The organism is Paenibacillus sp. CMM36, from assembly GCF_053570945.1.
In genome coordinates this window covers 1-103,124 of record NZ_JBSEDY010000016.1, presented here as the reverse complement: position 1 = coordinate 103,124, position 103,124 = coordinate 1, and the positions used below count along the sequence as shown (strand labels likewise).

Annotated in this window: 102 protein-coding genes and 1 pseudogene; 3 read left to right on the top strand and 100 right to left on the bottom strand. The window is 46.4% G+C overall.

Features of this window, described 5'->3' with window-relative positions; genetic code table 11:
- Positions 1 to 231: 231 nt before the first annotated feature.
- The 69 genes and pseudogenes from dut to ACWA2B_RS23480 form a co-directional block, all read right to left on the bottom strand.
- Positions 232 to 678 carry a dUTP diphosphatase gene (gene dut, locus ACWA2B_RS23820; protein ID WP_039274649.1) on the bottom strand — a complete coding sequence of 149 codons (447 nt, stop codon included), beginning with the start codon at positions 676 to 678 and terminating at the stop codon, positions 232 to 234.
- Positions 656 to 1,921, bottom strand: a complete 1,266-nt coding sequence (locus ACWA2B_RS23815; RefSeq protein WP_449292674.1) for a M16 family metallopeptidase — start codon at positions 1,919 to 1,921, stop codon at positions 656 to 658. The genes dut and ACWA2B_RS23815 overlap by 23 nt, the downstream gene beginning before the upstream one ends.
- A gap of 66 nt (positions 1,922 to 1,987) precedes the next feature.
- Entirely contained in the window at positions 1,988 to 2,992 is a 1,005-nt protein-coding gene (locus ACWA2B_RS23810; protein ID WP_449292673.1) for a polysaccharide deacetylase family protein, read from the bottom strand.
- A 229-nt stretch (positions 2,993 to 3,221) separates the two neighbouring features.
- Positions 3,222 to 5,324, bottom strand: a complete 2,103-nt coding sequence (gene pnp, locus ACWA2B_RS23805; RefSeq protein WP_039274655.1) for a polyribonucleotide nucleotidyltransferase — start codon at positions 5,322 to 5,324, stop codon at positions 3,222 to 3,224.
- A gap of 214 nt (positions 5,325 to 5,538) precedes the next feature.
- The gene (gene rpsO / locus ACWA2B_RS23800; protein ID WP_007430074.1) at positions 5,539 to 5,808 is read right to left on the bottom strand and encodes a 30S ribosomal protein S15; all 270 of its coding nucleotides are present in this window, start codon (positions 5,806 to 5,808) and stop codon (positions 5,539 to 5,541) included.
- 132 nt (positions 5,809 to 5,940) lie between these two features.
- Positions 5,941 to 6,879, bottom strand: coding sequence for a bifunctional riboflavin kinase/FAD synthetase (locus ACWA2B_RS23795; protein WP_029517026.1), 939 nt, complete (start codon positions 6,877 to 6,879; stop codon positions 5,941 to 5,943).
- Positions 6,880 to 6,937: 58 nt separating this feature from the next.
- Complete coding sequence (truB, locus tag ACWA2B_RS23790; RefSeq protein ID WP_029517025.1) at positions 6,938 to 7,873, bottom strand: tRNA pseudouridine(55) synthase TruB; 936 nt, start codon at positions 7,871 to 7,873, stop codon at positions 6,938 to 6,940.
- Positions 7,870 to 8,847 (bottom strand): DHH family phosphoesterase, encoded by a 978-nt coding sequence (locus ACWA2B_RS23785; protein WP_449292672.1) that lies wholly within the window; start codon positions 8,845 to 8,847, stop codon positions 7,870 to 7,872. The genes truB and ACWA2B_RS23785 overlap by 4 nt, the downstream gene beginning before the upstream one ends.
- 51 nt (positions 8,848 to 8,898) lie before the next feature.
- The gene (gene rbfA / locus ACWA2B_RS23780; protein WP_029517023.1) at positions 8,899 to 9,249 is read right to left on the bottom strand and encodes a 30S ribosome-binding factor RbfA; all 351 of its coding nucleotides are present in this window, start codon (positions 9,247 to 9,249) and stop codon (positions 8,899 to 8,901) included.
- 20 nt (positions 9,250 to 9,269) lie between these two features.
- Positions 9,270 to 11,825 (bottom strand): translation initiation factor IF-2, encoded by a 2,556-nt coding sequence (gene infB, locus ACWA2B_RS23775; RefSeq protein WP_029517022.1) that lies wholly within the window; start codon positions 11,823 to 11,825, stop codon positions 9,270 to 9,272.
- On the bottom strand, positions 11,818 to 12,141 hold the full coding sequence (locus tag ACWA2B_RS23770) for a L7Ae/L30e/S12e/Gadd45 family ribosomal protein (protein WP_029517021.1): 324 nt from the start codon (positions 12,139 to 12,141) through the stop codon (positions 11,818 to 11,820). The genes infB and ACWA2B_RS23770 overlap by 8 nt, the downstream gene beginning before the upstream one ends.
- Positions 12,134 to 12,442, bottom strand: coding sequence for an RNase P modulator RnpM (gene rnpM, locus ACWA2B_RS23765; protein WP_007430067.1), 309 nt, complete (start codon positions 12,440 to 12,442; stop codon positions 12,134 to 12,136). The genes ACWA2B_RS23770 and rnpM overlap by 8 nt, the downstream gene beginning before the upstream one ends.
- A 23-nt stretch (positions 12,443 to 12,465) precedes the next feature.
- Positions 12,466 to 13,563 (bottom strand): transcription termination factor NusA, encoded by a 1,098-nt coding sequence (gene nusA / locus ACWA2B_RS23760; protein WP_013309927.1) that lies wholly within the window; start codon positions 13,561 to 13,563, stop codon positions 12,466 to 12,468.
- Positions 13,564 to 13,664: 101 nt separating this feature from the next.
- Complete coding sequence (gene rimP, locus ACWA2B_RS23755; protein ID WP_029517020.1) at positions 13,665 to 14,126, bottom strand: ribosome maturation factor RimP; 462 nt, start codon at positions 14,124 to 14,126, stop codon at positions 13,665 to 13,667.
- A gap of 311 nt (positions 14,127 to 14,437) precedes the next feature.
- Positions 14,438 to 18,754 (bottom strand): PolC-type DNA polymerase III, encoded by a 4,317-nt coding sequence (locus ACWA2B_RS23750; protein ID WP_029517019.1) that lies wholly within the window; start codon positions 18,752 to 18,754, stop codon positions 14,438 to 14,440.
- Positions 18,755 to 18,958: 204 nt separating this feature from the next.
- The gene (gene proS, locus ACWA2B_RS23745) at positions 18,959 to 20,407 is read right to left on the bottom strand and encodes a proline--tRNA ligase (protein WP_029517018.1); all 1,449 of its coding nucleotides are present in this window, start codon (positions 20,405 to 20,407) and stop codon (positions 18,959 to 18,961) included.
- A 51-nt stretch (positions 20,408 to 20,458) separates the two neighbouring features.
- A complete protein-coding gene (rseP, locus tag ACWA2B_RS23740; RefSeq protein ID WP_029517017.1) occupies positions 20,459 to 21,730 on the bottom strand; it encodes an RIP metalloprotease RseP in 1,272 nt (423 codons plus the stop codon).
- Between the two features lie 106 nt (positions 21,731 to 21,836).
- A complete protein-coding gene (locus ACWA2B_RS23735) occupies positions 21,837 to 22,976 on the bottom strand; it encodes a 1-deoxy-D-xylulose-5-phosphate reductoisomerase (RefSeq protein ID WP_029517016.1) in 1,140 nt (379 codons plus the stop codon).
- A 145-nt stretch (positions 22,977 to 23,121) separates the two neighbouring features.
- Complete coding sequence (locus tag ACWA2B_RS23730) at positions 23,122 to 23,913, bottom strand: phosphatidate cytidylyltransferase (protein ID WP_029517015.1); 792 nt, start codon at positions 23,911 to 23,913, stop codon at positions 23,122 to 23,124.
- Positions 23,914 to 23,930: 17 nt separating this feature from the next.
- Positions 23,931 to 24,698: an isoprenyl transferase gene (locus tag ACWA2B_RS23725; protein ID WP_029517014.1), complete on the bottom strand. Its 768-nt coding sequence runs from the start codon at positions 24,696 to 24,698 to the stop codon at positions 23,931 to 23,933.
- Positions 24,699 to 24,782: 84 nt separating this feature from the next.
- Positions 24,783 to 25,337, bottom strand: coding sequence for a ribosome recycling factor (gene frr / locus ACWA2B_RS23720; RefSeq protein WP_029517013.1), 555 nt, complete (start codon positions 25,335 to 25,337; stop codon positions 24,783 to 24,785).
- A complete protein-coding gene (pyrH, locus tag ACWA2B_RS23715) occupies positions 25,337 to 26,065 on the bottom strand; it encodes a UMP kinase (protein WP_013309918.1) in 729 nt (242 codons plus the stop codon). Before pyrH ends, frr begins: the two co-directional genes overlap by 1 nt.
- A gap of 120 nt (positions 26,066 to 26,185) precedes the next feature.
- A complete protein-coding gene (gene tsf / locus ACWA2B_RS23710) occupies positions 26,186 to 26,836 on the bottom strand; it encodes a translation elongation factor Ts (RefSeq protein ID WP_013309917.1) in 651 nt (216 codons plus the stop codon).
- A gap of 130 nt (positions 26,837 to 26,966) precedes the next feature.
- Positions 26,967 to 27,665, bottom strand: a complete 699-nt coding sequence (rpsB, locus tag ACWA2B_RS23705; RefSeq protein WP_013309916.1) for a 30S ribosomal protein S2 — start codon at positions 27,663 to 27,665, stop codon at positions 26,967 to 26,969.
- A 254-nt stretch (positions 27,666 to 27,919) separates the two neighbouring features.
- The gene (locus tag ACWA2B_RS23700; protein WP_449292671.1) at positions 27,920 to 28,567 is read right to left on the bottom strand and encodes an endolytic transglycosylase MltG; all 648 of its coding nucleotides are present in this window, start codon (positions 28,565 to 28,567) and stop codon (positions 27,920 to 27,922) included.
- Complete coding sequence (locus tag ACWA2B_RS23695) at positions 28,564 to 29,196, bottom strand: hypothetical protein (protein WP_029517011.1); 633 nt, start codon at positions 29,194 to 29,196, stop codon at positions 28,564 to 28,566. Before ACWA2B_RS23695 ends, ACWA2B_RS23700 begins: the two co-directional genes overlap by 4 nt.
- Before the next feature lie 41 nt (positions 29,197 to 29,237).
- Positions 29,238 to 29,558, bottom strand: coding sequence for a hypothetical protein (locus ACWA2B_RS23690; protein WP_029517010.1), 321 nt, complete (start codon positions 29,556 to 29,558; stop codon positions 29,238 to 29,240).
- An 82-nt stretch (positions 29,559 to 29,640) separates the two neighbouring features.
- Complete coding sequence (locus tag ACWA2B_RS23685) at positions 29,641 to 31,050, bottom strand: DUF342 domain-containing protein (RefSeq protein ID WP_039274680.1); 1,410 nt, start codon at positions 31,048 to 31,050, stop codon at positions 29,641 to 29,643.
- A gap of 44 nt (positions 31,051 to 31,094) precedes the next feature.
- On the bottom strand, positions 31,095 to 31,883 hold the full coding sequence (locus ACWA2B_RS23680; protein ID WP_013309911.1) for a FliA/WhiG family RNA polymerase sigma factor: 789 nt from the start codon (positions 31,881 to 31,883) through the stop codon (positions 31,095 to 31,097).
- A 14-nt stretch (positions 31,884 to 31,897) separates the two neighbouring features.
- A complete protein-coding gene (locus tag ACWA2B_RS23675; protein WP_029517008.1) occupies positions 31,898 to 32,311 on the bottom strand; it encodes a hypothetical protein in 414 nt (137 codons plus the stop codon).
- Positions 32,312 to 32,313: 2 nt separating this feature from the next.
- Positions 32,314 to 32,811 (bottom strand): chemotaxis protein CheD, encoded by a 498-nt coding sequence (locus ACWA2B_RS23670; protein WP_010346358.1) that lies wholly within the window; start codon positions 32,809 to 32,811, stop codon positions 32,314 to 32,316.
- Positions 32,804 to 33,430, bottom strand: coding sequence for a chemotaxis protein CheC (locus tag ACWA2B_RS23665; RefSeq protein ID WP_029517007.1), 627 nt, complete (start codon positions 33,428 to 33,430; stop codon positions 32,804 to 32,806). The genes ACWA2B_RS23670 and ACWA2B_RS23665 overlap by 8 nt, the downstream gene beginning before the upstream one ends.
- Positions 33,431 to 33,433: 3 nt before the next feature.
- Positions 33,434 to 33,895 (bottom strand): chemotaxis protein CheW, encoded by a 462-nt coding sequence (locus ACWA2B_RS23660; protein WP_007430046.1) that lies wholly within the window; start codon positions 33,893 to 33,895, stop codon positions 33,434 to 33,436.
- 62 nt (positions 33,896 to 33,957) lie between these two features.
- Positions 33,958 to 36,054 carry a chemotaxis protein CheA gene (locus ACWA2B_RS23655; protein ID WP_069011401.1) on the bottom strand — a complete coding sequence of 699 codons (2,097 nt, stop codon included), beginning with the start codon at positions 36,052 to 36,054 and terminating at the stop codon, positions 33,958 to 33,960.
- Between the two features lie 33 nt (positions 36,055 to 36,087).
- Positions 36,088 to 37,638, bottom strand: coding sequence for a chemotaxis protein CheB (locus tag ACWA2B_RS23650; RefSeq protein WP_029517004.1), 1,551 nt, complete (start codon positions 37,636 to 37,638; stop codon positions 36,088 to 36,090).
- Between the two features lie 30 nt (positions 37,639 to 37,668).
- Positions 37,669 to 38,556 (bottom strand): MinD/ParA family protein, encoded by an 888-nt coding sequence (locus tag ACWA2B_RS23645; protein ID WP_029517003.1) that lies wholly within the window; start codon positions 38,554 to 38,556, stop codon positions 37,669 to 37,671.
- Positions 38,553 to 39,995 (bottom strand): flagellar biosynthesis protein FlhF, encoded by a 1,443-nt coding sequence (flhF, locus tag ACWA2B_RS23640; protein WP_029517002.1) that lies wholly within the window; start codon positions 39,993 to 39,995, stop codon positions 38,553 to 38,555. Before flhF ends, ACWA2B_RS23645 begins: the two co-directional genes overlap by 4 nt.
- Positions 39,992 to 42,025: a flagellar biosynthesis protein FlhA gene (gene flhA / locus ACWA2B_RS23635; protein WP_016820963.1), complete on the bottom strand. Its 2,034-nt coding sequence runs from the start codon at positions 42,023 to 42,025 to the stop codon at positions 39,992 to 39,994. The genes flhF and flhA overlap by 4 nt, the downstream gene beginning before the upstream one ends.
- Before the next feature lie 23 nt (positions 42,026 to 42,048).
- The gene (gene flhB / locus ACWA2B_RS23630) at positions 42,049 to 43,161 is read right to left on the bottom strand and encodes a flagellar biosynthesis protein FlhB (RefSeq protein WP_049816971.1); all 1,113 of its coding nucleotides are present in this window, start codon (positions 43,159 to 43,161) and stop codon (positions 42,049 to 42,051) included.
- On the bottom strand, positions 43,161 to 43,946 hold the full coding sequence (fliR, locus tag ACWA2B_RS23625; protein WP_023988198.1) for a flagellar biosynthetic protein FliR: 786 nt from the start codon (positions 43,944 to 43,946) through the stop codon (positions 43,161 to 43,163). Before fliR ends, flhB begins: the two co-directional genes overlap by 1 nt.
- Positions 43,947 to 43,956: 10 nt before the next feature.
- Positions 43,957 to 44,226, bottom strand: coding sequence for a flagellar biosynthesis protein FliQ (gene fliQ / locus ACWA2B_RS23620; protein ID WP_007430038.1), 270 nt, complete (start codon positions 44,224 to 44,226; stop codon positions 43,957 to 43,959).
- A 37-nt stretch (positions 44,227 to 44,263) separates the two neighbouring features.
- The gene (gene fliP, locus ACWA2B_RS23615; RefSeq protein ID WP_449292670.1) at positions 44,264 to 45,019 is read right to left on the bottom strand and encodes a flagellar type III secretion system pore protein FliP; all 756 of its coding nucleotides are present in this window, start codon (positions 45,017 to 45,019) and stop codon (positions 44,264 to 44,266) included.
- Positions 45,016 to 45,549, bottom strand: a complete 534-nt coding sequence (locus tag ACWA2B_RS23610) for a flagellar biosynthetic protein FliO (RefSeq protein WP_029517000.1) — start codon at positions 45,547 to 45,549, stop codon at positions 45,016 to 45,018. The genes fliP and ACWA2B_RS23610 overlap by 4 nt, the downstream gene beginning before the upstream one ends.
- A gap of 12 nt (positions 45,550 to 45,561) precedes the next feature.
- Positions 45,562 to 45,927: a response regulator gene (locus ACWA2B_RS23605; RefSeq protein ID WP_010346372.1), complete on the bottom strand. Its 366-nt coding sequence runs from the start codon at positions 45,925 to 45,927 to the stop codon at positions 45,562 to 45,564.
- A gap of 29 nt (positions 45,928 to 45,956) precedes the next feature.
- Entirely contained in the window at positions 45,957 to 47,267 is a 1,311-nt protein-coding gene (gene fliY / locus ACWA2B_RS23600; RefSeq protein ID WP_029516999.1) for a flagellar motor switch phosphatase FliY, read from the bottom strand.
- Entirely contained in the window at positions 47,257 to 48,255 is a 999-nt protein-coding gene (fliM, locus tag ACWA2B_RS23595) for a flagellar motor switch protein FliM (protein WP_029516998.1), read from the bottom strand. Before fliM ends, fliY begins: the two co-directional genes overlap by 11 nt.
- 43 nt (positions 48,256 to 48,298) lie before the next feature.
- Positions 48,299 to 48,772 carry a flagellar basal body-associated FliL family protein gene (locus ACWA2B_RS23590; RefSeq protein WP_023988194.1) on the bottom strand — a complete coding sequence of 158 codons (474 nt, stop codon included), beginning with the start codon at positions 48,770 to 48,772 and terminating at the stop codon, positions 48,299 to 48,301.
- Positions 48,769 to 48,993 carry a flagellar FlbD family protein gene (locus ACWA2B_RS23585; RefSeq protein ID WP_013309896.1) on the bottom strand — a complete coding sequence of 75 codons (225 nt, stop codon included), beginning with the start codon at positions 48,991 to 48,993 and terminating at the stop codon, positions 48,769 to 48,771. Before ACWA2B_RS23585 ends, ACWA2B_RS23590 begins: the two co-directional genes overlap by 4 nt.
- A gap of 60 nt (positions 48,994 to 49,053) precedes the next feature.
- A complete protein-coding gene (gene flgF / locus ACWA2B_RS23580) occupies positions 49,054 to 49,863 on the bottom strand; it encodes a flagellar basal-body rod protein FlgF (protein ID WP_318626666.1) in 810 nt (269 codons plus the stop codon).
- 103 nt (positions 49,864 to 49,966) lie between these two features.
- On the bottom strand, positions 49,967 to 50,347 hold the full coding sequence (locus tag ACWA2B_RS23575) for a TIGR02530 family flagellar biosynthesis protein (protein ID WP_039274704.1): 381 nt from the start codon (positions 50,345 to 50,347) through the stop codon (positions 49,967 to 49,969).
- Positions 50,344 to 50,877: a flagellar hook capping FlgD N-terminal domain-containing protein gene (locus ACWA2B_RS23570; RefSeq protein ID WP_318626667.1), complete on the bottom strand. Its 534-nt coding sequence runs from the start codon at positions 50,875 to 50,877 to the stop codon at positions 50,344 to 50,346. Before ACWA2B_RS23570 ends, ACWA2B_RS23575 begins: the two co-directional genes overlap by 4 nt.
- 19 nt (positions 50,878 to 50,896) lie before the next feature.
- Positions 50,897 to 52,357: a flagellar hook-length control protein FliK gene (locus ACWA2B_RS23565; RefSeq protein WP_449292669.1), complete on the bottom strand. Its 1,461-nt coding sequence runs from the start codon at positions 52,355 to 52,357 to the stop codon at positions 50,897 to 50,899.
- A gap of 26 nt (positions 52,358 to 52,383) precedes the next feature.
- Positions 52,384 to 53,367 carry a magnesium transporter MgtE N-terminal domain-containing protein gene (locus ACWA2B_RS23560; RefSeq protein ID WP_023988189.1) on the bottom strand — a complete coding sequence of 328 codons (984 nt, stop codon included), beginning with the start codon at positions 53,365 to 53,367 and terminating at the stop codon, positions 52,384 to 52,386.
- 47 nt (positions 53,368 to 53,414) lie between these two features.
- Positions 53,415 to 53,858 (bottom strand): flagellar export protein FliJ, encoded by a 444-nt coding sequence (fliJ, locus tag ACWA2B_RS23555; protein WP_029516992.1) that lies wholly within the window; start codon positions 53,856 to 53,858, stop codon positions 53,415 to 53,417.
- 10 nt (positions 53,859 to 53,868) lie between these two features.
- The gene (gene fliI, locus ACWA2B_RS23550; protein WP_029516991.1) at positions 53,869 to 55,188 is read right to left on the bottom strand and encodes a flagellar protein export ATPase FliI; all 1,320 of its coding nucleotides are present in this window, start codon (positions 55,186 to 55,188) and stop codon (positions 53,869 to 53,871) included.
- Positions 55,175 to 56,010, bottom strand: a pseudogene (locus ACWA2B_RS23545) (FliH/SctL family protein). Before ACWA2B_RS23545 ends, fliI begins: the two are co-directional and overlap by 14 nt.
- Entirely contained in the window at positions 56,003 to 57,019 is a 1,017-nt protein-coding gene (gene fliG, locus ACWA2B_RS23540) for a flagellar motor switch protein FliG (protein WP_013309887.1), read from the bottom strand. The pseudogene ACWA2B_RS23545 and the gene fliG overlap by 8 nt, the downstream one beginning before the upstream one ends.
- A gap of 11 nt (positions 57,020 to 57,030) precedes the next feature.
- Complete coding sequence (gene fliF / locus ACWA2B_RS23535; RefSeq protein WP_013309886.1) at positions 57,031 to 58,614, bottom strand: flagellar basal-body MS-ring/collar protein FliF; 1,584 nt, start codon at positions 58,612 to 58,614, stop codon at positions 57,031 to 57,033.
- Between the two features lie 35 nt (positions 58,615 to 58,649).
- Positions 58,650 to 58,964: a flagellar hook-basal body complex protein FliE gene (fliE, locus tag ACWA2B_RS23530; RefSeq protein WP_029516989.1), complete on the bottom strand. Its 315-nt coding sequence runs from the start codon at positions 58,962 to 58,964 to the stop codon at positions 58,650 to 58,652.
- 39 nt (positions 58,965 to 59,003) lie between these two features.
- Positions 59,004 to 59,456, bottom strand: a complete 453-nt coding sequence (flgC, locus tag ACWA2B_RS23525; RefSeq protein ID WP_029516988.1) for a flagellar basal body rod protein FlgC — start codon at positions 59,454 to 59,456, stop codon at positions 59,004 to 59,006.
- Positions 59,457 to 59,462: 6 nt separating this feature from the next.
- Positions 59,463 to 59,870, bottom strand: coding sequence for a flagellar basal body rod protein FlgB (gene flgB / locus ACWA2B_RS23520; protein ID WP_013309883.1), 408 nt, complete (start codon positions 59,868 to 59,870; stop codon positions 59,463 to 59,465).
- Between the two features lie 409 nt (positions 59,871 to 60,279).
- Positions 60,280 to 61,680 carry an ATP-dependent protease ATPase subunit HslU gene (hslU, locus tag ACWA2B_RS23515; RefSeq protein WP_342425956.1) on the bottom strand — a complete coding sequence of 467 codons (1,401 nt, stop codon included), beginning with the start codon at positions 61,678 to 61,680 and terminating at the stop codon, positions 60,280 to 60,282.
- Between the two features lie 36 nt (positions 61,681 to 61,716).
- A complete protein-coding gene (gene hslV, locus ACWA2B_RS23510; protein ID WP_013309881.1) occupies positions 61,717 to 62,259 on the bottom strand; it encodes an ATP-dependent protease subunit HslV in 543 nt (180 codons plus the stop codon).
- A 26-nt stretch (positions 62,260 to 62,285) separates the two neighbouring features.
- A complete protein-coding gene (trmFO, locus tag ACWA2B_RS23505) occupies positions 62,286 to 63,626 on the bottom strand; it encodes an FADH(2)-oxidizing methylenetetrahydrofolate--tRNA-(uracil(54)-C(5))-methyltransferase TrmFO (RefSeq protein ID WP_449292668.1) in 1,341 nt (446 codons plus the stop codon).
- 27 nt (positions 63,627 to 63,653) lie between these two features.
- Positions 63,654 to 65,756, bottom strand: a complete 2,103-nt coding sequence (gene topA / locus ACWA2B_RS23500; protein WP_318626672.1) for a type I DNA topoisomerase — start codon at positions 65,754 to 65,756, stop codon at positions 63,654 to 63,656.
- A 351-nt stretch (positions 65,757 to 66,107) separates the two neighbouring features.
- Positions 66,108 to 67,226 (bottom strand): DNA-processing protein DprA, encoded by a 1,119-nt coding sequence (gene dprA, locus ACWA2B_RS23495; protein WP_029516984.1) that lies wholly within the window; start codon positions 67,224 to 67,226, stop codon positions 66,108 to 66,110.
- A 226-nt stretch (positions 67,227 to 67,452) separates the two neighbouring features.
- Entirely contained in the window at positions 67,453 to 68,382 is a 930-nt protein-coding gene (gene sucD / locus ACWA2B_RS23490) for a succinate--CoA ligase subunit alpha (protein WP_029516983.1), read from the bottom strand.
- A gap of 49 nt (positions 68,383 to 68,431) precedes the next feature.
- Positions 68,432 to 69,592: an ADP-forming succinate--CoA ligase subunit beta gene (sucC, locus tag ACWA2B_RS23485; RefSeq protein ID WP_029516982.1), complete on the bottom strand. Its 1,161-nt coding sequence runs from the start codon at positions 69,590 to 69,592 to the stop codon at positions 68,432 to 68,434.
- A gap of 336 nt (positions 69,593 to 69,928) precedes the next feature.
- Entirely contained in the window at positions 69,929 to 70,399 is a 471-nt protein-coding gene (locus tag ACWA2B_RS23480; RefSeq protein WP_209948035.1) for a MarR family winged helix-turn-helix transcriptional regulator, read from the bottom strand.
- Positions 70,400 to 70,546: 147 nt separating this feature from the next.
- On the opposite strand from ACWA2B_RS23480, the gene ACWA2B_RS23475 reads away from it, so the two are divergent.
- On the top strand, positions 70,547 to 70,975 hold the full coding sequence (locus ACWA2B_RS23475) for an organic hydroperoxide resistance protein (protein WP_209948033.1): 429 nt from the start codon (positions 70,547 to 70,549) through the stop codon (positions 70,973 to 70,975).
- 280 nt (positions 70,976 to 71,255) lie between these two features.
- On the opposite strand, the gene ACWA2B_RS23470 is transcribed toward ACWA2B_RS23475, so the two are convergent.
- The 28 genes from ACWA2B_RS23470 to ACWA2B_RS23335 form a co-directional block, all read right to left on the bottom strand.
- Positions 71,256 to 72,875, bottom strand: coding sequence for a YifB family Mg chelatase-like AAA ATPase (locus ACWA2B_RS23470; protein ID WP_412178732.1), 1,620 nt, complete (start codon positions 72,873 to 72,875; stop codon positions 71,256 to 71,258).
- A gap of 161 nt (positions 72,876 to 73,036) precedes the next feature.
- Positions 73,037 to 73,588, bottom strand: coding sequence for a nitroreductase family protein (locus ACWA2B_RS23465; RefSeq protein ID WP_134904001.1), 552 nt, complete (start codon positions 73,586 to 73,588; stop codon positions 73,037 to 73,039).
- A gap of 155 nt (positions 73,589 to 73,743) precedes the next feature.
- Positions 73,744 to 74,127, bottom strand: coding sequence for a YraN family protein (locus ACWA2B_RS23460; RefSeq protein WP_039274735.1), 384 nt, complete (start codon positions 74,125 to 74,127; stop codon positions 73,744 to 73,746).
- A complete protein-coding gene (locus ACWA2B_RS23455; RefSeq protein WP_023988176.1) occupies positions 74,127 to 74,426 on the bottom strand; it encodes an EscU/YscU/HrcU family type III secretion system export apparatus switch protein in 300 nt (99 codons plus the stop codon). The genes ACWA2B_RS23460 and ACWA2B_RS23455 overlap by 1 nt, the downstream gene beginning before the upstream one ends.
- Positions 74,423 to 76,549, bottom strand: a complete 2,127-nt coding sequence (locus ACWA2B_RS23450) for a DNA ligase (RefSeq protein WP_449292667.1) — start codon at positions 76,547 to 76,549, stop codon at positions 74,423 to 74,425. The genes ACWA2B_RS23455 and ACWA2B_RS23450 overlap by 4 nt, the downstream gene beginning before the upstream one ends.
- A gap of 92 nt (positions 76,550 to 76,641) precedes the next feature.
- The gene (locus tag ACWA2B_RS23445) at positions 76,642 to 77,289 is read right to left on the bottom strand and encodes a ribonuclease HII (protein ID WP_081112524.1); all 648 of its coding nucleotides are present in this window, start codon (positions 77,287 to 77,289) and stop codon (positions 76,642 to 76,644) included.
- A 209-nt stretch (positions 77,290 to 77,498) separates the two neighbouring features.
- Complete coding sequence (gene ylqF, locus ACWA2B_RS23440) at positions 77,499 to 78,359, bottom strand: ribosome biogenesis GTPase YlqF (RefSeq protein WP_029514994.1); 861 nt, start codon at positions 78,357 to 78,359, stop codon at positions 77,499 to 77,501.
- A gap of 86 nt (positions 78,360 to 78,445) precedes the next feature.
- On the bottom strand, positions 78,446 to 79,072 hold the full coding sequence (lepB, locus tag ACWA2B_RS23435; RefSeq protein ID WP_029514995.1) for a signal peptidase I: 627 nt from the start codon (positions 79,070 to 79,072) through the stop codon (positions 78,446 to 78,448).
- Between the two features lie 101 nt (positions 79,073 to 79,173).
- On the bottom strand, positions 79,174 to 79,518 hold the full coding sequence (rplS, locus tag ACWA2B_RS23430) for a 50S ribosomal protein L19 (RefSeq protein WP_010346403.1): 345 nt from the start codon (positions 79,516 to 79,518) through the stop codon (positions 79,174 to 79,176).
- A 224-nt stretch (positions 79,519 to 79,742) separates the two neighbouring features.
- Positions 79,743 to 80,561 carry a tRNA (guanosine(37)-N1)-methyltransferase TrmD gene (gene trmD / locus ACWA2B_RS23425; RefSeq protein ID WP_029514996.1) on the bottom strand — a complete coding sequence of 273 codons (819 nt, stop codon included), beginning with the start codon at positions 80,559 to 80,561 and terminating at the stop codon, positions 79,743 to 79,745.
- Positions 80,561 to 81,076, bottom strand: coding sequence for a ribosome maturation factor RimM (gene rimM, locus ACWA2B_RS23420; protein ID WP_013309864.1), 516 nt, complete (start codon positions 81,074 to 81,076; stop codon positions 80,561 to 80,563). Before rimM ends, trmD begins: the two co-directional genes overlap by 1 nt.
- 98 nt (positions 81,077 to 81,174) lie before the next feature.
- Positions 81,175 to 81,405, bottom strand: coding sequence for a KH domain-containing protein (locus ACWA2B_RS23415; protein WP_013309863.1), 231 nt, complete (start codon positions 81,403 to 81,405; stop codon positions 81,175 to 81,177).
- 23 nt (positions 81,406 to 81,428) lie between these two features.
- The gene (gene rpsP, locus ACWA2B_RS23410; protein WP_013309862.1) at positions 81,429 to 81,701 is read right to left on the bottom strand and encodes a 30S ribosomal protein S16; all 273 of its coding nucleotides are present in this window, start codon (positions 81,699 to 81,701) and stop codon (positions 81,429 to 81,431) included.
- A 66-nt stretch (positions 81,702 to 81,767) separates the two neighbouring features.
- Positions 81,768 to 83,144 carry a signal recognition particle protein gene (gene ffh / locus ACWA2B_RS23405; RefSeq protein WP_029514997.1) on the bottom strand — a complete coding sequence of 459 codons (1,377 nt, stop codon included), beginning with the start codon at positions 83,142 to 83,144 and terminating at the stop codon, positions 81,768 to 81,770.
- Between the two features lie 51 nt (positions 83,145 to 83,195).
- A complete protein-coding gene (locus ACWA2B_RS23400; RefSeq protein ID WP_029514999.1) occupies positions 83,196 to 83,564 on the bottom strand; it encodes a putative DNA-binding protein in 369 nt (122 codons plus the stop codon).
- Positions 83,565 to 83,730: 166 nt separating this feature from the next.
- Positions 83,731 to 84,381: a PAQR family membrane homeostasis protein TrhA gene (gene trhA, locus ACWA2B_RS23395; RefSeq protein ID WP_025721713.1), complete on the bottom strand. Its 651-nt coding sequence runs from the start codon at positions 84,379 to 84,381 to the stop codon at positions 83,731 to 83,733.
- A gap of 165 nt (positions 84,382 to 84,546) precedes the next feature.
- The gene (gene ftsY, locus ACWA2B_RS23390) at positions 84,547 to 85,563 is read right to left on the bottom strand and encodes a signal recognition particle-docking protein FtsY (protein WP_025721714.1); all 1,017 of its coding nucleotides are present in this window, start codon (positions 85,561 to 85,563) and stop codon (positions 84,547 to 84,549) included.
- A gap of 38 nt (positions 85,564 to 85,601) precedes the next feature.
- On the bottom strand, positions 85,602 to 89,171 hold the full coding sequence (gene smc / locus ACWA2B_RS23385; protein ID WP_340885080.1) for a chromosome segregation protein SMC: 3,570 nt from the start codon (positions 89,169 to 89,171) through the stop codon (positions 85,602 to 85,604).
- Positions 89,172 to 89,426: 255 nt separating this feature from the next.
- The gene (gene rnc / locus ACWA2B_RS23380; RefSeq protein ID WP_029515003.1) at positions 89,427 to 90,125 is read right to left on the bottom strand and encodes a ribonuclease III; all 699 of its coding nucleotides are present in this window, start codon (positions 90,123 to 90,125) and stop codon (positions 89,427 to 89,429) included.
- A 12-nt stretch (positions 90,126 to 90,137) separates the two neighbouring features.
- Entirely contained in the window at positions 90,138 to 91,376 is a 1,239-nt protein-coding gene (fabF, locus tag ACWA2B_RS23375; RefSeq protein ID WP_029515005.1) for a beta-ketoacyl-ACP synthase II, read from the bottom strand.
- Between the two features lie 228 nt (positions 91,377 to 91,604).
- Complete coding sequence (locus ACWA2B_RS23370; protein ID WP_007429985.1) at positions 91,605 to 91,838, bottom strand: acyl carrier protein; 234 nt, start codon at positions 91,836 to 91,838, stop codon at positions 91,605 to 91,607.
- 108 nt (positions 91,839 to 91,946) lie between these two features.
- Positions 91,947 to 92,696: a 3-oxoacyl-[acyl-carrier-protein] reductase gene (gene fabG / locus ACWA2B_RS23365; protein ID WP_039274753.1), complete on the bottom strand. Its 750-nt coding sequence runs from the start codon at positions 92,694 to 92,696 to the stop codon at positions 91,947 to 91,949.
- 50 nt (positions 92,697 to 92,746) lie between these two features.
- The gene (gene fabD, locus ACWA2B_RS23360; RefSeq protein WP_165147628.1) at positions 92,747 to 93,691 is read right to left on the bottom strand and encodes an ACP S-malonyltransferase; all 945 of its coding nucleotides are present in this window, start codon (positions 93,689 to 93,691) and stop codon (positions 92,747 to 92,749) included.
- Positions 93,692 to 93,772: 81 nt separating this feature from the next.
- Entirely contained in the window at positions 93,773 to 94,762 is a 990-nt protein-coding gene (locus ACWA2B_RS23355; RefSeq protein WP_029515009.1) for a beta-ketoacyl-ACP synthase III, read from the bottom strand.
- Between the two features lie 8 nt (positions 94,763 to 94,770).
- The gene (gene plsX, locus ACWA2B_RS23350) at positions 94,771 to 95,763 is read right to left on the bottom strand and encodes a phosphate acyltransferase PlsX (RefSeq protein ID WP_029515010.1); all 993 of its coding nucleotides are present in this window, start codon (positions 95,761 to 95,763) and stop codon (positions 94,771 to 94,773) included.
- Positions 95,747 to 96,343: a transcription factor FapR gene (gene fapR / locus ACWA2B_RS23345; protein ID WP_039274761.1), complete on the bottom strand. Its 597-nt coding sequence runs from the start codon at positions 96,341 to 96,343 to the stop codon at positions 95,747 to 95,749. Before fapR ends, plsX begins: the two co-directional genes overlap by 17 nt.
- Positions 96,344 to 96,624: 281 nt before the next feature.
- Positions 96,625 to 96,798 carry a 50S ribosomal protein L32 gene (gene rpmF, locus ACWA2B_RS23340; RefSeq protein WP_007429979.1) on the bottom strand — a complete coding sequence of 58 codons (174 nt, stop codon included), beginning with the start codon at positions 96,796 to 96,798 and terminating at the stop codon, positions 96,625 to 96,627.
- Positions 96,799 to 96,984: 186 nt separating this feature from the next.
- The gene (locus ACWA2B_RS23335) at positions 96,985 to 97,503 is read right to left on the bottom strand and encodes a YceD family protein (protein WP_029515015.1); all 519 of its coding nucleotides are present in this window, start codon (positions 97,501 to 97,503) and stop codon (positions 96,985 to 96,987) included.
- 356 nt (positions 97,504 to 97,859) lie between these two features.
- Between ACWA2B_RS23335 and ACWA2B_RS23330 the strand changes: the two genes are divergently transcribed.
- Complete coding sequence (locus ACWA2B_RS23330; RefSeq protein WP_209948022.1) at positions 97,860 to 99,095, top strand: nucleotidyltransferase; 1,236 nt, start codon at positions 97,860 to 97,862, stop codon at positions 99,093 to 99,095.
- Here ACWA2B_RS23330 and ACWA2B_RS23325 read toward each other — a convergent pair.
- The gene (locus ACWA2B_RS23325) at positions 99,085 to 100,116 is read right to left on the bottom strand and encodes a YlbL family protein (RefSeq protein WP_029514737.1); all 1,032 of its coding nucleotides are present in this window, start codon (positions 100,114 to 100,116) and stop codon (positions 99,085 to 99,087) included. The genes ACWA2B_RS23330 and ACWA2B_RS23325 overlap by 11 nt on opposite strands.
- A gap of 197 nt (positions 100,117 to 100,313) precedes the next feature.
- On the opposite strand from ACWA2B_RS23325, the gene ACWA2B_RS23320 reads away from it, so the two are divergent.
- On the top strand, positions 100,314 to 101,597 hold the full coding sequence (locus ACWA2B_RS23320) for a nucleoside recognition domain-containing protein (RefSeq protein ID WP_069011387.1): 1,284 nt from the start codon (positions 100,314 to 100,316) through the stop codon (positions 101,595 to 101,597).
- Here ACWA2B_RS23320 and coaD read toward each other — a convergent pair.
- Complete coding sequence (gene coaD / locus ACWA2B_RS23315; RefSeq protein ID WP_029514739.1) at positions 101,560 to 102,081, bottom strand: pantetheine-phosphate adenylyltransferase; 522 nt, start codon at positions 102,079 to 102,081, stop codon at positions 101,560 to 101,562. The genes ACWA2B_RS23320 and coaD overlap by 38 nt on opposite strands.
- Positions 102,074 to 102,715, bottom strand: a complete 642-nt coding sequence (gene rsmD / locus ACWA2B_RS23310) for a 16S rRNA (guanine(966)-N(2))-methyltransferase RsmD (RefSeq protein ID WP_029514740.1) — start codon at positions 102,713 to 102,715, stop codon at positions 102,074 to 102,076. The genes coaD and rsmD overlap by 8 nt, the downstream gene beginning before the upstream one ends.
- Positions 102,716 to 103,124 lie beyond the last annotated feature (409 nt).

Sequence of the window (103,124 nt, the reverse complement as noted above, 5' to 3'; positions counted from 1 at the left end):
GGTTGGAGCGTAGCATATCAACACCATCCGTTCTACAATAGTTACCTATATTATACAACATTAACGCGGTGTCGTCTTAAACAAAATTAACATAAAATAGGCTGTCGAGACTTTCTCGACAGCCTGGCCGCCTCTTTATGAGGCGACCTTTATATGCATACATACTCTTAAGCAAGTAAATACGAAGCTTTTACAAAATAGATATTCGTACATTTTAAACCAACCATCGCCTCAGCGTCCTGTATGACCAAAGCCTCCAGCACCACGCACTGTTTCAGATAATTGGTCTACTTGTTTCAGCTCTACCTCAGGTACAGCTTGAAATACCATTTGTGCAATTCGCTCATTGCGCGTAATCGTGAACGATTCCTCGCCCAAATTAATAAGAAGTACCTTAATCTCCCCACGATAATCCGCATCAATTGTTCCCGGTGTATTGAGACAAGTAATACCATGCTTAAGAGCCAGTCCACTTCGCGGACGGATCTGCGCCTCCAATCCCGCCGGCATAGCTATTGCAAATCCGGTTGGAACGAGGCAACGCTTGCCGGGTTCCAGTACCAGATTTTCCTGTACTGCTGCATACAAGTCAAACCCTGATGCAAGCTCTGACATTTTGCGGGGCAGCTCAATATCTTCATTGCCCGCGAGTCTGTTAATTTCCACGTAAGTTAACAAAATAGTCCCTCCTCATATCCTTTACCGCTGAATCACTCGCTCCCACCATCGACAGGGCAAACGGCTCCGAGAACATCCGATCCAGCACTTTGTTCACATCATTCGCCGTCACTTGCTCGATATGTTCGATCATTTGATCCAGCGTATAATGCTGACCAAGCATTAATTCATTTTTTCCAAGCCGATTCATCCGGCTACCTGTACTTTCAAGGCTTAAAATCAAACTTCCTTTTAATTGCTCCTTACCTTTACGAAGCTCATTAGCGTCTAAACCGTTGACAGCCACATCTCGTAAAAGCTCCAGCGTCAAATCCAGCACGTCCTTTGTTTGTTTAGGAGCCGTACCTGCATAGATCGTGAACATGCCACTGTCCGCATGGGAGCTATGATAGGAATAGACCGAATAAGCAAGCCCACGCTTTTCCCGAATTTCTTGAAACAAACGTGAACTCATGCCGCCGCCGATCGCGTTATTCAGCAAAACCATAGCATACTGGAGTTCGTCACCCGTTGCAAATCCAGGTAGGGATAAACAAATATGATTTTGCTCCGTTGCTTTCTCATGATACAACAGTTCACCGTTAAACGCAGGTACTGTCAGCGGCGAAACGGTTCCATGATTGTCAAAATGTCCAAAATGTCGCTCCAACAATTCTACCAAGCGATCGTCAACATTACCAGCCACACTGATAACCGTATTGTCAATTGTATAATGTTCCCTCATATACTGGCTGAGATGTGAGCTATCCATAGCAAGCAGGTGATCTTCGGTTCCGAGAATCGGATAAGCTAGTGGATGTTCACCATAGGCGGCGCGAGATACAAGATCATGCACCATATCATCCGGTGTATCCTCATACATGGAGATTTCCTCCAAAATCACATTCTTCTCTTTTGCCAATTCTTCCTGATCTAGTTTGGAATTAAAAAACATATCAGACAGCACATCAACTGCGATCGGTAGATGCTCATCCAACACTTTGGCATAATAGCATGTATATTCCTTCGAAGTAAAAGCATTAACATTTCCTCCGATGGCATCGAATTGCTCAGCGATTTCCTTAGCGTTAAAACGCTCTGTTCCTTTGAAAAGCATGTGTTCGATAAAATGAGAGATACCGCTATTGTCCGGCGTTTCATTCCGGGAGCCAGTTTTAACCCAGATGCCGAAAGAAACTGAACGCACGGTTGGAATTTTTTCAATGACCACTCTTAGGCCGTTTTTGAGTTGAATTCTTTCCACGATTGGCCCTCCTAAACTGAATTGCATACTTAGCCATAATGTTCAATCCTAACAGAAAAAAGACGTTCACTCAACCGGAACAGGTAGTTGCCGATCAGGGGAAAGCGTCTGACTGACAGTTCCGAGCATAAGTCCCTTACTACGAATGGCATGGATCATGCCTTTGAGAGCAGCCGCTGAGGAATCTGTTGGGTGCATTAATATCAGGGAGCCTGATTCTACCTTACTACTGATTTTGTTAATCACCGATTCTGGTGACGGATGTTTCCAATCTACTGTGTCCAATGTCCACAACACTGTTTTGAGCCCACTTTCTGCTGCTATATCCACCGTTTGCTGATTAAAATCACCCGAAGGAGGGGCAAACCAGTAATTTTTGATACCCAAAGTTTCTTGAAGAAGTACTTGAGTCTTTTCAATTTCTTGTGTGGCTCTGGCCCGACTCAGACGGCTCATATTCGGATGAGAGTAAGCATGATTTGAAAGCTCATGCCCTCTTTTTTGAATCTCCTTGGCGAGATCAGGATTTTTTTTCAACCAACTTCCATCAAGAAAAAATGTAGCCTTGATCTTTTCCTCATCCAACGTGTTCAGTATCGGCAGGATAAATTCATTCCCCCATGCTACATTGATCATGAAGGAGACCATCGGCTTTTCGGGATTTCCCCTGTATATTGGAACATTACCGAGCTGATTTAAATGTATTTTAGGTGCCAATTGCCGATATACATATTGAATAGGTCGATCCGGAGATGCAATCGCTTTGCGATAGGTAGCATCCAAATCCACCTCCAGCCCGTTATAGCCTGGAATAGCCTTCCATACCCTGTCGATCTTGGCATCAACTGGCTCCCGCCGCTGACGGACTGCTTCTGTTCTTAGTCGCTGCATAAGCGCATTATCGGGTAAAGCCGCCATCGCCATCGTTGTTTCAACTTTAGGCTCCCCAACTCCTATAACGTCTCCATTGCGTAATTGATCAGCGAAGTCACGAACCCCGCTAAACTGTCCGATTACCAGTGTGATGGCTAAACTGGCTACCACCCACACTGCTCTTTTTGTCCTACTCATGATTCCTTCAGCCTCCCGCCCGTTTGTCCACATTGTATGCGGAGAGGACAAGAACTATGACGCAGTAGCCTCTAAAAGCCCACTTTGGCGCAGCTTGTGCATATGTATGAAAAAAGAGCCAGAAACGTAGCTCTGCCTCTTTCCAAAAGCTTAAACAATGCTATTCAAATCCCTTGTACTGTTAATACGAAAAGCGACTCCTGTCTTTCTAGTCTGCAACATGCAGGTCCTAGGATTTTGCAGGTGCTTCTGCTGTCAGAACAGCCTTACGGGACAGATTGACACGTCCTTGTTGATCAATTTCGGTTACTTTCACCGTAATTGTATCCCCAATAGCAATTACATCTTCAACTTTGGCTACACGCTCAGTAGACAGTTGAGAAATATGAACCAGACCATCTTTACCTGGTAAAATCTCAACAAATGCACCGAATTTCTCAATCCGTTTTACTGTACCGATGTAAATCTCACCGACCACGACTTCCTTTACGATACCCTCAATAATGGAACGTGCTTTTTCATTCATCTCTTGATTTGTGGAAGCGATGAACACACGACCATCTTGTTCAATATCGATTTTCACGCCGGTTTCTTCGATGATTTTGTTGATGATTTTACCACCAGCACCAATAACGTCACGGATTTTGTCCGGGTTAATGTGCATCGTCATAATTTTTGGAGCATACGGAGACAACTGCTCACGTGGCTTCTGGATCGCTTCCATCATTTTGCTAAGAATGAACAAGCGTCCTTCTTTAGCTTGCTTGAGTGCATCCTGCAAAATCTGGCGGTCAATACCGTTAATTTTAATATCCATTTGAATGGCAGTTACGCCTTCCGCAGTACCAGCAACTTTAAAGTCCATATCGCCCAGGTGATCTTCCATACCTTGGATATCAGTCAATACGGAGACATGATCTCCATCCTTGATCAATCCCATCGCTACACCTGCAACCGGAGCTTTAATTGGTACACCTGCATCCATCATAGCCAGTGTACTTGCACAAATACTAGCTTGTGAAGTCGAACCATTCGATTCCAGTACCTCGGAAACCAGACGGATGGTGTATGGAAATTCAGTTTCGGAAGGAATTACTTTGGAAAGCGCACGTTCACCAAGAGCACCATGTCCGATTTCACGACGACCTGGCGCACGCAAAGGACGAGCCTCCCCTACGCTGAATGGCGGGAAATTGTAATGATGCATAAAGCGTTTTGTTTCTTCCAGATCAATACCGTCCAAAATTTGCACATCACCCAATGCACCGAGTGTACAAATGCTAAGTGCTTGCGTTTGACCGCGTGTAAATAAGCCCGAACCATGAGTACGCGGCAAGATGCTAGTGTCGCTTTCAATCGGACGAATTTCGTCAAGCTTACGACCATCAGGACGCACTTTATCATGCGTGATCAGACGACGTACTTCTTCCTTGACGATATCATAGAGAACTTCGCTCACGTCGCTCAAAAGCTCTGGTGTCTCTATGTATTGTGCTTCAAAATGGGCAACTGTCTCTTCGTTGACTGCATCAATCGCCTCTTGACGGGCATGTTTTTCTGCAATTTTAACAGCTTCCATTAAACGTTCAGCTGCATAAGCACGTACTTCACTGTTCACTTTTTCATCAACAGCATGCAGTTTAACCTGCATTTTCTCTTTACCTGCTACTTGCACCAATTGTTCAATGACTGCCACAATGTTCTTAATCTCATCATGACCGAACATAATGGCTTCCAGCATAACTTCCTCTGGAATCTCATTGCCTTCGGCTTCTACCATCATGATGGCATCTTTCGTTCCGGCTACAACCAGGTACATGTCGCTTGCATTCTGCTGTGCAATATCCGGGTTAATCACAAATTGTCCGTCTACACGTCCTACAGCGACTCCACCGATTGGCCCATTAAAAGGTACATCCGAAATGCTAAGTGCTGCCGAGGTTCCGATCATTGCTGCAATTTCAGGTTCGCAATCCTGATCGACACTCATAACCAGGTTCAACACCTGTACATCATTACGGAAACCTTCCGGGAACAATGGGCGAATTGGACGGTCTGTCAAACGGCTGGACAAAATTGCTTTTTGACTCGGACGTCCTTCACGTTTAATAAATCCGCCAGGAATTTTCCCCACAGCATACAATCTTTCCTCATAGTTTACGGTCAGTGGAAAAAAATCCAAATCTTTCGGCTCACGGGAAGCGGTCACGGTACAAAGCACAACTGTTTCTCCGTAACTCACTTTAACTGCCGCATTGGCTTGTTTCGCAAGACGTCCTGTTTCCAGCACCAGCTTTCTTCCGCCGAGCTGCATTTCTACGCGTTGCTCCATGGTATCCCTCCATTTCATTTCATTGTAAAAGTTCTATACATATTCAGTATTTCCTGCGCAGGTCTTATTCATAAGAAGCTCGCAGGCAAATCAGGATATGTAATTCAAAAAAAGATTCCTCATTTCAAAAAAGAACCCGGCTGCTGTCCGCCGTCGCCTTAGCAGGGACAAGCGGTGAACAACCAGGCTTCTTTTCTCATTACATGTCTGAAAATTAACGACGCAGTCCGAGACGCTCGATCAACGCACTGTAACGTTTAACATCAGTCTTCTTCAGGTAAGCCAAAAGTTTACGACGCTGACCGACCATTTTCAACAACCCGCGGCGGGAGTGATGGTCTTTCTTGTGCGAACGAAAGTGACTTTGCAAGTTGACGATGTTTTCAGTAAGGATAGCGATTTGTACCTCTGGTGATCCTGTATCGGATTCATGAGTTTTGTACTCCTCGATCAATTGCTGTTTACGCTCTTGAGTCAATGCCATCCTGTTCACCTCCTTCATTATAATCGCCATTAGCCTCGTAGCCGCCGGTGAAAGCGGACAACCAAGCTAAGGTTCATCGTTGTTTACACAACATAAGTCAGTATAACACAGCGCCTGTCTTATGTAAATAAATTAGCCTAACAGCTTTTTAGCCGTTTGTGCGTCATTGCCAATTTGGTTGATCAGCTCATCCACCGAAGAGAATTTGCGTTCAGGACGGATGTAGTGGTGAAGCTCCACAAGTACAGACTCTCCATAAATTTGCTGATTAAAATCAAATAGATGTACCTCAAACGACGGATTCAGCACACCTTCATGGAAAGTAGGCTTAACCCCTACATTCATTACACCGTTTATCCAACGATCACCTACTAGTGCTCGTACAGCGTATACACCCTTGATCGGAATCACGTAAGTATCATTCAGTTTGAGATTAGCGGTCGGAAAACCGATCGTACGTCCACGCTTCTCCCCATCCATTACAGTACCCTGGATACGATAAGGACGTCCCAACCAGCGAGAGGCATGCGCTAGATCCCCAGTCTGTAAAGCACGGCGAATTCCAGAGCTGCTCACCTTGTCCCCATCCAGTTCGAACGGTGGTACGGTGTGCACAGACATCAGCTTTCCCCCCAGCGTCCGAAGTGTATTCTCATGCCCTGCTCCCCGGTGGCCAAACCGAAAATCAAAGCCTACTACCGCTGTTCGAATTTGCAATGGAAGCAGCACGTCGCTCATAAACGCCTCAGGGCTGACCTTGGAAAATTCTTCGTTAAAACTCAAAATATAAAGTACATCCACACCCATATCAGCCAGAATAGTCTGCTTGTCCGCAAGCGGTGTTAAATAACCTTCATAATCGCCTTTTTTCATGACTTCCTTCGGATGAGGGTGAAATGTCATGACAGATACCGGCATTTGCTGTTCACGAGCCAGCGCAACGGCCTCGCGTATCACGCTTGCGTGTCCAAGATGAAGACCATCAAACTGACCGATCGCCGTGACCTGTGGACGTCCCCATTGCTGCAAAAGCTCATCACTCAATGGATAAGATAACGATACGGTAATCATTATTAATTCACCTGCATTTCACATCATTTGACTAACTTCGTCAAAATTATAGCACAATTCAAGGTAAAAAAACTTTAATGGGAGCAATCGCGTCTGATTCATCCCGACCAAATATGCCTAAAAACGTTTTATCCTCTTTATACAAACGGAAGGGCTGGTTGTCCGTCACAGGTGGTGAAATCATATTCAGCGACAGGCGTTGGCCTTGCAGAGCCGCAGTTACCTTGGCTTCAGCCACTATATGCTCAGGCATATAGTCAATCGCCTGATCCGTTGTAATAAGCCGCTCTCCAAGACTGCCATCCGCTACGAAACGCTCTATCTCTTCGAAAGTCAGACAACGTTCCGCAGGAATTCCCGCAGACATGGTTCGCTCCAGCTTAACCATCGTTGAAGGATATCCTAATTCACGGCCAATATCAACACACAGTGTACGGATATAAGTACCTTTGGAGCATAAGGCACGAAAAGAAATATCCACATACGCCCCCGTCTCCGCGAATCCCGTCATCTCCAACTCATAAATGCTTACTTCACGGCTTTGGCGCTCAACAGTTTTGCCTTCTCGAGCCAGCTCATATAGACGCTTGCCGTCCACTTTTAGCGCGGAGTACATTGGAGGCACTTGGGAGATCGTACCAACAAAATGCTTCAGAACCGCTTTGACTTCCACTTCCGTCACCTCTACTGGACGTTCACTTTCTTCCGTAATTTCCCCAGTCAGGTCCTCGGTATCCGTGGCAATGCCTAATCGCAGTGTAGCCCGATATTCCTTGGGCCGCTCTTGCATGTATTCCACCACGCGGGTGGCACGTCCCAGACACAAGGGCAAAACACCGGTTACTTGCGGATCAAGCGTTCCAGTGTGTCCGATTCGCTTCATACCTAATAAACGGCGAGCCTTGGCCACCACATCATGAGAGGTAAATCCAGCAGGTTTATAGACTGGTAGGACGCCTTCCCAAGTTGCCTGTTCCTTCTTTATCGGGTTCATAGCTCAGACTTCACCCGCCCTACAACTGTCTTAATGATATCTTCCAGTTTACCCTCTAGCCGACAGCCAGCCGCACGCACATGTCCACCGCCTCCAAATGATTGAGCCAGCGCGGCTACATCTACATTCCCTGCCGATCTCAAGCTGGCCTTGACCGCTTGATCATTAATAACCTTAAAGAAAATGCCTACCTCAACACCACGAATATTTCTTGGGTAATTCACGATGCCTTCCAAGTCCTCATTTACAGCGCCACATTCTGTCATATCGTCAGGTGATACAACGACCCAAGCGACTTTTCCATCCTCCGACATCGTGAGCGTTTGCAATGCTTTTGTCAGCACCTTCATTTGTGGAAAGGTCATCTCTTCGAGCAATTTCTCGGATAAAGAGGGACCATCTACACCGTAAGTAAGTAGCTGTGACACCGTAGACATTACTTTCTGTGAAGTGTTGGAGTAGCGGAAACCTCCTGTATCCGTCAGCAACCCTGTATATACAGCCGTTGCTACTTCGACGTCCCAGGTTACTGCAAACTCTTCCAGTAGATCAAAAAGAATTTCCGCTGTTGCCGCAGCATCCGACTTAATCACATTAACTGTACCATAAGCATCATTTGTTGGATGATGATCAATATTCAGGATAATGGCATCTTCCGTAAAAAACTGCTCTGTCAAACCAACACGACGGTAATCCGCACAATCTACACAAATGATCCGATTGTATTTCCGTTCTGGCGGTTGCTGGCTCATATCCATAATCTCATCGGCATGCCATAAAAAATCCATGCGCTTGGGAATAGGTCCCTCATTCAGCATGGTAAATTTCTTCCCCAGACATGAGAGAAGCCAGCCCACCGTTACGGTGGAGCTGACTGCGTCTCCGTCCGGCTGTACATGCGATACGATCAGGTAATCATCATGCTCCAGAATAAATTCCTTCGCTTGTTGAAGCGCCTGTTCATAGGTATGCATTGCCTTCTCCTTTACATTCAGTTCATGGTTCCTTCAGACAAACTAAAAGTTTTATTTTTCATCCTTGTCGATATCACTCAGCAGTTTTTCAATTCGACTGCCGTAAGCAATAGATTCGTCAATTTTGAAAATCAACTCAGGAATATGGCGCAGCCGTATCCGTTTGCCGAGTTCAGAACGAAGATAACCGTTCGCTTTGTCCAATGCTTTCAGGGAAGAATTTTTTTGTTCTTCATCCCCGAGCACGCTCAAGTATATTTTCGCTTGGGACAAATCATTTGTAAGATCGACACCCGTTACCGTGATAAAACCGATGCGGGGGTCTTTTAATTCAGTTTGGATGAGTCGGCTTAGCTCCTTCTTGATCTGCTCGCCAACCCGACCTGTACGTATTTTAGCCATGGATGCTCACCTCTCTGCCGTTAGCGCTCCACTGTTTCCATGACGAACGCTTCAATAATGTCGAGTTCCTTAACATCATTATAGCCATCAAGGGTAATACCGCATTCGTAACCTTGGGCAACTTCTTTTGCGTCGTCCTTAAAGCGTTTCAGTGAGTCGATTTTACCTTCAAAAATGACGATGCCATCACGAATCAGGCGTGCTTCTGCTGAACGGGTAATTTTACCGGATGTCACCATACAACCAGCGATCGTACCGACTTTGGTAACTTTGAACACGTTACGTACTTCAGCATGCCCAATCACATTTTCTTTATATTCAGGATCCAGCATGCCCTTCATGGCTTGCTCTATTTCTTCAATGACATTGTAAATGACACGGTGTAGACGAATGTCCACTTTTTCAGCTTCCGCTGTAGATTTCGCCTGGTTATCCGGACGAACATTAAAACCAATGACAATAGCATTGGAAGCTGCGGCCAAAATAATATCGGATTCGGTGATTGCTCCTGCACCACTGTGAAGAATTTTAACGCGCACACCTTCGACTTCAATCTTATTCAAGGAACCTTTCAACGCTTCGACAGAACCTTGCACGTCACCTTTAATAATGACGTTCAGATCCTTCATTTCGCCATCCTTGATGTGTTGGAACAGGTCATCCAGTGTTACGCGTGTATTACTGCCCAGATCAGATTGGCGTTGTGTGATCGCACGTCTGTCAGCAATAGCGCGTGCTTTCCGCTCATCCTCAAACACCATGAATGGATCGCCAGCAAGTGGAACTTCTGTCAAACCAGTAATTTCAACTGGAGTGGAAGGACCTGCTTCCTTAAGACGACGACCTTTATCGTTGACCATGGCACGCACACGTCCGAAGCAGTTACCCGCTACGAAAGCATCGCCAACTTTCAGTGTACCATTCTGAACGAGGATACGAGCCACAGAACCGCGGCCTTTATCCAGTTCTGCCTCGATGATGGTACCACGTGCCCGTTTGTTCGGATTCGCTTTGTACTCATTCACTTCAGCTACGAGCAGAATCATTTCGAGCAGGTCTTCCAGACCCATTCTTTGTTTCGCGGAAACGTTGACGAAAATCGTATCGCCGCCCCACTCTTCAGGTACCAATTCATATTCAGTGAGTTCTTGCTTCACTTTATCCGGGTTGGCATCTGGTTTGTCGATTTTGTTTACAGCTACGATAATTGGCAGACCTGCCGCCTTCGCATGGTTAATAGCTTCGACCGTCTGAGGCATAACACCGTCGTCAGCTGCAACCACGATAATCGTCATATCTGTCACTTGAGCACCACGTGCACGCATAGCAGTAAAGGCTTCGTGACCCGGTGTATCCAGGAAAGTGATTTTTTTGCTGTTAATTTCAACTTGGTATGCACCAATATGCTGTGTAATACCGCCAGCTTCGCCACCAGTTACATTAGTCGAGCGAATGGCATCCAGCAAAGTTGTTTTACCATGATCGACGTGACCCATAATCGTTACAACGGGTGGACGTGTTTTCAGATCCGCAGGATCATCATTTTCTTCCACCGTTTCAAAACGATCTTCTTCGACCGGAATTTTCACTTCTACCTCGACACCAAAGTCTCCGGCAAGCAAGAGGATAGTATCCATATCCAGTTCCTGGTTAATGGTCGCCATCGTTCCGAGCATAATCAGCTTTTTGATGACTTCTGACGCATCCTTGTGAAGAAGCTTGGCAGTTTCGCCTACGGTCATCTCACCACGAACAATAATTTTCTTTGGCGTGTTGTCGATTTTCTCGCGACGTTCCTGTTGTTGACCTTTACCACGATTGTTAAATTTCCCGCCACGATTGCTACCACCGCGATTATTGCCTCCACGACCACCGTTACCACCGCGTCCGCCGCCTTGACGGTTATCGTCAAAACGTCCTTGACCGGAACGGTTACCACCGTTGTTGGAGTTACTGCCTGTACGGTTGCCACCACTACGGTTCGCATTGTTGCTACCTGTGGAGGATGATGTTCTTACAGCCGTACCACCCTGACTACTTCCCTGAGGGCGTGAGTTAGTGCTTTGGCTACCTTGAGGACGCGAACCTGTGTTACCGCCGGGACGCTGTTGTCCTCCCTGTTGTTGACCATTACTGCGGTTTTGTGTACTTTGCTGACCAGTGGGTCTGCTAGTACTTTGTTGACTGCGGTTTTGACCGCCCTGCTGACTGCTTTGCGCTTTTGGAGCGCTGCTTCGGTTACTGTTTTGGTTGTTGTTTGTCCTATTCATACTTACCTGCTTTTCCTGTTGATTTTTGGTTTGCTCAGTTGAATGATTACTATTCTGGCTTGAACCGGCCTGATTCGAGCTTACTTGCACCGTACCTGCTTCGCCTTGCTTGGCCGCAGCATTGGATTTAATATTCTTAAAAAAACTTTCCACTTTACCTACGGCATCATGTTCCATGACGCTCATATGGTTGTTCACGGGAATATCCAGCCGTTTAAGAATGGTGATAATTTCTTTGCTGCTCATGTTCAACGATTTGGCGTATTCGTATACCCGCACTTTGTCTTTGTTTTCTTGTTTACTCAATATACTCCACCTCCGACATTATCCCCGTATGTTTCTTGATCAATTTCGCGAATCCTTGATCCGTCACAGCCAGCACAACCCGTTCAGGCTTGCCGATACTGCTTCCCAAGCTTTCCCGGTCAAATCCTATCATTAAGGGGATTTTGTACGTCCCGCATTTGTCGCGGAATTTCTTTTGAGTATTCATTGAAGCATCTTTCGCAAGAATGACCAGCTTGGCTTCTGAAGACCTGATCGCTTTATAAACGATCTCATCACCTGTTAGCAGCTTGCCAGCTCTCATGGCAAGACCCAATCCAGACAGCGCCTTATTCATCCTGCACGCTGCCTTGTGCCGCCAGGAATTCTTCCTCGACGGCAGCAAAATCACGACTTAGCTGCTCATAAATATCAGGATGAACCGAGTGCTTCAATGCTCGATCCAGTGCCTTGCTCTTTTGAGCCAGCTTGAAGCAGGCGGCTTTGCCGCACAAGTAAGCGCCGCGTCCCGACTTTTTGCCAGTCAAGTCAATCAACACTTCGTCTTCAGGGGTTTTGACGACACGGATCAACTGCTTCTTTGGCATCATTTCATGACAGGCCACACATTTGCGCAAAGGTATCTTTCTCTGTTTCATGCATTAACCCCCCTACACTCCGCTTAATCTACAGAAACGGAATCCTGATGCATTTCATCGGTGGATGTTCTCGGTCTGCCGAGTTCTTCCTCCGCCTGTGTTTCACTCTTAATATCAATTTTCCAACCCGTAAGCTTAGCAGCAAGGCGAGCATTTTGTCCTTTGATACCAATAGCAAGAGAAAGCTGATAATCAGGCACAATAACACGCGCCATTTTCTCTTCTTCAAACACCTGCACTTCGAGCACCTTGGATGGACTCAGCGCATTAGCCACGTATTCATCAACATTATCGGAATAACGTACAATGTCGATTTTTTCGCCACGCAGCTCGTTCACAATAGTCTGTACACGTGTTCCTCTAGGACCCACACAAGAGCCGACCGGATCCACCTCGGCGTTACGGGAATGAACCGCGATTTTAGAACGGAAGCCTGCTTCACGCGCTACGGAACGAATCTCTACAACACCATCAAAAATTTCAGGCACTTCGAGTTCGAACAAACGCTTAAGCAGACCCGGATGTGATCGGGACAGCATAATTTGCGGTCCTTTGGTTGTGTTTTCTACTTTGGTAATATAAGCCTTAATTCGATCCAGATGGCTAAATTTCTCATTAGGCATCAATTCGCCTAACGGGAGAACCGCTTCCACCTTACCAAGATCAATATAAATGTTACGTGGGTCTTGGCGCTGTACAGTTCCTGTTACAATATCTTCTTCCTTGTCCACAAACTTGTTGTAGATCAGTCCCCGTTCCGCTTCGCGGATACGCTGGGTCACGACCTGCTTCGCAGTTTGTGCAGCAATCCGTCCAAAATCACGTGGTGTAACTTCAATTTCAGCGATATCTTCCAACTGAAAATGCGGGTTAATCTCACGAGCCGCAGGCAATGAAATCTCGGTGCGAGGATCCAATACCTCCTCAACGATCAGCTTGCGGGCATATACCTTAATGACTCCCGAGTTGCGGTTCATATCAACACGCACGTTTTGTGCGGTGTTGAAATTCCGTTTGTAACTAGAAATCAAGGCTGCTTCAATGGCCTCAAACAGCACATCCTTGCTGATCCCCTTTTCTCTTTCCAACTCGTTCATTGCTTCAATAAAATCCATACTCATGGATTACTGCTCCCCCTTTCAAATGATGCACCTGCGTACTGGTCGGCACACGAGGCAAAAAAACATGTAGTACATGTCAAACAGCAACAGTCAAATCTGAATTAAAATATGATCGCGAGCCTTGCACCAGCTACCTTGTCATAAGGTATAGCATGCTTCTTTTGTCCGCTTTGAACGGTGAGTTCCCCATCTTCAAAAGAAAGCAAACGACCTTCAAATTCCTTCAGGCCGTTGATCGGCTCGTATGTAGTAACGAATACGTTTTTGCCTACCGCTTTAGTAACGTCCTCCGCTTTTTTTAGCGGTCTTTCGGCGCCTGGTGAAGACACTTCCAGAAAATATGCTGTAGAAACAGGGTCATTTTCATCCAACTTTTGACCCAAATATTCACTGATCATACTGCAGTCGTCCAGATCAATTCCTCCGTCTTTGTCTACAAAAACGCGAAGAAACCAATTACTGCCCTCTTTGACATACTCGACATCGACCAGTTCAAAACCATGCTCTTCGAGGTAAGGTTGGGCCATTTCTTCTACTACTGATTTGATCTTTGGTGTGCTCAAAGATTATAACCTCCAAAAGTGAACTTTCCTGTGTTGAAAAAAAGATGCCCTATTGCATGGACAATGCTTCTCCATCACCGGCATTTTCATTTTCATTTGATGTAATGTTCATTTCGGGCTCACTGCAAATAAACCGGCGTACCGGTTTCGTGCCCAAAAACTACCTTTTCACGTTGTAACTGTATATCAAACAGTAAAGAGTGGGTTTCCCCACTCTTTTAGCAACGGTTTTATCTCCATGATTACCAAAAAAATTATAACATAACCGTAGTTATGTGACAAGTGCCAGAGCTTGACTACTGTGGTTCGGATTAAAACAGAGACAACTGATTACTCTCTGGAAGACCTCGAAAGCAACCCATCTGGGACAGCATTTCGACAATGGTTTTACTAGCCTTCGATTTTTGTTGAAAATCCTCGACAGACAAAAATTCACCATGTTCACGGGAGGCTGCGATGTTACGTGCCGCGTTGTCTCCAATTCCCTGAAGAGCTCCGAATGGCGGAATGAGTGAATCTCCATCCACCTTGAAGCGTGTAGCTTCGGAACGGTACAAATCAATGGATTTAAAACTAAACCCGCGAGCCGTCATTTCCAGAGCCATTTCCAGGATCGGAAGCATCCCTTTTTCTTTGGGAGGTGCCTGAAAACCGAGTTGCTCGATTTCGACAATCTTCCGCGCGATTGCATCATATCCCTGACAGCACAGCTCAATATCAAAATCGGCTGCACGTACTGAAAAGTAAGTCGCATAATATTCAATCGGATGATACAGCTTAAAGTACGCTGTGCGCACTGCTGAAATAACATACGCTGCAGCATGCGCCTTCGGAAACATGTACTGGATTTTCAGACAAGAATCAATGTACCACTGTGGCACCTTGCATTTTTTCATTTCTTCAATCCATTCAGCACTAAGCCCCTTACCTTTACGTACGCTCTCCGTAATTTTAAAGGCCAGACCTGCGTCCATGCCTGCCTTGTAAATCAAAAACAGCATGATGTCATCACGGCAACCAATTACAGTCTTGATGTTACAGGTATTATTCTTAATCAGTTCCTGTGCATTCCCCAGCCATACGCCCGTGCCGTGAGACAGTCCGGATATTTGCAGTAAATCGGCAAAAGAACTTGGCTGCGACTCTACTAGCATTTGGCGCACAAACTTCGTCCCCATCTCTGGTACACCATAGGTTGCTACAGGCGTGCGGATTTGCTGGGGTGTAACACCGAGCGCCTCCGTGGAGTTGAACATGCTCATCACCTTAGGATCATTCATTGGAATGGTCGTAGGATCGACACCAGTCAAATCCTGAAGCATCCTCATCATGGTCGGATCATCATGACCCAGAATATCGAGTTTGAGTAAATTCGCATCAAAAGCGTGATAATCAAAATGCGTTGTTTTCCATTCCGAGCTTGTATCATCGGCGGGGTACTGTACCGGCGTAATATCCTCGACCTCAATATAATCGGGAACAACGACAATTCCGCCTGGATGTTGCCCGGTACTGCGTTTGACCCCTGTACAGCCCGAAGCCAGCCTATTCAGCTCAGCCCCACGCCATTTTTTATGATGCGCCTCTTCATATTTCTTGGCAAAGCCAAAGGCTGTCTTCTCAGCAACGGTACCGATGGTTCCAGCACGGAATACACTTTTCTCACCAAACAGTACTTTCGTATAGTTATGTGCGACAGGCTGATATTCGCCAGAGAAGTTCAAGTCAATATCGGGAACTTTATCTCCCTTAAACCCAAGAAACGTTTCAAACGGAATATCCTGTCCCTCACCCTTCAGTTTGCCGCCGCAATTCGGACAATTTTTGTCCGGCAAATCAAATCCACTCGGCACACTACCGTCCAAAATCCATTCGCTATGTCTGCATTCAGGATTACCGCAAATATAATGTGCAGGCAGTGGATTAACCTCGGAAATACCGAGGAAGGTAGCGACCACAGAAGATCCAACAGACCCCCGTGAACCTACCAGATATCCATCCTTATTAGACTTTTTAACCAAGCGCTCGGAAATAAGATAGTTGGCAGAGAAACCGTATTTAATAATCGGCTCCAGTTCTTTTTCAAGGCGAGCTACAACCACCTCGGGCAATTCCTCACCATAGATAGATTTAGCCGTCTCATAGCAAGTGTTACGGATTTCCTCGTCCGCCCCATCCAGCAAAGGTGTAAACAGCTTGTCAGGGAACAACTCCAGCTCCTCAAATCGATCCGCCAACTCACTGGTATTCTTCACAACGACTTCATAGGCTTTCTCCTCGCCCAAAAACTCGAATTCTGCCAGCATTTCGTCTGTGGTGCGTAAATGCGCATCAGGCTTACGAATATCTTTTAGCGGACTAAATCCCGTAATGCCATGTATCGTAATATCACGGTACAACTTATCGCGCGTTTCCAAATAGTGAACATTGCCTGTGGCAATTACGGGCTTATCAAGTCGCCGCCCAATTTCGCATACTTTGCGTATTGCCGTTTTCAGAGCATCAGGCCCGCTTACCAGTTGTTTTTCTACTAAATGCATATACATCGTCAAAGGTTGAATCTCCAACACATCATAAAACTGTGCTATTTCCTCGGCTTCTTCCTCGGACTTGTTCAACACAGCCTCGAAGAACTCTCCTTTTTCGCAGCCAGAAATAATAAGCAGTCCGTCTCTCATTTCTGACAATTTTGATTTAGGAATGCAAGGCACACGCTTGAAATATTCGGTATGAGACATCGAAACCAGCTTGTACAGATTTTTTTTACCAATCGGATTGAGGGCATAAATACAACAGTGAAACGGACGAACGGTCGATAAGTCCTTACCCACATAATCATTCAGACGATCGAGCATTTTTAAACCCTTAATTTGTTCCGCATCATTCAGCAAGCCATTCAGCACTTCAGTCAGTGCGACTGTATCGTCAATGGCTCGGTGATGGCTTTCGAGCGCCACTTTATATTTGGTCGTCAGCGTATTCAGACGATGGTTTTTCATTGTTGGAAACAGTAAACGAGCCAGTTCGAGCGTATCCAGTACCGGATTGGTCATTTCAGGCAAACCCATATTTCGAAGGGTGGCCTGGATAAAACCGACATCAAAACGCGCATTATGGGCAACCAATACAGCATCGCCAGCAAAAGCTACAAACTCCTTCATAACAGGTTCTACATCCGGCGCGTCCTTGACCATTTCATCGTTAATGTTGGTCAGTTGCTGTATATTATATGGAATGCGCTCATGCGGATTGACAAAGGTAGCATAACGATCAATTTCTTTGCCATCATGCATTTTCACAGCTGCAATCTCAATGATTTTATTCTGTGTAACCGATAAACCGGTGGTTTCAATATCAAAAACGACATAAGTCGCTGTTTTCAAATTTAATGGCTGTGCCTGCATTACAACCTCAACGGCATCATTAACCACATTGGCCTCAACACCGTAGATCATTTTAATGCCGTTTTTCTTTGCAGCCTTAGCAGCATCAGGGTAGCACTGCACTCCGCCATGGTCGGTGACTGCAATCGCCTTGTGCCCCCATTTGGCGGCTGTTTTAACGTATTGATCAATCGAGGCAACAGCATCCATTGCGCTCATCTTTGTATGGAGATGGAACTCGACTCGTTTTTCCTCTGCTTTATCCTTACGTGTGGGTGGAGCCTGTACTTCAACTAGATCAGAGGGAATCATAACCAGCTCGGGAATTTGCATAAAACGATCATATTCAACTCGACCCCGTACTTTGACCCATTTCCCGTTAGCCAACAAGCTGAGGATCTTCAGATCTTCTTTAGTTTTAGCAAACATTTTCATTTGCAGGGAATCACTAAAGTCGGTCAAATAATACGTAAACAACGTACTGCCATTGCGCAATTCTTTACTATCCAAACCGAAGATTGTTCCTTGTAAAGTGACTTTCTTCTCTTCGTCCTGAATATCTTGCATCGGAACAGCCGGTTCTTTGATGTCATAACCGAATTGAAGCCGTACGTCTCCTTCTTCTTCATCCAAAGGCGGCATTTCGGATTCCATACTTTCCATCATCTGCTGAATGACTTCGCGTTCTTCCTGCATTTTTTTCTCTTGGAATTGCTGTAACGCCTCCTGGTTACTTTCACCCACCTGGACTTTAATGCGCATAGAAAGCCCGAAATATTTATCGTAAAATTTGATGATAGCTTGATCTATCTGCTTTTTACGCGCCAGTTCCAACGACATACCGTCGCTCATCGTTAGCAATAATAGACCGTCGTCCCACTCATGCACAGCCCGATTCATCCAACCGTTAACCGATGGAATCTCACGATGTACCCACTCTAGAAAAAGTTTCCAGTATTCACTGATGATATCACCAGGCTGAATCTGCTCACTGTACTGAAAACGGAACGTAATTTTTGCGATGTGACTCATTTTTTCCTGTACTTGAATACAGAACGTACGATACACCTGAGCGGGGACCAATGTCTCCTTGGCAATGGTGATGTTCCAATCCTTATTGGTTCGGCTAATCTCCACTTGGTCAATCCAACCGTCCAAAAAATAAGGTTCAACCACTCCCGCCGGCATCCCAACTTGCTTCATTAGCAGTTCCAGCCGCTTTCTCTTTTCTTCAGCTCCGCCCATGGCTCTCCCCCCAATTTCAAATCTACCATTCTGAAAACATGAAAAGCTTCTGCGTCAAAAACATCTCCGACCGCAAAAGCTTTTCGTAGCCCTCTTCAATCCTCTTCACAACGACACATAGATCCTTCGGGACATTGTCCCGTAACAGTTACCATGTCAGCGAAGAGAATGAAGTGAGTATAGTGGTATTGCCCTACTTCTATATTAGTACGCCCGTGCGAACACTACTGTATGCTTGGCAGGTTTGCCACAGCACAAACATGTGGACTTTTGCTCGTTTGTTTTAAACGGTATATTACGACTTGTAGCACCTGTCACTTCTTTAACTTTATCTTCACATTCTTCAGATCCGCACCAGCCTGCCAAAGTAAAGCCGCGTTTTTCTTCCATGAGAGTCTTCATTTCATCCAGCGTATCAACGGAATAGAAGTTTTCTTCCATGAAATTTTTCGCACGATCAAACATCTCCTGCTGTACCTGTGCGAGCATCGCGTGTACTTCCTCAACCAGATTATCCTGCTGCACGATTTTTTTCTCACCGCTGATACGGGATACGAGCACACAGACACCGTTTTCCATATCACGCGGCCCGATTTCCAGACGAACCGGCACACCGCGCATTTCATATTCATTAAATTTCCAACCTGGACTTACATCGCTGCGGTCGTCCATTTTAACACGCACTCCCGCTTGTTTCAACTCAGCAAATAGTTCATCTGCACGAGCGATAACAGCATCACGCTTCTTAGGTGGTCCAATTGGAACCATAATAACCTGCGTAGGCGCAACTTTAGGAGGCAATGCCAGACCACGGTCATCTCCATGGACCATAATCAGGGCACCGATCAAACGTGTACTTGTTCCCCATGAAGTCGTATGCGCGAATTCCAAGTTGTTTTCACGACTCAAATATTTAATGTCAAATGCAACGGCAAAATTAGTTCCCATATAGTGGGAGGTCCCAGCTTGTACCGCCCGTCCATCCTTCATCATCGCTTCCAGTGAAAATGTATCCTTCGCACCTGCAAACTTTTCAGAAGGTGTTTTCTGTCCAGTAATAACCGGAATAGCCAGAACTTCCTCAATAACCTCACGGTATACTTCCAGCATTTTCATCGTTTCTTCACGTGCTTCTTCTTCTGTTTCATGGGCCGTGTGACCTTCTTGCCACAAAAATTCACTTGTGCGCAAGAAAGGCAGCGTGCGTTTTTCCCAACGCACTACATTAGCCCATTGGTTAATAAGCACGGGTAGATCACGATAGGATTGAATCCATTTGGAGTACATATGACCAATCATGGTTTCCGAAGTCGGACGAATTGCAAGACGCTCTTCCAGCTTTTCCCCGCCAGCCTCGGTTACCCAAGGCAGTTCAGGATTAAACCCTTCAACATGCTCTTTTTCCTTTTGAAAAAAGCTTTCTGGAATGAACATTGGAAAATAGGCATTACGGTGACCTGTTTCTCTGAAGCGCACATCCATGGCTTCCTTGATATGCTCCCAAATTTCAAAACCATCGGGGCGGAATACAATACATCCGCGAACAGGGGAATAATCCATCAGTTCTGCTTTTTTAATAACATCAATATACCATCGGGAAAAATCTTCGCTCTGCGGCGTAATTTCCTCGACAAACTGTTTATCGTTCGACATAGAAATGCATGTCCTCCCATACAGACCGTTTTTATATAAGTCCGTCTCTAATTAACCATTAATTAAGCGTAAAATATCGTTATACGTGACCGCAATCATAAGCAGGAATAGCATAGCAAAACCAACGAAATGGACCATTCCTTCCCTGCTCGGATCAACGGGACGCCCTCTTACCGCCTCCACACCAAGGAAAACAAGTCTGCTTCCATCCAGCGCCGGAATAGGCAATAAATTAAATATCCCCAGGTAAAGACTCATTATAGCAGTCCAATACGTCAACTGCTCAATCCCCTGCTTGGCAATTTGCCCCGTCACTTCAAAAGTACGTACCGGGCCTCCCAAGTCATTGATAGAAAAACGTTGAATGAGCTGGCTAAATCCTTGGAAAATAATATCGGTCGTTCTGACCATGGATTGTCCGGCAAATTTGAACGTTTCACCCACACCTGCTTGGCGTTTTGGAAGTTCAGGCACAATGCCCACCTTGCCACCCTTTTGTCCTTCCATTGCACGAGGTGTAATCGTAAGATCAAAGGTCTTATTATCACGGCGAACCGTCCACTTCATCGGCTTGTCTTGAGAATCCGCAATCAGTTTGATCATGTTTTCAACATTCGCACCAATGGCTACTCCATTCACCGATTCGATGATATCTCCCTTATGCAAATCAGCTTCAGCAGCAGGCATACCTGCTGTAATTTCACTAATTTGGACATAAGTCGGGTTGTCCACTTGTATGCCGACCATCTGAATATGCAGACCAAACAAAATAAAGGCAAGAATAAAATTCATCAGTGGTCCAGCAAAAATAGCCAACGCACGCTGTCCTACTGTTTTACTCCCATACTGCCGATCCTTGGGTGCAATCTGTATGGATTGTCCTTTGGTTACCATCATCGCTTGCGGGTGCACAGTGTATTGCTGATCTTCGCCATCCACATCCAATTTTAAAGTTAATGACTGTTCCAGATCAATATCCAACACTTCGCCTCGCACCACATTCTTGCGATTATCCAGTTGATCCAGATAGATGGTTTTAACGACGTCATCCGTTAGGCGTACAGCAATCGTTTGTCCGGTCTCAATTTCATTAACCTCCGGATCCTCTCCCGCCATGCGGGCAAAGCCACCGAACGGCAACAAACGCAACGTAAATCGCGTCTCGTTTCTTTTATAAGAAAACAGTTTCGGACCGAAACCGATCGCAAACTCCCGTACCAGAATCCCGGCGCGCTTGGCAAAATAATAATGCCCCCATTCATGCACCGTCACTATGACGAAAAACATGAGCACCGTCATCAACACTATTTGAATCGTTTCCAATCGTTTCCGTTCCCCTTTCAATGAGATCGAGTTTGTCTTCCTAGATTATCATTATTCTCCGATCCCGCACAAGAGAATCACATTTCGTTTCTAACCCAACATTAGCCTACAACCCCGTGGCTATGCTACGAGTCTCTCCGTCACATGCTTCAATCGCAGACAGATCAGGATTAGCCACATTGACATGCCGCTCCAGCACACGTTCAATAATAGCTTCAATATGCAGAAAAGAAATTTCTCCACGCAGGAAACGGGCAACAGCAATCTCATTAGCTGCATTAAATGCGGTCGGTGCTGTACCACCCATTTTACCACATTCGAAGGCAAGCCTTAAACAAGGAAAACGATTATAGTCCATTTCCTTAAAATGGAGTCTACCCACTTCAGCCAGTGACAACGGCTTCGCCGGGGACTTCATACGCTCAGGATAAGTCAAAGCATATTGAATGGGTACTCTCATGTCCGGATTCCCAAGTTGAGCAACAATGCTTGTATCCTGAAACTCAACATAGGAATGAATAATGCTTTCCGGATGAAGCAACACATGAATCTGCTCATAATCAAGTCCGAATAGCCAATGCGCCTCAATGACTTCCAGCCCCTTGTTTACCATCGTTGCTGAATCAATCGTGATTTTGGCCCCCATTGACCAATTGGGATGCTTGAGTGCATCTTCCACGGTAACTTCACGCAACTGTTCTCTTGTCAAATCTCGAAAAGAACCCCCTGATGCTGTGAGTGTAATATGTGCCACATCTTTCATACGCTCACCATTCAAGCATTGGAAAATAGCTGAATGCTCACTGTCAATCGGCAGCAACGGCACTCCTTTCGCCCGAGCCCGCGCTGTGACCAGATGACCAGCAGTAACCAGTGTTTCCTTATTGGCCAAACCGATCTGTTTTCCAGCCTCAATCGCGGCCAGCGTGGAGTGCAATCCGACACTGCCCATTACAGCCGTCACAACCATATCCGCCTCCGTGTTCGCAGCAAGCTCAATGAGTCCTTCATTTCCCCAATACAGATCCATTCCAGAAGGCAGTAAAGGACGAATTTCATCCGCCAACTGCCGAGTACCCACAGACACTTTTTTGGGTTTATAAAGATGCGCCTGCTCAGCAAGTAACTTTATATTAGAACCACCTGCTAAAGCCTCAACAGTAAACTGATCCGGGTGCATGGACACTACATCCAGCGTTTGAGTTCCAATAGATCCGGTTGAACCAAGTACCGTAATTCTTTTCATGATGCACCTTCCTATCCTGAAAATCACTTTTATCCAGGAGCTCATTGATTATTATTCAGGCAGCTATGCTACTAGTTCCAACCTTCTAGTAGCGCAGAGTGAGCAGCATAGAGATTAGCCTGAGCATAAACTGTAATCAATAGACTCATGGAAGCAGCATCAGCATATGTACAAATGGAAAAACGACAATCCAGCTGTCGCAACGGTCTAGTATACCACCGTGCCCTGGCAGCAGATTACCGGAATCTTTAATGCCGTACACTCGTTTGTATGCAGATTGTACCAAATCGCCCAGTTGTCCCACAACTGCACATGACAAACCGATGCCGATGGCTTTGCCCCATGGCAGCAGTCCACCCGATAATCCAGCGAATACAAGAGCTATAACCAACGCTAAAACGATGCCGCCAATGGATCCTTCGACCGTTTTATTCGGACTGATCGCAGGCCATAATTTCGTCTTTCCTGCCATTTTGCCTACAAAATATGCCCCTGCATCACTTGCCCAAATACAAGCCAATAATAAAAATGTCCATAATAGTCCATGTTCCATATGACGTGATTCCGCAATATACGAAAATCCAAACCCTATATAAACGGTACCAAGAAATAATATAGCTACCGTTTGAATCGGGATTTTATTTTTTGTTCCTACCGTGATGATCATAAAAGCTATCATTACCAGCCAAAGCATACTGGCAAAGGGTAAGGGTGAGTGCAAGCCAAAAGGTTCATACGGGAATACAAAAGCTAATATGCTTACGTATCCAAGTATTGCTGTACCTCCAAAAGGAGATACCTGCGTCATTCGTGCGAACTCATAAAATCCGATTAGGGCCATCGCCAATATAAGCAAATGGTAGGCCAAGCCGCCCCACAGGACCATCGCCAAAAAGAATATGCCTGCCAGAATACCGGTAATTAATCTCTGTCTCAACGGCTTTCATCCTCCATTTACTTCAGTCCGCCATACCGTCGTGTTCTTTGCTGATATTCGATCACTGCTTCGTATAAGTGTTCTTTCTTAAACTCAGGCCAATAAATATCAGTAAACCACAACTCACTGTAGGCAAGCTGCCAGAGCATAAAATTACTAAGTCTAAGCTCACCGCTTGTTCGAATCAGTAAATCAGGGTCTGGCATACCGCTAGAAAGCAACGTACTACCGATCAGCTCAGATGTTATATCTTCCGATTTAAGCTTCCCATCCGCAATTTGACGGCCCAATGTTTGCATGCATTCGGTGATTTCCAACCGACTTCCATAATTTAATGCAAAATTAAGAACAAGTCCGGTATTATTTTCAGTTCGTCGAGTCGCTTCAGTCAGCGCTTCAACGGTATGGGAAGGTAAATGTTCTTTATTGCCCATCATACGTACTTGCACATTTTTTTCAATCAACTCATCTAGCTCAATAGCCAGAAATTCCTGCGGTAAGCGCATTAGAAAATCAACTTCGTCCTTTGGACGCGTCCAATTTTCAGTTGAAAATGCAAACAAAGTCAAATACTTAATACCCAGTTCATCCGCCGCAATTGCTGTGCGTTTCACTGCCTTCATTCCATTTTGGTGCCCTACAATCCGCGGCATTCCAATCCGTTTGGCCCATCTGCCGTTCCCATCCATGATGACAGCAACATGCTGCGGAATATTGTCTTTTGAAATGGCCGGTGTTTGCTGTTTTTGTTCCCCGTTCCACCAAGACCGAACCCGTTTGATCATTCCAGTTCCTCCAGCATTCTCTGAAAATGTGCCTCAGGCTTGAAAAGAGACAAACCCCACCGTAAGGGAGGGGCTGCCAATCTTTTAGACTTCCATAATTTCTTTTTCTTTTGCAGCTAAAACTTTATCCACTTCAGCGATAAACTTATCAGTTGTTTTCTGGATATCTTCCTGATGTTTACGAGATTCGTCCTCGGAAATATCACTTTTCTCCAATTTTTTGATGTCATCATTGGCATCACGACGAATGTTACGAATAGCGATCTTCGCTTCTTCACCGTTCTTCTTTGTCAACTTCACCAAGTCAGTTCTGCGCTCCTCCGTCAAAGCAGGAATGCTAAGACGAATGGTGTTACCGTCATTCGAAGGTGTCAAACCTAAATCGGATTTTTGTATAGCGCGCTCGATATCAGCCAAGGAAGATTTGTCCCAAGGCTGAATCATCAAGGTCCGGCTGTCAGGTGTATTGATATTCGCCAGTTGGTTGACTGGAGTCATTGCACCATAATACTCTACCTGTACACGGTCCAGTAAAGCTGGTGTCGCCCGTCCTGCACGCAAAGATGCAAGATCACGTTGCAATGCCTGGATTGCTTTTTGCATGCGTTCCTCAGCACTCTTTTTCACAGATTGTGGCATTAATTTACACTCCCTTTGACGATCGTACCAATTTTCTCACCCAGCACGACACGTTTAATGTTACCTTGCTCTGTAATAGCAAAGACAATCAACGGAATATTGTTATCCATGCACAACGAGGAAGCAGTAGAATCCATGACACCGAGATTTTTGTTGAGCACATCCAAATACGTAAGCTGCTCATATTTCTCAGCTGTGCTATCTTTAAACGGATCAGCAGAATATACGCCATCCACTTTATTTTTAGCCATCAGAATCACTTCCGCTTCGATCTCAGCGGCACGCAGTGCAGCTGTAGTATCAGTCGAGAAGAACGGATTACCTGTACCTGCTGCAAAAATAACAACCCGACCCTTTTCTAAATGACGGATAGCTCTACGACGAATGTAAGGTTCTGCAATCTGTTGCATCGCAATGGATGTTTGTACACGGGTAGGTACCTCAATCTGTTCCAAAGCATCCTGTAAGGCCAGTGAGTTCATCACCGTTGCCAGCATACCCATGTAATCTGCCGTGGCCCGGTCAATTCCGTTGGCACTTCCAGCAATACCGCGCCAGATGTTACCGCCACCACACACGATAGCAACTTCTACTCCCAGTTCCACTACGTCTTTGACTTGTTCGGCAATGGATGCAATCGTATCCGCGTCAATACCGTAACCGTTAGGACCTGACAGCGATTCACCACTAACTTTCAGGACAACACGCTTAAACACAGGTTTTTCCAAATGATCACCCTCCAATATCATTTATACTTTATGTAACAGGATAGGTGTCCTGTTGCAAGAAATGGAACACTGATGTGTCCCATTTCCATTTTTCCATATGCGATTACCGTTCGTTGGTAATTATTGTTTCACTTGAGACATAACTTCTTCATAGAAGTTGTCTTCTTTTTTCTCCAGACCTTCACCCAGTTCAAAACGAACAAAGCGACGCAGGGAGATGTTCTCGCCAATCGTACTGATTTTTTCGTTGATAAGCGTGGAGATTGTTTTGTCTGGATCTTTGATGAAAGATTGCTCCAACAAACAGAACTCTTCATAGAACTTACCAATACGGCCTTCAACCATTTTTTCAACAATTTTTTCTGGTTTACCTTCGTTCAGCGCTTGTGCTTTCAGGATTTCTTTTTCTTTTTCGATCTCTTCCTGTGGCACTTCTTCACGACGAACATAACGAGGGTTCGATGCAGCGATATGCATTGCAATGTCGCGTACAAAATCTCTGAACTGGTCTGTTTTAGCTACGAAGTCTGTTTCGCAGTTCACTTCTACCAGTACGCCGATACGGCCGCCAGCATGAATGTAGGATTCAACAACACCTTCAGTAGCAATACGACCCGCTTTGTTGGCTGCAGCTGCAAGTCCTTTTTCGCGCAGAACTTCAACCGCTTTTGTCAAATCACCGTTTGCTTCTTCAAGCGCTTTTTTACAATCCAGCATTCCTGCGCCTGTTTTTTCACGAAGCTCTTTTACTGCGCTAGCATTAACTGCCATATTATTTCCCTCCAAATTTGATTTTCAGTGGTATACCGTGCTTATTCCTTAAAAAAAGGGTAGTGAGAGGTTATACACCTGCCAACCACCCTTTTCATTTAATTCATATAGTTATTTCCTAATGGAAATGTTATGCTGTAGTTTCTTCGCCTTGGTTTGCTTCCATAACTGCATCAGCCATTTTACCTGTCAGCAATTTAACAGCGCGGATTGCGTCGTCATTACCTGGGATAACATAGTCGATTTCGTCTGGATCGCAGTTTGTATCAACGATACCTACGATTGGGATACCCAATTTGCGAGCTTCAGCAACCGCGATACGTTCTTTGCGTGGATCAATGATGAACAGAGCACTTGGAAGGCCCTTCATGTTTTTGATACCGCCCAAGAATTTTTCAAGACGATCTTTTTCTTTGCGAAGAATGATAACTTCTTTTTTAGGAAGAACTGCGAATGTACCGTCTTCTTCCCAAGCTTCTAGTTGTTTCAAACGGTCAATACGTTTTTGAATCGTTTGGAAGTTAGTCAGCGTACCACCCAACCAACGTTGGTTAATGTAGAATTGACCAGCGCGTGCTGCTTCTTCTTTAACGGAATCTTGTGCTTGTTTCTTCGTGCCTACGAACAGAATTGTACCATTCTCAGCTGCAATGCTTTTTACAAAGTTGTAAGCTTCCTCAACCTTTTTCACTGTCTTTTGCAAGTCAATGATGTAAATACCGTTTCTTTCAGTGAAGATATAACGATCCATTTTCGGGTTCCAGCGACGTGTTTGGTGACCAAAGTGAACCCCAGCTTCCAAAAGCTGTTTCATGGAGATTACTGCCATCTTCACGCACCTCCTAAGTTTGGTTTTTTGTGTGTCCTCCGCCGACATCATTTTTCATAAAGACTTTCCATTGGAAAGCACCCTTTATAAAATTAACCGACGTGCGTTTTTAACACCGTTAATTAATATACCATAACACTTGCATCGTTGCAACCAACTTTTCGACAATAGATTAGAACAACGCAAGATGTGACGTTTTACGCCTCTCATTGAACTTTTCAGCAAGAATAAAAGCCGGCCACTTCCCAGTCTGGTCAGTTGGACGGCTTTTTCGTAATTTTAGTAATGATAGAACTGAAATCCTCACCTTTAGCAAACTGATAGGTACCGGTACGAATTTTGGTATTGATTTTTTTAGCCTTAGCTGCTGCCTCAAATGCACTAGCATCCGATACGACCCCTGCCCGTTGCAATCCTGATGCCACACTTCTCAAATTGCTTCCGGATGCAATGCTATACTGCACTTGTGGGGTGGCAGGCTGCTTGGGGATATTGGGAGTCGCTGTAGTGCCAGAACTTTGAGTTTGCGGCTTATTCGGACTTTGTGGAACCGATGTGCTGGTCGAAGGTTTAGAACCAGCCGAGGATATGCTGTTTGCAGGTGCCTTTGGTGTTGCTGGCGTTTGAGCTGGTTTAGCTTTTTGGGGTGCAACGGGAGTTTTATTACCTTCCTTGATCACCTTATTACGCCATTCCTCTTCTGTCATTTTCGGGTTAGAGCTGTCACTGACCTGGAGATTTAATCCGGCTGCTGCCTTTTCTAATTGCTCTTGCGTCATGTTTTTCGGGTCTGTGGAAGATTGCTGCGATTGCCCCTGACCGATCAATGCCAGTTGCAATAGCAATGCCCCCGTTATAAGACCAGTACCCATGCCTAGCATAAATGAACGGTTTTTGATCACGTTACATCCTCCCGCTCCGCGAGTTGCAAAATAAGCTGTACTTCACCCCGTTGAATGCCTGATTGCTTAGCTATATAGTCCACTGACTTGCCTTGCTCATGCAGAGCAAACAACTCTTGATAACGATCACGGATGGACTCTGCTTCCTGCTCAGTTTCAGGATCTTGTAATGCCGTCTGTTCCTCCATAGTTATGAGGGGAGCTTCTGAACCAGAGTAGCCTTCCTGCACAGACATTTCAGGTTGCGGACTTTGAAATTGACCGTATGCAACCGCTGCCTGCTGAGAAGCAGTTGTATGTTGTATTTCCTTAGGTACAGGCTCGGTTTGCATAGACACAGTTGCAAACATAGCCTGGCGCTCAAGCTCCACGATACGGCTCCGAAGCTCAGCTACTTGCTCCTGTAATGCCGCCTGTTTCACTGTATGCTCCTGCTTCATACCAGAAACAAGCTCAATCAACTCGTCATTATCGTTTTCAATATCGGCCATATATTGCTCTAATGTGGCCTCGACCTTTTGGACGACGGCCTCTTCTGTTCCCCGGCCTGGCTGACGCTTAGGCTGTAGCCAGGCATAGACAACAGCTGCGGCGCCCAGCAGAACAATATAAATCCATGGTTGATCCACTGCCCATCGTCTCCTTTAATAACGCTTCTCCACCTGTCGGATCAGAGCGAAAAATCAATATGGTGTCCCTTGAACGGATGCTCTGCCGGATGCTCCTTAGGCAGTTCAGCCTCATCTGGCCGGGAGCGGCTCTGCTGGGAAGAATCTCTGCTCTGTCCCCCTGTTTGCCGCTCACCGACAAATGTTTCCGCAGACTGATCTACAGCACTGCTTCGCTGACGCATGTTCTCCGTCTCCAGCGCGGCCTTTTGTCCAAGCAATGCTTGATCATTCATCGGCCGCTGCTGGGACTCACTTTGGTATTTTCCAGCTTCGCTGGTGCGAGGTACGGCAATTTGCAATTCAACAGCCTTCAAGCTCATTGGACCACACCCTTTCCGATTGGGCATCCGTATCTTTCTTCCAAGGAATACAATGTTAAATGTTGTTTATCAGTGTGCCGAATTACACGTAGGAGGACATGCTGATGTCTCCCTCATGATAATAAAACGCCATTCTTTCCACTGAATCTTTAATAAATTTTGTATATCTGCCGATAACTATTTTAGAGCCACCGTAAATCACATTTTTCACTTCTACCCGTGCGCGGCTTGTATCCTCTAATGTTCGTTCAATTTCAAGCATTCTGGACTTGGTTTCCAAAAGCTCCTGTTCATTAGATTTTTTAGTAGATGTCAGCTTGATTCGCATAGCCATTCTTTCAGGTGCAAGCTGTCCGGCGGCGGCAAGCTGATCCAATATGGTAAGAGCCTTATTCGTTTTATCCTGGCTGTCTGTCTGCTGCTTCAAACGTGCGCGGAGTTCTGTCAGTTCATCGCGCAGTTCGGGAAGTACACCCACTTCGATATTGGTAGCTGTGGACATCGTATTACCGACGGTACGAGCCACTACCTTTTTACCAGCTTGTACACTGCCACCTACGATAAGCCCTTTTGTCCCTTCGCAGATTACATTATTACTCGCTTTGATCTGGGAATGCATGATACTCTGGGATACAAGTACATCGCCTCCCGCAATCACGTTACCATCTTGTATAAACGAGCATTTCACATTTTGTGCAGCTTTCACGAACCCCTTATGGTATCCGATAATACCGCCAGTGATTTCCACTGAACCTTCCGCCACAATTTCGGCCCCTTCCACACCACCGATGACACGAATGTCGCCAGCTGCCCGAACCCGGAAACCTGTCAAAACATTCCCACGAATGACGACGGTTCCAACAAAATCAATGTTGCCGACACTATAATCGACGTCCCCGTTCACTTCATATACGGGGAACACATTAAGTTTGCCCTTTTCAGTCGTAGTTACCAGTCCGTCAATAGCCGCATACATCGCAACACCTTCTGGATGAATCACTACATTTTTTCCAACTTTAAAACGCGCCTCTTTACCTGGAAGAAAAGGAATTTCCTCTCCGGTTACAGCAATCCCCGGTACACCTGGCAGAGGATCAACCCGTTCGGCAATCAGTTGACCACGTTTTACATTTCTTAAACGAGTTAGTTCTTTATAATCCACCCGTCCATCCACGGTTTCAAGCGGCTTATGTGCATCTTCGCCAGTCACAATATCAGCCAGATTAATTTTTCCGTCTGTACCATGGATCGGCTGCTTTCCCTGAGCAATCAGTAATTTTCCGAAGAAATGATCTTCCGGACTTGCCGCAAATACGCGAATTGCATCGGTTATTAAACCGTAGGATATTTTTTGGTTGCTTAGAAAACGCTCTAATTCTTCCACAGAACAGGCAAAGCCTTCTTCACGTTTGGCAAACTCCAAGTAGGCGGTTTGTTTGTCAGGTGAGACAACCACTTTTAAAAACTGGTCCAAAGCATATTGCTTCTCCACAAGGGTGCTCCTTCCGTCTAACTGTTACTGTAACCTCCCGTACGTTAATCTTTACGCATTAGCAAATCCCGTTGTTTGTCCAATGTCGCTCTCAGACGTAATATTGCTTTGGAATGCAACTGTGAAATTCGCGATGGAGATAGCGACATGACCTCAGCGATTTCGCTGAGTGACAAATCCTCGTAATACAATAAAGAAACAACGATACGTTCTTTTTCAGTCAATTTATCAATGCCTTGTGCAAGGGCATCACGAAGTGTAAATTCATTGACCTTATGATCCGGATTTTTCGCCTTCTCGTCCACCAAAAGGGAAAGCCGTGTTTCCGATTCCTCTTCGCGGATCGGATCCTCCAGTGAGACAATCGACATAACAGCGACCTCTTGGATCATATTTTGAAACTCTTTCTCAGAAACGTCCAAATAATGACTCATCTCTTCGTCGCTGACCGTGCGTAGATATCTTTGTTCCAAATGCTGGTATGCATCCTCGATTTTTTTCGCTTTTTCCCTAACTGAACGAGGAACCCAATCCCCTTGACGAAGACCATCCAAAATCGCTCCACGAACACGCCAAGAAGCATAAGTCTCAAACTGCAAACCACGCTCATAGTCAAATTTCTCTAAAGCGTCAATCAAACCCATAACGCCGTTACTCGCCAGATCATCCTTGGATACATTTTTAGGCAAGCCTACTGCAAGACGGCCTGACACATACTCTACAATATGGAGATACTTTTCAATTAACTGTTTTTTTGCTTCCTTGTCACCGTGTTCTTTCCATTGTTCCCATAGTTCGGAATGGTTTAAATGAGCGGCTTTTCGCTCGTTCATCGGCTTCACCCTCCTTATTTGTCTGTCAGGTGACGAACGGCCTTGGCCAATTCTTCAGGGTCCTTGTTGGAAACCAGCTTAGGTGGGTTTAAAGGTGCAAAACCATTATCCCCCTCGTCCGTCTGCTCTGGTTTCGGTTTCAGCAATTCATTCAGGTCTTCATTTTCGTCTGGTGTCGTCAGGTCCAGATTCCCCCCTACGCCATCTACCTGAGAGCTTGCCCGGCTTTGGGCATTCCCCAGATCTGGCCGCGCTACAACACCTAGTGTCCAGCGCAGCACAAATGCAAGTAGGAACCAAAAAACGAAGGCGATCAAGCCACGAATTAAGCTCGTGGTCAGCAGATTGCTGCCAACGGACAACACAAAAGTCAGAATAAATCCGACTACTCCAGACCAAAGATTAATGCGTAAGCTGCCAAATAACATGTTTATAATTCCTTTACACCTTTTTGTACGCTTCGAATATTCAAAACGCCAGTTTCAGAGTCCAACTCAATCGTTCGTCCATAATTGCCGCCTGTGTCCTCCGCAATCAAAGGAATGCCGAGATCTACGAGCATTTCCTTGCATGATTCTACATTACGTGGACCAATCCGCATGGTGTCTCCACTACCAGCAAAGGCGAACATCTGCGCTCCCCCTGCCATTTTGGCAATCAGCCTGCGTCGTTCTGCACCCAATTTCAGCATCCTCTCAAATAACTCGGGCAGCGCCGTATCCGCATATTTGGCTATATTCAGCTGCCCTTCACGCGCAATATCTGAGGACGGTAGCATCACATGTGCCATGCCTGCCAGTTTCAAATGAGGATCATAGAGGGTCAATCCGACGCAGGAGCCAAGTCCTGTCGTACGAATCGAGTTCGGATTGCTGGTAACATTTAAATCTGCCATGCCGACTTTAATGATGCTTTTATCCTCAATCATCGTTCATCGGGACTCCTAACGACCTAAAGATTTTCCCGAACGATTCTGGATCAGGAATCAGGAAAAATTGACCCTCTATCTGATTCTGCCCTTCCAGAAACGATGTGTCAATCAATAATGCAGCATCTCCCATCTGCCCAAACTGCAGCAGTCCGTAGCTAAGAATTGCTCCTGCCATGTCCAACGCCAGCGCAGGGACTGTTGGATACATGGATAAACGTGTGAAATCGGCCAGCGAAGACAGGTAAGAGCCCGCTAAAATGTTTCCGATCTCCGACAGGGCTGAGTGCTCCATTTCGTTAAAACTGTCCTCGTCATCTGAAGGAATATTCGCCAAACGGGAAAGTAAGCCTTTTGCCGCCTGAGGCTGCAATATGAAGAATAGATTGCCGGGGGCTTCCCCTTCTACCCTAAAAAATATTGCAACAACAAGTTGCTCATTTCCACCGACTTTATCGGCAATTTCCTCAAAAGGCAGCATTTGTACTTTGGGCACACCCATGTCGACCGGTTTATTGAGAAGCCGGGAGAGCGCTGTAGCAGCGTTCCCCGAGCCAATGTTGCCGACTTCTTTCAACACATCCAACTTGAAGTCTTCGAGATTCCCAAGATTCTCCATATGTTAATCCTCTAAGCCTTCCAGTTGGTTCATTTCGCTACGATTCAGGACTTCGGACAAGTTCAGCATAATCAACAAGCGCTCTTCACCAATTTTAGCAACTCCGCGAAGATATTTAGCCTTAACTCCGCCAATCACTTCCGGTGGTGTCTCGATATTGTCAGTATTCAGGTCAATAACGTCATTCGCTGAATCAACGATAAAGCCGACTTGCATTTCGCCCACTGCAACGATAATGATGCGGGTTTGATCGGTATATTCAGCTTCAGGCAATCCAAATCGGCCACGAAGATCAATAACCGGAATGACTACGCCTCTCATGTTGAATACACCTTTTACAAAATCGTAAGTTCTTGGAACCCGTGTAATCGGCACCATGCGTTCAATAGATTGGACTTTTTCTACTTCAACACCGTATTCCTCTTCACCAAGCTTAAATACGATAACTTTAATTTCTTCTCCCATGTCTAAAAACCCTCCTTATTGATGTCAGCAACTTCACATTTCTTTCATTTCTGATGAAGACATTATTTAATGAAAACATTCGGGTCAATGATCAACGCAACCTGACCGTCACCCAGAATCGTGGCACCTGAAATTCCTTGGATGTTTGGAAGGTATTTGCCCAGATTTTTAAGGACAATTTCACTTTGTCCCAAAAAGTCCTGTACAGAAAGAGCTGCCAAACGGTCTCCCTTGCGGATGACCACGACCTCTGTCTCTTCTTCTTCATCTTCATTGAAGTCCGGTACCTCAAACAGCTGACTCAAGGAGATGAGCGGGATATGAGAATCGCGGAAAGCAATCATTTTATTGCCATGTACAGAACGAATTTGTGTCCGTTTGACAATCGCAGTCTCCACAATGGAGGACAATGGGATCGCATATTTTTCAGAACCGATCTGTATCATCATGGCTGCAATAATGGATAGGGTGAGCGGCAATTGCACAGAGAAATTAGTGCCTTGGCCCAGTGTAGAGTGAACCGTAACATTGCCACCCAAAGCAGTGATTTTGGATTTAACAACGTCCAAACCGACACCGCGTCCTGATACGTCTGAAATGACTGCAGCTGTGCTAAAGCCTGGAGCAAACAATACCTGATAAGCTTCCTCGTCGGTCATGACCGCTGCTTGCTCTGCTGTCAAAATCCCTTTAGAAATAGCACTGTTTAGTACCTTATCGCGATTAATACCATTTCCGTCATCTTCAATCTCGATGAATACGTTATTTCCGCTATGAAAAGCACGCAAGTTAACCGTTCCTGTCTCAGGTTTACCAGCTGCAATCCGATCGGCTACCGACTCAATGCCATGATCCACGGAGTTACGAAGCAAATGCACCAGAGGATCGCCAATTTCGTCGATAACAGTGCGGTCCATTTCAGTCTCTGCTCCAGTAATAACCAAATCAAGTTTTTTATCCAGCGATTTGGCCAGATCGCGCACCATACGCGGAAAACGATTGAAAACAGTGTCTACTGGTACCATCCGCAATTTAAGAACGACGTTTTGTAAATCGCTGCTCACACGACTCATGTGCTCTACCGTTTCTGTCAGTGCTGGATTGGAAGCTTCACTTGCCAACTGCTCTAACCGCACGCGGTCAATGAGCAACTCGCTAAATAAGTTCATAAGTACATCCAGACGTTCAATATCTACACGAATCGTACGGTTATGCGTAGGGGCAGCTGCCTTAGCTGCTGGCGTCTTACCTGCAGCTGCCTTAGCCACAGAGGCCGCAGCTGAAGACTGCGGCTGGGATGGAGCAGGTGATTGCACGGCAACAGGAGCTTCCTGTACCGCAGCAGTCTCAGCCAGTCCAGCAGTAACTTCGCTCATTTGTTTAAGCGATTCCTGATCTAGTTGTACCACTGAGACAGTGTCAATTTCAGAGATGCCCGCGATTTCCTTTTCCAGCTCCCCAACTTCTTTCTGCGTTATGTAATATAACGAGAAGCTTTGCTCGAATTTCTCCTGCTCAATATCCTGTACCGACGGATAGGCCTTGACGATTTCACCAGAGTTTTCCAGTGTATTAAACACCATAAAAGCACGCGCCGCCTTTAACTGGCTCTCTGAGCTGATTGTTACCTGTATATAGTGAACACGATGTCCTTCAGAAATAGATTGCTCCAATACAGAATACTGGAACTGATCCAAAACAAGCCCAGCACTATCGTTTTTGCCCACTTTTTTAGATGGAGACTCCTCAGTCGCAGCATTTGCGCCGGTCTTTTGGAAATCCCCGCTCACGATGGATTGTAGTGAAGATACAATAGAGGAGACATCCGCTTTTCCGTCGCCTCCCTCTGTAATGTGCTGCACCATGGACTCCAGAGCATCCAATCCCTTAAATAAGGTATCGAATATAAATTCATGCATCGCCAGCTTGTTGTTACGTACAAGATCAAGAACGTTTTCCATTTGGTGGGTAAGCGATGCTAGGTCTTCAAACCCCATCGTAGCAGCCATTCCCTTGAGGGTATGGGCAGAACGGAAAATCACCTGAACGATACCTAGATCAGTTGGATTGCTTTCCAGTTGAAGCATTTTTTCGTTAAGAGATTGCAGATGATCATTCGACTCATCAATAAACATGTTTAAATATTGGTTCATGTCCATTGTGAGACACCTCCTCCATGAGTTACACTCCGATTATTTCACAACTTGTACAAGCTTGGGGGCGATCTCCTGCATTGGCAGAAGGTGACGCACACATTTTAACTCTACTGCTGAGCGGGGCATTCCGTACACTACACAAGTTTCCTCATTTTCAGCAAATGTGGATTGTACCCCAGCATCATAAAGCTTCTTCATCATTTTGGCCCCGTCGCTCCCCATTCCAGTGAGCAATACTAGATGCCGCTCCAACGAGGTTAACGAGAGCAACGATTCAAACATCGTATCTACGGAAGGACGGTGACCATTGCGAGCTTCCTCCGTCTTCAGTGACACAGTGTATTTACCACCAGCTCCTGGTACAATTCTTAGTTGATATCCCCCTGGGGCAATGTAGGCCGTTCCAGTCTCCAACGTCATTCCCTGCTCAGCCTCCACAACTCGGAGTGGACTTAACGTGTTTAAGCGTTGTGCCAGCGAACGAGTGAAGTTTGGCGGCATATGCTGAACGATAACGATTGGAGCAGGAAAATCACCAGGAATGCGTTCCAACAGCGTCTTAAGCGCCCGCGGACCGCCCGTAGAACATCCCACCGCCACTAGTTTGCGAAAGTTGGACGTGTGCACACCTTTTTTAAGTGACAATCCCTTAGGTGCGGCAGGAACTGTAGGTGCCGCTACTGGAGGCGTAGCAGCCGCAGGAGTACGAGTAGCTGATGAAATCACCGTCTTATGGGGCTCCGGCTTAACCAAGCCTGCTTTATCCTTACCATGCAGCGATTTGCCAGCGGCCGTAGTAGTACTGTTTAGTTGCCCTGGTGTTCGTCCTATCCCCTTGGACAAATCTTCCTTCTTCTGAACAGTAGGTGCTTGGACTGACTTATTGCTTGGCTGAGCAGCTGGCTGCTGTTCTATGCGCCCCGCTGTAACAGATGTTCCAGACTGTTGTCGTTTAGTTTCCTGCTTGGCTACTGCCGGGGCGGACTTGCCAACATCACGCTTCGGCTGAGCTGATACAGCAGGTGAAGGAGCAAGCGGAACAACAGGAGACTTGTCTGTCGAAGCTTGACTGCCTGATCGCTTCTCAGTCACAGCCTGTCCTGGAGGCTTTTGCTGTGGCGTTTTTTTCGCTTGTTCCAATGCAGCTTTGCGCTCATTAGCTTCCTTGCGCTCCAGACGACTCCGCACTGCTTGCATAGCAGTGTGCATCTGTTCCAGCAGCGCCTTACTCACTTGCTCAATATCTTGCGCATGAGCGATGGAAGGCTTTCTTATAAAATCGAAAGCTCCTGCCTCCAGAGCCATGATGGTCTCCTTCATGCCTTGTTCATTAATGCCTGACAGCATAATTACAGGTAGCGGATGGGCTGCCATAATCAATGGCAATGCTTCAAGACCATTCATTTCAGGCATCTCGACATCCATGGTGACCAAATCGGGCTGCAATTCCTTCACTTTCTCTACAGCCTCTTTGCCATTGGCGGCTGTACCTACGATGTTGAACGACTCATCCCTTACAATTAAATCTGTAATAATTTTGCGCATAAAGGCCGAATCATCTACAACCAGCACCCGGTAAGCACACATGTTAAACACCTCTGTTTCCTCTCATCAAAATCAATGTACAGAACGCCGCAACCATTTTTGCATAAACCCTTTAATTCCACTCAATGCACCTGATTGCGGAATCTGTGGCATTGCTGCAAAACGGTGTGCCAGATTCAATACATCTCTTGAAGCCGCACATCCCGGAAAAGCAACCATAAATGGTACTTGCCTTTTGACTGCTTGCATGACATGAGTATCATCACTGATATGTCCAAGCAACGGGATATCGATCTCCAAAAAGCGTTTCGCAACCAGTGCGATCTTATCGGCAACTTGACGGGCCTCATTATCGTTATCGGCACGATTGACTATAATTTTGAATACCGTATCCTTTTGCAAACCGCTGACGACTTTAATTAGCGCATACGCATCTGTTAAGGACGTAGGTTCCGGTGTAGTTACAACCAGGCATTCGTCAGCTGAAGTGATGAATTTAAGGTTTTCTTTGGATAAACCTGCACCTGTATCAAATAGAATATAATCCATATCTGCCGCCATTTTCTCTACTTCTTCGGCAAAATAATTCAGATCGTCATCCGATAACGTAAACAATTCGCTCAAACCCGATCCTCCAGCAATATAAGGCAAACCACCTACACCCGTTTGAATAATTTCATCAATTGATTTCTCACGTTTTAGCAGATGTAAAAGATTGTATTGTGAATTGGCTCCCATTAATACATCAATATTGGCCATACCTATATCAGCATCAAACACAAGTACCCTTCGACCAAGGGATTGCAGAGCAAGAGCAAAGTTCAGCGTGAAATTGGATTTGCCCACCCCGCCTTTACCACTGGTGATCGTTATAATTTTTGCTTGACGACTACGTGGGGGCAATCGATATTTATCCAAGGAAGAAGCCATTTGTCTAAGTGATTGGGCTTGGTCACTCATATGGAATCTCCGTTAACTCCTGTTGATGTTTTGGGTCCAAGCAGCATGCTTGTGACCATTTCTGTATCGGGATGAAGCAGGTCATCAGGAACATTTTGTCCATTGGTAATATAGGCCAGCTGCATAGGAAATTGATGCAAAAGATTAAACATTCCACCGCAGCTACCTGTCTCGTCCATCTTAGTAAATACAACCTTACCGAGACCAAACTTGCTGAAATGTCCAGTTATATTGAGCATATCTTTACTTTTGGATGTCAGGCTGAGTACCAGATACGTCTCACTTTCATTAATAGGCGAAAGCAGACTTTGCAGTTCCGAAACAAGTAATTCATTACGATAATTTCGTCCTGCGGTATCCATGAGGATCAGGTCACAATGTTCCAGCCGTTGAATGGCTCTGTGGACGTCACCGGGAGATTGCACAACTTCAAGCGGTACATTCAAAATCGTAGCATATGTTCGCAGTTGCTCGACGGCTGAAATCCGGTACGTGTCAGAAGTAATAAATCCAACTTTGCGATGATGCTTAAACAACTGTTCTGCTGCTAACTTGGCAATGGTTGTTGTTTTCCCTACTCCGGTAGGACCTGCCACATACACAATTTTGGTATCTTTGGAGATCCCTTTGTCCAGTCTTGTCTGAATAAAACTGGCCACTTCCTCACGAAAGGCTTGTTCCCAATCGAAAGTTTCAGGCGCAAAAGGGTGCTCGCTCCGACGCACATATACCTGTTCGAGCCAATACTCCAGTAAATCACGTTCCACTTCCTGTTCCAGCACACGCTCACAAATCTCTTGCAGCGGCTCCGGCCAAGTACTTTCCATTGAAGAGTTTCGGGAAAACCGAGTCATCATAGTCTTCATTTCCCGCAATTCATTAAGCAGAGCCTGATTTTCCTCCGCTCCGCTCTTGTCTGGAACGCTTGCTTCAATGGGCTGTTTAAACAGTTCACTGGATGATTTCATGTTCGAAAGTAATGCTTCATGATCAAGTGCTTGAGACGTAGTCTCCAGATTATTAGCAGACCTAGATGACAAATGCTCAGTTGCTGAAGCTGCTTGTTCTGCATCGATCATTAATTCAGCTTGTTCTTCTTTGGAACCACCCGTCATCTGCGTTACCCGCCGATAAGCTTCTGGAGCAGCTTGTCTGGGAACCACAGGCATAAATGATTTTTCTGGCTGTTCAGGAGCATTCATTGAAGATGAAGCCGCCTGGGCAAGCTCTTGTGAAGATAGTCCAAAACGTCGTGGCTTTTGAGGTTGCTTCTCCTCTACCGCAGCTACCACTTCGATTTTCTTTTTACTGAACATTCCCATGAAACCGCCGACCTTCATTTCCTTTGTACTTAAAATGACGGCGTCTGTTCCTAAGTCACCCCTGATTTGCAGCATAGCTTCTGGCATGGTATCCACTACATATCGTTTCACTCTCATAAGTTCACCACCCCGACACTTTGAATTTCAACGTTCGGCTCCAGCTCACTGTACGACAGCACTGGGACATCCTGCATCGTCCGCTCCATCACTTGCCGCAAATACATACGTATTGTCGGTGACGTTAACACAATAGGCTGCTGTCCAGATTGAATGAGACGGTTGATTTGCTCCATCATTCTTTGATACACCGTTTGCGTTGACACCGGGTCTAGAGCTAAATAGCTACCTTGCTCCGACTGTTGCACGCTTTCAGCAATTTTCTTCTCCAATCCTGGTCCCACTGTAATAACGCGTAACGTCTCCCCTTGTTGGGCAAATTGCTGCGTAATCTGACGGGACAACGCCTGACGGACATATTCAGTCAGCACGTCGGGATCTTTTGTATAAGTACCGTAGTCAGCTAGTGTTTCGAAAATAGTCACCATATCGCGAATGGAGATTTTTTCTTTCAATAGCTTGGCCAGCACTTTTTGTACATCCCCAATCGCAAGCACAGAAGGAATAAGGTCGTCCACCAGCACTGGATAATTCTCTTTGAGATTGTCGACCAGCGACCGTGTTTCCTGTCTGCCAAGCAACTCATGAGCATGTTTCTTGATCGTCTCCGTAAGATGAGTAGCTACAACTGAAGGTGGATCAACTACGGTATAACCAGATAATTCCGCAACATCCTTGGTGTTCTCATCAATCCAGAGCGCAGGCAATCCGAAGGCTGGTTCCGTCGTTTCGATTCCTGTAATAGAATCATCGTCGTATCCCGGACTCATAGCCAGGTAATGATTTAACAGAAGCTCTCCGCCGCCCACGGTATTACCTTTAATTTTAATTACATACTCGTTTGGCTTGAGCTGAATGTTGTCCCGAATACGAATGACCGGCACAACCAGACCTAGCTCCAAAGCACATTGACGACGGATCATAATAATCCGATCTAATAAATCCCCGCCCTGCTGTGTATCCGCCAGCGGAATTAACCCGTATCCAAATTCAAATTCAATTGGATCTACCTGAAGCAAATTAATGACACTTTCCGGACTACGGACTTCTTCAATTTGTTGCTCCTCTTCCAGCTGTTCATCGGCTATCTGCTTGCGCTCCATATTGCCCTGCATTCTTCGAGCCGCAAAAAACAGCAGAATCGCCAGTGGAAGAGTTGTAATGATATGAATAGGTGTGAAAAGCCCTAATAATGCAATTGTGGCAGCCACAATGTAGATCAGTTTTGGATAAGAAAAGAGTTGTCCAGTTAAATCCTCTGCCAAGTTGCCATCTGACGTAGCCCGCGTAACAATCAAGCCTGACGCCGTGGATATGAGCAGTGCGGGTATCTGACTGACCAGTCCGTCACCGATGGTGAGGACAGAATAAGTCGACAGCGCCTCTTGAAATCCTTTTCCCTGAACGGCCATACCGATAATAAAGCCACCGACCAAGTTGATGATCAAAATGATAATACTAGCAATGGCATCACCTTTAACGAATTTACTCGCACCATCCATCGCTCCGTAAAAATCTGCTTCCCGTTCGATTTTACTGCGTCGTTCACGGGCTTGCTGCTCATTGATCAAACCTGCATTCAGATCCGCATCAATACTCATTTGTTTACCCGGCATTGCATCCAATGTAAACCGTGCGCCTACCTCAGCAACCCGCTCAGATCCCTTGGTGATAACAATGAACTGTACGACCACGAGAATGAGAAAGACAACAAAACCGACGGCAATTTGCCCTCCTGCAATCCAACTACCAAACGTAGCAACTACTTCCCCTGCATGGCCCTCACCTAAAATAAGTTTGGTTGTAGAGATATTAAGTGCCAAACGAAATAGCGTTGTAATGAGCAGCAATGAAGGGAAAATAGAGAACTGTAAAGCTTCCTTCGTATTCATAGAAACGAGTAGAATCATTAAAGCAATAGAAATATTAATGACGAGTAGGATATCCAGCAGCCATGATGGGATCGGGAGAATCATCATAAGAACGATACCGATGACGCCTGCAAGGACAGTTATTTCTTTTATTTTCACGGGTCTCTAGCCCTCCGATCCCTTTATTTCACTTTACCTTTTAATTTATATACATACGCCAGCACTTCGGCAACGGCCTGGAACAGATCAGCTGGTATCGCATCCCCGATTTCGGCTCTTTGAAACAGCGCCCGCGCCAGCGGCTTGTTTTCCATCGTTATAACGCCGTTTTGCTTGGCAATTTCTTTAATTCGGAGCGCAACGTAATCTTGCCCTTTCGCAATAATCTGCGGCGCTTCCATCTCCGAACCGTCATATTTCAAAGCCACAGCAAAGTGCGTAGGGTTGGTAATGATGACATCTGCATTAGGAACCTCCTGCATCATACGCTGCATAGCCATACGGCGCTGACGCTCGCGAATTTTCCCTTTGATCAGCGGGTCACCCTCCATTTTCTTGTATTCATCCTTGATGTCCTGTTTGGACATTTTCAGGTTTTTCTCATGCTCATAACGTTGATACATATAGTCCAATACCGCTAAAACGAACAGCACCACACCAATTTTGAGCCCCAGTTCCATCGTTAATGAAGCTGTAAAGCTCAACATCTGATCGCCGGACATTTCAGACAGTTTGGGTAGGTCAGCCTTTGTTTTCCAGAGTACGCTGTACACCAGATAACCAATTACGGTCATCTTTAAAACAGATTTCAGGAATTCAACCAATGACCTCATGGAAAAAATATTTTTGAATCCTTTAATCGGATCAATCTTGCTAAACTTGGGCGTAATGCCCTCTCCGGTTAATAAAAAACCGATCTGCATGTAATTCGCTGCTATCCCAATGACAATGGCCCCAATAAAAATAGGTGCCAACATAATCAAAATTTGCACACCATATTCGCCCATCATCAGCAGCGTTGTGTTCGGCGTTACCTCCATAGAAAGCCGATTCACAAAAATATCTCGAAATAGTCGAACCGCATGGTCCTTAAAATACCCGCCGAAAATCATGAGGCAAAAAAACGTAACCAGCAGGACACCAGCGGCGGGCAACTCCATGCTTTTTGCAACCTGCCCTTTTTGTCTTGCATCCTGTTTCTTTTTGGGTGTAGCTTTTTCCGTTTTTTCCCCTGAGAACAACTGCAGGTTCATAGCATATTTAAATGACAAACTACGTTCCTCCAGACCAGATATTAAGGACGATTACCCATAATATCCAACAAGTTGCGCATGGATTCGAACATCACAGAAAACAATCTTTCGAATATAAAAGCAAAACTTGGCATGAGAAGCAGTAACATGAACAGTCCCACAATAATTTTAAGAGGTACACCAATGACAAAAATGTTGAATTGTGGCGCTGTTTTAGCTAAAAAACCGAGTCCCACATCCGTTAAAAAGGTAGCTACTACAATGGGGGCAGCAATTTGAAAGGCCAGCATAAATGATTCCGCAAAAGAACGTACCAGGAATTCAGTTACACTGCCACCATACAGCTTTACAAAAAAATCATTTGTCAACGGTACCCAATCATAGCTGTATAAGATAGCATTTAGCAGATGATGGTGCCCATTTATACTTAAAAAGAACAATACAGCTATGGCAAACTTAAAATTCCCTGTTAAAGGCGTTGAAGCCCCTGTCATGGGATCAAACACACTCGCCATTCCGAACCCCACCTGTAAATCTATAAATGAACCTGCGGTTTGGATCGCTGTCATGAACAGATATGCAGTAAATCCCAATAACAACCCAATCAGCACTTCACGGCCCACTAACAGCACATACGCTACATCGGTCGGTACCTGTTGATGCGTACCATATGTAAGATACACGACCAAAGCAAGAAATCCTGAAATTCCGACCTTAAAGATATTAGGTACACCTCGGGTCGAAAAAATAGGCGCTACTACAAAAAATGAGGTAATCCGACAAAAAATCAGCAAAAAAACAGGAAAACTTTGTAACAATATGTTCATAACATTCAGCCTAACCTATATATTTGTACAAATTGTCCAGAATGTTATACGTAAAGTCCACTAATGTGGTCAATATCCAAGGCCCGAACAAAAGCAATGCCAGCAATACGGCGACAATCTTCGGAACAAAGGCCAGTGTCTGCTCCTGAATTTGGGTTGTCGCCTGAAAAATGCTGATAATCAAACCCACGACTAGCCCCAAAATCAGCATCGGAGCGCTCACCTTGAGTACAATGTACACCGCTTGCCCAGCCAGGGAAATAATAAACTCCGAAGTCATTGCCGTCCTCCTTGATTGCTGTCCTTGCATGAAGTACTCATGTGTTAAAACTTAGAAGCAACGATTTGACTACCAAATACCAACCATCTACAAGTACAAAGAGCAGTATTTTAAAAGGAAGTGAAATCATTACCGGTGGTAGCATCATCATCCCCATAGCCATGAGTGTACTCGACACTACAATGTCTATAACTAAAAATGGTATGAAAATCATAAAGCCCATCTGAAAGGCCGTTTTCAACTCACTGATTGCATAAGCCGGAACCATCACCGTTAGTGGAATATCCTTATAATTCTTTGGTTTTTCCATCTTGGTGTATTTCATAAAGAGCAGTAGATCCTTCTCACGTGTATGAGAGAACATAAAGGTCTTGATCGGTACCGATGCCTTGTCCAGCGCCTGAGACTGTGTTATATCCCCCTTGAGATACGGCTGAAGCGCAGTTTCATTCATAGCTGAGAACGTCGGTGCCATAATGAATAAAGTGAGAAACAAAGCCAGTCCAACAAGCACCTGATTAGGCGGCATCTGCTGGGTTCCCAGCGAAGTTCGCACAAAGCCAAGCACAATCACAATTCGCGTAAAACTTGTCATAAGTACAAGCAACGCGGGCGCTACACTAATGACAGTAATAAGTAAAATAATAGACAGCGAGGTGGCACCGGGCTGTCCTTTGTCCGAATTGCCGACTTGAATATCAATGTTCGGAATCGGTTCCGCAGAGGCCGCCGTCACCGAAATGAAGCTGAATAAGACAAGCAGCAAACATGCAAGTATAATCTTTTTTCTCATGAATCTCCCGACCGATCTGTAGTATTCTCCTCATTGCGCAGCTTTTCAAGTTTATCCTTGCGATTCGGCATTTGCCGAAGCTTGGATTCAAACATCTCGTGAAAAGATGTCTCCTCTTCAGGCTGCTGCTGTGCCGCGTTGTTCCGGCGAAGCTTATCCGCAATTTTAGCGAATAGCGGGGCAATCGGGCCGCGCTGCAGAGAAGCTTCCTGCTCCAGTGCGGCCAAAATTTGCTCCACTTCTTCAGGATCGGATACTTTGTCAACAAGCTGGATATCTTCTCCCACACCAATGAGGTACACACTGCTACCTACTTCAACAAGCTGAAGGGATTTATTGGGACCCAGTCCCACGCCTCCCAGTATGCGAACGGAGCGGTTGCTGAACCAGCTCTGATTTCTTTTACTCAAAAACCGTATCAAGTACACGATCAGTACGATGATAAAGATTAGCACGAAAAGGACCCAGGCAATGTTGCCTATATTGCTGGATGTACTCAATGCGTCAGAGGCACCCTGTTGTGTATCCATACTGGGTGCGCCTTAGACACCCAGTGTTTTGTTGATGGCTTCGATAACCCGATCCGATTGGAAAGGCTTAACGATAAAATCTTTTGCGCCAGCTTGAATGGCATCAATAACCATTGCTTGCTGACCCATCGCGGAACACATGATAACCTTTGCATTCGCGTCAATTTGTTTGATTTCCTTCAGAGCGGCAATGCCGTCCATTTCAGGCATCGTGATATCCATCGTAATCAGGTCCGGACGAAGCTCCTTGAATTTTTCAATGGCCTGTGATCCATCTTGGGCCTCTCCTACTACCTCAAATCCATTTTTGGACAGGATGTCCCGAATCATCATTCTCATAAATGCAGCATCGTCCACGATCAAAATACGGTTTGCCATCTGAAATAAATCCTCCCTAAATTATGCTTTTATTGTAATTTTTGAATACGGTCCCATTGACTTACAATATCTGTTACGCGCACACCAAAGTTCTCGTCGATTACGACAACCTCGCCCTTGGCAATCAGTTTGTTGTTTACCAAAATGTCCACCGGCTCCCCAGCAAGCTTGTCTAGTTCAATAATTGAACCTTGTGAGAGCTCCAGAATATCTTTAATTTGCTTTTGGGTCCTTCCTAATTCTACGGTGACTCTAAGGGGAATGTCCATCAATAAATTTAAATTGTTTTCATCCACTTGCGCAAATGCACCGGACTGCAAGTTAGAAAATTGTACAGGTTGTACATTTACATTACGTCCCGGTACTGCGCCGTAGTGATGAGGCGTTCCGTAAGGAGCTTGCGGCGGTACACCAGCTGGCATTCCATAACCCGGTGTTCCATAGCCTGGAGCGCCCTGCTGCCCATATCCCGGGTCTTGAGGATACATTGGCGGTTGTTGTCCATAGCCTGCGTCTTGCGGCGCCTGCGCGGCTGCAGGTGGCTGTTGATAGGCTGGTGCAGGCGGTTGCTGCGGAACGCTAGCTTGTTGCGGCACTTCGGGAGCAGCTGTTGCAGCTACCTGCTGTGCAGACGCTTGCGGTTGTTCTTCATCCTCTCCGCCATTCATTAGGATGCTCACCATTTTTTTGGCGAAATTAACAGGTAACAGTTGCATCAGCGTAGAGTCAATAAGATCCCCGATCAATAACCGGAAGGAGACTGTGATGAGCGTCTCTTCATCCGGCAGACTGGATACTCCATCACCGTGCATAGGATCCAAAATATCAATCCCCGGTGGAGAGATATTAACAAAACGATTAAACATAGTAGACATTGAGGTCGCCGACGATCCCATCATCTGGTTCATCGCTTCCTGCACAGCACTAATGTGGATTTCATTCAATTCTTCATCTGCTGGGTTTCCTTCACCACCAAGCATTAAGTCCGCTATCACTTGTGCATCACGCTTTTTGATTACGAGTGAGTTAATACCCTCGAATCCATCGACATAATTTACATGTACAGCTACGTGTGGCTTTGGAAATGCAGTTTCAAATTCAGAACGGGTAATAATTGAAACTTTAGGTGTCGTAATATCCACCTTTTGACCGAGCAGTGTGGAAAGAGCCGTAGCTGCGCTGCCGAACGTTATATTACCGATTTCCCCGAGAGCATCCTGCTCCAGAGGAGTCAGAAAATCGTCAACGGTCTTGCCTGCGGGAGTAGAATCCGTCCCCGCTTCAGACTGTTTCAGCAAGGCATCGATTTCCTCCTGGGACAAATAGTCTTTACTCGTCAATTTCTTCAACTCCTTCGTTGACAATTTCATCAATTTGTACGGCAACACGATCTCTTACCATGCCGGGACTTCCCATAAACTTCAATTTCTCGCCTACCCGGATGGATAGTCCTTCTTTGACAGGTTTGTTCAATGAAATGACATCCCCGACCGAAAGACCCAGAAACTCGGCTACATTTATCCGGGATTCACCCAACTCCGCAATAATAGGGAGCTCTGCTTTGGTGACCCGTAATCTCAAGGCGTCAATCTCTTCGGGCGCCCTTGATTTCTTTTCGGATGTAAACCACTGGTGCGTGGACAGTCTAGCCATAATAGGTTCCAATACCACATGCGGGATACAGAGGTTAATCATCCCTGTGGTATCACCAATTTTGGTACTAAGCGAAATCAGAGCAATCGTTTCATTCGGCGAGACAATCTGCATGAACTGCGGATTTGTTTCCATCGCCTCTAGGCGCGGTTCAATGTCCAGTACCGTTTTCCAAGCCTCTTGCAGGCTATCAAAGGTACGACTGAAAATTCGCTCCATAATCGTCGTCTCGATTTCGGTCAACGCAGTAACCTTTGACGGTGCCGAACCTGTTCCTCCGAGAAGCCTGTCCAACATGGCATAAGCAACGTTCGGGTGAACCTCAAGCACCATACGGCCTTCCAGCGGTTCAGCTTCAAAAATGTTTAGAATGGTCATTTTCGGAATGGAGCGAATGAATTCATCATAAGGAAGTTGCTCCACCTGAACGACATTAATTTGGACAAAAGTACGAAGCTGCGCTGAAAAATATGTGGTCAGATACCGTGCAAAGTTCTCGTGTATCCGCGTCAGACTCCGTATATGATCCTTGGAAAACCTAAGCGCTCTTTTGAAATCATAAGCGCGAACTTTCTTTTGGGTATCTTCCTTTTTAAGTTCTTCCGCATCCATTTCACCGGACGAAAGAGCTGCTAAAAGGGCATCAATTTCCCCTTGTGACAGTACATCCACCAATGTTATTCACCCCCTTACGTGTTCCTGACAAGTTCACCTGGAATCAAATGGCTGCCAGCAAAAAGTCTGTAATTTTGGCGTTCCCCAGGTGACCTTCAGGGAGCGACTTGTTGATGAGATCCGTCAGCTTGTCACTGAACTGGTCCCGGCCTTTAGCCGTTCTGAGCTCATCAGGTTTGGTGTCTGCAAGTAATTGAATAACGATGGGCTTAATACTGATGTCTTTGATTTTTTCAAAAGATTCTTTTGCTTTGGCATCGTTCAATTGAAAAGATAGGTTCATCTGAACAATGTAATCTGCGTCTGCCAGATTTGTTTTGATACCGGTAATTTCAGAGCTCACTTCCACCAATTCATCTGCTGACAATCTTGGAAGTTGTTCTGCCTGAGCAGCTTGCGCATTCGGTATGACTTCCGACTTCTTCCCGCTAAGCGCTGGTATAAGTACAAAGGCCGCGCCTGCAATCAAAGTAATCGCGAGTAAAATTGTAATGAGCCATGGCAGCATCTTCTTCATTCGTCTTCCTCCATTTGTTGCACTTTTATCGTGGCGGCATGCATGCCGATTTCACGGCTGTAACCCTTGATCAAGGAGACGACATCTGCCGCTTTTTCCAATACAATCAACCGTTTCCCCGTCACCAAAGTGACGTATGTATCCGGTGTTTCCTCCACAGTCTCAATGAGCAGCGCATTAAGCCACATAGGCGAGCCGTTCAGCCGCGTTAACGGGATCATCGTAATACCAACCTCCTGATAGGTGCGGAGGAGCCTCTACTCCTCCGCGTTTAAATGAGATTATCGTTTCAAGTTTACAACTTCCTGAAGCACTTCATCCGAGGTCGTAATGATACGCGAGTTCGCTTGGAATCCGCGCTGAGCTACGATCATTTCGGTAAATTCGCCTGTCAGATCAACGTTGGACATTTCCAGCTGACCCGCGATAATAGCTCCACGGCCCTCTGAGTTGGCTGCTCCTGGCTCAATGGCATCAATGTTGGAGTTGACCGTTGTACGATACAGGCTGCCTCCAATTTTCTCCAAACCTTCTGGGTTTGTAACTCTGGCTATACCAATTTGCGTGCCATTATCTACTGTACCATCATCCAGCTGCTGTACAATCGTACCATCCTGCGAGATAGAGACTGCCGTAACATTGTCAGCAAGTGTGATTGGATCTCCACCCGCATCTCCTACAAAAAATCCATCTGCAGTAACCAGATTTCGGTTTGCGTCTATGTGGAAATCACCCGCACGAGTCAGATAAGGGACTTCCTGTGCATCATTCATTTTGATCAGGAAAAATCCGTCACCGTTAATCCGCAAATCCGTCGGATTATTGGTAGTCATTGCACTACCCGGAAGGTGCAGGGTATCAATTGAGCTGACGGACACCCCTAGACCAACCTGCTTGGCATTTTGACCTGCAGTTGTCGTAGCGTCAGGCGCACTTGCACCCGAACTGGTTTGGCTCAAGATATCTTTGAACATCACTCGGCTGGACTTGAAGCCTGTAGTATTTACGTTTGCAATGTTGTTACCGATAACGTCCAGCTTTGTTTGAAAGCCCTTCATGCCCGATACACCTGAATACATTGATCTCAACATTGAGTATAAATCCTCCTCTGATTGGTTGCTTAGTTGACCGCATCAGTCGATCCGCGGCTTTTTCATGGCTTTCCTATTCGGGCCAGCCACTCCATATACATTTTTATGAAATAATTACAGCACTATCTATCTGCGTAAATACGTTATCCTCCATGGACTTCTTATCCATCGCGGTAACAACTGTTCGATTAGGTACACTTACAATCAAAGCCATATCCTGCATTAAAATCAATGATTCTTTGGCGCCTTTGGCAGCTGCTTTATCCACAGCAGAGTTGATTTTCGCCATTTGGTCACTTCTCAACTCTATTCCCCGCTGCTCCAGACGCTTGGCTGCATGGTTGCTCAGCTTGAGCACCTGTTCCTGCAACACCTGACCGAACGGTCTGGCATCCTTGGATACCGAATTTACTCGGTTTTGTGAGATTGCTGCCGGGGGCACGTTGGCGGGAAAAAGGCGTCCGACCGTCATTCTATCATTCATGAGTTCTCACCGCTTCCAGTAGAGGAAGAAGATGAAGTATCCGATGTATTTGTAGCGGGAGTCGTTGTATTAGCCTGACTCACTGATGTTACATCTTTTAATGCCACCTCAGCCGCTCCCATTTTGGCATACTGCACACCGTCGCGAATAACGATAGAATCCACGATTCCACTTTTTACGGTACCCGCACCTGTTTCACCTGTGATGGAGTCTTTTTTACCTGCCTCAATCCAGCTGACTTCTTTTCCTATCAAACCGGAAGCCGTACCCAAAGACTGTCCCAATGCATTCAACTGCGTAGAAATGTTCATCAGTTGTTCCACTGAGGAAAACTGGGCCATTTGAGCGATAAATTCTTTATCCTCCAAAGGCTGCATCGGATCCTGATTTTGTAGCTGGGTGATCAAAATTTTCAGAAATTGATCTTTACCCATAGTCTTAGTATCCTTAGCACTCGCCGTTTTGACATTGTTCACATTGTAATTCGGCCAGACGTTGCTGGTGGATACATTGTTGTCTGTCGTCGTCATTGTGTTCTCACCTCCATCATTACGCTTGTGCTGTAAAGGAGCCTGTCCGATTTATATCATCTGCACGTTGTTCTGCTGTCCAGTTACGGAGTTCCTCTGCCATTTCAGCTACCTTCATAGCATCTTCGCTCTCTTCTCTACCACGAGCTTTGGAACGTTGATTGGATTGCTGCTGCTGCTGATTAGCTCCAGATCCGCGCCCATCCTGATACATATGGGAGGAAAGCGACTCATTGTGCGTGACTTCTACCTTATCCACCTGGATACCTTGGCTCTGGAGACTCGAACGCAGCTGCGACATTTGCTGTTCCAGCAAATCCTTCGCTCCGCTATGCTCAGTCATGAACTGGGCAACCAGATGACCATTTTGCATTATCAGCTTAACCTCCAGCTGGCCCAGATGATCTGGACGAAGCATGATAGTCGCTTCCGTCAAGCCAGTGTGTTTTACAATGTCAAGTTTCTGCACTACAAATTCGGTCATCTCCTTGGCAAATTGCCGCACATGTACGACTGGTTGAGCCGGAGCCGAAGGTGTTGTTCCTTGCGTTTGTACCGAAAGCTGTCCCGCAGTCGTGATCACTGGAGTCTGATTGTCAGTTGCTGTCGAATCCGCTTGCTCAGTTGCATCTACGAATGCACTCGCTTCATCCGTTGCAGTCGTCTTAACTGCAGACTGAACGAGAATATTAGTTGATGAACGTTGCCCTTCTGAACCTTGTTGATTAGTTTTGCCTTGACTAGCTTGCTGCTGAGAAGCAACAACCTGTTTGTCTGTAGTGGCTGTAGCTACGGTCTGAGTACCATTTGTTCGATTTGCAGAAGGCTGAACTGCTTGTGAATCCCCACCATCAGCAAGTTCCACAGCTTTCATTACACCATTCCACTGCTCATCGGAAATTGCTCCCGTACCTGCCGTTGCGCTTTGGAGCGATTGTAGCAACTGTGTCACCTGGGACTTTTGGTCTCCAGAAGCCTGCTCTGCTACATTGGCAAGTTGTGACAAAGCGTCCTGCAATGCAAATCGAAGAGTAGCCGGGTTGGCTGCCAAGGCTGTTAAGCCTGTCGCCTCTGTCGTTTCTCCACCGTTTAACTGTTGATTTGTTCCGTCGCCTTGCAAAAACTGTTGTACTTGCTGAATCCAAGCTTGCAGAGTTGCAAGCAGAGCAGGATCGGCAGCTACTTGATCATCCAACTTTTCGAGATTCTGCAGCAAAGGAGCCAGTGTTTCGACCAGCGACTCCGTTGGAGCTTCCGTGGATTCTCCAGTCGCAATAAGCGGGAGTACCATAACTAATGGAGAACCGTTCGCATCTGTGCCTGCTGAGCCCGTTTGCCCGCCTGTCATCATTTGCGTAAGTGTTTGATTAAAAGCACCCGTGGTTGCTCCAGCAGCTGTGGCTGTAGTCGTTGTTGAGGCCGTTGTACTGCTAGCTGTCTGACTGGAGCCGAGCGATACACTTTGAGAAATAAGGGTCATTTATTTTTCACCTCCCTTCATTTAAATTACTTACTGCCCATCAGTTTGTTTAAAATTTTTGCGGTCTGAGCCGCATCCTTGGCAGACATATTTTGTAGTAAAGAACCACGTGTCGAATCATCTACTGTATTTAATATGTTTAATGCCTTGTCTGGACTGATTTTGTAAGTTTGCAAAATAAGTTCGGCACCGCTCTTCTTGTCCATGGAAGCAAATGTGCTACTGATTTGAGTGCTTTGCAAACTCTTACTCGTCGTGCCAGCTGTGGTACCTTGATCCTTTTTCAGACGAGACTGCAACGCAGCAACTGACAAATCCGTAGATGGCGTTACGTTTTTCAGAGCCATAGTAATATCGGCTGCTTTTTTAGCGTCCATCTTTTGCAAAATCTTCGCACTGTTGGCAGGGTCCATGTAGCTTAGCAGCTGCACAGTCTCTTCCGTAGTCAGATTCTCCATAATCGGTGCCGCTTTACTAGCTGTCATTCCTTCATACATACTAGCAAGATCTCTGGCCTGTTTTACATAAGGATCTTCATTTGTTGTTCCACCTGTAGTTTGCGTACCAGCCTGTCCCTGCTGACTGGCCTGTGGCTGCTGTTCCTGTTGCGTTTGGAGCGTATTGACCTGATTCTGCAGTTCAGTAACCTTTTTATCTTGTGTCGTCTTAGCAGCGGTAGCCTTTTTAAGCTCCTCCGTCTGCTTGGCTAGATCTGCCTTTAACTGCTGAATGGTTGCTTCAGAACTTTCGGACTGAGCCTTTTGATCTGCCTCTTTCGTCTGTGTAGCCTTATCTTTCGGTTCAGGTACCCAATTTTTAACAACTGGTATTTTGTTCCCTAATGAAATCATTTCGCTTCTGAAGTCCATATTGAACAATGTAAGCAGGACCCCGACCAGAACGATTGTGAACACAATCGGAATCAGGAAAAACATAAACCGTTCAAATCCCCCGCCTGATTCTTTTCCTAAATCCATATCCAGTTCATTTTCTGCTAACTTCTGTGCCATCGTCTTCCTCCTCAGGCAGCTGATATGCGTATCCTATGACTTTCCGCTTACCGGGCTTTCATGGCAAATCGCACGGAAGCCATTTCATCCAGCTCGTTCTGCTCGCGCAGGAGCACTTCCTGTTGGAATTTCACGTTGGCCTTCTCTCTCGCTTTCAGCCAAACCTGTTCATCCAGCATTTTATCGGTCAAAACGGTTTGTTTGCTTTGCACATTTTGCTGCGCATATTGAACATCCCTATGCTTGCGTGTAATACATTGGTCCAGATGATTAACATAAGCCTGTAATTCCTGAATGGTAGAGAGTGGTGCGCAATCCTCGGCAGCCTTTTGAATGGCTGATATGACTCGATTCCTTTCGCCTACAAGCTGTGTTAATGTCTGCTCCTCAGCCTGCAATTGTCCAACAGCACTGGAAAGCAACCATTCGGCCTGTGACTTTTCGTTGGTTTTCAAGTCTACAACTTTCTGAAAGGAATACTGAAATCTCATCGTTCAACCTTCATCTCCTCGTAAATTCAGAAATCAAACGCTCTCTTACCTCGTCCAGCTCAGCCTTTTCATCTGTTCTTTGTCTTGTAAAATCCCATATATCCCGTATACGCTCCATGGATTCGTCAATTTCTGCATTTGAACCCTGCTGATAGGCCCCAATATTAATCAGGTCCTCCGAATCTTTGTAAATGGCCATCAAGCGCTTAATGTTCTCGGCAGCGTCTATCTGATCTCGTGGTGCGATATCCTTCATAACCCGGCTAATACTCGCTAACACATCGATTGCCGGAAAATGTCCTTTGTTCGCAATTCCACGATTCAAGACAATGTGTCCATCCAAAATCCCGCGCACCGCATCCGCGATGGGCTCGTTCATATCATCACCATCGACCAGTACCGTATAGAAAGCGGTTATGGAGCCAGTAGGGCCTGTCCCTGCACGTTCTAGAAGCTTAGGTAGACTAGCAAACACGGAAGGTGTGTACCCTCTCATTGCCGGTGGCTCCCCTACGGCTAGGCCGACTTCACGTTGGGCCATCGCATACCGGGTAACTGAATCCATCATCAGCATGACATTCAACCCGCGGTCCCGAAAATATTCCGCGATCGTCGTTGCAATAAGTGCACCCTTAATACGGATTAACGCAGGTTGGTCGGAAGTTGCCACAATGACCACGGAACGTTCTAGTCCCTCCGGACCTAAATCCCGTTCAATAAAGTCCAGCACCTCGCGTCCACGTTCCCCGATCAAGGCGATTACATTCACATCAGCTTCCGTATTACGGGCAATCATTCCCATCAAGGTACTTTTACCTACACCCGAACCTGCAAAAATACCAACCCGTTGTCCTTTACCGATAGTAAGCAACCCGTCAATAGCGCGCACCCCGATACTGATTGGTTCCTGCACACGCGGACGATTCAGCGGATTGGACGGAATATTGAAGGTTGAATATCTCGCCATTCGCGAGGGAATCAATGAGCCATCCAGAGGCTGACCCAAGCCGTCCAGCACCTTGCCTAACAGTTCCGACCCGACCTGCACATTCAACGGCTTCCCTGTTCCTACTACATCACAACCGGGACCAATGGATTGCAGTTCTCCAAGTGGCATTAGAAGCACTTTATTGTCCCTGAAGCCTACAACCTCCGCTTGCAACGGCTTTGCCGTTTTACCCGGATAAATGTAACAAACATCCCCGATACTGGCATCTGGACCTTCCGATTCAACCATCAGGCCGATAACCTGCGTAACCTTGCCATTTACCCGAACCGGGTCCAGCTGGCGCAAATGATCCATGTAGCGCTGCGTATTAAGCCCCTTCATGTCTTCGCTCCTCATTCTCATGTGCCAGACGCAGTAGTTCCTTTTTGATCTCAGCTAATTGCGTATCAATCCGCGCATCCACGCTCCCAAAAGAAGAACGGATAACACAACCGCGATCTTTCACGGTACCATCAGGAATAATTTGCAGTTCTGCCTGCGAATCGACAGTTAATGACAATTCTTCTCGTGCACCTTGCACAAATGCGAAATGCTGAGGCGACACACACAATGTAATGGTTCCTTTTTCCCGCTTACGAGCCAAATTTTTACGAATTAATTCTATCGTGTAGTCCGGCTCAAGGCTAAGCTGTTTCTCAATGACCTTCTCAGCAATAGCACTACTCAGTTCAACCAGAAAAGGCTCAGCTTCCTGAATTAGTTGTTCCTTTATCTCATAGGCCTGACGTAGAATATCCTGTGCTTCTTCCATCATCTGCTCTGATTTCGTCTGAAGCTCGGCCTCAGCCAGCTTCTGACCTTCTTCATATCCTTGCTGAAACCCATCAGCCTTTAACGACTGAGTCAGCTGATCGTCATGCTCGCGTCGCTCCTGCCACCAGCTTCAATCTGCTGCTGCGCCTCCTGAAGCATCCGTTCCGCTTCTTCAGCTGCCTCGCGAACCTGACGTTCGGCAAAATCCTTAGCATCTTTCAGCATTTCATCCCGTAGCCGTTCAGCCTCATGATCTCGCTGAGGCTCCGGCTCCGTATATTCAGTTGTGATTTCTTCGTCCGTCGTTTCTGGCGCATACGTATGTGCCACATCAATTGTTTTCAAAGCCTCTACAGGAACATATTGGAAAGATTTAATCAAGTTAGACAATGATGTCATCTCCTCCGCCGCGTGCGATTATAATCTCACCGGCCTCTTCCAATCTGCGGATCGTCGATACGATACGTGTCTGTGCTTCTTCCACATCACGCAACCGCACCGGTCCCATGTACTCCATTTCCTCTTTGAAGGTTTCTGCCATACGTTTCGACATATTTCGGAAAATCACATCACGTACTTCTTCACTGGATACTTTAAGCGCCAATTGCAAATCTGCATTGTCGATATCGCGGACAATGCGCTGAATGGAACGGTTGTCCACATTGACGATATCCTCGAACACGAACATTCTTTTCTTAATTTCCTCAGCCAGTTCTGGATCTTGAATTTCAAGCGAGTCGAGAATCGTACGTTCGGTTCCGCGGTCTACGCCATTCAAAATCTGAACAATGGACTCGATACCACCTGCATTCGTATAATCCTGCGTCGCGGTTGCAGACAGCTTTTGCTCCAACACTCGTTCCACCTGGGAAATAACTTCCGGAGATGTACTGTCCATGACAGCGACACGCCGGGCCACATCTGCCTGCTTTTCCTGTGGCAGAGACGACAGAATTGCAGCCGCCTGCTCGAATTGCAAGTACGAAAGCACGAGAGCAATCGTTTGCGGATTCTCATTCTGTATAAAATTCAATATCTGGTTTGGATCAGCTTTGCGGGCAAAATCGAAGGGTCTTACCTGTAACGTCGCTGTTAGACGGTTAATGACCTCAACTGCTTTTTGCGATCCGAGTGCTTTTTCCAATATTTCTTTAGCGTAATTAATACCGCCTTGGGAAATGTACTCCTGAGCCAAACAAATTTGATGAAACTCGGCCATGATGGAGTCCTTCTCAATGGCATCGACCTTCCGCACATTGGCAATTTCCAATGTAAGTTGCTCGATCTCCTCATCACGCAAATGCTTGAATATTTGAGCAGATACCTCTGGTCCCATTGTGATCAGAAGTATAGCTGCTTTCTGTCTTCCCGTTAAACCTTGACTGCTTGCCTTTGCCAATGAACTCACCTCTATTCGTCAGCCAGCCATGTACGAAGCAGATTGACGAATTCGTCGGGTTTCTTTTTCGCCAGACTTTCAAGCTGTTTACGCACTTGACTTTCATTTGTCACACTTTCCATGGTAATAGACGGGAACTCCGTCGGCGTTGGCATAAGTTGCAATTCTTCATCCAACTCTTCTTCCTGCTTACGACGACCGCGTACGATGAGGAAGATTACACCCGCCAGCAGTGCCAGAACAGCAGCTCCGATGCCCCATAGCCAAGGGTTGGAAGCTGAGAAGAATGTATTTGTGCTCGCAGGCGCCGGAACTGCTTGTGAGAACACCGAAACCTTCTTAGCCAAATCAGCGTCTGTAATTGTAGTACCAGAATTCGCCAACGACGCTCTTACGATATTAACCAAAATATTTTGAATTGCTGTCTGAGTTGCAGTATCCAACGTTTGCTGACCTGTTGGTGGTTCAACTGCTACATTAATGGTTAAATCTTTTACAGTATACGGACTTTGGATAATATCCCTTGCAATTCGGTTAACTTCGTAGTTAATCGTACTTGAGCTCTTATCTGAGCTGGTATTGCCGGAATTAGCTCCTCCGGGGTAGCCCGGAACATCCTGTGTTCCTGTTCCTGCAACTCCTCCGGTTTGTCCACTACTACCTGTATAGCTTTCCTGAATTTGTTGGGCGCTAATTTCAATACCCTTCATTTTCGTTTGGTCAACAGGTGTGACCATTTGTTCCTTTGATGTTACTTTGTCGAAATTTAGCTGGGACATCACAAGTACATTTACCTTGTCGTCTCCAACAATTTTCGACAAAAATTGTTGAACATTATTCCTTACATCGCTCTCAAACTTCTTCTGTAGAGCCATGTTTTCTTGAACACCACTAGTGAGCCCACCTTGGCCGCCCTTGGCTGTTGGAATCAACTCATATTCCTTATTAGTGATCGTAATGTTTTCCACTGGAAGATTCGGTACTGCCGTTTTTACCAGATTAAAGTATCCATCGATCGCCTGCTGATTTGGAGTAAAGCCAGGCTCGAATTCCATTTGAATCGAAGCGGAGGCTTTGTCCTTTTCCTCAAGTCCGGCAAAAATGTTTTCCTTTGGCATATTAATGACAGCTTTGGAGCTTTGGACACCATCCATCCGTTCCAACAGTTGCTGTATTTCGCCGTTCAATGCATTATTGTACTTCACATTGAACTCGTTCTCCGTCATGCCAATGGCAGAGGAGGACTGGTCAAAAGCGCTCATGCCGATTGAACCCTTCTGAATCAGGCCTTGAGACCCAACATCTACCTTCGCCTTATCCGCATTAGCGGTTGGGACTGAGATTTGTGTCCCACCAGCATTAAGTTGATACGGTATACCCGCAGAATCGAGATATTTAATGACTCCGGCAGCATCGTTAGCATTTAAATCTCGGAAAGCCACTTCATACTCGGTTTTGGTAAACTGCATCGTTAGCACTACAACAGCGATAATGATGAATGCTAATGTCGAAACAAGTAATATCTTCTGTTTTTTGCTAAAATTATTCCAATACCCGGAAATCTTATCCCGATATTGGGCGATTCTCTCATTCACTCCGTCACCCCATCCGAAACTTTGCTAAACCCTCTTTACATCTGTGTACGCATGATCTCCTGATAGGCTTCGATCGCTTTGTTTCGGACCTGTGTAGTAAGCTGCAGGGAAAGCAGCGCTTGTTGGGAAGTGATCATGACCTGATCTACATCAACTTTGCCTGCCATGAATTGGTCGGACATCTGGTGCGTAGCGGCTTCCTGCTGCCCTACTTCATTGAGAGCATCCTTTAGGAAGGAACCAAAGTCCTTCAAGGATTCGGAAGGCGTCGCTTTCGCCAACTCATTGTTAGGCGATTGAATCTGCTGTATTACCGGTGTCTGTACATTAAACATGGCGTTCTGAATCATGTTTTACTCTCCCTATTAAGTAATTAGTAGTCCTAGAGCTTAGCGACCGATTTCAAGCGCTTTGGAAACCATAGCCTTTGATGCATTCAGAGCTGTTACATTGGCTTCGTATGAGCGTGTTGCGGAAATCATGTCGACCATTTCTTTCATAATGTCTACATTAGGCATATATACATAGCCATCTTTATCAGCATCCGGGTGACCCGGATTGTACACAGGCTTCAAAGGTGACTGATCTTCCTGAATTTGCGAAACCTTAACGCCAGCAGCGCTAGTTCTACTTCCTTCCATTTGAGCCTTCAAAACATCGGCAAAGCCAGATTGGTTCGGCTCCAAAACAACCGTTTTTCTCCGATATGGAACTGCTTGTCCATTCTCTACTTTCGCCCGAGTTGTCTCTGCGTTGGCAATGTTGCTAGATATAACGTCCATCCGCAACCGTTGGGCCGTAAGAGCAGACGCACTAATATCAAAGCCGTTGTTAATCTTCACCTATTCCTATCTCCCTTCTACCGCTGTTCTCATCATCTTGATGCGCTCATTAATTTCTTGGATGTAGGTATTATATCTTAGTTGATTTTCAGCCATAAGACTCATTTCTCTGTCGATATCTACGTTGTTCATATTGTTATTCATGACTGAGTACCCATCTTTGGTGACCGTGGCATCTGGAATGGAGTTCACAGGTCCTATTTGAAAATGTCTTGAATTGGTTACTTTTCCACGTAGTGGTGTGACATCCCCGTCCATTTGCTGCTGAAGCAGTTCTTCAAATGAAACCTCCGAACGCTTAAAATACGGGGTATCCGCATTGGAAATATTGTCAGCCATCACACGTTGTCTCGTATTTGCCGCCTGTACACCTGCCTGAAGCTTTTGAAAGCTCATATCACCCAGCAGATTCATTTAGCTCCTCCCTCCCAGCGTCTACTCCAAAGTAAGATTCAATAAAACAAGATTTTTCACTTTTTTTCGACAATAAAATTTCATAATTATACATTTCTTTTAGGTCTTAAGTAGAAAATAATAACTTTCTGTCATATATTCTAAGTTTCGTAGAGTTGGGACCTAATTACAATAAGAAAAAAGCCCTATCTTTTTAAAAAAAGAGGGCTTTAGATGCATAAATTGTTAAATTTTTCAGGTTTTTTTCAAGAAAATGAATGTTTTCTTAGCACTTTACACCTGTAAAAGATTATACGTCCTACTTTTGGAATAGACAGAAAAATCATCAACTTGACCATTTTCTAGGTCTAAATGACGGTGCAAGATAGTGTTATTCTGGACCACACACCCTATTTTTAGAAAACCCTATTCATAAAATATACTGACTAAGGTCCCTGTTTTGGGCAATATCTCCCAGCTTCTCACGTACATATTCCGGGGTAATGATCATACGATCCAATGTAAGCTCTGGTGCTTCAAACGACAGATCCTCCAGCAGCTTTTCTAGAATGGTATGCAAACGACGTGCGCCAATATTTTCGGTGTTGCGATTTACAGACTCAGCAATACTGGCAATCTCACGAATCGCTTCCGCAGAAAATTCGACTTCAATCTCCTCGGTACGGAGTAGATCAGTGTATTGCTTGGTCAGCGCATTTTTAGGCTCCGTCAGTATCGACACAAACTCATCCAAAGTCAGGCTACTTAATTCCACACGGATTGGAAAACGGCCCTGAAGCTCAGGGATCAGGTCAGATGGTTTTGCAACATGAAAAGCTCCTGCAGCAATAAACAGAATGTAATCTGTTCTTACCGGACCGTATTTGGTCATGATGGTAGATCCCTCGACAATAGGTAAAATATCGCGCTGGACGCCTTCTCTCGACACATCGGGGCCACTCCCCTTACCCTGGCTGGCAATCTTATCTATTTCATCGATAAAAATAATACCCGATTGCTCAGCACGCTTCACAGACTCCTGAATCACATCGTCCATATCGATCAATTTGGCGGCTTCATCTTGAATCAACACCTTGCGAGCTTCCTTGACTGGCAGCTTGCGCTTCTTCGTCCGCTTGGGCAGAAAACTTCCGAACATCTCCTGCATATTCATACCCATTTGTTCATTCCCTTGCCCAGCAAACATATCGAGCATATTGGGTGCAGTATCCTCCACATCAATCTCTATGACATCATCCTCAAGCTTACCGGACAACAGATCGAATTTAACCTTACGGCGCTTTTCTGCCAAAGATCCATCCTGTTGTGGTGGTTCTTCTTCTATCGAAGTTCCCGTGTTATTGCCAAACAGCATTTCAAAGGGATTACGTTGCGATTTGTTTGACTTTTCTGCAGGTACAAGGATGCTGACAATCCGTTCATTTGCCATGTCCTCCGCTTTGTCCTTCACATTCTCTGTTCGTTCCGACTTGACGATGCGAATGGAGGTTTCCATCAGATCACGCACCATGGATTCCACATCACGACCGACGTAACCCACTTCTGTAAATTTGGTCGCCTCTACCTTGACAAAAGGAGCCCCCACGAGCCGTGCAAGTCTACGTGCAATTTCAGTTTTACCCACACCAGTTGGTCCGATCATCAAAATATTTTTAGGCACAATTTCATCCCGTATGTCATCCGGCAGCTTGCTACGCCGATAGCGGTTGCGCAAGGCAACAGCAACAGATTTTTTCGCTTCCTTTTGTCCGACAATATACTTATCCAGCTCGGATACCACTTGTCTGGGCGTCAACGATTGATTATTCATTTTGCACTCCTCCACCCTTGAATACTCAGAGCCGATTTACAGTTCTTCCACGATAATCTGATTGTTCGTATACACACATATTTCCGAAGCAACCTCTAGCGCTTCCCGTGCCATGTCCTTTGCTTCCATGCCAGAGCCATGGCGTTTGAAAGCGCGGGCAGCAGCCAATGCAAAATTGCCACCTGAGCCAATGGCAAGCACATCATCATCCGGCTCGATAATTTCGCCGCCTCCAGAAATGAGCAGCATCCCGGAAGAGTCCATCACAATCATAAGCGCTTCCAGTTTACGCAGGATACGATCCTGACGCCAGTCCTTGGCCAGTTCCACGGCTGCTCTTTGAAGATTTCCGTGGTGTTCCTCTAGCTTATTTTCAAACTTTTCAAATAACGTGATAGCATCGGCCACCGAACCCGCAAATCCTGCAACGACCTGACCACGATACAATCTGCGTACTTTTTTTGCCGTCTGCTTCATTACAACACTGTTACCGAACGTTACCTGTCCATCACCCGCAATAGCTCCTTTGCCATTGTGGCGTACAGCGCAGATGGTGGTAGCATGAAAGGACATATCCATAACGCGCTCCTCCTTTTCCTTCATCCCTATGCCTGTACTTCAGCTGATATAACTCCCGTTTCATTGATATAACCGCGCAAACTTTCCAACGCGCGACTAGCGAGAGCTTCATTCTTTTCCTTTTTGTTACGAATCCGTTTTTCCAACTTTGGAAGCAAACCAAAGTTTGCATTCATCGGTTGAAAATGTTTAAAATCAGCGGTCGTAATATACCGCGCCATGCTGCCTAATGTCGTTTCTGCAGGAAATACAAACATTTCCTGTCCACGTGCTGCTCGTGCCGCATTCATCCCGGCCAGCAGACCAGAAGCTGCCGACTCCACATATCCCTCTACACCGGTCATTTGTCCGGCGAAGAATAGATTACTTCTTCCCTTGAACTGATAGGTTGGATGAAGTTGCTGCGGTGAATTAATAAAGGTATTGCGATGCATCACACCATAACGTACAAACTCTGCCTCTTCAAGACCCGGAATCATTGAAAATACACGCTTTTGCTCCCCCCATTTGAGGTGAGTCTGGAAACCAACCAGATTATACAGCGTTCCTGCAGCGTTGTCCTGCCGAAGCTGAACAACTGCGTGAGGCAGTTCACCTGTATGCGGATTTACGAGACCCACAGGTTTCATAGGTCCGAACAATGCCGTTTGTTTCCCACGTTGCATCATCACTTCGATGGGCATACAGCCTTCAAAATAAATTTCTTTTTCGAATTCCTTGACTTGCGCTACCTCAGCCGTAATCAGAGCCTCATAAAAAGCATCAAATTCCGCTTCGTTCATCGGACAATTCAAGTACGCTGCTTCTCCCTTATCATAACGGGAAGCCAGATAAACCTTGCTCATGTCGATAGAGTCCTTTTCCACAATCGGGGCCGCCGCATCGTAAAAATAAAAATACTCCTCTCCCATCAGTGATTTAATCTGTTCCGACAAAGCTGGAGAAGTTAAAGGCCCCGTCGCAATAACCACAATACCGTCCTGTGGGATTTCCTGAAGCTCTTCACTAACAACCTCGATCAAAGGATGTTGATGAAGCGTATCAGTAATATGACCGGAAAATCCGTCACGATCTACTGCCAATGCACCGCCAGCCGGAACAGCATGACGATCTGCTGCGCTCAGAATCAAGGAGTTCAGTATTCTCATCTCTTCCTTCAGTACGCCTACTGCATTCGTTAGGCCGTTTGCCCTCAAGGAATTACTGCATACCAGTTCGGCAAATTTATCTGTATGATGTGCTGGTGTTTTTACAACCGGCCTCATTTCATATAACTTGACTGGCACTCCACGGCTTGCAATTTGCCAGGCAGCTTCGCTGCCCGCCAAGCCTGCTCCGATGACCGTTACCTTTTGTAGTTCACTCACGTTTAAATCCCCCTGCTAATGTTGTTCTTAAGAAGTCTCTACACTCTCATCGCTCTCTTCCAGCATTTCGCTGTGATCGCAGACAGTACAGTTGAGCTTCGTTCCTTGTTTCGTACGTTTTTCAACCATTAGGCTACTGCAACTTGGGCAAGGCTTAATGGACGGTTTATCCCAGGATACAAAATCACATTCCGGGTAGCGGTCACATCCGTAAAAGATACGTCCCTTTTTACTTCGTCGTTCGACAACATGTCCCTCACCGCATGTAGGACAATCAATCCCGATATCCTTAACAATTGGCTTTGTGTTACGGCAATCTGGAAAAGCAGAACAGGCCAGGAATTTACCAAATCGGCCAAGCTTATAGACCATTTGGCTGCCACACTTATCACAAATGACATCGGATACTTCATCTTTTATTTCAATTTCTTTCATTTCTTCTTCAGCCACTTCAAGTCGCTTCTCGAATGACTCGTAAAAGTCACTCAACACCTTGACCCAATTACCTTCGCCTTCTTCGACGTGGTCAAGATCACCTTCCATATGAGCTGTAAACTCCACATTCAAAATCTCTGGAAAGAACTCCTCCATCTGTTCGATGACCAATTCGCCCAGCTCTGTAGGGAAAAACTTCTTCTCTTCAATAGCAACGTACCCACGTTTCTGAATGGTTTCCAGCGTCGGCGCATACGTACTTGGACGTCCTATACCCAGTTCTTCCAGCGTCTTAACCAGTCGCGCTTCCGTATAACGGGGAGGCGGTTGTGTAAAATGCTGCTTCGGCTCAACTGCTTCTTTTTTTAATTTATCGCCTGGTTGAAGTGGTGGCAGCAGTTTATCTTCTTCGGTTTTACCGTCGTCATTTCCCTCTACATACACTTTCATGAAACCTGGAAAACGAACCTTCGAACCTGCTGCCCGGAATATCGTCTCACCCGCTTCAATATCTACGGACAAAGTATCCATAATAGCAGAAGCCATCTGGCTGGCCATAAAACGTTCCCATACCAATTTGTACAAACGGAACTGATCCCGACTCATAAACGGTTTAACTGTTTCCGGTTCGCGTAACGCAGAGGTTGGGCGAATCGCTTCATGCGCATCTTGGGCGTTGGCCGCTTTTTTTGAATATTGACGAGGAGTTTCAGGTACAAAAGCTTCGCCATATTTTTGAATAATTAATTCTTTCGCTTCCTCTTGTGCTGAAGCGGCGATCCGTGTGGAATCCGTACGCATATACGTAATTAGACCCACGGTCCCTTCTTTACCTAAATCCACACCCTCATATAGCTGCTGAGCTACAGACATCGTTTTAGAAGCACGGAAGTTGAGCTTACGAGCCGCCTCCTGCTGCAAGGAACTTGTTGTGAATGGAGGAGAAGGATTGCGTAAACGCTCTTTCTCTTTCACATCGCGCACCTTGTAAGGCGATTTTCCGATAGCTTCCAACACTTCTTGTACATCCGCTTCGCTGGAGAGTTCTTTCTTTTCACCACGCAGCTTATGAAATTTCGCTTCAAAGGTGCTGTCTTTAATAGCTAGTTTAGCTGTAATCGTCCAGTATTCTTCCGGTACAAACTCACTGATCTCGTTTTCCCGGTCCAGAATAATTTTCACCGCAACCGACTGCACACGCCCAGCGGATAGGCCCTTCTTTACCTTTTTCCAGAGCAACGGGCTGATTTTGTAGCCTACAAGTCGATCCAGTATCCGTCGTGCCTGTTGAGCATTGACCAAATCCATATTGATTTTACGGGGTGTTTTAAAAGCATCTTTGACAGCCTGCTTTGTAATTTCATTAAATACAACACGGCAATCTGCCGTATCGTCCAGTTCCAGCGCATGCGCTAGATGCCAGGCAATAGCTTCACCTTCGCGATCCGGGTCAGCCGCTAGATATACTTTTTTTACTTTTTTTCGGGCATCCTTTAATTCTTTTAGAATTGAGCCTTTACCTCGAATGGTAATGTATTTGGGATTAAAATCATTTTCGACCTCTACGCCGATCTGACTCTTCGGTAAATCCCTGATATGACCCATGGAAGCCTTGACGATATATTTGCTGCCTAAGTATTTGCCGATCGTCTTCGCCTTGGAAGGCGATTCCACGATGACGAGTGAATCCGCCATAGGCTCTTCCTCCTCTCAATTACACACATGAGTATGATAGACTTCCTGAAATGTGGTGAGCTATAGTTCGTAGAGAAGCTACACGATGGAATTGATCTTACAATTGCTGTTGTAACGAAATTCTTAGATTTTATAAACCTTCGATAAAGTTAGAATTCCATTACAAAGGCGAACGCTGTCGCTTTTCCAAGTTCAAATCCAACGCTTCACTAGTACGAGCTATAAATTCAACACATTTCAGGAAGTGGGGAAGGAGTAGGAATCCGCGGCGCGGATAAATGCCATACTGCCCTCCACCTGATGTTTAAAATTAAATTTGTGCATTTACTAAGGACTTTGCAAAAACAACTACTAAATAAGCTTGTATTTTGTGCCCGCTAGCTGGGCGATCCTTTTTTTTATGATTAACGATAACAGAACTGCGTGTAAAAGTCCAAAATCCCATGCCGTAGCATCGAGCAGTTCATCCAGAGTCATGGTTCCCTGTTCGAGCAACAGTATGACACGGTTTTCCTCAGAAGTCTCACTTTCTGGCAATTTGGAGACCTCCTTCAGATTAGGACTCTGCTCTCTATTGTATGAAGAAACCTCCCTTGTACGCAAATCCGCTTCATACTCCTCAATAATATCCGAAGCTTCAGTGACTGTTTTGGCTCCTTGCTTAATCAAGCTCAGCGTGCCTCTACTCTTCGGTGACGTAATGGGTCCGGGAACAGCAAACACATCTCGATTTGCCTCTAGCGCAGCATCAGCTGTAATCAAAGAACCGCTTCTTGCATCTGCTTCGACGACAAGCGTTCCCTTCGTTAGGCCGGCTATAATCCGATTACGTTGTGGAAACATTCCCGGATGCGACCTTGTGCCTGGAGGATACTCTGATACGATCAAGCCTTTGCTAGCCAGCTCTGCAAATAAAGACGCATTTTGGGGAGGATAAATTTGATCGATCGCTGTTCCCAGTACACCAATCGTGTTTCCTCCCCGGCGCAGGGCTGTTTCGTGACAAATACTGTCAATTCCTCTCGCCAATCCGCTAACTATTGTAATCCCTGCATTACATAATCCCTCTGTTAGTATCTCCGCTGCTCTACGTCCATAAGCGGTGGGAACGCGAGTTCCTACCATGGCTACAGAACATGTATGCAAAAGTGATTTATCCCCTATTGTATACATTACCCAGGGTGGATCAACTGTTTCCTTCATTAATAGGGGATAATCCTCGTCCACATAAGTTACCGTTCCAATATCACCGGATTGGACTCGCTGATATCGTTCATGCACCCATTCTTCATCGTAACACTGGGCCGCAATGCGTGCCTGAGCAGGGCTTAACCCTATCTCAATCCATTTTTGTTCGCTAAAATGCAGTAGCTCATGCAATTGATAGTCACTCGACCAAATACGCTGGATTGTTTTTCTTCCGATTCCCTCTAACTCATGTAAGCCTAACAAAAGCCATCTTTCTTCCAAACTATGGTTCCCCCATTCACGGAAGAGTGAACCCTCCCTTATTTTGTGGCACAATGAGTCATTTTGCAAGCGTTTCCCTGATAAGCCTGTCTTAACGCAAAAAAAGCAACCTTTTCATCCCCTGTTTCAGAAGATAAAAAGGTTGCTTACCTTTCTTTCATTATACACTAGCCTGCGGCAAATTTCGATGCGTTTTATGGCCTGTATATTAATGAAGGAACACGATTTAATGTGTCGTGCACAAATTCAAAATACCACGTGCTTCCAGCACACTTACCAGTGTCGAGCCCATTTCGGAAGGAGTCGGTGCCACCTGGATCCCGCAGGCTTCAAGCGTGGCGATTTTCTCTTTAGCCGTTCCTTTTCCGCCAGAAATAATGGCACCAGCATGCCCCATCCGTTTACCCGGAGGCGCAGTCACACCGCCGATAAAACCAACCACCGGCTTCGTCATATTGTCCTTGATCCACTCAGCAGCCTCTTCCTCGGCTGTACCCCCAATTTCTCCAATCATAATGACAGCGTGAGTGTTGGGGTCCTCATTGAAACGTTGCAAAATATCAATGAATTCCGAACCTTTAACGGGGTCACCGCCAATACCAACAGCGGAAGATTGTCCTATACCCCGGGTCGTTAACTGATGCACTGCTTCATAGGTCAAAGTGCCACTACGTGACACAACACCTACATGACCTGGTAGATGAATGTAACCTGGCATAATACCGATTTTACATTCTCCTGGTGTAATAACACCTGGACAGTTAGGGCCAATCAGAACGGTCTTTTTACCTTCCATAAAACGTTTGACCCTAATCATATCAAGCACCGGAATGCCCTCCGTGATACAAATCACGAGATCTAAATCCGCATCTACAGCCTCCAAAATGGAATCTGCTGCAAAAGCCGGTGGCACGTAAATCACGCTCGCTGTTGCGCCAGTAGCTTCCTTGGCTTCGCTCACTGTGTTAAACACTGGCAATTTGACCTGTTGTCCGTTCTCCAGTGTAATTTCTACCTCGGTGCCCCCCTTACCTGGAGAGGTGCCACCTACCATTTGTGTACCGTAATCAAGTGCACCCTTGGCATGAAACAACGCCGTTTTTCCCGTAATCCCCTGTGTAATCACCTTTGTATGCTTATCGACCAAAATACTCACGATCTTCACATCCCCTATCGTTTATTCGGCATATCGGAATGCAAACAGGCTATTGAACAAGTTCGACGATTTTTTGGGCGCCATCCGCCATAGAATCGGCTGCCACGATATTCAAACCGGATTCCGCTAAAATCTGTTTACCGAGCCCAACATTCGTCCCTTCAAGACGGACAACAAGCGGACGAGTCAGCCCCAACTGTTTGGCAGCCTCCACGACGCCGTTCGCAATGATGTCACACTGCATAATTCCGCCGAAAATGTTCACGAAAATACCTTCTACCTTCGGATCGGACAAAATGATTTTGAACGCTTCGGTTACCTTTTCCGTCGTCGCACCGCCCCCCACGTCCAGGAAGTTGGCCGGATCGCCACCGTAATATTTGATAATATCCATGGTTGCCATCGCCAAACCCGCACCATTGACCATACAACCAATATTTCCGTCCAGAGCGATATAGCTTAGATCGTATTTAGATGCCTCAATTTCCTTCTCATCCTCTTCATCCAAATCACGCAGTTCCAAAATATCCTTGTGACGGAACAATGCATTAGAATCAAAATTCAGTTTGGCATCCAACGCCAGTACATTCCCATCACCCGTAACGACTAAGGGATTGATTTCTGCAATCGAACAGTCCTTGTCCACAAAAGCTTCGTATAGTGCCAACATAAACTTGACCGCTTTGTTTACCAGTTCATTAGGAATATTAATGTCATACGCCAACTTACGGGCCTGATACACCTGAAGCCCAATCGCTGGATCAACAACCGCTTTAAAAATCTTCTCCGGAGTAGCTGCAGCCACCTCTTCGATTTCCGTACCACCTTCTTCTGAGGCCATCATTACGATACGTCCAGTCGCACGATCTACGACAACACCGACGTAATATTCTTTACGAATATCGCAGCCTTCCTCAACCAAAAGGCGTTTGACCTCTTTACCTTCAGGTCCAGTCTGATGCGTCACCAGCACCTTACCCAAAATTTCAGCAGCAAAAGTCCGCACCTCATCCAAACCTTTGGCAACTTTCACGCCACCCGCTTTACCGCGTCCACCAGCATGAATTTGTGCTTTTACCACCGTAACAGCGCTCCCAAGCGATTCTGCCGCAGCAACGGCTTCCTCCACCGTATAGGCAACCTTACCGTTCGGTACAGCCACTCCGTACTGTTTCAATACTTCTTTACCCTGATATTCATGGATATTCATTCTGGAATCCTCCTATCAACATGACTGCAACAAGGGCGGTTCACAAGGAAATCTATACTAAACCTACATCATTGTAACATGTTTTTAAAACGCTTTCCTTATAATTTAACCTTATGAATTACAGTATTTTGATATCATTATCATTCCCAAAATCGAATGTTTGGATATTATTGGATATTATATATAATACAAATTCACACAAAAAAAGCACCTCTACAATATGGGATTACTAATCCGCATTAAGAGGCACTTTATTTCTTCAAGCATGATTAGGTATTTTTTCTTTCAGTGGAGATTAACTCATGCCGTAAGATTCGCAGAGCAACTGAAAATACCTTATGATTTTTCGATTTGTACATTCGCTTGATGAACACGATCGAGCAGATCATTGAATTGGAGCAGAAGCGACCCAAATTGATCATGGGTCATACTTGTTTTTTCCTGGATGCATCCAGGTACAGACAGAGCTTTTTCCCGTAATGCGATTCCCTCTGTCGTCAAAGAAATCAGCACCTTACGCTCATCCTGAGTGGAACGCTTTCGATCGATCAGCCCGGCGTTCTGCAATCTCTTCAATAGCGGAGTTAGTGTGCCGGAGTCCAAATATAGTGCCTCACCTAATTCCTTCACTGTACACTCTTCACGCTCCCAGAGCACGATTAGCACCAAATATTGTGAGTACGTCACACCGAGCTTTTCCAGATAAGGCTGGTATAGCTTCGTAATCTCTCTGGAGCATGCATATATGGCAAAGCATAACTGATTATCAAGTTTCAACGCTGCGTGTTCATTGAAGTTATTTTCCATACTGTCTAGTCACCTACTTTCGTCATTATTTTAGCACATTATATAGCAAAGTACATTCTAATTGCATAAAATACTTTACAAACAATAATTATTTTGATAAATTAAATTGTGTAAAATATAAGTTAAGCGAGAGGCAGTGATTGGATTATGATGACCATTCAACAAAAAATGTATGAAACAACAGTAAAAGCGGTTGGTGGACGTAACGGTTATATCGAGTCTTCTTCCCCTGAAATTCGTTTAGATATTGATACCCCAAAAGAAATGGGCGGCGCAGGCGGTGCTGGTACGAATCCAGAGCAATTGTTCGCAGCAGGCTATTCCGCTTGCTTTGATAGTGCCTTAAATATGGTTGCCCGCATGCAACGTGTTAAGCATGAAGGTACTGAAGTAACGGCTACGGTCCATTTCGGCAAAGTGGAAGACGGTGGTTTCGGAATCGGAGTAAACCTCGACATACTGGTCAAAGGCGTCGATCATGAAACTGCAGTAAAACTGGTGGAAGGCGCGCACGAACAATGTCCATACTCCCGCGCTACCCGCGGAAATATTGAAGTGAAACTGAACGTTTTGTAACATAGAGTTAGAATGAATTTCACAACAAGCCCCTGAACCGTATTGGTCGAGGGGCTTGTTGTTTTTCCATCAAGTAACATGGGAGATGATGCATAATCGTATATACGAAATTGATATACTCATAGTATAATCACTATTGTCATAATCTTTTTTGCTTCTCCAGGTCTTTTTGCCTGGAGCTTTTTTTTGTCCTTATTTCCGTTTTCTCTCGTATACATATCCTTTGGAAAAACTTTTTCATAAAAATGATCGTGCTGTATCTGCTAATTTTATCGCCTTTTTACATTTCGGGAAAATTGGAATTTGCTCTATCCATCTGGCGGTATTGAATAGCTTCAGCCACATGTGAAGTCGTAATTTTCTCTGACTCATGTAAGTCTGCAATGGTGCGGGACAGCTTGAGAATTCGATCATACGCACGCATGCTTAAACCAAGTGCATCCATCGTCTGGTCAAGCAACTCCGCTGCATTTTGTTCTAATACCGCATATTTACGCAGCAGCTGACCGGACAGCTCACTATTCCATGAAAAAGGAAGCTTGCTGTATCTGCGGATTTGTATTGCTCGAGCAGCCAACACCTGCTTTCTCATATCAGCAGACGACAGTGATTCTTTTTCCTCCCGCCAATCCTTCGGCTGCGATACTTCAAGCTGAAGATCGATCCGATCCAGCAGTGGACCGGAAATACGTGAACGGTAGCGGGCTACTGCTGCAGGTGAACAGGTACAGCGCTGATGTTCCGTATCATTTCCGAAAAAGCCACAGTGGCACGGATTTAAAGAGGCAGCAAGTAAAAAATGCGCCGGATACTTAAAAACAGCACGTGAACGACTGATCGTGACATTGTGGTCTTCCAATGGTTGGCGCAGTACTTCTAGTACATGACGGCTAAACTCAGGCAGTTCATCCAGAAATAAAATCCCTCGGTGTGCAAGACTGATTTCTCCTGGTTTGGGTATGCCTCCTCCGCCTACCAATCCAGCAGCAGAGATCGTATGATGAGGCGAACGGAAGGGACGAACATGCATGAGATGGGGCGATGACTCCTTCCATTTTCCTGCTGCGCTGTATACCTTGGTCACTTCTAGCGACTCCTTTTCAGTCAAAGGCGGCAGGATAGAGGACAATCTGCGGATGAGCATCGTTTTTCCAGCACCCGGCGGCCCCATAAGCAAAATATTATGCATTCCTGCTGCAGCAATAACTAACGCACGTTTGGCGTGTAGCTGACCCAGCACATCGCTGTAATCCTCCATATTACTGGCTAGTTCCTCTTGCTCGCACAACGCTATATGCTCTGCTTGGGATAAATGGTCATAGGAATGGATTATAACTTGTTTACTGGCAGTACAATTTTGATTGGTCACTTGGCCGTCCGGGGTGTCTTGTACATGCTCATTAACCGGGATAAGATCCACCAGATGGCGTATAGCGTAAATACGTATATCCGCAATTAGACGAGCCTCGCTTGCGTTTTCTTGAGGAAGCAGCACGGAATCGAATCCTTCTCGCTTGGCCAGATCAACCATAGACAACACCCCATTTACAGGACGAATGCTGCCATCCAGTGCCAGCTCGCCAATAAACAGCGTTCGTTCCCCTACTGGTAAAACAACCTGTCCGCTGGTTGTCAGCAAGCCTAAAGCGATAGCAAGATCAAAAGATGAGCCTTCCTTACGCAAATCTGCAGGAGCTAAGTTAATCGTGACACGCTGGGACGGATATTTGAAACCGCAGTTTTTGATTGCTGCTCTCACACGCTCTACTGCCTCTCGAATCGCTGAATCTGGCAATCCGATAATTGCGGTCTGAGGCAAGCCATTGGACAAATCAGTCTCAACTTCGATCAGAACGCCATCTATCCCATATAGGCAAGCTCCATGTAATTTTCCATACATATCAAAAAAGCACCTCTCCTCATATTGAAATGTCCCTCTCGGGAATCATTGCCTATATGAAAAAAGGTGCTTCCAAATTTTCATTTATTGCAAATATAATGTTCTAATTTTAGCTCCGAACATGCTTTCAAAATTCTTGACTAAGTTTATCTAACGAAAGATTATTTGTCAAACAAGGTCAGCTTATCGGCTGCCGGAGTACGTGGCCTTGATTCTGGGATAACGTCAGGATAGCCTGCATATATCATTCCTATTACCTTCTCACCCGGTTGGATTCCCAAATGTTCACGGAACTTAGGCGAGTATAAAAATGGCTTTGTCACCCAAAACGTTCCGATCCCTTTGCTCCATGCAGCAAGCATAAAGTTTTGAACAAGCGCGCTGACTGCTGCAAAATCCTCATCCCAAACCGCTTGACGCGGATCTTCTTCCATCACCACTAAAAGCTGAATCGGGTTGTGCAGAATTCCACTCTCAAACTTGTTGTCTTTACCAATATCGGCTGCAATGGCTTTTGCAAGCTTTTTCCGTCCTTCGCCAGCAAACAACAAAAAACGCCACGGTTCACGCATTTTATGATTAGGAGCCCACACAGCGACGTCCAACAGTTCTTTAATTGTATCTACCGGAATGGAGTCGGATTTAAATCGTTTAATCGTTCGACGTTCCTGAATTACATCTATGACATGTTCACTAAAGGTATGCTTTGTCACGTAAATCCTCCTTCACAGGTACAACTTCTCGATATTCATTTTAAGATGAAAATGATAACTATTCTCAATAAAATATACCTGTAGCTTTCCTTTCTGTCAACCTGCACATTTGAATTCAGTCCCGCACTCTTACCTTCGCAAAAGCTCTTACTCTTTTAAAATGCACCTATTAAATGGTCCGTAACAACTGCCTTTTCGTCAGTTAATTGTACAGAAATCATGTCAAAGCGGATTGGAGCATCTCCAATCCCATTCATATGCAAATATACAGCAGCTGTTTGGCGAACTTGGGCTATTTTACGCGCAGTAACTGATTCTGCTGGCGTTCCATATTTGGAGCTACTACGACTACGTACCTCAATAAACACGAATGTATGCTCCTGCTTGGCAATCAGATCTATTTCACCACTGCGGCATCGCCAATTACGCTCTATGATACGGTAACCCAAGTTTTCTAAAAACAAAGCCGCTGCCTCTTCGCCCATCGCTCCTTTGGCTTTCCGTTGATCCTTGCCTCCAGCCTTCATCTCATTCCTCATCACCAGTCATCCCTTGATGCAAGTCGATCCATTTGATAAATATAGGTAAGCACCTCTGCCACCAACTGATAGAGCTCAGCAGGGATTTGTTCGTCCAAATCAAGTTTGGATAGTACTTCAACCAGCGCAGCGTCCTCCTGTACCGGAACACCATGTTCTTTAGCTTTTTCTAAAATGCTATCCGCAATACGGCCGCTCCCTTTGGCAACGACAATCGGTGCTTCGCTCTCACCAGGCGTATATTTAAGGGCGACCGCCTTCTTTATGGAAGGAGAAGGAGGCTCCAACGGCTCTTTCATATTTTAAGATCGACTCCTTTATACGGCTGAGGTACATAGCTTTGTACTTCAGAAGAGACGAGGCTGTTCTGTTCAGTCCTTATAGGCATGGGCTCGGTACGAAGCGATAGAAGTTGGTATCCTAGTGACTCCAATGCTGTGTGAATGGACTCACGCCCACTGGTTAACAACGATGCCGCCCATTCATGATCATTATGGAGCTTGACACTTACAATCCGATCTACAACCTGGACATCTACCAGGGTCCGTCCAAGCCCCTTCATGTCCAAATCAAACCAAAGACGACAGTTGGAGGCGTCCAGTTCTCCCCGTTTGCCGCGGCGAGACTGAATCTGGATCGTAGCTGTTTCACGACCGTCCGGTCCAACGAACGGTATAAACATGTGTACTTGTGCAAAAGGCGCCGTTCGGTCTGTATTGAGCAGCAACTGCTGACCTGTCAGGTGCTGTACAACCTGCTGAGCCGCCTCTTTCAAAGCGGGCGGCAGGTCGTCACTGCTCATCAGCTGGAGCAGCGCACCTTTTACGGTGGCTGCGTCTGCTGACACTGTGTCGCCTGACGTAGCCGCTAATCCCGGCAGTGTCTGGGGCATTCCCTCTGGCGACCCCATACGTGCCGTCGCCCCTTGCGCGACCTGTGTAGTCGCGCGGTGCACTTGCTGCTCATGCTCTGCACCGAGCAGCTTCAGTACGCGGCCCACCCACGGATCCTCCGTGGGGGTGAGCTGCGGGCTGGATGCCGCAGGCTGTGAAGCAGCGGCATCCGCAGTCCGCGAGGCGCCAGCCGCCGGCTGCGCTACCTCTCCCGTGGACTGGTCTGGTGCAGCCGTGCTCAGTTCGGGTGGCACGGCTGCACGCAGCTCTTGCAGCAGGAGGCGCAGCCGCTGGAGCGGCGCCTCTGGCGCAGTAACGTTGTTCGCCGCGGATGGTAGCGTAGAGCCAGCGGCTTGCTGTGCGGAAGGACGGTCTGCCATGACTGCGTTTAAGGCAGACTTCGTCCCCGTAGGCTCTGCCGTGGCCGGAGTTGGAGCACCATCGGCATCCTTAAGCTGCGTACCTGCCGCAGTAGCTTGCTGTTGTTGCTCCGCTTTGACGCGGGAGCCGTTTAATGCATCAGCAGCGCCCGATTCAGACGCATTGGCACCAGCATCCAATACCACTGGCGCTCCTCGCCCGCTAACTGCTTGCGGTTCTTCTGAAGCAGTCCCGTTGGATGCAAATGCAGTAGATCCCGCCGAAGTATCCGAATCTGTAGCCAAAACACTCGCTTCGCTTACTGTAGCAGCGAGATTGGCTGCCTGAGTCCCTTTTAACAATTCCTTGCCACCTGTGACTTGTTGTCCTGTTTCTGCCTGTTTTGTAGCAGCAGAGGCAGAAGCATCCTTGGACAATGTTAAAGCTTGGCCTTCCTGTCCATCTGCAATCACCACAGAAGAAGTGCCTGTTGGACTAACTGACGTTCGGTCAGTGCTTTTTATTGTGGCTGCTTCCCCTACTGAACGGTCAGTAGGCGTTCCCTGTCCTTGCTGCTTTAACACCGCTTCAAGTTCTTGCTCCAGCGAAGACAACAGATCATTTAAAGGAGGCCCAAACATCGCTTGACGCAATCCGTTTATGCTTTCTGCCGTCAATGGAAGTCCCCGCTGAAAAGCAACTGCCGCCGCCTGCACAAACGTTCCCAACTGTACATTGCCACTTTGCTTCGCCATAGCTTCTCGCAAAGAAGCCGCATTTTCAGATGTCAACGGCACACCATTCTTTTGCATTGCCTGTATAAGCTCCCTGTTCTGAGCTGTATCCGGCAGTCCCACCGATTCCAATACATCTGTCAGCGCTACGGTTTGCTGTGGTGTATTGGCCACATCGTTCAAAGGTTTAAGCACCGTCATTCCGCTGGGGGAAGCCGGTTGAACCTGAAACGTTGTAGTCTGCCCAGGTTGAAGAGGGGTCTCCAGCTTTGCCCTGACCTGAGAACCTTGTATTTGCAATACAGCCTCGTCGCCGTCCTCAGACACCTTTAATACGACTCCTCTTACGACCTGGCCTGGCTGCATATCAAGTTTTTTTGCCTCTCCCGCCTTCACATCTCCAAGTAATCCCCGAAATACAGATCCGATGTTCATATCGCCCCTCCTCTCACTCTCCCCCTACTCAAAAGGGGCTTATGGTATTAGTTATCCTTTATATCGGCATTGTCCCGATTCATAATAAGTAATCACAGATCAAACAGCGTCGGTTGCTCCGTCAACAGATTTCCCAGAAAGCTGCGTCTATGCATCTTTGTAGGTCCTAGCGCCAAAATTTGTTCCCTATGCAACTTGGTAGCGTAACCTTTATGTATACCGATCCCATATTCCGGATACTTCGCATCCCATTCACCTTTGCACAGCCGATCACGGGTTACCTTGGCGATGATAGAGGCCGCCGCAATAGACTGACTGTTCGCATCTCCTTTAATAATAGAGAGCTGAGGAATAGGCACATCTACCTTTTCTGCATCCACCAGTAAATAATCAGGAGACACATGTAAAGCCTCAATAGCCTGCTTCATAGCCAAACGAGCTGCTTGCTTAATATTGATATCATCAATCGTCTGCGCATCTACATAGCCAACTCCTACAGCAATGGCCTTCTCCATAATCAGCTCGTAGTACGCTTCTCTCTTCTTATCCGTCAATTTTTTGGAATCATCCACACCTTCCAGTAACTCACCCACTGGTAAAATGACTGCTGCGGCCACAACATCACCAAACAGGCATCCGCGACCTACCTCGTCAATTCCTGCAATCCGCTCACAAGACTGCTCCCAGCATTTTTTTTCATAATGTAGCATGTCCTTCACTACAATCTCTTTATCTTCCATATTCAATACCTGCCCATCTATATGTAGTTTAACGCGTCATTCATGCCGTAGCTCTAGCGATTGAATTCAGCTTACCACAGACCTTCATCGTCCAAAACCCTTTTCTAACTGCCTTCAAATACCAAAAAAACCTTCCTCCTCTCCGGAGAGATGGGGAAGGTTCTTCCTTGCCACAAAGTGCTATGTTCTGTATCGGTGTACCTGTAGAATCAGTAAGGAGCTTCCAGACTGAACCGTCCCAGCTTCCCTGCACGCAGCTCACGCAAAATGATTTTTGACGCCTTTTCAAGATCCACACGTCCGCCGCTAACAATACAGCCGCGTTTACGTCCGATCGCTTCCATGACGTTGACAATTTCATCAGGATTTTCTGTATCTTCAGGACGTTTGGTGAGCTCAAAGCGCTCTGCCATTACATCCCAATAGTACTGGACCAAATATTTAGTCGCAAAAAAAGCAATATCCTCGACATTCAGAATTTCTTCCTTGATCGCACCTGTAACAGCCAGACGATAGCCTACATTCTGATCCTCGAATTTAGGCCATAGAATACCTGGTGTATCCAGCAATTCAATTTCACCGATCTTGATCCACTGCTGTGCCTTCGTTACCCCTGGACGGTCACCCGTAGCTGCAATATTACGTCCCGCCATTCGGTTGATCAGTGTCGATTTACCGACATTCGGAATACCAACAATCAACCCACGCATAGGACGCGGGTTCATTCCCTTCCGAATCTGCCGATCTATCTTTTCCTTAAGCAACAGCTTAGCCTGAATCGGGATTTCTTTTAGCCCCGTTCCAGTTGTGGCATCTACTGGTAAGGCCACATGCCCCTGCTCCTTAAAGTAGGCAATCCATTGCTGTGATACTACGGGGTCCGCCAAATCTGCTTTATTCAATATAATCATTCGCGGCTTGCCTTGCAAAATATCATCAATCATTGGATTTCGGCTGGAGAGCGGCAATCGAGCATCAATCAGCTCAATAACCAAATCAATCAGCTTTAATTTTGCTTCAATTTGGCGGCGCGCTCTGGTCATGTGACCAGGAAACCATTGAATCGTCACCGTCATCACCCCATTGTGCGTAACTCCAACTTTTACCCTTAGGCTCTTAGTTAGGATTACGGCAGCTATGCTGCTTATTAGTTATTCTAGTGGTTAATCCACTGCATATCTTTCGCCGGCCAGAAAATAACGTCAGCCCGACCCACGACTTCTTTCAAATCAATATATCCGATCATCCGACTGTCTGTACTATTGGAACGGTTATCTCCCATTACAAAAATATGCCCAGCCGGAACTTTTCCATCCTTAAACTTCTCATTTGGAAAATTTGTAAACTTGTTGTAAAGCTCGCCATTTTGATGCGCTTCTTCCAAAGGAGCTTTCAGGTAAGATTCCTGAATCGGCTTGCCATTTACTGTAATTGTGTCACCTTCTACCTTGACCGTATCTCCTTCAACGGCAATGACGCGTTTGATAAAGTCTCTTCCTTCCTCCGGCACATGAAACACGATCACTTCGCCTGGTCTAGGGGCACGGAAATCATACAAAATCTCATTCACAATGACGCGTTCTCCGGTATGAAAGTTAGGCTGCATCGACGGGCCATCCACAATAAACGGCTTAAAGAGAAGCCAGCGGATTAAAAAGACAAGCACTAACGCAATAATGATGGCCTTGAGCCACTCAAAAATCTCATTTTTTGGTTTACGCTTGGGCGTACCATCCTGATCAGTTGGCTGCTGTACAGCTCCTTGTCCTACTTCTTGCTCCATAGCTCACTGTCCTCTCTTTACGGTCAATAATCCACAGTTCCCTATGTACGTAGAAAAAACGAAAGGAGCTTGTAACCAAGCCCCTTTCGTTATTCGTTGTATTAACGACGAATTTCTTTAATTCTCGCTGCTTTACCGCGCAGTTCACGAAGATAATAAAGCTTCGCACGACGCACTTTACCACGGCGAGCCACGTCGATTTTATCGATTTTCGGGGAATGAAGCGGGAAAGTTCTTTCCACACCTACACCGTAAGAAATTTTACGAACTGTAAAAGTCTCACTGATTCCACCACCACGGCGTTTAATTACAACACCTTCAAACAACTGGATACGCTCACGAGTTCCCTCAATAACTTTCACGTGCACTTTCAAAGTGTCACCAGGACGAAAGTTAGGCAAATCTTTACGCAGTTGTTCTTCAGTGATCGCTTGGACGATATTCATCTATGACTCCCTCCTTCCGTACAGGTGTTCATGCTTCTTCTGGAAACACAACCGTTTCCTTCATCATCCACAGAGGACCACCGTATTACACACAACAGATGTATTGTATCATGGAGGATACCGCATTGCAACAACAAAAAGGGATTTGACCAAACATTATTTAATTGACTTTATTATAGAACAGGTCACTGCCTGCTTTCAAATCCACTCATGTTTAAAGCGTTTTAATGCTTGTCTTCCAAAAAGTCAGCTTTGCGTTGCTCCTCAATCCACACGCGCTCCTTGCCTGTCAGTTCAGCTTGTTCCAATAGATCCGGTCGGCGTTCCATCGTGCGACGTAACGCCTCTTGTCGTCTCCAAGAGTCAATATTGACGTGATGCCCTGACAGGAGTACATCGGGTACTTTCCAGCCCCGAAACTCCGCAGGCCGGGTATAATGGGGGTATTCCAGCAGCCCCGTACTAAACGAGTCCGTTACCGCACTCGTTTCGTTCCCCAGAACTCCTGGAAGCAACCGTGTCACACTGTCAATGACGGTCATGGCTGGAAGCTCACCACCAGTCAATACATAATCTCCGATAGAAAGCTCATCCGTCACCAAATGCTCTCGAATACGCTCATCATAACCCTCGTAATGCCCACATATAAAAATAAGATGGTCCTCTTTAGCCAGCTCTTCCGCTTTCTTTTGCGTAAAAGTCTCGCCTTGTGGACACATCAAAATGATACGCGGAGATTTTATGTCTGTGTTACGTTCTACCCCTTCAAGTTGGTTAACTTCATCGGCAGTCTCTAATGTTGGTTGCTCTGATTTATCCAACAGCGCTTCCACAGCAGCAAAAATAGGGTCAGGCTTCAAAACCATGCCGCCCCCACCGCCATAGGGCGTATCATCCACTTGTCCGTGTTTGTTGCCGGCATACTGACGAAAATTAACCGCTTGCAGTGATACAATTCCCTTATCCCTTGCTTTTCCCAGAATGCTTGCATTAAATACTCCATCAAACATCTCTGGAAACAGGGTCAGCACATCCACCCGCATTACAGCAGACCTTCCATTAACCGTACCGTAACTCGTTTTTCACGCACGTTTACATCCAAAATAACATCTTCTATATACGGCAATAGCAGTTCCTTGCCTTTAGGCATTTTGACTACCCATACGTCATTGGCTCCCGGAGTCAAAATTTCCTTGACCACGCCGAGCTCATTTCCGTCCTCGGTCACCACTTCCATGCCGACTACTTCATGAAAATAGAATTCATTTTCTTCCAATTCGCCTAACCGCTCAGCAGATACCTTCAACAATGTACCTTTATATTTTTCAACTTCATTAATATTGTGATATTCCTTAAATTTAGCGACAACCATATTTTTTTGAAAACGCGCTGTTTCAACAGTTACGGGGATCGGTGCTTTACCTTCAGCCGGAACAATCAAAAGCTCACTGCCTTTTGCAAAGCGATCCTCTGGAAAATCTGTCGTCGTTAATATTTTTAGCTCCCCACGGATTCCATGGGTGTTCACAATTTTTCCGACATTAAACAATTGTTGCATCGTGTTCCTCCTGCTTGTAATCGGTCCCGCTCCATATACATCTTCATCATGTACGAAAAAGGGTTAGGACATACATCCTAACCCACTTTCGTATATCTTTAAGATATGATGTCTACGGTAACCCGTTTATCCATCTTAACGGCTGCTGATGCAACCACAGTGCGAAGCGCCTTGGCGATACGACCCTGCTTACCAATGATCTTGCCTACATCCTCAGGATGTACACTAAGCTCATATACAACAAGCCGATCCTTCTCCAAGGTCTTCACGGTTACATCTTCCGGATGATCGACTAAAGCCTTAGCAATGATTATCACTAATTCTTCCATGGTTGACCCTCCGTATCAGCACCTTATTTCTGTAGTTTAGACTCATGAAACTTTTTCATTACGCCCGCTTTGCTAAGCAAGTTACGGACTGTGTCGGATGCTTGTGCACCATCTTGCAACCATTTCAGCGCTTTATCTTCATCAATTTTTACAACCGCTGGTACTGTGATTGGGTTGTAGTAACCGATTTCTTCGATAAAACGACCGTCACGCGGGGAACGAGAATCAGATACCACGACGCGATAGAAAGGAGCTTTATGTGCACCCATACGTTTCAGACGAATACGAACTGCCACGAAAATTCACCTCCTTCAAAAAGTAGACTGTATATTGTTATCCATAATTCCAAGGGCCTATTGGCCTTAGCGGAAAGGAAACTTCATACCTTTACCCATACTCTTCAACTGCTTCATAGCCTTGTTTTTGCCACCCTTAGGTCCCATCATATCTGAGAACTGCTTCATCATGCGACGCATTTCGTCAAATTGCTTTATCAGACGATTTACCTCAGCCAGTGATGTTCCACTGCCTACAGAAATACGTTTGCGACGGCTATGATTAATCATGTCTGGGTTTTGCTTCTCCTGTGTGGTCATAGAATGAACGATAGCCTCAATTCGGCCCATCTGTTTGTCATCCACTTTGATATCTTTCATTTGCTTCATGTTGCCCATACCGGGAATCATATCAAGAATCTGGTCGATTGGGCCAAGCTTCTTAACTTGATCCATTTGCTCCAGAAAATCTTCGAAAGTAAACTCGGCATTACGCATTTTCCGTTCCATTTCCTTCGCCTTATCGGCGTCGATATTGGACTGCGCTTTTTCAATCAGGGACAACATGTCACCCATACCTAAAATCCGTGAAGCCATCCGTTCAGGATGAAACGGCTCCATCGCATCCAGCTTTTCACCCAATGTAGCAAACTTGATCGGACATCCCGTTACAGCTTTAACCGATAAAGCTGCACCACCACGAGTGTCGCCATCCAGCTTTGTCAGTACAACTCCCGTTAACTCTAGGCTAGTATTAAAGTGCTCCGCAACGTTAACCGCGTCCTGCCCCGTCATGCTATCTACAACCAGTAAAACTTCATCCGGGTTGACGTTGGTATGAATCCGGCGCAACTCTTCCATGAGCTCTTCATCAACATGAAGACGACCGGCAGTATCTATAATAACGTAGTCATTTCCATTATCCTTAGCATGCTGCAAACCCTGTTTTGCGATTTCCACTGGGCTTGTCTGATCTCCCAGAGTAAATACAGGAGTATTAATCTGCTCCCCAAGAACCTGAAGCTGCTTGATCGCGGCTGGTCTATAAATATCACCAGCTACAAGCAATGGGCGATGATTTTGCTTTTGCAGCAATTTCGCCAGTTTACCAGATGTCGTCGTTTTACCTGCGCCCTGGAGACCCACCATCATAATGACCGTAGGCGGTTTGTTTGCTTTGGCAAGCTTGGCCTGACTGCCACCCATCAACTCGGTCAGTTCCTTGTTCACGATGTCGATGATGACCATGCCTGGCGTAAAGCTGTCCATCACTTCCTTACCAACGGATTTCTCCTTTACCTTGGCAATAAAGTCCTTTACAACCTTGAAGTTAACGTCCGCCTCAAGCAAAGCTAATCGTACTTCGCGCATCGCCTGAGCTACATCATCCTCAGACACTTTTCCTTTACCGCGCAGTTTACTGAATACATTTTGCAAGCGAGTCGATAATCCTTCAAATGCCATACTTTCGCACCTCCTTGTCTACCAGGGTTGTTTGTTCTTAATCTATATGTCCTACAGTTCCTGCAGGCGATTTACAATTTGATGGACATGTTGCAGAGTGCCTTCATCGGACTCACTGATTTTACCGAATGCCTCATACAACGTCTTATTTAATTCATCGAGATCTTGGATTCTGCGCTCATACTTACTTAGCAAACCAAGCTTTTCCTCGTACATTTCCAATACCTGTTCAGCACGTTTAATATGTTCATATACTGCCTGACGGCTAATTTGAAATTCCGATGCAATTTCCCCTAAAGAAAAATCATCATGGAAGTAATATTTTAAAAACATCTGTTGCTTCTCTGTAAGCAGAGGTTCATAGAAGTCAAACAGTCGGTTAATCCGGTTTGTCTTTTCCAGCCGATTCTCCTGACTCATCTTGTATACCTCCATCGTCAAGGAAAAACACTTTACAGTTCTTTTCAACGTTCCTTATGATACCTAAAAGAAAAGAAGATGTCAAGCGTTATCCCTTGTCATACAAAAAAAAGCCGATCCACTGTCCTTAAACGGAAGTACGGATCGACTTTTTACCCATTGTTACTTAAACCCTTACCGGAGTAAGATACAGCAGAACAGCCAGAAAATGAAGTATGCTGCCTGCCAGAACAAACAGATGCCAGATCGCATGGTGATATGGAAATGCCCGCCACACATAGAAAATCGTGCCCAACGTATACATAAGGCCACCTACGAACAATAACGTCATCCCTCCGGCGGGAACAGTCGCAACCAGAGGATTCCAGGCAATGGTGATGAGCCAGCCCATCACAATGTAAAACACGGTAGACATAAACAGGAAGCGCTTGGTGAAGAACGCCTTGAACAACACACCGAACAGTGCAATCCCCCAAATCACTCCAAACAGTGTCCATCCCAGAGTACCTCGCAGTGCAACGAGCATAAACGGGGTGTAGCTACCTGCAATAAACAGGTAAATGCAAGAATGATCGAATATTTCGAACAAATCCTTCATTTTTCCTTCACGCAGGCTATGAAGCAACGTTGAATTGGTGTACAACAACAGCATCGTAATCCCGTAAATCGTAAAGCTGACGACATGCCAAGTGGTTCCTTTCATGCTAGCAAAAACAATAAGCAACACAAGCGCTGCCACGCTTAAAACGGCTCCAATTCCATGTGTAATGGCGTTGGCTACTTCTTCCCGTCGGGAGTAGGTATAGGTGTTTGCCATCGGTTTTTCACCCGGCTTCCTGATTTATATTTTACATACAAGATACATTACATATACGACATCGACAGACCTCTTGCTTTCATTATACATCTGGGCAAACTTGAACAGCAACAGGATGGCTACTTAGTTATCCCAAACGTAGCATGAAAGCCCACTTTAAACGTATCAGTTCTGTTCTTCCTCGCCTGTAGCAGTTGCTTCGACCGTCTCTTCCTGAATCAACCCCGCGAACAACGCATGAACGAATTGCTCGGAATCAAACGGTTGAAGATCATTCACTTTTTCACCTAAGCCCACCAGCTTAACAGGCAAATTCAGCTCCTGACGGATGGCCACAACAATCCCGCCCTTCGCTGTACCATCCAACTTCGTTAGTACCAGCCCGGTTACACCGCTTTTCTCACCAAACAGCTTGGCTTGGTTAAGTGCATTTTGTCCAGTCGTCGCATCAAGTACCAACAACACTTCATGAGGAGCATCTGGAATTTCGCGTTGAATCACACGGAAAATTTTGTTCAGTTCCTCCATCAGATTGCTTTTATTCTGAAGACGTCCTGCGGTATCACACAACAAAACATCCACTTGTCGCTGCTTGGCAGCCTGTACGGCATCAAACATAACTGCAGCCGGATCGGAACCGGATTGCTGCTTAATAACCTCTACACCTGCCCGCTCGCCCCATACCTCCAACTGTTCGATCGCACCCGCCCGGAACGTATCTCCGGCAGCCAATAATACTTTTTTTCCCTCTTGTTTAAAACGATGAGCTAACTTGCCAATGGTTGTCGTTTTGCCGACGCCATTGACTCCCACGAATAGAATGACTGTAATTCCGTCAGGACTCATTTTGAGCTGACTGTTGTCATTCCCCCGCAGCAACTCGGACAGCTTTTCCGACAATACAGGCTGTAATTCGGATGCATCCTCAATTTTGCGCTTTTTCACTTCTTCTCGCAGGTCTTCAATGAGGTTCATAACCGTGTTGACGCCTACGTCCGCTCCGATCAGAATTTCTTCCAGTTCCTCATAAAATTCCTCATCAATCTTTTTACGGCGAATCATCAAGTCCGTTACTTTTTCAACAAAACCTTTACGCGTTTTTTCCAAACCATCTTTGAACTGTTTTGTGACCGATTCAGTTTTGTTTGCAATGCTTTCCTTCAATTTCCTAAAGAAACTCATGGATTCCCTCCGTTGGTCTGAAAGTATGTTGTTTAATGTCAGGCAATCTCAGCTTCATCGTTGTCCAGCTTGACAGATACGAGTTTGGAAACCCCGCCTTCCTCCATCGTAACCCCGTACAGCACATCAGATTCTTCCATTGTGCCCTTGCGGTGTGTGACTACAATGAACTGTGTCTGCTCCGAGAATTCTCGTAAATACTGGGCAAAACGCACCACGTTTGCTTCGTCCAATGCAGCCTCTACTTCATCGAGTACACAGAATGGAACAGGTTTAACGTGTAAAATGGCAAATAGTAACGCCATCGCTGTTAACGCACGCTCACCGCCCGACAGTAGCTGCAAGTTTTGCAGTTTTTTGCCCGGTGGCTGAGCTACGATGTCAATTCCCGTCTCCAATAAGCGTTCCGGGTCAAGTAACACGAGATCAGCACGTCCGCCTCCGAACAGCTTGGAGAATACCGTTCCAAATTCGCGCCGAATAGCATCGAACGTAGTCTTAAAGCGTTTGGACATTTCTTCATCCATTTCACGAATAACCTGATAAAGTGTTGTCTTGGCCTCCACCAAATCAGACTTTTGCTCATCAAGAAACGTATAACGCTCATGCACACGCTGGTATTCATCAATGGCGCCCAGGTTCACCTCACCCAACGCGGAAATACCACGTTTGAGCCTTTCTACCTCGCTCTGCGTGCCTTCAATATCTTCCGGTATAGGGTAACGCTGCTTGGCTAACTCATAGCTGAGTTCATAATCATCACTTAATTTTTTCAGTACGTTTTCCAGCTCCACATCAAGCCGATTTACTCCAATTTCCGTTTGACGAAGCAACTCCTCCACTGACTTGAGCTGAATTCGCTGTTCTTTCGTGTCGTTCTCAGCCACTTCAAGCTTTTTGGACAAGCTACTGCGTGCAGCCCGCTTGAATTCCAGTTGTTGTGCAGCTTCTTCTTTTTTCAAACGGTATTGATTGAGATTTTCAATCTGTTTCACAGTCTCCTGCTCATTGGTCAGCAAATCTGCTTCAATGGAAGCTAGTAAGGTCTTGTTTTGTCTCGAATCCTTACCAAGAGTATCATAATCCCCACGCAATCTGCGCAACTGCTCTTCCAATGAAAAGCGTTCCTGGTCCAGCTTTCCTTCTCTTACTTTGAGATTCGTGAGCTCTCCCTGCAACTGCTCTTTGGCAGATTCGTTGGCTTTACGGGCGAATTCAGCAGCGTGAATGGCCTGATGCGTTTTCTTTTCTTCTTCCTCCAGCGCAGCTAACTTTACCAACGCTTCTTCCCGGGAAGTTTCCAGCTCCTTGATTTCCTGATCAAAGCCCTTTTTCTCCTGACCAGACGCAGCGACCTGTTCCAGAACATGACGAAGTTCATGCTCCAGTTGTTTGAGCTCCATAGCCATCTGCTGCTCTTCACCACGCTTCACATCACCGCCCTGACGTAGCTCGTCCAGACGGATCTGTGTCTCTTCCAACTGGCGTTTGGTATCTATTGCACTCTGGCGCAACCTTGCAATTTGCTGCTCCGTATCTACAATGTCTTGATCCAACTGATCCAACTGACGTTTGCGTCCAAGCAGATTAGCATTTTTCTTGAACTGGCTTCCCCCAGTCATGGAACCCCCTGCATTGACAACATCGCCTTCCAAAGTGACAACGCGGTATCTATATTGGCAACGGGCCGCAATACGGTTTGCATCTTCCAATGTACGGGCAATGACCACATTCCCCAACAAACTGCCTACAATTCCAGCATATCGATCATCGTACTGAACAAGATCAGCACCGATCCCGACAAAGCCCTCAGCTCCTTCTGCAATTTGGCGTTCCCCTGCGCCGATTTGACGCGGGCGGATAACATCCATAGGCAAAAATGTCGCTCTGCCCAGTTGACGTTGCTTTAGAAAACTGATTGCCTGTCTGGATACGGATTCATTTTCCATCACGATATGCTGAACTGAAGCACCCAAAGCAGTTTCCATTGCCTGCTCTAAATGCTCAGGCACCCGAATCAGCTCTGCTACCGCTCCATGCACACCGTGCAAGGTTTCTTTTCGTGCAGCCTTCAATACCTCTTTAACTCCAAGCATGAAGCCGTCAAAGTCATCCTGCATTTCCTTCATTGTATCTCGCCGTGAAATTTGAGCCTCACGTTTTTGTTCCCATTTACGAACTGTACCCTGGTTTTCTTCCAAAAGTTTTTGCAGGGCCTGGTACTTTTCACTTCCCTGAATATAGCCACTACGCAAACTACTGATTTCCTGCCCCAGCTTCTGAACCGCAGCTTCCAATCCCTTTTTGCGCTGTTCAAGTTGTACTTTCTGGGCTTCCCATTTGCCGGATTCGTCACTTACGCGAGTCACACGCCGTTCCAATGCTTCCTTCTGTTGGTCTGTATAACGGATTTCGTTACGCGCCTGCGCCATCTGATTCATCAGCTCCAGCAGACCACCCTTTAGACTTTCTTCCTGCTCCTGGCTGATTCCGCCTGTAACTCCAATCAGTTTGGCCTCTTCGTCAGACAGCCGCGCACGCAACTCGTCAAGCTCTACATTCAGTGCAGACAGCTTTTCGTTCAGCTGATCCAGTTCACTCTTGCGCTCGGAATGCCGTGATTCGCTTGTACTAAGTGATAAGATCAGTTGTTCCCGATTAGCCGCCAGATTGCGTGTGCGCTCTTTGAGCAATTCGCCGTAGCCTTCACTTTTCTCCGTCGCTTCACTGTATTGCAGCAGATCCCTTTGCAACTGTTCTACTTGCTCTTCCAGCTGGCGTAATTCGTTGCGGTCGCTTTCCAGCATCGCATCATGGCGGGATACCACCGTGGACAACTGAAGTTGCTCCTGCTGCAGCAAAGCTAATTTGGAAGTCGCATCGCTCCACGAAGTATGAATTTGTTCAATTTGATGGACGTACATAGAGATTTCTTTTGATTTCAATTCACCGCGTAGCTCTTTAAAATGAATCGCCTTTTCAGACTGCTCCTTAAGCGGTCCAATCTGATCCTCCAGTTCACTAACTAAATCGTGAATACGCAGCAAATTTTGCTCCGTCTCATCCAGCTTGCGAACCGCATCTTTTTTACGGGATTTATATTTTACGATACCCGAGGCTTCCTCAAAAATACCTCGACGATCCTCAGATCGAGTACTTAGGATTTCTTCAATGCGTCCCTGCCCAATAATGGAATAAGCTTCTTTACCAATCCCTGTATCCATAAACAGCTCTGTAATATCTCGGAGTCTGCATGATTGCCGATTAATGAAATATTCACTATCCCCACTTCGATGTACACGTCGCGTTACCGTAACTTCACCAAAATCCAGAGGCAACGCCTGATCTTCATTATCCAACGTAAGCGATACTTCACCGTAATTAACAGCCTTACGAGCATCACTACCTGCAAAAATAATGTCCTCCATTTTGCCGCCACGCAGTGATTTGGCACTCTGTTCGCCCAGCACCCAACGAATCCCGTCGGAAATATTACTTTTTCCGCTTCCGTTGGGTCCGACGACTGCCGTAATGCCGCGGACAAATTCCATTTCCGTTTTATCTGCAAACGATTTGAAGCCCGCCAGCTCAATGCGCTTTAAAAACATGCTCAATCTCACCTCTAACATTTCAAATATGCTTGTACAACACCGTTTACCTGATTGATATGAATTATCCCTATTGTAGCATAAACTAGCTTGTTTAAAGCACAGTACCAACACTCACATTACACCAGCAAGCCACGAAAAAAGAGCAAAACGCAGTCCATTCGCCATTACGGGCCGGGACTCCCCGCGGACTGCCCTTTGCTCTTACTTTGTGCCCCCTGCTTGCGTAACCCGTCCGGGCTGCTCAGGTACCGATTACGATTCTGCCAGCTTCAAACGGTTTAAAGCTACTGCCGCCGCTTGCTGCTCTGCTTCTTTTTTGGAGCGCCCCGTACCTGCCCCTAGCCGTTCGCTGTCCATATATACCTCGGCTACAAACTCGCGCTCATGGGCTGGTCCGCGCTCCTCTACAATCTTGTATTCAAGCATCCCCATGTTATGATGCTGTGTCAGTTCCTGAAGCTCTGTTTTGAAATCACTCATCTGAAGTTTACCATTTAATACAATTTGAGGAAAAATATAATGTTCCAGAAACGAACGGACGGCCTCCAGACCCTGATCCAAATAAAGCGCACCTACGAACGCTTCGAATACATCAGCCAACAGAGCCGGACGAGTACGTCCACCTGTCAACTCTTCACCTTTTCCAAGCAGCACATATTGCCCGAACTCAAGCCCGACAGCAAACTTCACCAGAGAAGGCTCACAGACAATAGCTGCACGCAGCTTGGTGAGTTCGCCTTCGGGTCGGTTAGGGTACTGATTGTACAATTGCTCGGACACCGTCAATTCCAGAACAGCGTCACCTAAAAATTCAAGACGCTCATTGTCTGCATGCTGACTGAACCGATGTTCGTTTACGTAGGAAGCGTGCGTAAACGCCTGCTTCAGAAGCTGCCGATTGTTGAATTGAATATGAAGTTTCTGCTGTAATTGCTTCAAGTCTCCACTCAACGAACTGACCCCTTATGCTTCATATTTTTTTAGAATAACCGTAGCATTGTGACCGCCAAAACCAAAGGAATTGGACATAACCACATTCAGTTCCGCTTTTCTCGGCTTATTAGGTACATAATCAAGATCGCATGCCGGGTCTTGATTATCCAAATTAATCGTTGGCGGAATCGTCTGATGCTGAAGGGCGAGACCACAGATCACGGCTTCAACGCCGCCCGCTGCACCCAATAAATGCCCTGTCATCGACTTAGTTGAGCTGATCGCTACCTTATAGGCATGATCTCCAAGCGTTTTCTTAACTGCTTCCGTTTCGGATTTATCACCGACTGGCGTAGACGTACCATGTGCATTGATATAATCAATCTCTTCAGGATTCAATCCAGCGTCACGGATCGCCATTCTAATGCAGCGTGCTGCTCCCTCTGGATCAGGCTCTGTCATATGATGAGCATCGCCAGAAAGACCGTAGCCAATCACTTCACCGTAAATACGCGCACCACGCTTCAAAGCATGATCCAACGATTCCAGAATAAGAACACCAGAGCCTTCGCCCATAACAAACCCGTCTCTTTCGGTATCAAAAGGGCGGCTTGCCTTTTCAGGCTCGTCGTTACGCGTGGACATCGCTCGCATGGAACAAAATCCAGCCATACCAATCGGACGGATAGTCGCCTCAGCTCCTCCGCAAATCATGGCGTCTGCGTCACCGCGCTGAATCATGCGGAAGGAATCGCCAATAGCATGACTGCCCGTGGCACAAGCCGTAACTGGTGATGTATTTGGGCCTTTAGCACCGAGCGAAATCGACACTTGACCGGAACCCATATTAGCAATCATCATCGGGATGAAGAAAGGGCTTACGCGTTTAGGTCCTTTTTCAATCAGTGCGTTGTGCTGATCTTCCCAAGTTCCCAATCCGCCAATACCGGAACCGACAGATACACCAACACGCTCAGCTTCCGCATTTTCTCCGATTACAAGTCCGCTGTCCTCAAGCGCCAATTTACTAGCAGCAACCGCAAACTGCACAAAGCGGTCCATTTTACGCGCATCCTTACGTTCAATATAATCCTCTGGATTAAAATCTTTAATGGAAGCGGCTATTTTCGTAGTGTACTCACTTGTATCGAAAGCTTCGATTTCACTGACGCCGGATTTTCCGGCCATCAGATTATCCCATAGTGTGTTCAAATCCTGTCCCAGCGAAGTGATTACACCCATTCCTGTTATGACAACACGTTGTTTCAAAGATAATCACCTCTATGTCTACTGCATATTGTATTTTAAGACCGCACACTTTTGTGCGTAAAAATAATATAGAATCAACTAAAGTTAGTAATGCGGCATACTTCTCAGCCTTTGACTAAGTTAAGCTGAACCAAACTCAAAAACACGCAGCAATTCCGCCTTTAGTTCAATCTGTATAATTAGGAGAAAGTCCCGCCTGTAACAGAACGGGACTTTTGATGACATGAATTAGGTATGAGATTGTATGTACTTCACAACTTCACCTACAGTTGTAATTTTCTCTGCATCTTCATCAGAGATTTCCATATCAAACTCATCTTCCAATTCCATTACCAATTCAACTACATCGAGAGAATCAGCGCCTAAATCATCTTTAAAAGATGCTTCAAGTGTAACTTCGGCTTCGTCGGCTCCCAAACGGTCAACGACAATGCGTTTTACGCGCTCCAATACATCGGACATCCGGCTCACCTCCTCTTAGGTATTATACGAAAATTACAATTAAAATGCCATAGAAGAGAGTTTTCTTTGACAACTCTTCATCGGGGCATGCAGATTGGCAACATGCTACTACATATACATGCCGCCATCCACATGCAAAGTCTGGCCCGTCATATATGAGGAAGCATCCGAGGCCAAGAACAGCACCACGTCAGCAATTTCCTCAGGCCGTCCAAGACGGGCCAGCGGAATACCGCTAAGCATATTGTCACGCAAATCATCAGCCAGTACCTGTGTCATCTCAGTATCGATGAATCCGGGAGCTACACAGTTCACTGTAATACCTCTCGATGCAAGCTCTCGAGCAGAGGATTTGGTAAGACCAATCACCCCTGCTTTAGCAGCAACGTAGTTGGCTTGTCCTGCGTTGCCAAGGACACCAACCACGGAGGAGATATTGATAATTCGGCCAGAACGCTGTTTCATCATTGGACGTGTTGCCGCCTTAAGACAATTAAACACACCCTTCAGATTCGTTTCGATCACCTGATCGAATTCCTCTTCCTTCATGCGCATGATTAAATTATCTCTTGTTATGCCGGCATTATTCACCAGGATGTCAATCTTGCCCCAAGCGCCAATCACATCCTTGATCAACTGATCTGCTTCGTCAGCGCGACCGACATTAGCCTGAACTGTAATAGCCTCCACACCTTTGGCACGAATCTGCTCAGCTACCTCAGTCGCAGCCGCTTCACTGCCAGCATAGTTTACCGCCACATTAGCGCCTGCATCAGCCAGCGCCAGCGCGATACTACGGCCAATTCCGCGCGACGCTCCCGTAACGAGCGCCGTTTTTCCACTTAATGGCTTAGACATCATAGTCCTCCCTTGCAAGTATATAACCCGTTAAGGCAATGATTATACTTTTAACGGGCCTCCAAGGCTTCCGTTACAGAAGCAATCGACTCCAGGCTACTTATATTATACAGCTTAACCGTTTTGTCGATTTTTTTAACCAGTCCAGTCAAAACACTTCCCGGTCCAAACTCAACAAAAGTGTCAACACCTTGTTCCAGTAGCCATGCTACACTGTCTTCCCACAGTACCGGAGAATAGACCTGATCCACCAACAGTTGGCGGATTTCACTCCCCTCACGTACAGGTTTAGCTGTTACATTAGCCACCACCGGAATCTGAGCTTCAGAGAAAGTTACAGTCCCCAACTTGTCTGAGAGCTTGGTCGCTGCTTCCTTCATCAATGACGAGTGGAAAGGACCGCTAACCTCCAGAGTAATAGCACGCTTGCCGCCTGCTTCCTTCACACGTTCAGCGACAGCAGCTACGCCCTCCTTCGTACCAGATACAACAATTTGTCCAGGACAATTGATATTAGCTAGTTCGACCAGTTGACCAGACTCCGTAATATCACGGCACAATGCTGTCAATGCTTCACGATCAGCTCCCAACACAGCAGCCATACCGCCTTGTCCATCAGGAATAGCCTGTTCCATAAACTGACCACGTGCACGAACAGTCTCAACCGCATCCGCAAATGCAAGGACACCTGAAGCAACTAGCGCGCTGTACTCTCCTAGACTGTGTCCAGCTACATAATCGGGATGAATGTCCATTTTTTCCTTGAACGCTTCATACAGCGCAATGCTCGCCGTTAACAGTGCAGGCTGCGTATTGGATGTTTGCTTCAAAGCTGTGTCTGGCCCTTCAAAAACCAGTGTGCTTAGTGCGAACCCTAACCGTTCGTCCGCTTGGCGAAATACTTCTGTTGCAGCTGGAACTGCTTCATAAGCATCTTTAGCCATACCTACAGCTTGTGAACCCTGACCGGGGAATATAAATGCCGTTTTGCCCATCGTGTATGCACCTCTCTATATCCAATGCTTGTCCTGTAAAACACTACACAAATTCAATATTATATCAAAAATTCCATCTTATTACCAGACAAGAACCGACGCTCCCCAGGTCAAGCCACCGCCAAAGCCCACCATTAATACACGGTCGCCTTCCTTCATGCGGCCTTCCTCAGCTGCTTCTACTAGGGCGAGAGGGATTGATGCTGCGGATGTATTCGCATATTTATGAACATTAACAACTACCTTTTCCTCTGGCAAATCCAGACGTTGCATCGCCGATTGGATGATGCGAACATTGGCTTGATGTGGAACGAACAGATCAATATCATCTTTGGACAGCCCTGCTTTTTCCAACACATCAACCGTTGCCGTTCCCATAACACGAACCGCGAACTTGAACACTTCGCGTCCGTTCATGTAAATATAGTGCTGTTTATTCTCCAGTGTGTCTGCACTCGCAGGCAAACGCGAGCCACCAGCTTCCAGCTTAAGCAAGGTTCCACCTGCGCCTTCAGCCCCGAGATCAAAGGATTGGAATCCTCTGCCTTCAGGCACTTCGCCAATCACTACAGCTCCTGCACCATCTCCGAATAGGACACAGGTATTGCGGTCGGTATAATCTGTAATCCGAGAAAGACAGTCTGCCCCAATGATTAACGCATTATTATAAATACCTGTCTTAATGAAGCTCGTTGCCGTAGCCAGTCCGTATACAAAACCCGAGCATGCCGCAGACAAATCGAAAGCCGCTGCGCCTTTGGCTCCCAGTTTGTCCTGAAGAATGCAGGCAGTTGACGGAAACGCCATATCCGGTGTAACCGTAGCTACAATAATTAAATCCAGATCCTGTGCCGTCATACCCGCGGACTCCAACGCCTTAATTGCTGCTTCATAAGCTAAATCAGATGTAGCCTGCTCTGGAGCTGCAATATGGCGCTCCTGAATCCCTGTACGGCTGACAATCCATTCATCACTTGTTTCTACGATTGCTTCCAAATCTTTATTGGTCAGAATTTTCTCAGGTACGTATTTCCCTGTTCCGATAACACCAACCGGCCGTAATTTATTCATATCGTCACTCACTTCCTGCTGATTTCCTTGGATATACTTTCCACCAACCGGTTTTGCAAGGCCGTACGAGCCTGCCTTACCGCATTTTTGACGGCAACGCCGTCAGACGAACCGTGACTTTTCAGGACGAGTCCACTCAAACCCAGCAAAGGAGCCCCGCCATGCTCTTTATAATCCAATTTACCTTTCAGACTGCGGAGCTCAGGCATAATCAAGGCTGCCGCAAGCTTGGTCTTCAAGGATTTGGTGAATTGCTCTTTTAAGAGAGAAAATATGGCCCCCGCTGTACCCTCTAGTGATTTTAGCATGATATTTCCAGCAAATCCATCACACACCAGTACGTCGCAATTCCCAGTTAACACATCTCTCGATTCAACATTACCCACAAAATGGACAGGTAACTGCTCAATAAGTGGAAATGCCAACTTCGTCAGTTCATTGCCCTTCCCAGCTTCGGTCCCCACATTCAGCAGACCCACCCTTGGAGAAGCCACACCGTGAACTTTCTGACGATACAAGCTCCCCATCAGTGCATACTGGGCAAGATGCTCAGGCTTGGCATCCATATTGGCTCCCAAGTCAAGCGCCAGAATACCCTGATCGTCAATCGTCGGTATCATCGGCGCGAGAGCCGGACGTTCAATGCCCTCCATTCTTCCAACCACCAGCAACCCCGTGGTCATTAGCGCGCCTGTATTACCTGCAGATATCATGGCATCCGCTTCGCCTTCTCTGACCATTCGACCAGCTACGACCATTGAAGCATCCTTTTTGCGGCGCACTGCCTTTACAGGCTCGTCCTGCGCATCTATCGTTTCGGATGCATGGCGAATGCTGAGGTTCGTCGGCAACGCTCTACCATTCAGAACCGATTCAATTCGTTCCCGGTCACCAACCAGCGTAATGTCCGTATCCTTCCATTCCGCCGCCGCAGATAGCGCGCCCTCTACTGTCGCCTCAGGAGCATTATCTCCCCCCATGGCATCAATGGCGATCCGCATGCTGACTTCCTCCTTCGCTATACTCTTCCTCCGTGGAGCGATAAATGACAAAGTTGCCTTGGAACACCATTTCTTCTCCTACGTAGGCGAAAACTTCCACTTTAGCCTTCCCTTTTTGTTCTGGATTTGAACGTACATATGCCTTGGCAATGCACTTTTCACCTAAATGAACCGGGCGGACAAAGCGTATATCCGCTGATGCAGTCAATGCTATCTCATCATTAATCACAGCAACGGCCAATGAATTGGCCTGAGCAAATACATAATGCCCCCGCGCAATGCCAGTACGCGAAAAAACATGTTCCTCTTTAATCTCAAAAATCGAAATACCGCTTCGATCCAACTGCAGATCAACGATATCCCCGATCACTTCATGCAAAGGCAAGGAACGAACCTGGTCGTAGGAGCGCTCAGCCATCAGCTTTAGCCGTTCCCGCAATTCCGGGATTCCCAGCTCCATCCGGTCCAGCCGAATAGTCTGAATACTCACCTTCAGCTGTCTTGTCAATTCCTGATCCGTTACGAATGGATTATCATCAATTAATTGAGTCAGCCGCTGCTGTCTCTGTCTCTTCGGCAAACGTTCGATGTCAGTGACGCCTCCTTTCCCTACAATAAACCATCATTCAGACGACAGTTCGGGTTACTTTACTTCACTTTCTAACGGCGAAACTTCAAGCCGATTTGTCTTCTTGTATGTATAAAGGAACCCCTTCGGCCCTTCTTTCTTAGAACCTGGTACTAAAACAGTATATAGCATGCTGACGTAAAAAGGAAGCATGCAGACAAAAAAAGTAGCGCCTCACTGAAGTGAAGCGCTACTTTTTCTGCGAAGATTCCAAAGAATCCGCTTATCGGACATTATTGAGAGATGATCTCTCTAGCTTTGTACGTTCCGCAAACTTTGCACACATGGTGAGCAAGTTTCAATTCGCCGCATTCGGAGCATTTCACCATACCTGGTACTGCCAGTTTAAAGTGAGTACGACGTTTGTCGCGACGAGTTTTGGATGTTCTCCGTTGAGGTACTGCCATTATTCCCACCTCCTTAACCAGATCAACCCCGCATAACGGGTATGACTTCTTATCTCATTCAAGACTGAAGAAAATGCCAGAAGCAATTATCTTACAGCCGGTGAATCAAGCCTGCAACATCCACGCATCGGTTCTGTAACTTTCCGGCACAAGCGGATGATGATTTTTCAGAATTGAACTCAATTCTCATTTAAAAAAATCCTTAAGCCCTGCCAGACGCGGATCAATCTTTTCCGTATCGCCATCGCTACTGTCATCGGAGCCAATACTCCAGTTTTGTCCGGTCTTTGGTGCGATTCCCTGACAATCCTCACTGCACAAAGGCGCAAACGGCACATGCAGTACAAACAGTTCTTCACAATACGGTGCAATGTCGAAGGAGTCCTCCGTCACTGCGATAAAATCGCCATCTTCATCCTCCTCTTCAACACTCGAAGAGGTTTGCTTGAACCGTTCACGGAATTCAATCTTTAAATCCTCGTGCATCGGGCTTAAACAGCGTGAGCAGAGCATGTCCAGACCTGCGGTCAACGTGCCTTCCACGCTCATCAACCCTTGACCCAGACTAACGGCGACCAAGTCGGTCTCCAGCGGGGAAACGGCCGTAACATCAGCACGATCATCCACCAATTCACTCACATTAAGAGATTCACGGATAGGAAAAGGACCGTCACTTGTTGCTACTTTGCGAAAAAATAGTTGCATCACTATCACTCCAAACAAACAAAAATTATTATACCGACTGATCGAGTCGTTTGTCAACACCTTTCACTTTACACCACTCACAAATCCACCGGTTTTCCAATGGTTCGACAAGTTTTATGCAGAAGCAAAAATGCATTGTGCTAAACATGTACTGATGAGTATTCGTACCCCCGCCACTCTTCGTGTACAATAATGCGAGTATAAAGCTTTTTCGTCCAGGTCTCAATGGTCTTGTTCATGCCGATGCTGAAAAATCAGTATAGCTGCCCTGAAAACAATCATTCACGGGTACTTAACCATTATTGTCAAAATAGTTATCCAATAAGCTACTATAAGAAAGGAGCCGACATACGGTCTTGAAAACACTCGGTATGATTGTAGAGTACAATCCCCTGCATAACGGACATGTCCATCACTGGGAGGAATCTCTTCGCATCACTGGTGCACAGCGCACAGTGGCTGTGATGAGTGGTCCTTTCCTTCAGCGAGGTGAACCCGCGATTACAGACAAATGGTCCCGCACCGAAATGGCACTCGCCATGGGTGTGGACCTCGTTCTGGAGCTGCCTGTGGCCTATGCCGTCCAGCCTGCAGAATGGTTTGCCCGCGGAGCAATCGCCCTGCTCCATGCGACAGGCATCGTAGACGCGCTCTGCTTCGGCAGCGAGAGCGGAGACATCGCCCCGCTGCGCGCGCTGGCCCGCGTGCTGGCGGCAGAGCCGGCCGAGCTCAAGGCCGGCATCGCGCAGCGCCTGAGTAGCGGCGCGAGCTATCCCGCTGCCTACGCGGGAGCCGCAGCCGCGCTCGCGGCCGAAGGAGCGGACGGCGCTGCGCTCGCCGCCCTCATGCAGCAGCCCAACAATACGTTGGGGCTGCATTACTTGATTGCGCTGGAACGGCTGGGCAGCACAATCAAGCCCTTCACGGTAGCCCGCACGGGATCGGGCTACCATGAAGCCGTGGCCCCTGCGGACGGAGTCATCGCCAGTGCCACGGCCATTCGCCGTCTGCTGCTGGACGGCGGGCCGGAGGCCGCGTCGCCATACATACCTGCGGCGACACTGGGGATTTTGCGGCGCGAGTGGCAAGCCGAACGCGCTCCGCTGCATTGGGAAGCGTTCAGCCAGCCGCTGCTGAACGCCCTGATCACACGTAGCTCGCAGCAGCTGGCGGAGCTGCACGAGGTCACCGAAGGGCTGGAGCATCGTCTGCGACAATCGCTTTACACGCTGCCCCAGCCCTCTGTGGAGGCCCTGCTCGCCGCGATCAAGACAAGGCGCTATACTCGTACGAAGCTCCAGCGGATGTGTGCACATATTTTGCTAAATCATGCCAAAGCCGATATGACTCCGGCTGAGCTGGCGAAAGGTCCGGGCTATATCCGCGTGCTTGGCTTTAACAGGGCTGGACGCGAACTGCTGGCACGTATGAAGCAGACAGCCACCCTTCCGGTATGGGTCAAGCTGTCTGCCGGATCACATCCTCATCTGGACTGGGATACAGCCGCAGCCGCCATACATGCAGCCGGGATGCCACGCCCCGCCATCCGCGACATGTATGCTGATTACTTGCGACCGCCCATTATGGTTTGATGGGCAGCTTTTCCATATAATTCAGCGCATCGCCAAGTTTGCGAACCGGAACAAGCTTCATCCGGGTTCCAATTTGCTCAGCTTTGGTCTTGGCCTCTTTATAATTATCCGCAGGGACGAAAAACAAATCCGCACCCTGACGGTCAGCAGCAACTATTTTATACTTTGCACCACCAATCGCTCCAACCTGACCGTCCTTATCAATGGTACCCGTACCGGCTACACGATATCCCTTACTCAAATCACCTGGTGTCAGTTGGTTATAGATTTCCATGGTAAACATCAAACCTGCCGAAGGACCGCCAACATCCGTAGATGTAAAATGAATCGTTTTACGTCCATCCTTCGGCTCTACCTTCTGTACCGTGGCAATACTGACGCCAAATCCGGAACGTTGCTTGCCCGTCTCACTGTCCGTAATGGTCGTTAAAGGAGCTTGCACGGACAGCAACTTTCCATCGCGCTTTAGCTTCACTTTAGCCATTATTCCCGGTTTTTCGTCCTCCAAAGCCTTCCGAATGGAACGATTATCGGTCACCCTCACGCCGTTCAGCTCCAATATTTCATCCCCGGGGTCAAACACGCTGCTCGATCCCGGGACCTTAAATACATACACGTAATCCGGCACAATGCGATAGGGGACATGGGCACGGGTGTAGGCAGCCTCCATCGCGGAAGATTGGGAATCCCCCATATACCATAACTGTTCTGCCGCATACTCGTCTTCACTTTTTCCATGCAGACGATCCTCTTTGCGCTGAATCTCCGAATTGCGGTCCAACTTGGACAGACCCAACATGATAACATTGGCATAACGCGCCGATACCGTCGTCATCATAAAGGCCCCCCGTTCGATGCTGTCACCCTCCCGGACTCTAACCATCGGTTTGATCTCATTTGCCCCACCTGGTCCGTAGATCAGATAAGGGGTTGGCATATAGACCAGCACATAGACCATTGCAGCCAGCATTAAGACATAACCGGTTGTAAAAAAAGCTCTTTTCCGGTTTATTCGTTTCATTGCTTCTCCCCCCTTCCAGCCTAACTTCTCCCATCTTATCCAAGTGCCTCTGTGCACCTGTTCTCAAGCCTTTCAAAAAAGCATACATTATTTACGACAACGTATACGAACAACCTATCCCAAGACAACGAACGTGAATAAACGCTGGAGATAGCATCCGACTCTCCTTAGCATATTTATGAGAGGTGAATTTTTTGATGCAAAAGGAAGCCCATTCCGCTCCTTATTGGACAACCGTACTGCTTGGCCTCGGAGCCATTTTGCTTGTACTGGCTGTTGTCGCCTCACCAGAAAAAGTATTTCAAGCCTCTACTCAAGGCCTTAAGCTATGGTGGAGTATTATTTTCCCAGCTATGCTACCTTTTTTGATGCTGTCCGAAATGCTCATCGCCTTTGGTCTAGTACATGGACTAGGTGTCCTGCTGGAGCCGTTTATGCGATTCTGGTTCCGTCTACCCGGACGAAGTGGCTGGGTGTTGGCCCTCGGCCTGACCGCGGGATTCCCGGCTGCTGCGGAAGCAGTACGCCAATGGTCACAACAGGAAGATATGACCGCGCTTCAGCTTCGACGTCTAACCGCCATCGCTCATTTCTGCAATCCGATTACCATCCTGCTCGTCATCGGGACAGGGCTACTGCACAATGCTGCCGTAGGCGTGATGTTACTTGCCGTTCACTGGATTTCCGGGCTGCTGGCAGGCTGGATCACCGCCAGACTACCTGTATCGTCCAAAGAATTGCAAAAACGGGAAACGCCAGCTGCCCTTCGGCGCACCTCAGTTTCCCGTACTTCTCCCTCCCTGATCCGATCCGCATGGGAAGCTACCCGTTCTGCCAGAGAACGGGACGGCCGCAGCTTCGGAAAACTGTTGGGCGAAACCGTATCCCATGCTGTACAGACGCTGATGGTGACAGGTGGATTCATTATTTTCTTTTCCGTACTGATTCGACTGCTGTCCATATACACAGGCCAAGGATCGCTTTCTTTCATATGGCCTGCTTGGATGGAAATCCATCTGGGTTCCTATGAAACCAGCCGTCTGCCCTACGATCTCCGTACACAAGCAGCGCTGATCAGTGCTGTGTTGGGCTGGGGCGGCCTGTGCGGCTGGCTTCAAATTACCGCCGTCACCAGACCTTCCGACAAGGGTATCACCTTCACCTTGTCACGAGTGCTCCATGGGATCATTGCTTTTGGACTTACCTTGGCGACATGGGTCCCGCTTAACCGCATCGTCAGCAATACAATTCCCGCTTACGTCAGTCGCAGTTCTGTGTCTTCTTTTGCGGAAAGCGTAAATGAATCCGGCACGCATCCTGTCATGGCCGAAGCCAGCAGCTTACTAACACAAATAGAAGGAACATCTATGTACCCCTGGCAACTAACCGTACTGTCCATTGCGCTGCTGGGTACAATTATAGTTACCCTGCTGGCCTTTTCCTTTATGACTTCATGGTGGAGCCGCCGCGATTTGCGTTGACCTTTGCACGCAGCGCGTCTTCCACCTCCGGTGCCACCAGATCTACAACCTTGCCATCAAAATGCGCAATTTCCTTCACCATACTGGAACTCAGATATGAATAAGCCGGATTGGTCATCATAAAGATCGTTTCCGCATCCGGGTTCAGCTTATGATTTGTAGAGGCTAATTGCAGCTCATATTCAAAATCAGTCACCGACCGGATTCCTCTGACAATAACTTGGGCCCCTTTTTGACGTACATAATTAGCTGTCAAATCACGGAAGCTGTCCACCTCAACGTTCGGGATATTGCGAGTTACCGTTCGCAGCAGCTCCATTCGTTCCTCAAGTGAAAACAGCGGATTTTTACTAATATTGTTAAGAACCGCGACAATCAATAGATCAAACTGTCTGGCTGCTCTTTGAATAATATCCTGGTGCCCCATTGTCACAGGATCAAAGGTTCCCGGATATACGGCAATACGTGGTTTGTGCTCAATCATGATGGTCCTCCCCGTCTGATTCGATGATGCCGAACTTGACCACTCCGGCTTCTGTATGTTCTTCGACATCCGATAAAGCATCGGCTGCAAAATGATAAATGGATAACGCCGTTTCCCCATAGACTGCTTTTCTAACCTGTTCGAACGGCCCGAAGCTTTCCGGATATTCATGTCCCGATTCATACTCCAGCACGATGATTGCATCTGAACGAAGCAAGTTCAATTCAACCATACGGCTCATCAATTCATCTCCGTGTTTGAGACGATAGGGCGGATCCAGAAAAACAGCATCAAAAAGAGCTCCACGTTTTGCCAGCGCCTTGAGCGCTCGTCCGGCATCATTGCGGAACACTTCAGCCTGTCCTTCCAATCCAGTTTTTCGCAAATTTTCTTTAATGACATCAATGCTTTTGGATTCCATATCAATAAAAACAGCCTTGTCCATCCCCCGGCTAAGCGCCTCTATACCCAGGCCGCCACTGCCAGCAAACAGATCAAGTGCGACTCCCCCATCAAAATAAGGACCTATCATGCTAAATAGCGCTTCCTTGACCTTATCCGTGGTTGGCCGCGTCCCTGTACCGGGAACTGCCTTTAACGGCCTTCCTTTGGCACTACCTGATACCACTCTCACGCTGAAACTCACCTATTTTCTATATGTGTTCATAACCATAGATTATGACGCTATCGTACCACATGCACCGCCGTTTGAAAAACTTAGGATGAGGCAGGTATAAAAAACCATTCCCTGGGCATCCTTAGGATATCGGCATTCAACCAATGTCGTAGACAACCGCGGAGAAGACTTACGTTTCCCCATAAGCTCTTCGTCCGGTTTCTCCTCTCCCATTCGGGCGCTCTTTAAATGGAGCGCCTGATTTTTTTTGCATAAAAAGAAGCTGCTTAATAGCAGCTCCAGGCTGTCGAGAAAGTCTCGACAGCCTATTTATGTTAATTTTGTTTAAGACGACACCGCGTTAATGTTGTATAATATAGGTAACTATTGTAGAACGGATGGTGTTGATATGCTACGCTCCAACCGC

Bases quoted from the DNA above. Each gene is read 5' to 3' on its own strand.
- ACWA2B_RS23650 (WP_029517004.1), bottom strand. From the start codon at position 37,638: ATGTGTGCTTACCGGGTGCTGGTTGTAGATGATTCGGCCTTTATGCGC.
- ACWA2B_RS23400 (WP_029514999.1), bottom strand. From the start codon at position 83,564: ATGAGTCAGGAGAATCGGCTGGAAAAGACAAACCGGATTAACCGACTG.
- flhF (WP_029517002.1), bottom strand. From the start codon at position 39,995: ATGAGAGTGAAACGATATGTAGTGGATACCATGCCAGAAGCTATGCTG.
- ACWA2B_RS23585 (WP_013309896.1), bottom strand. From the start codon at position 48,993: ATGATCCCGTTAACGCGGCTGAACGGCTCGCCTATGTGGCTTAATGCG.
- trhA (WP_025721713.1), bottom strand. From the start codon at position 84,381: ATGGCAAACACCTATACCTACTCCCGACGGGAAGAAGTAGCCAACGCC.
- ftsY (WP_025721714.1), bottom strand. From the start codon at position 85,563: ATGAGTTTCTTTAGGAAATTGAAGGAAAGCATTGCAAACAAAACTGAA.
- ACWA2B_RS23725 (WP_029517014.1), bottom strand. From the start codon at position 24,698: ATGATCAAACGGGTTCGGTCTTGGTGGAACGGGGAACAAAAACAGCAA.
- ACWA2B_RS23480 (WP_209948035.1), bottom strand. From the start codon at position 70,399: ATGGAAAATAACTTCAATGAACACGCAGCGTTGAAACTTGATAATCAG.
- ACWA2B_RS23610 (WP_029517000.1), bottom strand. From the start codon at position 45,549: ATGGATACACAACAGGGTGCCTCTGACGCATTGAGTACATCCAGCAAT.
- ACWA2B_RS23655 (WP_069011401.1), bottom strand. From the start codon at position 36,054: ATGGACATGAACCAATATTTAAACATGTTTATTGATGAGTCGAATGAT.
- ACWA2B_RS23470 (WP_412178732.1), bottom strand. From the start codon at position 72,875: ATGTATGGAAAATTACATGGAGCTTGCCTATATGGGATAGATGGCGTT.
- ACWA2B_RS23590 (WP_023988194.1), bottom strand. From the start codon at position 48,772: ATGAAGAAGATGCTGCCATGGCTCATTACAATTTTACTCGCGATTACT.
- hslV (WP_013309881.1), bottom strand. From the start codon at position 62,259: ATGGATATGTCCTTTCATGCTACCACCATCTGCGCTGTACGCCACAAT.
- nusA (WP_013309927.1), bottom strand. From the start codon at position 13,563: ATGAGTATGGATTTTATTGAAGCAATGAACGAGTTGGAAAGAGAAAAG.
- rpsO (WP_007430074.1), bottom strand. From the start codon at position 5,808: ATGGCATTGACTCAAGAGCGTAAACAGCAATTGATCGAGGAGTACAAA.
- ACWA2B_RS23445 (WP_081112524.1), bottom strand. From the start codon at position 77,289: ATGGAAGATAAAGAGATTGTAGTGAAGGACATGCTACATTATGAAAAA.
- ACWA2B_RS23570 (WP_318626667.1), bottom strand. From the start codon at position 50,877: ATGACGACGACAGACAACAATGTATCCACCAGCAACGTCTGGCCGAAT.
- rimM (WP_013309864.1), bottom strand. From the start codon at position 81,076: ATGCAACAATTGTTTAATGTCGGAAAAATTGTGAACACCCATGGAATC.
- proS (WP_029517018.1), bottom strand. From the start codon at position 20,407: ATGTCGAACGATAAACAGTTTGTCGAGGAAATTACGCCGCAGAGCGAA.
- ACWA2B_RS23355 (WP_029515009.1), bottom strand. From the start codon at position 94,762: ATGAATAAATTACGGCCGGTTGGTGTTATCGGAACAGGGAAATACGTA.
- plsX (WP_029515010.1), bottom strand. From the start codon at position 95,763: ATGCGGATCGCCATTGATGCCATGGGGGGAGATAATGCTCCTGAGGCG.
- ACWA2B_RS23660 (WP_007430046.1), bottom strand. From the start codon at position 33,895: ATGGGAGAAGAAATTAAAGTTATCGTATTTAAGCTTGGTGAAGAGGAA.
- ACWA2B_RS23320 (WP_069011387.1), top strand. From the start codon at position 100,314: ATGCAAAAGGAAGCCCATTCCGCTCCTTATTGGACAACCGTACTGCTT.
- ACWA2B_RS23675 (WP_029517008.1), bottom strand. From the start codon at position 32,311: ATGTTATTTGGCAGCTTACGCATTAATCTTTGGTCTGGAGTAGTCGGA.
- ACWA2B_RS23565 (WP_449292669.1), bottom strand. From the start codon at position 52,357: ATGACCCTTATTTCTCAAAGTGTATCGCTCGGCTCCAGTCAGACAGCT.
- trmD (WP_029514996.1), bottom strand. From the start codon at position 80,561: ATGCGGGTGGATGTGCTGACCCTGTTTCCAGAGATGTTTGATGGAGTA.
- ACWA2B_RS23785 (WP_449292672.1), bottom strand. From the start codon at position 8,847: ATGCATACCTATGAACAGGCGCTTCAACAAGCGAAGGAATTTATTCTG.
- fliP (WP_449292670.1), bottom strand. From the start codon at position 45,019: ATGAGAAAAAAGATTATACTTGCATGTTTGCTGCTTGTCTTATTCAGC.
- rplS (WP_010346403.1), bottom strand. From the start codon at position 79,518: ATGAATATCGTCCAAGCGATCACTGAAGAACAACTGCGTAAAGATTTG.
- coaD (WP_029514739.1), bottom strand. From the start codon at position 102,081: ATGATTGAGCACAAACCACGTATTGCCGTATATCCGGGAACCTTTGAT.
- ACWA2B_RS23645 (WP_029517003.1), bottom strand. From the start codon at position 38,556: ATGAGTGACCAAGCCCAATCACTTAGACAAATGGCTTCTTCCTTGGAT.
- lepB (WP_029514995.1), bottom strand. From the start codon at position 79,072: ATGGAGCAAGAAGTAGGACAAGGAGCTGTACAGCAGCCAACTGATCAG.
- fabG (WP_039274753.1), bottom strand. From the start codon at position 92,696: ATGTCTAAGCCATTAAGTGGAAAAACGGCGCTCGTTACGGGAGCGTCG.
- ffh (WP_029514997.1), bottom strand. From the start codon at position 83,144: ATGGCATTTGAAGGATTATCGACTCGCTTGCAAAATGTATTCAGTAAA.
- frr (WP_029517013.1), bottom strand. From the start codon at position 25,337: ATGCCACAATCTGTGAAAAAGAGTGCTGAGGAACGCATGCAAAAAGCA.
- rnpM (WP_007430067.1), bottom strand. From the start codon at position 12,442: ATGAAACAGAGAAAGATACCTTTGCGCAAATGTGTGGCCTGTCATGAA.
- ACWA2B_RS23415 (WP_013309863.1), bottom strand. From the start codon at position 81,405: ATGGAAGAATTAGTGATAATCATTGCTAAGGCTTTAGTCGATCATCCG.
- fliJ (WP_029516992.1), bottom strand. From the start codon at position 53,858: ATGAGATTTCAGTATTCCTTTCAGAAAGTTGTAGACTTGAAAACCAAC.
- flgB (WP_013309883.1), bottom strand. From the start codon at position 59,870: ATGAATCTGCTGGGTGATATGAGCTTTCAAAAGCTTCAGGCAGGTGTA.
- ACWA2B_RS23770 (WP_029517021.1), bottom strand. From the start codon at position 12,141: ATGAATAAGGCGCTGTCTGGATTGGGTCTTGCCATGAGAGCTGGCAAG.
- smc (WP_340885080.1), bottom strand. From the start codon at position 89,171: ATGTTTTTAAAGCGCATTGAGCTGGCGGGCTTCAAATCGTTTGCAGAT.
- ACWA2B_RS23575 (WP_039274704.1), bottom strand. From the start codon at position 50,347: ATGAATGATAGAATGACGGTCGGACGCCTTTTTCCCGCCAACGTGCCC.
- ACWA2B_RS23335 (WP_029515015.1), bottom strand. From the start codon at position 97,503: ATGCAACTATTTTTTCGCAAAGTAGCAACAAGTGACGGTCCTTTTCCT.
- fliI (WP_029516991.1), bottom strand. From the start codon at position 55,188: ATGAAGGGGCTTAATACGCAGCGCTACATGGATCATTTGCGCCAGCTG.
- fliE (WP_029516989.1), bottom strand. From the start codon at position 58,964: ATGATTCAGAACGCCATGTTTAATGTACAGACACCGGTAATACAGCAG.
- ACWA2B_RS23455 (WP_023988176.1), bottom strand. From the start codon at position 74,426: ATGAAAGAGCCGTTGGAGCCTCCTTCTCCTTCCATAAAGAAGGCGGTC.
- ACWA2B_RS23605 (WP_010346372.1), bottom strand. From the start codon at position 45,927: ATGGCAAACCGTATTTTGATCGTGGACGATGCTGCATTTATGAGAATG.
- tsf (WP_013309917.1), bottom strand. From the start codon at position 26,836: ATGGCAGTTAATGCTAGCGCAGTAAAAGAGCTTCGTGAAAAAACAGGC.
- rbfA (WP_029517023.1), bottom strand. From the start codon at position 9,249: ATGGCTAAAATACGTACAGGTCGGGTTGGCGAGCAGATCAAGAAGGAG.
- pnp (WP_039274655.1), bottom strand. From the start codon at position 5,324: ATGGAGCAACGCGTAGAAATGCAGCTCGGCGGAAGAAAGCTGGTGCTG.
- ACWA2B_RS23680 (WP_013309911.1), bottom strand. From the start codon at position 31,883: ATGAACGAGCGAAAAGCCGCTCATTTAAACCATTCCGAACTATGGGAA.
- hslU (WP_342425956.1), bottom strand. From the start codon at position 61,680: ATGAATAATCAATCGTTGACGCCCAGACAAGTGGTATCCGAGCTGGAT.
- ACWA2B_RS23735 (WP_029517016.1), bottom strand. From the start codon at position 22,976: ATGAAAAGAATTACGGTACTTGGTTCAACCGGATCTATTGGAACTCAA.
- ACWA2B_RS23795 (WP_029517026.1), bottom strand. From the start codon at position 6,879: ATGATTACCGTATCGTTATCTTATCCATTGAGTGATGAGCTTTTGCAG.
- ACWA2B_RS23460 (WP_039274735.1), bottom strand. From the start codon at position 74,127: ATGAGGAATGAGATGAAGGCTGGAGGCAAGGATCAACGGAAAGCCAAA.
- fabD (WP_165147628.1), bottom strand. From the start codon at position 93,691: ATGGGCAAAACGGCATTTATATTCCCCGGTCAGGGTTCACAAGCTGTA.
- fliR (WP_023988198.1), bottom strand. From the start codon at position 43,946: ATGAACATATTGTTACAAAGTTTTCCTGTTTTTTTGCTGATTTTTTGT.
- topA (WP_318626672.1), bottom strand. From the start codon at position 65,756: ATGGCGGATTCACTCGTCATCGTGGAATCGCCTTCCAAGGCGAAGACG.
- flgF (WP_318626666.1), bottom strand. From the start codon at position 49,863: ATGTTGAGATCAATGTATTCAGGTGTATCGGGCATGAAGGGCTTTCAA.
- ACWA2B_RS23750 (WP_029517019.1), bottom strand. From the start codon at position 18,754: ATGGGCGGAGCTGAAGAAAAGAGAAAGCGGCTGGAACTGCTAATGAAG.
- ACWA2B_RS23370 (WP_007429985.1), bottom strand. From the start codon at position 91,838: ATGTCCGATGTATTGGAGCGCGTAAAACGCATTGTCGTTGACCGTTTG.
- ACWA2B_RS23325 (WP_029514737.1), bottom strand. From the start codon at position 100,116: ATGAAACGAATAAACCGGAAAAGAGCTTTTTTTACAACCGGTTATGTC.
- ACWA2B_RS23450 (WP_449292667.1), bottom strand. From the start codon at position 76,549: ATGAACATCGGATCTGTATTTCGGGGATTACTTGGAGATGTGAAGGCG.
- sucC (WP_029516982.1), bottom strand. From the start codon at position 69,592: ATGAATATCCATGAATATCAGGGTAAAGAAGTATTGAAACAGTACGGA.
- ACWA2B_RS23560 (WP_023988189.1), bottom strand. From the start codon at position 53,367: ATGGCACAGAAGTTAGCAGAAAATGAACTGGATATGGATTTAGGAAAA.
- ACWA2B_RS23690 (WP_029517010.1), bottom strand. From the start codon at position 29,558: ATGAGCTTGAAGGCTGTTGAATTGCAAATTGCCGTACCTCGCACCAGC.
- ACWA2B_RS23475 (WP_209948033.1), top strand. From the start codon at position 70,547: ATGATGACCATTCAACAAAAAATGTATGAAACAACAGTAAAAGCGGTT.
- rpmF (WP_007429979.1), bottom strand. From the start codon at position 96,798: ATGGCAGTACCTCAACGGAGAACATCCAAAACTCGTCGCGACAAACGT.
- ACWA2B_RS23665 (WP_029517007.1), bottom strand. From the start codon at position 33,430: ATGGAGAATCTTGGGAATCTCGAAGACTTCAAGTTGGATGTGTTGAAA.
- ACWA2B_RS23670 (WP_010346358.1), bottom strand. From the start codon at position 32,811: ATGATTGAGGATAAAAGCATCATTAAAGTCGGCATGGCAGATTTAAAT.
- fliQ (WP_007430038.1), bottom strand. From the start codon at position 44,226: ATGACTTCGGAGTTTATTATTTCCCTGGCTGGGCAAGCGGTGTACATT.
- ACWA2B_RS23810 (WP_449292673.1), bottom strand. From the start codon at position 2,992: ATGAGTAGGACAAAAAGAGCAGTGTGGGTGGTAGCCAGTTTAGCCATC.
- truB (WP_029517025.1), bottom strand. From the start codon at position 7,873: ATGAACCCGATAAAGAAGGAACAGGCAACTTGGGAAGGCGTCCTACCA.
- rpsB (WP_013309916.1), bottom strand. From the start codon at position 27,665: ATGGCAGTAATCTCCATGAAACAGCTTTTGGAAGCTGGGGTTCACTTT.